This window comes from Pseudomonas sp. F3-2 (assembly GCF_038804275.1).
Classification (GTDB): Bacteria; Pseudomonadota; Gammaproteobacteria; order Pseudomonadales; family Pseudomonadaceae; genus Aquipseudomonas.
On record NZ_CP152388.1, the window covers coordinates 573516 to 687761 of the forward strand.

Here is a 114246-nt window from a genome sequence, read left to right on the forward strand (position 1 = left end):
GTGCCCAACGTGGCCGCGTAGAATGGGTAGAAGTAGACACTGAGAAAAAATCTGGCGTTTTCAAAAGCGTTCCAGCTCGCAGTGATCTGTCCGCCGACATCAACGAAAGCCTGATTGTCGAGCTCTACTCCAAGTAAGGGCTAGAAAATAGGTGCATCCATGCAGATTTCGGTAAATGAGTTCCTGACACCCCGCCACATTGATGTGCAGGTTGTCAGTCCAACCCGCGCCAAGATCACTCTCGAGCCTCTCGAGCGTGGTTTCGGCCATACCCTGGGCAACGCGCTGCGCCGCATCCTGTTGTCCTCCATGCCCGGCTGTGCAGTAGTCGAGGCCGAGATTGACGGTGTACTCCATGAGTACAGCGCCATCGAAGGTGTACAGGAAGATGTCATTGAAATCCTGTTGAACCTTAAAGGTCTGGCTATCAAGCTGCACGGTCGAGACGAAGTTACGCTGACCTTGTCGAAGAAGGGTTCGGGGGTGGTTACCGCTGCCGATATTCAGCTGGATCATGATGTCGAGATCGTTAACCCCGATCACGTAATCGCTAACCTGGCGTCTAACGGCGCCCTGAACATGAAGCTCGTTGTAGCTCGTGGTCGCGGTTATGAACCAGCAGACTCGCGTCAGAGCGACGAAGACGAAAGCCGCAGCATTGGTCGCTTGCAGCTCGACTCTTCGTTCAGCCCGGTTCGTCGTATCGCATACGTGGTGGAAAACGCCCGTGTCGAACAGCGTACTAACCTGGACAAACTGGTTATCGATCTGGAAACCAACGGTACTCTGGATCCTGAAGAGGCTATCCGTCGTGCAGCAACCATCCTGCAACAGCAGTTGGCTGCGTTCGTCGACCTCAAAGGTGACAGTGAGCCGGTAGTTGTCGAACAGGAAGACGAGATCGATCCGATCCTGCTTCGTCCGGTTGACGATTTGGAACTGACTGTACGTTCGGCCAACTGCCTTAAGGCGGAGAACATTTACTACATCGGCGACCTGATTCAGCGCACCGAAGTAGAACTGTTGAAGACTCCGAACCTGGGCAAGAAATCCTTGACCGAGATCAAGGACGTTCTGGCTTCTCGTGGTCTCTCCCTCGGCATGCGCCTCGACAACTGGCCGCCTGCAAGTCTTAAGAAGGACGACAAGGCGACTGCCTGATCGTCGTAATCACCGAACGTAGTGTTTGGTAAGGAATGAACCATGCGTCATCGTAAAAGTGGACGTCACCTGAGCCGTACCAGCTCGCACCGCAAGGCCATGTTTCAAAACATGGCGGTGTCGCTGTTCGAGCACGAGCTGATCAAAACTACCCTGCCGAAAGCCAAAGAACTGCGCCGCGTTGCCGAGCCGCTGATCACTCTGGCCAAGGAAGACAGCGTTGCTAACCGTCGTCTGGCTTTCGACCGTACTCGTTCGAAAGAAATCGTCGGCAAGCTGTTCAACGATCTGGGCAAGCGCTATGCAACCCGTCAGGGCGGCTACCTGCGTATCCTGAAGTGCGGCTTCCGCGCTGGCGACAACGCGCCTATGGCGTACGTTGAGCTCGTTGATCGTCCTGTCGGTGGTTCTGTAGAAGCCGCTGAATAAGACGTCAGTCTGTACAAAGAACCGGGCCCAGTGCCCGGTTTTTTGTTTTTTACATGGACGTATAAACGCCAACTCCCACCGTGGTTTGCGGGATTATTGCGCTAATTCTAAGTGATAAACGGAACCCTCCTCATTTACCCGTATTTTCGACACCAAATGTCAGAATTTCGGTTCTTTTCTTCACTTTTTTGCTTTTGGTGAAGTGACCTTCCGGTCATGTTGGTTCAAACTATCGCCTTTAGAGAGGAGATTCACGGCGATGCAAGGCCACCCGGATGTAATTGACTACCTCAACACGCTGCTGACCGGTGAGTTGGCTGCGCGCGACCAATATTTCATCCATTCCCGGATGTATGAGGACTGGGGTTTCAGCAAGCTCTACGAGCGTATCAATCACGAGATGGAAGAAGAGGCACAACACGCTGATGCGTTGATGCGTCGGATTCTGATGCTCGAAGGTACGCCGCGTATGCGCCCGGATGACCTGGACGTGGGCACAACCGTTCCAGAAATGCTCGCCAGCGATCTTCGCCTTGAGTACAAGGTTCGCGCAGCGTTGTGCAAAGGCATCGCGTTGTGTGAGCAGCACAAGGATTACGTCAGTCGCGACATCCTGCGCCTGCAACTGGCCGATACCGAGGAAGATCACACTTACTGGCTTGAAAAGCAGCTCGGCTTGATCAAGTCCATCGGCCTGGAAAACTATCTGCAATCGCAGTTCTGATTTCCGCAGCTTAAAAAAAAGCCCCTGCCACGCGCATCGTGACAGGGGCTTTTTTGTCGGCGGGGGTTTATACCATCAGGCGCGATCCCGTTCCAGCAGCGGCTTGAGGTAGTGACCCGTGTAGGACTGCTTCATCTGCGCAACCTGCTCCGGTGTGCCCGTCGCGATGATCTGTCCGCCTTTGGAGCCGCCCTCCGGCCCGAGGTCGACCAGCCAGTCAGCGGTCTTGATCACGTCAAGGTTATGCTCGATCACCACCACGGTGTTGCCGTGGTCTCGCAGACGATGCAACACGTCCAGCAATTGCTGAATGTCGGCGAAATGCAAACCTGTCGTGGGTTCGTCGAGAATGTACAGGGTTTTGCCAGTGTCGCGCTTTGACAGCTCGCGAGAGAGCTTGACCCGCTGCGCTTCGCCGCCAGACAACGTCGTCGCTGACTGACCCAGCTTGATATAGGAAAGCCCTACATCCATCAGCGTTTGCAGCTTGCGCGCGAGGGCGGGGACAGCGTCGAAGAAGGCGCGGGCCTCTTCGATGGTCATCTCCAGCACTTCATGGACGCTCTTGCCCTTGTACTTGATCTCAAGGGTTTCACGGTTGTAGCGCTTGCTCTTGCACACATCGCACGGCACGTAGATGTCCGGCAGGAAGTGCATCTCGACCTTGATCAGGCCGTCGCCCTGACAGGCTTCGCAGCGTCCGCCTTTGACGTTGAACGAGAAACGGCCTGGCCCATAACCCCGCGAACGTGATTCCGGCACGCCGGCGAACAGTTCGCGAATTGGCGTGAACAGCCCGGTATACGTCGCCGGGTTGGAGCGCGGCGTACGACCAATGGGGCTCTGGTCGATGTCGACCACTTTGTCCAGATGCTGCAGCCCGTCGATGCTGTCGTGGGTGGCGGCCTCCAGCGTCGTGGCGCCGTTCAGCTCGGTGGCGCTGAGCGGGAACAGCGTGTTGTTGATCAACGTCGATTTGCCCGACCCCGAAACACCTGTCACGCACGTCAGCAAGCCAATTGGAATCTCCAGATCGACGTTGCGCAGGTTATTGCCCCGCGCGCCTTTGAGCTTCAACGAAAGCTTCTTGTTGCGCGGCGTGCGCTTGGCTGGCACCTCGATCTTCACACGTCCGGAGAGGTACTTGCCGGTCAGCGAGTCAGGATGATCCATGACTTCCTGCGGCGTACCTTCTGCGACGATGCTGCCGCCATGGACGCCAGCCCCCGGACCGATATCGACCACGTAGTCGGCCAGGCGGATGGCATCTTCGTCATGCTCGACCACGATAACCGTGTTGCCGATGTCCCGCAGATGGCGAAGTGTGTCGAGCAGCCGATCATTGTCACGCTGGTGCAGGCCGATCGACGGCTCGTCGAGGATATACATCACCCCGACCAGGCCGGCGCCAATCTGACTGGCGAGACGGATACGCTGCGCCTCGCCGCCAGACAGGGTGTCCGCGCTGCGGTCCAGTGTCAGGTAATCCAGTCCGACGTTGACCAGAAACTGGAGTCGTTCGCGAATCTCCTTGAGGATCTTGTCGGCGATCTCGCCACGACGGCCAGTGAGCTTCAGATCACCGAAATAGTCAGTCGCGTCGCCAATCGGCAGGCTGGTCACGGCCGGGAGGGTTTTCTCGCCGACCCAGACATGACGAGCTTCGCGACGCAGACGCGTACCCCGGCAGTCCGGGCACGGCTGCGTGCTCAGGAACTTGGCAAGCTCCTCGCGCACGGTCGTCGACTCGGTTTCGCGGTAGCGGCGCTCAAGGTTCGGTACGATGCCTTCGAACGGGTGAGCCCGCTTTACGATGTCTCCGCGATCGTTGAGGTAGCGGAAGTCGACGTTTTGCGTGCCGCTGCCGCTGAGCAGAATTTTCTGCTGATCGGCCGGCAACTCGCGGAACGGCACCTCCAGGCTAAAGCCGTAGTGCTTCGCCAATGACCCGAGCATCTGGAAGTAGTAGACATTACGCCGGTCCCAGCCACGTATGGCGCCCTCGGCGAGGGTCAGTTCGCCATTGACCAGGCGCTTGGTGTCGAAGAACTGTTTTACGCCCAGGCCGTCGCAGGTCGGGCATGCGCCGGCCGGGTTGTTGAAGGAGAACAGCTTGGGCTCGAGTTCGCTGATCGCATGGCCGCAGATCGGGCAGGCAAAGCGCGCCGAAAAGATCATCTCTTCGCCGGGTTCGTCGTCCATTGGTGCAACCAGCGCGATGCCATCGGCCAGCTTGAGCGCGGTCTCGAACGACTCCGCCAGACGCTGCTGGAGGTCGGAGCGCACCTTGAAACGGTCGACGACCACATCAATGGAATGCTTCTTCTGTTTATCCAGTTTCGGCAATTCATCGAGTTCGCACAGTTTTCCGTTGACCCGGGCACGCACGAAGCCTTGCGCGCGCAGTTCTTCGAACACCGCAAGATGCTCGCCCTTGCGCTCGCGGACCACGGGTGCGAGGAGCATCAGCTTGCTGCCTTCCGGCTCGGCCAGCACCAGATCAACCATTTGGCTGACCGTCTGCGCTTCCAGCGGGATATCGTGATCCGGGCAGCGCGGCGTGCCCACGCGTGCGTACAGCAGGCGCAGGTAGTCGTAGATTTCAGTGATGGTCCCCACGGTGGAGCGCGGGTTGTGGGACGTCGACTTCTGTTCGATGGAGATGGCCGGTGAGAGGCCCTCGATCGTATCGACATCCGGTTTTTCCATCATCGAAAGGAATTGCCGGGCGTAGGCCGACAGCGATTCGACATAGCGGCGCTGGCCTTCGGCGTACAGCGTGTCGAACGCCAGCGACGACTTGCCCGAACCGGATAGCCCGGTGATGACGATCAGTTTGTCGCGTGGCAGGGTGAGGTCGATGTTTTTCAGGTTGTGGGTTCGGGCCCCACGAATCAGGATCTTGTCCAAAGTGGCCTCGCACGGCGGGCGTCGAAAACGTAGCAGTATACGGTCAAATACTGGATGGATGCACACTATCTAATGGGGACGCTCCAGCATCCTTTCAACGGTTGCGGCGACGATGCGCGGCAAAGCGTCGTATGTGCTGTACATCGATGGGACTGGTAGAATCGCCGCCGGTTCATACGAGGTTCTTCCATGCACGATTCTCATAGCGAGCGCATGAGCGGCAGCGAAACCCGCGCGGCGGGCGGTCTGGCGCTGGTGTTCGCGTTCCGTATGCTTGGCATGTTCATGGTTTTGCCGGTCCTGGCTACGTACGGCATGGACCTGGCGGGCGCGAGTCCGGCGCTCATTGGGCTGGCGATTGGTGCATACGGCCTGACCCAGGCTGTCCTGCAGATCCCGTTCGGCATCATTTCCGACCGCATAGGCAGGCGCCCGGTCATTTATCTGGGACTGGTCGTATTCGCGCTGGGCAGTGTGCTGGCTGCGCAGTCGACATCCATCTGGGGCGTCATTGCCGGTCGCGTCCTGCAGGGCGCCGGCGCCATTTCGGCCGCAGTCATGGCGTTGCTGTCTGACCTGACTCGCGAGCAGCATCGCACCAAGGCGATGGCGATGATCGGCATGACGATCGGTGTCTCGTTCGCCATCGCGATGGTGGTGGGCCCCATTCTGACCAGCGCGTTCGGCTTGTCCGGCCTGTTCCTGGCCACCGGTGCCATGGCGCTGGTCGGCATTGCGATCATCGCGTTCGTGGTGCCCAAGTCCACCGTGACCCTTCAACATCGTGAGTCAGGCCTTGCGCGTCAGGCGCTCGGCGCGACGCTTCGTCACCCGGATCTGCTGCGTCTTGATTTGGGTATCTTCGCGTTGCACGCGATGCTCATGTCCAGTTTCGTCGCATTACCGCTGGCGCTCGTCGAGAAAGCCGGTCTGCCCAAAGAGCAGCACTGGTGGGTCTATCTGACCGCGCTGCTGATTTCCTTCTTCGCCATGATCCCGTTCATCATTTACGGTGAGAAGAAGCGGCAGATGAAGCGTATTCTCCTCGGCGCCGTGATCGTCCTGATGCTCACTGAGCTATTCTTCTGGGAGTTCGGCGACACGCTCAGGGCACTGGTGATTGGCACGGTCGTGTTCTTTACCGCGTTCAATCTGCTGGAGGCGTCGCTGCCTTCGCTGATCAGCAAGGTGTCTCCGGCGGGCGGTAAAGGCACGGCGATGGGGATTTATTCCACCAGTCAGTTCCTCGGTTCTGCGGCTGGCGGGATCCTCGGCGGTTGGCTGTTTCAGCACGGTGGGCTGGATGTGGTGTTCCTGGGTGGCGCCGGTCTGGCCGCCCTCTGGTTGGCATTTGCTGTTACCATGCGCGAACCCCCGTATGTAACCAGCCTTCGCTTGCCGCTGTCGCCCGAGGCTCAACGCGACACAGGCCTGGCGGAGCGCGTGTTGGCGATACGCGGAGTAACAGATGCAGTAGTGGTGGCGGATGAAGCCGCCATCTATATCAAATTTGACAAAGAACTGTTGGATCGGGCGTCTTTCGACGAAGTGGTCAATCCAGCGTCGGAAACGTGTGAAGCCTAGGAGAACGTTATGGCCCGTGGGGTTAACAAAGTCATATTGGTCGGCACATGCGGCCAGGATCCCGAAGTTCGCTACATGCCTAACGGTAATGCCGTGACCAACCTGAGTCTGGCGACCAGCGAGCAGTGGACCGACAAGCAGACCGGCCAGAAAGTCGAGAAGACCGAATGGCACCGCGTCTCCATGTTCGGCAAAGTCGCAGAGATCGCCGGTGAGTACCTGCGCAAGGGCTCGCAGGTCTACATCGAAGGCAAGCTGCAGACCCGCGAGTGGGAAAAAGACGGCATCAAGCGCTACACCACTGAAATCATCGTCGACATGCAAGGCACCATGCAGTTGTTGGGCGGTCGTCCGCAAGGCGAAGGCGCTCCACAAGGCCAAGGCGGTGGCGGTTATCAGAATTCCGCACCTCGTCCACAGCAATCGCGTCCGCAGGCTGCTCCTCAGCCACAACGCGAATCACGTCCAGCTCCACAACAGGCGCCACAACCGGCTCCGGATTTCGACAGCTTCGATGACGATATCCCGTTCTGATCCGCTCCAGTAAACGCAGCTGATCATCGAACGAAAAAGCCCCCGGACAGCTCAGCTGCCGGGGGCTTTTCATTGGGATGTTTCCTGGAAATTACAGCCCCAGATCCGACAAGCCAGGGTGGTCGTCAGGACGGCGACCCAGTGGCCAGTGGAATTTGCGCTCGGACTCCTTGATCGGCATGTCGTTGATGCACGCGAAACGGTTGGCCATCAGCCCGTCTTCGTTGAATTCCCAGTTTTCGTTGCCGTAGGACCGGAACCAGTTACCTGAGTCGTCGTGCCATTCGTACGCATAACGGACTGCGATGCGGTTGTCGGTGAATGCCCAGAGCTCTTTGATCAAGCGGTAGTCGAGTTCTTTCGCCCACTTGCGCGTCAGAAAGCCTTTGGCTTCTTCCCGGTTGATGGCGAACTCGGCGCGATTGCGCCATTTGGTGTCGAGCGTGTAGGCCAACGAAACCTTCTCCGGATCGCGGCTGTTCCAGCCATCTTCGGCCAGTCGGACCTTTTCGATGGCGGATTCGCGAGTGAAGGGGGGAAGTGGCGGGCGAGTCTGGGCATTGGACGACATGGTTAAGCCTCCAGGAAAGAGTAAGTACAGCGATAATGGAGCGTTCTTGACACGCAGGCCGTTAAAGCAAGGCCTGTTGGAGCAACAGCTGCGCAACATCTCGTGCGCTGTCGGCGGCGCTGTAATCACCCATGACGCGAGCGGTGGTGATGGCGCCTTCCATCAGGATCAGCAACTGTTTGGCCAGCGCTGATGGCTGCTCGATATCCAGCTGCTCACAAAGCTGCAGCGTGTAGTCGAACAACTTCTGTTTGTGCAATTTGGCGATCAGGCGAATCGGGTCGTTGGGGTCGCCAATCTCGCCCGCCGTGTTGATGAACGCGCAACCGCAAAATCCTTCGGATTCAAACCAGCCCTTGAGCACGGCGAACATATTGAGAATGCGCGCCTCAGGCGTCTGCGCCTTGTCGGTTTCGGTCTTGAACCAGTGCATCCAGCGCACGTCACGGGCGTTGAGCGCGGCTGCGGCGACTTCGTCCTTGGTGGCGAAGTAGCGATAAATACTTTTTCGGGCCACGCCGGAGGTCTTCACCAAAAGGTCCATGCCCGTGGCCTGGATGCCGTTTTGGTAGATCAGTTGCTCGGCGGTCGCGAGAATTTTTTCGCGTGTGTCTGTCGTTGATGTGTTCATGCTTTAAAAGGTAGAACGATCGTTCTCCTCGGTCAAGGCACTTTCGAAAATAAAAATATCCGCGGTGTTGAATCGCTGGACGCAGATGAAGGTTGCCGCTGACGGCGAACTTGCCGGACGAAATTCGATCAGTTTCTGTGGGCTTTGATTTCGCCGTCCCTCATGACCGAAGGAGTGACCTGCGTTTTGTCGAATTTCAAATCTGTTCTGCTGTTCTGCCTGGTGTGCTGTCTAGGCAGCATCAACGTCCAGGCTGCCGAGGCACCTGCGCCTGCCACCGCGCAGTCCAGCGCTCCCGCTGATCCCGCCCCTGCAGATGAACCCGCAAAACCCGAAATTCTGGTGAAGGGCGGATTGCTTGGAGCGATCAGTTCCAGCATCGACAGTGTTCAGAACAAGCTCGATCTGGATGCTCACTTGCTCGATTCCTGGCGGTTGCGTGCCGATCGCGCTGCCGATGAGCTGGACGCGCTGGTCAACAAACCGCTGAATCGCTCGCCCTGGAGCATTGCCGGAGACTTCCTGATCCTGTCGGTGGTGTGGATCGGCGCGTTTGTTTTGCTCAACCGCATTGGCGCTTTCCTCGTTTCCCGCCTGTCTCGGCACCGCGCGCTGGCGACTCGCGTGCGCGTGCAAGGCGTGATGAGCTACGTCGTGCCATTCATGATTCCAGCGTTGATCTGCCTGCCGCTGACGCTGTATGTCAGCCACTTCATGCAAGCCTCGATCGGTCGGGCGCTGGCGCTTTGCCTGGCGTATTCGACCAGCAGCGGCATTTTCTCAACGTCCGTGCTGATGTCGGTGGTGGTGCTGTTCAACTCCGGTCACAAGCGCGCCGCGGTGCGCATCATTCGAAATTACGCGCCTCATCCACTGTTCATCATCGGTTTCCTCGCGGCATTGAGCGATGCGCTCACCAGCCCACAGATCTCCCGGCAACTGGGCGGCAACGTGACCACCAGCGTCGCGGCATTTACCGGGCTGATGGCGTCGATCATGTTCTGCATCGTGGTGATCAGAATGCGTCGTCCTGTGGCGCACCTGATTCGCAACCGACCCCTGAATGCGCGACTGACACGTCCTGCGCTGCAACAGACGCTCAAGATTTTTTCCAGCCTGTGGCACTTGCCGATCCTGTTGATGATTCTGGTCTCGGCGGTGAATCTGATCGGTGCCGGCGAAGACAGTCAGGAGGCGTTGCGCTGCGCGTTGCTCACGACCGTCCTGCTGATTGGTACGGTGTTTCTAAGCACGCTGTTTCAGCACATGTTCAAGCCGGCCGAGGCGCGGACCGGGCGCGTTTACAAAGAGCGGCTGCTCAGCCTGTTGCACGCAGTGCTGCGCATCGGCCTGGCGATCGGCTTCATTGAATTGCTTGGCCGTATCTGGGGTTTTTCGCTGTTCGAGTTTGCTCAGCGCAACGCATTGGGCAAGGTGATCAGTGATTCGCTAAGCAGTATCGGACTGATCTTTCTGGTGACGTGGCTGCTGTGGGTCGTGATGGACACGGCGATTCAGGAAGCGCTGAAGCCGCCGGCCAACCATCGCTCGTCGCGTCAGCCAAGCACACGCGTGAAGACGATCCTGCCGCTGCTGCGTAACGCGATCAAGATCATCCTGGTGGTGATCTGCACGATCACTACCATGGCGAATCTGGGGATCAACGTCGCGCCGCTGCTGGCAGGTGCCGGAGTGGTCGGTCTGGCGATCGGCTTCGGTTCGCAGCAACTGGTGCAGGACGTGATCACGGGCCTGTTCATCATCATCGAAGACACCATCTCCATTGGCGATTGGGTGGTGCTGGATTCGGGTCATGCCGGCACTGTCGAGAGCCTGACCATCCGCACCCTGCGCCTGCGTGACGGCAAAGGATTCGTGCACTCGGTGCCGTTCGGGCAGATCAAGGCCGTAACGAACCAGTCGCGGCAATTCGCTTACGCGTTCTTCTCGTTCCAGTTCACTTACGATTCGGACGTGGATTCAGCGACATCGTTGATTCGCGAAGCCGGGCAGGCGATCAGCGATGACTTCCTGCTGGCCAGTAAGCTGCAAGGACCGCTGGAAGTGTTCGGTCTGGATCGCATGGACATGAACGGGATCGTGATCACCGCGCAGTTCCGCACATCATCCGGCGGGCAATATGCGGTCAGCCGAGCGTTCAACGACAAGCTCAAGCGCCTTGTGGATAAGTCTACGGATGTTCGCTTCGCGCAAACTTATCCACAACTGGTGATGAGTCCGCACAACGGGCAATTTCCGGCGATGGATGAGGGCGACGAGCAACAGCCTGTGCCAGGCAAGACGTCAGTGGTCAACAAAGACGGTTCGGAAAGCCCGGTTTGAGATGAGTGCAAGCAAGCGGGCCGCGTTTACCTGAACAGGCGATCCCGAACCGCCAGCATGTTGTGCTCGTCCAGTTCGCCCCAGTATTGCGGCTTGCCCGCGATGATCGCGGCGATCGGTATGCCGTCCCGGTACACGAGGCGATTGCCGACCACTGCTGGCACCTTTGCGCCAGGCAACAGCGTGCCGGCCAGATTCAGCGGATCGACGCCACTGACGCCGATCAGGCTACCGTCCAGCGGACGTTTGCGGACTTCTCGCAGCAAGGGGATTGCCTCTGGCAGCGCGAATTGTTCGCCTGCAAGCCCCGCAACAAAGCGCCCGCCGCGAATGTCGCCCCGCGCCTCCAGACGATGAAACGTTCTGAGCAATTCGCGCCACGTCGGCAGCCAGTCGGCTTCACGCTCAAGCAGGCGCCAGAACACCACGCCATACCGACGCAGCAGGGTCATCGCGATGTGCTCCAGCGTGTCGGCATCGAGCGTCTGCCTGGCTGTGTTCTCACCAGCCGGAGCCCGGCGCAGCAGTGCCCAGCGACCGGCATCGTCCATGCCGCCGATGAATGCTCCGCGATTGCGCCTGCTGGTGTGGGCCGCGCGTTTGCTGGCGGGAGTGATCAGCGCCCGCAGCCCGGCAAAGCTGTCGGCGTTCACCAGCCCGGCGCCGACCAGTTCCTGCAGCGCAGTTTCCAGTTCAGTGCGCAGCAAGTGAGCCTCGCCGGTGAGCTCGTCGAAAAACATGGCTCCGTGGGCCGACAACACTTCGTGGACTTTCTGGGCACGCAACGACAATTCACTCGGCGCCGGTTGTTCGGTCAGCCCGCTCCACAGCCGGACCTGCGTGCGGGGCAACAGCACAATAGGCGTGCTGCGCAATGCAGCCGTGCTGGCTTTGTTGCGGCTGCTCAAGCGCATCCACACCACTTTGCCGGAGCGACACAGGTCGTCCAGCCAGCTTTGGGAATAGTCCTTCAGCCGGGCCGGAAGAATATCGCTGTCCCAGGCGCCCGCGGCTGACGAAAATCCTTCCAGTTGATCGACGACCTCCGGCAATGCCGCTTTGCCCTGACTCTGTGTCGTGGCAGACAGGTGCTGCCAGTCGAACAAAAAGCGGATGAAATCCTGAAGCGAGACCGGTTCGATTTCCCGGCGCAGACGTTTGACGGTGTAGCGATGAATGCGTGACAGCAGGTGGCGCTCGCACCATTGCTCCTCGCTGGCGCCGGGATCGAAACGCCCGCGCAGAACGTAACCTTCGGCCTCCAGATGAGCGAGCGCCTGAGTCACCTCGCCGGGTGAAAGCGCCAGCGGGGCGGCGATGGCTGGCAGGGTGAGCGGCCCGAAGCCGCTGAGGCGTGCGCGCACAAGCTCGATGCGTGCCTGATCTGCATCCCATGTTTCATCGAAACCCGGCAGCGCCGCCAAAGGCGGATGCATTTCGGCGGCCGGATAAATCGTCTGCAGACAGGTCAATCGCTCAAGCGCGATCCACAGCGCTTGATCAGGATTGACCTGCAGTCGCGTCGCTCGTCCAGAGCGGGCCAGACTCTCCAGCCAACTCATCCACTCGCCATGCTCGCGCGCCTCGACGCCACTGACGCAGCCCAGGGTCATCAGCGCCTCATGCATCTCATCGGCGTTGTGTGGCTGCGGCCAGGCCTCTTCGGCCACCGCCATGATTGCATCGACGTCCAACGCACCCAGATCATCGGCAGACTCCGGATCGCTCCAGCGACGATTGAGCACGGCCTGAGTGCGGCGCTCTTCCAACGGTGCGTCGTCGAGAAACGTATACGGTTTGGCGTTGAGAATCTCTGCCGCCAGCGGAGATGGCGCGGGCAAATCCCGGCTGATCAGGCGCACCTTACCGTTTTCCATTCGCCTCAGCAGCGTCAGCCAGCCATCTGCATCCATCGCTTCATGCAGGCAATCGTCCAGCGTTTGCTCGACCAGCGGATGTTCAGGCACCTCACGCTCGCCGACCAGATTTTCAAGGCAGGCAATCTGGTCCGGGAAAACGGTAGCGATCAGGTCTTCGCTCTTCATGCGTTGCAGTTGCGGCGCGACCTTGCGCCCGCCGGTGTAACGCGGCAACGCCAGCGCTACGCCGGCATTCCAGCGCCAGCGTACGCCGAACAGCGGCGCATCGAGCACCGCCTGAATCAGCAGGTGCTCGGCGCTGTTGGAGTGCAGATATCGCCAGACCTCGTCCAGCGCAAAGCTGTGGCTGGTGGACAACGACAGCACGATGGCGTCTTCGCTGGCGGCGGCCTGCAGTTCGAAGTTGAACGTGCGACAGAAACGTTTGCGCAGCGCCAGACCCCAGGCGCGGTTGACCCGGCTCCCGAAAGGCGTGTGGATGACCAGCTGCGTGCCACCGGATTCGTCGAAGAAGCGCTCCATCACCAAGGTGTCTTGCGAGGGCAGGGCGCCGAGGGTCGAGTGCGCGCGAGCCAGATAATCGACGATCTGTTCGGCGCTGGCGCTATCAAGCCCCAGCGTCTGCATCAGCCAGTCGATACACGGGCGGATCTGGCCGGGATGGGCGCTGAGCTGTTGATCGATCTCGGCCTGCAGGCGCGCCACCGCAAATGAAAGCTCGTCGCTGCGCCCCGGCGCTTCTCCCAGCCAGAACGGGATGTTGGGCGGCGCGCCCTGAGCGTCTTCGACCCGCACGCGGCCTGACTCGACACGCAGAATCCGGTAGGACGTATTGCCGAGCTGGAAGATGTCACCGGCGATGCTCTCCACCGCGAAATCTTCGTTTACCGTGCCGATGTTCAGGGCCTGAGGTTCGAGGATCACGCTGTAGTCGGCGTTGTCCGGGATCGTGCCGCCGCTGGTGACAGCAGTGAGCTTGCTGCCACGCCGGCCCCGCAAGGTGCGGGTGACGGCGTCCCGATGCAGGTAGGCCGCACGCACGCCCTGACGCCCGCTGTAACCTTCGGCGAGCATGCCCAGCAGCGATTGATAATGGCCTTCGTCGAGTTCGGCGTAAGGCGAAGCCTGACGGAACAGCGCAAGCAGCGCGTCTTCATGCCATTCCTGGCAACTGACCTCGGCGATGATCTGCTGCGCCAGCACGTCCAGCGGCGCCTTGGGAATCAGCAAGGTGTCCAGCTCACCGCGGCGAACGCAGTCCAGCAGCGCCGCGCATTCGATCAGGTCGTCGCGCGACACGGCAAACAGTCGTCCCTTGGGCGTACCACCCACATGGTGACCGGAACGTCCGACACGCTGGAGGAATGCTGCGATAGAGCGCGGCGAACTGATCTGACACACCAGATCGACATCGCCGATATCGATCCCGAGCTCCAGGGACGCGGTCGCGATCAGCACCTGCAGATCGCCGCGCTTGAGCCGTTGCTCGGCATCCAGACGTTGCTCTTTGGCCAGACTGCCGTGATGCGCAGCCACGGCCTCTTTGCCCAGCCGATCGCTCAGATGCCGCGCCATGCGCTCGGCCAGACGTCGCGTGTTGACGAAGATAAGCGTCGTGCGATCCTCTCGCGCAAGCGCTGCCAGGCGATCGTAGACCAACTGCCAGACATCGTTGGACATCACCGCTGAAAGCGGCACCGGCGGCACTTCGATCGCCAGATCCCTGGGGCGCGCGTGGCCGATATCGATGATGGCGCAAGGGCGGGTGATCGGGTCGCTGCCCACCAGAAAGCGCGACACCCGCTCGATCGGTTTTTGCGTCGCTGACAGCCCGATTCGCAGCAGCGGCTTTTCGCACAACGCTTGCAGCCGCTCCAGGCTCAATGCCAGATGGCTGCCGCGCTTGCTGGCGGCAATGGCGTGGATTTCATCGACGATGACCGTCTGGGTGCCGGCCAGCATGCGCCGACCCGAATCGGAACCGAGCAGCACATACAGCGATTCTGGCGTCGTCACCAGGATATGCGGCGCGGTCTTGCGCATCGCGTTGCGCTCTTTCTGTTGGGTATCGCCGGTGCGCACCGCCGTGCTGATGCGCAGCCCCGGCAGGCCTTGGCGGCTCAGTTGCTCGGTGATGCCGCTCAGCGGGTTTTGCAGATTGATCTGGATGTCATTGGATAACGCCTTCAAAGGCGAGATGTACACGACGAAGGTCTGGTCGGGCAGCGCGCCGCCAGCCGTCAGGCCCTGATGCACCAGGTCATCGATGACCGCGAGGAACGCCGTCAGGGTTTTGCCTGAGCCCGTGGGCGCCGCGATCAGCGTGGATCGACGCTCCTTGATCAGCGGCCATGCCTGCGCCTGAGCCGCAGTAACAGCCGGGAACGTCTGTCTGAACCATGCGGCAACGGCCGGGTGAAAGGCGTCGAGCACCGGATCGTGAGTCTTGAGAAGGTTCATGGACAAATTTATGCGGGCGCCGAGCAGCAGATGCAAGGACCGGTGATCGGCGAGGATGCGGGCTGGCTGATCGCTGCGCGTTCGGTGGGGCATGCTCGCGAAGGCTGCAGGTCAGCCACCAGACCTCTGCCGGCAGGAATGGCCTCTTCCCGGCTGAAGCCGGTCCTACGAACTCTGCAAGCTTTGCGTAGGACCGGCTTTAGCCGCGAAGGGGTCTAGTGTTACGCAATTGGTCGAAGAGGGCGTTGAAAACAGTTGGCTCACTCCCACCGAAAGTCGTGCAGTGGCATCGCTCTCGCAAACACCATAAATCCGGTGGGAGCGAGCTTGCTCGCGAAGAGGCCTGTGCATCCGCCGTAGCTGCGTTGCCCGACATCCAGCCTTCGTGAGCAAGCTCAGGCCCACAGGTAACCCGTGCCGTCACAGCATCGCCGGGCCACCTGTTGGGAGTTATTCCACCGACGTGTTATGTTTGCGGGCGTTTTTCACTGAATTTTTCTGAGAGCCTCCTGACTCTATGCGAATGCGCCTTATGCTGTTGGGCGGCGGGAATGCCCTTGGGCAGGCGTTGATTCGTCTGGGTGCCGAGGAAGACATTGGCTTCCTCGCTCCGCGTCCACCGCAAGACGGTTGGGATGCGGCCAGCCTGACGCAACTGCTCGATGACACCCGCCCGGATGCCTTGATCAATCTTGCTTATTATTTCGACTGGTTTCAGGCGCAGAGCGTAAGCGCCGAACGGTTGGAAAGTCAGGAGCGCTCCGTCGAGCGTCTCGCCGAACTGTGCCAGCATCACAACATCATCCTTGTTCAACCCTCCAGCTATCGGGTGTTCGACGGTTCGCGGGCGACGGCTTACAGCGAAAAGGACGAACCGGTGCCGCTCGGCTCCCGGGGCCAGGCACTGTGGCGCATCGAGCAAAGCGTCAGGGCGGCCTGCCCGCAGCACGTGCTGGTGCGTTTCGGCTGGCTGCTCGATAACAGCGCCGACGGCGTGCTTGGACGTTTCCTGACACGTGCCGAAAAGGCCGAAGAGCTTTTGATGGCCGACGATCGACGCGGCAACCCGACCCCGGTCGACGATGCTGCGCGAGTCATCATCTCGGTGCTCAAGCAGCTGGATTGCGCTGCGCCGCTGTGGGGCACCTACCATTACGCAGGTCATGAAGCCACTACGCCGCTGGCGCTGGGCCAGGCCATTCTGACCGAAGCGCGACTGCTGCGGCCGCTGGCCGTGGAAGCTCCGACCGCTCAGGCGCACGCCGCGAGTCCGGATGCCGCAGAAGAGCCGCAGAACGCCGTGCTGGCCTGCAAGAAAATCCTTCACACTTTTGGTATCAAGCCTCGCGCATGGCGTGCCGGTTTGCCCAGCTTATTGGACCGCTACTACCGACATGTCTGATGCTCCTGTCCTCATTACCGGCGGCGCCGGTTTCATCGGCTCACACCTGACCGACGCATTGCTCGCCAAAGGTTACGCCGTGCGCATCCTCGACGATCTGTCGACGGGCAAGCGCAGCAACCTGCCGCTGGACAATCCCCGGCTCGAGCTGATCGAAGGCGATGTCGCCGATGCGGCACTGGTCGCACGTGCCGCGCTGGGCTGCCGGGCCGTTGCGCATCTGGCGGCGGTCGCGTCGGTGCAGGCGTCGGTGGACGATCCGGTGAAAACCCACCAGAGCAACTTCATCGGCACGCTGAACGTGTGCGAAGCCATGCGTCAGGCCGGCATCAAGCGTGTGGTGTTTGCCTCCAGTGCGGCGGTCTATGGCAATAACGGTGAAGGCCAGCCCATTGTCGAAGACACGCCCAAGGCACCGTTGACGCCCTACGCTTCGGACAAACTGGCAAGCGAGTACTACCTGGATTTTTACCGTCGACAGCACGGTCTGGAGCCGGTCGTGTTTCGCTTCTTCAATATCTTCGGCCCGCGCCAGGATCCGTCGTCGCCGTATTCAGGTGTGATCAGTATCTTCGCCGAGCGTGCAGAGAAAGGCCTGCCGATCTCGGTGTTCGGCGATGGCGAGCAAACCCGCGATTTCTTTTACGTCGAGGATCTGGTCGATCTCGTGGTGCAGGGTTTCGAGAAGCCGGTCGTGGAGGAGGGCGCGGTGAACGTCGGTCTGAACGCCACCACCTCGCTGAATGAATTGCTCGCGGCGTTCGAGCACGTGGTCGGCAGTCTGCCTGCGGTCACCTACCTGCCGCCGCGATCGGGTGACATCAAGCATTCCCGGGCCAACAACCAGCGGCTGCTCGAGCGCTTCACAGTGTCGACCCCGACCCCGCTGAAAGTGGGCCTGGCACGATTGCTGGGGCGCTGAGCCGCACAACGCAAAAAGGCACCTTAAAGGTGCCTTTTTTTGTGCCCTGCGAAATCGTCAGAACTTGTAGCCAAAGCCAAGCATGTAAACCCACGGATCGACGTCCACGTTGACCTTCGTGCGTCCGACGCCCAACGCTGACGGGCCGTCCAGCGTGGCCTGGGTGTCGATGTCCACGTACCACACGGCGGCGTTGACCATCACCTTGTCAGTGAGCATGTAGTCCATGCCCACCTGTCCGGCCCAGCCCCACGAGTTCTTGATGTGCAGGTTATTCATGCCTTGCGCTTTGCGGTCACTGGCCAGATTTTCGTCGTAGAACCAGGTGTAGTTCACACCCAGGCCTGCGTACGGCTGGAATTTTGAGTGAGCTTCCATCGGGTAGTACTGCAACGACAGCGTTGGCGGCAGTTGTTTCACGTCCGCCAGCTTGCCGTCCAGCCCTGCGCCCAGGCCCTTGACCGCAACGGTGTGCTGAAAGGGCGTTGAGGCCAGCAGCTCGAGGCCGACATGATCGGTCAGCATGTAGGCGAAGGTCAGGCCCAGTTGGGTGTCGCTGTCCAGTGTTGCCTTGGTGCCCGGCGCCTTGACGCCATCGAATTTCAGGTTGCCGCTGTCCTCGTTAGGCGCGGTGGTGGCCGCGCCCGCACGAACGATGATGTCACCGGCCTGATGGGCCTGGGCGGCGAGTGGGGCACCAAGTGCGAGCGCGAAAAGCGACGCGCCGAGCAAGGACTTGTTCATGAGGGCTCCGTAAAGGCATTTAAAAGGAATACCTCATGTTACGAAGCGTCTACTGCGCGGGTTTTGACACAGCTCAATGGATGAGCAGTTAAATGAAATGAATCTGTGGGCGTGAGCCAACTGTCTTCGACGCCCCCTTCGATCTCTGGCGTAACACCCGACGCCTTCCCGGCTAAAGCCGTTCCTACTGAAAGCCTGCCGCGTCTGTAGGACCGGCTTTAGCCGGGAAGAGACCGGTGCAGGCTGTGGAGATGCAGTCGTTGGAAACCAGCCTTCGTCCGAGTGCGACCCAGAGCAAGCGCGCTCCTACAAGGGATTTTTGTTGCTCGTTGGGTTTATTGATCCGGCAGTTCGTACACCAGGATTTTGTCCGCTTCCATCTGGTACCCGGCATCAGCCAATTCGCTGGTGGAGGATTTGACCTGCATCGGCCCTTCGATCCAGTACGGCTGATAAAGCTCGTCGACTTTCACTCCCAGTTCGCTGGTGACGTGGACGATCTGATTCGGCGGCGGGGGCGGAACGTGGATACAGGCGCCGAAATACGGCACCAGCAGAAACTCCGTGACGCGGCCTTCCTCGCTGACCTCAAGTGGCACGATGTAGCCAGGCAAACGCACCATCTGGCCGTCCAGTGACTTGACCACCGGCGCATCGGGCGCCAACTGATGAGCGGCAGGTGCCGACTCCACCGACAAGGTATCCGCCATGCTGGACAGGTTATGAATGGGGGCGGTGATCAGCTTCACCGGTGGCGCGTCGGGCGGAATCATTTCCTGCCAGGTCAGCACCCGCAGGTCTTGCGCCCAGATCGGCGTCGCGACCAGTAACCAAATAAACATCCACAGCGCGCGCATCACGACGTCCTCATAAACGAATCGACAGGCCATCGGCCAACGACTGGCGATAGGCACGCCATGCCGGCACGGTCCCCATCAACAGCGCCGCGCCGAGGATGCCGCCCAGCAGCGTCCATTCGTAACTGCTCGGCAGCGACAACGGCAGATACAAACCGTAGTTGGCCTGCACGTAATCCTGAGCCGCAGCGATGCCGACGTACAGCAGCGCAAGACCGCTGACTGAGCCGGCGAGCGCCAGCGCGAACGCTTCCAGCACCAACAGGCTGGCGATATGCCAGGGCCGCGCACCTACCGAGCGCAGAATCGCCATTTCGCGGCGACGCTCGTTGAGGCTGGTGAGAATCGCCGTGAGCATGCCGATCAGTCCGGTCAGTACCACGAACAGCGAGATCACGAACAAGGCTTTCTCGGCCGTGCCCATCAGGCTCCACAGCTCCTGCAGGGCAACGCCGGGAAGAATGGCCAGCATCGGCTCGCCCCGGAATTCGTTGATCTCGCGTTGCAGCGCGAACGTGGAAATCTTGCTGTTCAGACCCAGCATGAACGCTGTGATCGCGGTGGGCGTCAGGTCCATGTTGCGTGCCTGATCGGCGCTGATGCGGCCAGCGCCCTGAGCCGGCACGCCGTTGTGCCAATCGATGTGAATGGCCTCCATGCCGCCCAGGCTGATGTGCAGCGTGCGGTCCACGGGTGTGCCGGTGCGCTTAAGGATGCCGACCACGGTGAACGGTTTGTCATCGTGCTTGACCAGGCTCACGGTCGCCACGCCGTGAGCCAGCACCAGTTTGTCGCCGAGCTTGTAATGCAGCGCGTCGGCCACCTCGGCACCCAGCACCACTTCGAAAGGATCCGTGTCGAACGGTCGTCCATCGGCCATCTCCAGATGTTGCTGACGACCGTACTGGTAATGCTCGAAATACGATGCATTGGTGCCCATCACTCGGTAGCCGCGATGGCTGTCGCCGAGGGAAATGGGGATCGCCCACTTGACCTGTCGGCTAGTGGCGAAGTGCTCGAAACTGTCCCAGCGAATGTTGTTGGTTGCGTTACCGATGCGGAACACCGAGTAGAGCAGCAGGTTGACCGAGCCCGAACGCGCGCCGACGATCAGGTCGGTGCCGCTGATGGTGCTGGCGAAGCTGGCACGTGCTTCGGTGCGCACACGCTCGACAGCCAGCAACAGGCAGACCGATAACGCGATGGCGAAGGCGGTGAGAAAGGCAGTGAAACGGCGATTGGCGAGGCTCGCCAGCGCCAGGCGAAGAAGACACATCTCAGACCTCGGGAGCGACGGCAGCGCGATTGAGTTCGGCCAGCGACAGGTTGCGATCGAAAAGCGCCGCCAGACTCTGGTCATGGCTGACGAACAACAGGCTGGCACCGGCTTCCCGACATTCCGCGAACAGCAGTTGAATGAACGCCTCGCGGGCGTCGGCATCGAGCGCGGAAGTGGGCTCGTCGGCGATGACCAGTTCCGGTTGACCGATCAGCGCGCGCGCCGCGGCCACCCGTTGCTGTTGGCCGATGGACAACGCGTCGGCGCGCCGCCCCAGCAGTTGCGGGTCCTTCAGACCCAAGTGGGCGAGCAGCGTCGCTGCGGCCTGCGCAACGCTGCCGTGGCGTTGGGTCGCTCGGGTGGCGCGCACGGCCGAGAAGTGGCAGGGCAGCTCGACGTTTTCTCGCACCGACAGAAAAGGCAGCAAGTTGAACTGCTGAAAAATGTAGCCGGTGTGATCCACCCGAAAACGGTCACGGGCACCTGCCGACAGTTGCGTCAGGTCTTGCCCCAACAGGCGGATAGTGCCGCGACCGGGCTTTTGCACGCCGCCGAGCAGACCCAGCAGCGTGGTTTTTCCGCTGCCACTGGGGCCTTTGAGGAACAGGGTTTCGCCGCGCTCAAGGCGAAACTCCGGGATGTCCAGCAACAGCGGATGCCCTGGCCAGTTGAAGCCCAGGTCCGAGAGTTCGATGAGTGCTTGCGTCATGGCCTGAATCACGTCTTGAGGTGAATGACCGGGAAGCCCCGGTCGCGTGTGCATCGAGGCTGGTCAGAACTTGACCACAGGATTGCTCGGGCGCACTTCGGCACCCATCTGACGCTTCGGCGTCACCAGTTGGACCTGAACGGTCTGGGTCGCCGGGAAGCTCTTGAACAGCTGGGTCAGATCAAGTTTGTTCAGCACGTTTGGCACGCTGCAAGTGAGCTGATAGTGACCGTGGATTTCGGCGTGATCGTGGTCGTCACCATCGCCGTGGTCATGCTCGTCGTCTTTGTCGCCAAACAGCGGGCTGTTGAGCTGCTGCTTGACCACGGTGCATCCCGCCGCTTCAGGAATACTGAACAGGCCATGCGGCTTGAGCAGGGTTTCGCGCGCCAGTGCGAGCTTCATTTTGTCTGCATCGGTGGTGGCCACGTGCTCGAAGCCGACGATGTTCATCGCCGGCGTATCCAGTTCAAGCTCCAGGGTGCGGCCGTCCAGCGCCAGGTCCAGTCGCGCGACGCCATGGACGTGAGCGCCGAGGCTGCCGTGTTCATGGTCGTGGTCATGTTCGTCGGCCGCGTGGGTCATGGCCAGAGGAAGCAGCGCGAGGGGTAAAGCGAGAAGCAGACGACGCATGTGAGAGGGCTCCGCAAGAAGGTCTGAAATTTGTTATGTGATCTTATAACAATAATGCACGCCCGTTCTTAAATTTTTCGCCGGGATTCCATGAGCGTGACCTGTCCCCGGATTGCGTCGGGTCAGCCAGCCTGGCGCTGCCCGACATATCTGGGAGGTGTCCGTGTCAGGGGATTACGTGCGGCGCGGATAATCCTGTGGGACCATGCCGCTCAGTCAACCAGAGGACACACATCATGCTGCGAATCCGTGGAACCGTTGGCGACCTGCCTGTGGACCTGACCGTGGAAATGGACGAAAGCGACTGGGCTCGACTGGGCGCTCAACTCGGCGTGCCAGTGCAGGAGAGCCAACCGGTCAGCGAGTCAGCAGCCAGACCGGTCGCCAGCCGTAACGATGCAGTCTGGGACATTGCGCAAGACCTGCTGCGCAAAGCCGGGCAAATGAGCGGGCCGGATCTGTTGGGGCAACTGGAGGGTTTGGCGGGCAGCACGGCGGCAGGCAAGCGTTTGATGGTGCGCATGCGCCACAGCGCCAACGTCAAAGTCGAAAGCCATGGCGATGCGCCGGTGTATCACTGGATCGAGTGATGCTCAGATGATTGCCTGACACAGAGCGGTCAGGCGGATCGTCAACCCCGCGGACCGGAGTGAGGTCAGTAAAGCGCAGCAAACAACTTGCGACGGTAGGTCGTGACCAGTGGGTGATCATTGCCCAGCAGGTCAAACACCTGCAGCAACGTCTTGTGCGGCTGGCCTTCGTTGAAGTTGCGGTTGCGGATGAACAGCTTGAGCAAGCCTTCCAGTGCTGCGCCGTACTGCTGACGCGACAACTGATGGATCGCCAACTGATGCGCAGCCTCATCGTCCTGTGGATTCTGCGCCAGACGCGTCTTCAGGTCTGCGACATCCGGCAGCGCTGCGGCCTCACCCAGAAAGGTCAGTTGCGCCTTTGCACCGGCCAACGCCGCTTTGTGTTCGTCGCCTTTCACGGCATCCAGCACGGCACGCGCTTCGGTCAGCTCGCCACGTTCAGCCAGGCAGCGGGCATACAGAATCAGCGCGGCGGCGTTGGTGTTGTCCTCGGCCAGAATGGTCTGCAGAACAGCTTCAGCCTCTGCGAAATGACTCGCGGCGAACATCTCCTGAGCGGTCTGCAGTGGGTCGGCTGCCGCGGCCGGCGGCATCTGCACGTGCGGCTCGAGCAACGCGCGAATCTGGGATTCAGGCTGCGCGCCGGCAAACCCGTCCACCGGCTGGCCGTCCTTGAACAGCACGACCGTCGGCAGGCTGCGAATCCCGAAGCGGGCGACGATGTCTTGCTCGGCGTCGCAATCGACCTTGGCCAGCAGCAGTTCGCCCTGGTAGCTCTCGGCAATCTGCTTGAGCAGCGGCATCAGCACTTTGCACGGCGCACACCACTCAGCCCAGAAATCCACGAGCACCGGTTTATGGAAGGAATTTTCGATGACCAACTGATCGAACGTGGCGGTGGTCGCATCGAAGATGTACGGCGTTTCCTGGCTCATCACAAATCTCGAAATAGGCGCTAATGACGCCAACTATAAAGGGCTGCGGGGATTGTCGGAAGCGGGGTCACTGGCGCGACAGAAATCTCGCCCCGGCAGAGCGTTCATCATTGAGTCGCCGGTCAGCGCGCCGCGTGATACAGACTCACTTTGCGAAACTCCCAGGGCTCAGCCAGATCGGGCAGTGTCAGCGCCTCGAGAATGCCCAGCCGTCGGTACAGCGGATGCTGAAAATCCCGTACCCGCGAATCCGCGACCAGCGCTTGCCTGCCGCGGGTCAGGAACTGGTCGAGCAGAGGCAGATTCGCCCGGTCGTACAGAACATCAGCCACCAGGATCAGATCGAAACGATCGGTCTCGGCGAAAAAGTCCGTCGAATACCCCAGCTGCACGTCATTGAGTTCGGCGTTGGCCTGGCAAGCGGCGAGGGCGATCGGATCAAGATCGCAGGCCACCACTTCGAGCGCGCCAGCCTTCACTGCCGCGATGCCGGCCACGCCTGAACCTGCGCCGAAATCCAGCACGCGCTTGCCCTCGACCCATTGAGGGTGTTCAGCGAGGAACCGGGCCATTGCCAGCCCGCTTGCCCAACAGAAACTCCAGTAAGGCGGCTCTTCGAGAATCCGTCGGGTTTCTTCGGGGCTGAACGCGCGATCCATGTTGTCGGCGTCGATCAGCCACAGTTTCAGATCGGTGCCGGGCAGCGTTTCGGCCACCAGACGTGCGTCACCCAACAGATCGCTCAGTGCAGCCTGAAGGTGAGACGGCGCAGTCATGGCGCCGGGGCGAACTGCAACTGGCCCAGCGCCTGAGTCGTCGGCTGAGTGATCAGCACCGACGGCAGATGCAGGATCAATTGCCCGGACTGGCTGGCCCGTCCACGTAACTCGACGCGGGCGCCCTGGGGAAACGCTTCGGGATTGAAGCGCAACTGAAACGGCAGGGATTGATTGTTGCCCGTGAGCTTGGTGCTGCTCAGCAGTTTTTGCGGGCGATTGCGATCATCGATCACCAACAACGCCAGCTCCACCTCGGCGCCTGCCGGAACACCGAGCAACTGGCCGCTCAATTCCCGCTGATAAGGCAGCAAGGGCCCCGGACTGTCCGGCAGTTTGATGGCGTTGGTTGCAGGTTTGGCCGGGGCGGCGGGCTTGGGCGGCTCAGCGGTGCTACAGGCAGCCAGCAGGCCGACCAGGCTGATTACAGCAAGCGTACGTAGCGTCATGAACAGCTCCAGCAAAACAAAATACGGGTGGGCATCAGCAGTATCGCCGAGGGCGGCGACTTTGGCTGCAGCGAATGCGCGTCTGTATACCTCAAAGGCCCGGACTTGTCTTGCCAGCGGGATGCGCTACCATGGCCCTCCCTTTTTTTGTTGCCTGCCACCATGCACTGTCCCTTTTGCGGTGCCAACGACACCAAAGTCATTGACTCGCGCCTCGTTGCCGAAGGCGATCAGGTTCGCCGACGTCGCGAATGCGTCGCCTGCGGCGAGCGTTTCACCACGTTTGAAACCGCCGAGCTGGTCCTGCCGCGTCTGATCAAGCAAGACGGCAGCCGTCAGCCATTCGACGAAGAAAAGCTGCGCGCCGGTATGCAGCGCGCGCTGGAAAAGCGCCCTGTAAGCGTCGAACGTCTCGAAGCGGCCCTGGCCCACATCAAGAGCAAGTTGCGTGCGACCGGCGAGCGCGAGGTCAAGTCGCTGATCGTCGGTGAGCTGGTGATGGGTGAACTGCAGAAACTCGACGAAGTGGCGTATATCCGCTTTGCTTCGGTGTATCGACGGTTCCAGGACCTCAACGAATTCCGCGAAGAAATCGACCGACTGGCCCGCGAGCCGGTTAAAGAGTGAGCATGTCCCCCACAGAGCAGAGCGTGCTCGACGCCGCTTATATGGCGCGAGCGCTGGAGCTGGCGCGCAAGGGCGTCTACTCGACGCACCCCAATCCGCGCGTCGGTTGCGTGATCGTGCGTGACGGCGAGATTGTCGGCGAAGGCTGGCACGTGCGTGCGGGCGAGCCCCATGCCGAGGTCTACGCGCTGCGTCATGCGGGGGAAAAAGCCAGGGGCGCCACTGCCTACGTCACCCTTGAACCGTGCAGCCATCATGGCCGCACCCCGCCGTGCGCGGACGCGCTGGTCAATGCCGGCGTCGCGCGTGTCGTTGCTGCGATGCAGGACCCCAACCCGGATGTCGCCGGTCGAGGGCTTCTGCGTTTGATGAGCGCGGGCATCGCCGTGCAGAGCGGCGTGCTGGAGGGTGAAGCGCGGGCGATCAACAAAGGCTTTCTCAAACGCATGGAACACGGCTTGCCGTACGTGCGGGTCAAGCTGGCGATGAGCCTGGACGGCCGCACGGCCATGGCCAGCGGCGAGAGCCAGTGGATCACAGGACCTCAAGCACGTTCGGCGGTGCAGCGTCTTCGGGCGCAATCGAGCGTGGTGCTGACGGGGGCCGACACGGTGCTGGCCGACCACGCGCGTCTCACCGTTAGGCCCGACGAGCTGGGCCTAAGCGCGGAATTGACGGCGCTGGCGGTCACTCGTCCGCCGCTGCGCGTGTTGATTGACGGGCGTCTGCGCGTGCCGCTCGATGCGCCCTTTTTCAAGGCCGGCAGCGCGTTGGTCGTCACGTGCGCGGCGGCTTCGGCGCGCGAGCGTTATCACGAAGAAGGCCACGAAATGCTCGCACTGGCGAGCAGTGGGGGGCATGTCGATCTGCGCAAGTTGCTGGTCGAACTGGCGTCCCGTGGCGTCAACGACGTGCTGGTAGAAGCGGGCCCCAGACTCGCGGGCGCGTTCACCCGTCTGGGTCTGGTCGACGAGTTCCAGATTTTCGTCGCCGGCAAGTTCATGGGCTCATCGGCCCGCCCGTTACTGGACCTGCCGCTGGCGCAGATGAGCGAGGCGCTGGAACTGAAAATCATCGAAATGCGCGCGGTCGGTAATGACTGGCGAGTCATTGCGATACCTGCTCACGGCCCGAGCGTATAATTCCGGCTTTCGCTTTCTGCGCTGGCCCTGTTCTCCCGGAGGACCCATGTTTACCGGCATTATCGAATCCATCGGCAGCATCCGCGCCATTACTCCTAAAGGCGGCGATGTCCGCGTTTATGTAGAGACCGGCAAACTCGACCTTTCCGACGTCAAGCTCGGCGACAGCATCGCGGTCAACGGCGTTTGCCTGACCGCGGTCGAACTGCCAGGCGATGGCTTCTGGGCCGACGTCAGCCGCGAAACCCTCGATGTGACCGCGTTCGTCGATCTCAAGACCGGCAGCCGCGTCAACCTGGAAAAAGCCCTGACCCCGACCACTCGCCTGGGCGGGCATCTGGTCAGCGGTCATGTCGACGGCGTCGGCGAAGTGCTCTCCCGTGAAGAAAACGCCCGCGCGATTCAATTTCGCATGCGCGCACCCCGCGAGCTGGCCAGGTACATCTCGCACAAAGGCTCGATCACCGTCGACGGCACCAGCCTGACCGTGAACGCCGTTAACGGCGCCGAGTTCGAGTTGACCATCGTTCCCCACACGCTGGCGGAAACCATCATGGGCGACTACCGCCCGGGCCGTAAGATCAATCTGGAAGTCGACCTGCTGGCGCGTTACCTGGAGCGTCTGCTGCTCGGTGACAAGGCCGCCGACCCGACGCCCGCCCAGGGCGGCACCATCACCGAAAGCTTTCTGGCCGCCAACGGCTACCTCAAATCCTGAATCGAAGGGGGTGCCGAGTGGCGCTCAATAGCATCGAAGAACTGGTTGAAGACATTCGCCAAGGCAAGATGGTCATCCTCATGGATGACGAAGATCGCGAAAACGAAGGCGATCTGATCATGGCTTCCGAATGCGTCAAGGCCGAGCACATCAACTTCATGGCCCGTTACGCACGTGGCCTGATCTGCATGCCGATGACCCGCGAGCGCTGCGAAACACTGAAGCTGCCGCTGATGGCGCCGCGCAACGGCTCGGGCTTCGGCACCAAGTTCACTGTTTCCATCGAAGCCGCCGAGGGCGTCACCACCGGTATTTCCGCCGCTGACCGTGCGCGCACCGTGCAGGCCGCAGCCGCCAAGGACGCCAAGGCTGAAGACATCGTCAGCCCCGGCCACATCTTCCCGCTGATGGCGCAGGCTGGCGGCACGTTGTCCCGCGCCGGTCACACCGAAGCGGCCTGCGATCTGGCGCGCATGGCCGGATTCGAGCCGACCGGCGTCATCTGTGAAGTGATGAACGACGACGGCACCATGTCCCGTCGTGCGGAACTCGAAGCTTTCGCTGCCGAACACAACATCAAGATCGGCACCATTGCCGACCTGATCCATTACCGGATGATCCACGAACGTACCGTTCAGCGGATTGCCGAACAGCCGCTGGACAGTGAACTGGGCCAGTTCAACCTGGTGACCTACCGCGATTCGGTCGAAGGCGACGTTCACCTGGCGCTGACGCTGGGCAAGATCTGCGCTGAAGAAGCGACGCTTGTCCGGGTTCATAACATGGACCCCGTGCGCGACCTGCTGATGGTCAAGCAGCCCGGCCGCTGGAGCCTGCGGGCCGCGATGACTGCGGTTGCCGAGGCGGGAAGTGGTGTCGTTCTGCTGCTGGGGCATCCCCTTGACGGCGATGCCGTTCTGGCCCATGTGCGGGAAACCGCCGGTGGCTCGCCGATCAAGACGCCGACCACTTACAGCACGGTCGGTGCCGGTTCGCAGATCCTTCGCGACCTTGGCGTGCGCAAAATGCGCCTGATGAGTTCGCCAATGAAGTTCAACGCGATATCCGGTTTCGATCTGGAAGTTGTAGAATACGTGCCCTCCGAATAAAGACCGGCAGGTCAGCAGCCGTGAAGCCCGCCGGGTTTTCGCGGCTTTTGTCCCTGCGGTCGCCGATTCGTGGCCTAAAATCCCTGCACGCGCGCGTCGAATGCGCGCTTGCTTGCTCTTTAATACGAGAACACGAGACTCAGCCGAATGACCCTGAAGACCATCGAAGGTACCTTCATCGCCCCCCAAGGTCGCTATGCCCTGGTGGTTGGCCGCTTCAACAGCTTCGTCGTGGAAAGCCTGGTGAGCGGTGCCGTTGATGCCCTGGTTCGCCATGGCGTGAGCGAAAGCGACATCACCATCATCCGCGCGCCTGGCGCTTTCGAAATCCCGCTGGTCGTGCAGAAAGTCGCCCAGCGCAGCGAATTCTCCGCAATCATCGCCCTGGGCGCTGTCATCCGCGGCGGCACTCCGCACTTCGAATACGTGGCTGGCGAATGCACCAAAGGCCTGGCCCAGGTTTCCATGGAGTTCGGCGTTCCGGTCGCTTTCGGCGTACTGACTGTCGACTCCATCGAACAAGCCATCGAACGTTCCGGCACCAAGGCCGGTAACAAAGGCGCTGAAGCTGCCCTGTCCGCCATCGAGATGGTCAGCCTGTTGGCGCAGTTGGAGGCCAAGTGATTAACGACGAAAGCGATCAGTTCAACCCGCGCGACCCTCGCCCGGCCGATGCTGGCAAGCCCTCCAAGAGTGAAAAGCGCCGTGCCGCGCGCAAGCTTGCCATGCAGGCACTGTATCAATGGCACATGGCCAAGCAGTCGCTGAACGAGATCGAAGCCCAGTTTCGGGTCGACAACGATTTCAGTGACGTCGATGCCGCTTACTTCCGCGAAATCCTGCACGGGGTTCCTGCGAAGAAGGTCGAGATCGACGTCGCGCTGACCCCTTGCCTGGACATCACCATCGACGAATTGGACCCGGTTGAACTGGCGGTACTGCGCCTGTCCACCTGGGAAATGCTCGAGCGCATCGACGTGCCGTATCGCGTGGTCATCAACGAAGGCATCGAGCTGGCGAAAGTCTATGGCTCGACCGATGGTCACAAGTTCGTCAACGGCGTACTCGACAAGCTGGCTCCGCGTCTGCGCGAAGTCGAAGTGAAGGCTCACAAGCGCTGAGGCGTCTGGATTTCCAGACCTGAGCGTATGACGCCATGGGCGAATTCGAGCTGATCCGCAATTACTTCGCCGCTGCGCCCTGCGCGCAGCCCGGCGAAGGCGTTGCCTTGGGCATCGGTGATGATTGCGCCCTGTTGTCGGTGCCTGCCGGCGAACAACTCGCTGTCTCGACCGACACACTGGTCGCCGGGGTGCACTTCCCCGACGCCTGCGATCCTTTCTTGCTGGGCCAGCGTGCCCTCGGCGTCTCTGCCAGCGACCTGGCAGCCATGGGCGCCAAGCCCCTCGCATTCACCCTTGCCCTGACCCTGCCGGAAGTTTCTGCCGCCTGGCTGGAAGCGTTCGCGCGCGGCCTGAATCTGATGGCGCAGGGCTGCTCGCTGCGTCTGATCGGCGGCGATACCACGCGCGGACCGCTGAGCATTACCGTGACCGTATTCGGCACGGTGCCTGCGGGCATGGCGCTGACGCGTGCCGGTGCGAGACCGGGCGATCTGCTCTGCGTAGGTGGCGCGCTGGGCGACGGGGGCGGTGCGCTGCCGCTGGTGTTGAACCAGCGCAGCAGCGAGGCGTCTACCACTCAGGCCTTGCTTGCGCGGTACTGGTCGCCTCAGCCGCAGCTTGCGCTGGGTCAGGCACTGCGCGGCAACGCCACGTCGGCGCTGGACATTTCTGACGGCTTACTGGCCGATTGCGGTCATATTGCCCTGGCATCGGGCGTTCGCTTGTTGATCGAGCGGGACAGGATTCCAATGTCCGACGCCTTGCTGGGGTTTTTCGGACGGGACGAAGGGCTGAATGCCGCTCTAAGCGGCGGCGATGACTACGTGCTCGCATTCACCTTGCCGCCATCGCGGCTTGATAGTCTGACCTCGGCTGGCTTGCCCGTATCGGTGATCGGTCAGGTGGTTGCAGGCCAGGGCGTGGTATTGCTCGACGACCTGGGGCAGGACGTCACTCCGTTGACTCGGGGTTACCAACATTTTCGGGAGACACGGTGACAGATCATCCTAATCAGGTCCCGGCGGAGAACGTTCCTCCGTCGGTCTGGACCAATCCCTGGCATTTTCTGGCCTTCGGTTTCGGTTCAGGCACCTTGCCCAAAGCGCCCGGAACCTGGGGCTCGATGGTCGCGGTGCCTTTTATTCCTCTGTGGCAGATGCTGCCGGACTGGGGTTACTGGCTGATGCTGGGGATCACCATGCTGTTCGGCTTCTGGCTGTGCGGCAAGGTGGCCGACGATCTGCGCGTGCACGACCACGAAGGCATCGTCTGGGATGAAATGGTCGGCATGTGGATCACGCTCTGGCTCGTGCCGGAAGGCTGGGTCTGGCTGCTGGTCGGGTTTCTGGTGTTCCGCTTTTTCGACATTCTCAAGCCCTGGCCGATTCACTGGATCGACAAGCACGTGCACGGCGGCGTCGGCATCATGCTTGACGACGTTCTGGCCGGGGTTTTTGCCTGGATGGCGATGCAGGGTCTAGTCTGGCTGTGGGGAGTGATATAGGAACCACACTCATGGGCGGTATCGGGAAGGTCTTGCTGCTGGGTCTGTCGCTGTTGGCGACGGGGCTTTGCGTGGCCGCCGAGCCAGGCAGCAGCGACCTTCCGACCGAGAAGCCCGATGACATCGTGCTGGTCAGCGAGCAGTGGAATGCCTACACCGAAGCCGACGGGACCGGCCTGGGTTGGGACCTGATGCGCGAGGTGTTCGAGCCCGCTGGCGTCAAGGTGCAGTCCCGTATCGAGCCCTACACTCGGGCGGTCGGGCTGGTGCAGCGAGGTGAGGCCGATGCCTGGGTCGGCGCCTACGAGAACGAGGTCGAAGGCACGCTATATCCCAAATGGCACTACGACACCGATGAAATCTACGCATTGGGGCTGGCTTCCCACCCTGCGCCGACACTGCAGAACCTGGGCAGCTACCGCCTGGCGTGGGTTCGCGGTTACGAGTTTCAGCATTACTTGCCCAACGTCGTTCATTTCAACGAGGTGGCGCGACGGGACCACATCCTCTCGATGCTCGAACACGGCCGCGCCGATCTGTACATCGATGCCAAACCGGAAGTCGACTTCATCCTCGGCCAGACCAAAGCGCCGCAGAGTTACCGCACGACGTACCTGACCGCGATCCCGCTTTACCTGAGTTTTGCCGACAACGCTCGCGGTCGCGCCCTGCGGGATGTGTTCGATGAGCGCATGGCGCATCTGGTGCGGTCCGGCAGGCTGAAACCGATATTCGCTCGCTGGAAGCAGCCTTATCCGTTCGATGCAAACGATGTTCACAGCGCTGGCAGCGCCGGCCAATGATCAAACTTCCTGATCTGAACAGCCGACAATTCAGCCTAAGCGTCTGCTGGAACGTGCTGTTACAATGCCGCCTTGCGAATTTCCAGCCCTCATACTGATCAGGAGCACACGGTGCCCGTCGTATTTGTCGCGGCTTCCAAGCTGCCTACCCCTTTTGCCACTTTTACAATGAACGGTTTCCTCGAAGAGGAAAACGGTCGCGAGCATGTCGTACTTACCCTCGGTGATGTGTCAGATGGCGCCCCTGTGCTGGGGCGCGTGCATTCCGAATGCCTGACCGGCGATGCCCTGTTCAGTCAGCGCTGCGACTGCGGCTCCCAACTGGAAGCGGCCTTGCGCGCAATCGCGTCGCAAGGTCGTGGTGTGTTGCTCTACCTGCGTCAGGAAGGGCGTGGCATCGGCTTGATGAACAAGATCCGTGCCTATGAATTGCAGGACGGAGGTGCTGATACGGTCGAAGCGAACGAGCGTCTGGGCTTCGCCGCCGACCAGCGCGATTACGCCATTTGCCTGCCGATGCTCGAGCATCTGGGCATCAAGTCGCTGCGACTGATGACCAACAACCCGCGCAAGGTCAAAGCGCTGACTGACATGGGTATCAACGTGGCCGAACGTGTGCCGCTGCACACCGGCCAGAATCCGCACAACAAACTCTATCTGGCGACCAAGGCCGGCAAGCTCGGCCACATGATGGGCAATGAGCACCAAAGCGAGGTCGACCCTGCGTGACACGCGGTAACGTGCGCCGTCGCCTGGCGTTGGCCTGGTGGCGGCAGATGGCCCTGACGCTGGGCCCGTTACTGGTGGTCTGTATGTTCTTCGGCGGCGGTGAGTCTACCGGTCCTTCGGTTTTCGCCATGCCATTGTTCATCGCGGGCATCGCCTCGATGTTCGTCAGCCTCAAGCCATTCGGTGTGTACAAGCGCTCTCTGATCGCCACGCAGAAGGCGCTCGACACCCCTGAAGAGCCTGCGGCCTGGCTGAAACTGGCCGCCGACCGGCGCATGGCCTTCCTCGCTGCAGGCTTGCCTGCGTGGATTGCGGCGCTGGCGGTCTTCGCCGATCTGGAGCCCGTCGCGCTCGCGTTGCTGGCGCTCTCCAGCGTTGTTTTGCTGCTCCTCTATCGCATCCCCCGTCAGCTGGCCTGATGCGCCTCTTCCTAGCCTGCCTGCTGGCGCTGATGGTAAGCCCTGCGCTGGCCGTCGAGCGCGTGATCAGCCTTGCGCCATCGCTCACTGAGATCGTGATCGAGCTCGATTCGGCCGATCTGCTGGTTGGCGTGCTCGACGGTGGCGAACGTCCCGCGCAGGTGCAGGCGTTGCCCTCGGTGGGTCGTTACGGCCAACTGGAAATGGAGCGGCTGCTCAGCCTCCAGCCTGATCTGTTGTTGCTCTGGCCCGGCAGTGTCGGCGTCGCGCAGCGTGAACAATTGCAGCGGCTGAACATTCCGACCTTCATCGCCGAGCCGCACACGCTGGATCAATTGGCGGATCAGATCGAACAGATCGGCGAGCGCCTGGGCCGTGGCGAACGTGGGCGTCAGTTGGCCGGTGAATTTCGCCAGCGGCTGTCCGGGCTTCGCGAGCGTTATCACCGCGACGCCCCGATGCGCGTGTTCTATCAGGTATGGAATCCGCCGCTGTATACGGTCGGTGGCGGGCAGATCATCAGTGATGCGCTGAGCGTGTGCGGCGCGCGAAATGTCTTCGACGACCTGACCCTGCCAGCGCCGCAGGTGAGTCTGGAGGCGGTGTTGCAGCGTGATCCTGATGTGATCGTGGCCAGTGATGCCGCGCTGTTGAAGGCCTGGACCACGTGGCCTCAATTGAAAGCCGTCAGGGCGCAGCGTTTGCTGTCAGTGCCCGACAAAGGCCTGGAGCGCGCCAGCGGGCAGATGATCGAGGCCGTTGCGAAGTTGTGTGAAGCGATAGCGCCAGATCGCTGAACGTGCTGACGTCGATACTTCTGTGGGACTGAGCCAGCGGCCTCTAAAGCCCTTTTCGATCAGCGGCGTAATACCCGCCGCTTTCCCGGCTAAAGCCGGTCCTACGAAAACCTTGCGGCGTCTGCCTGACCGGCTGAAGCCGTCCTACGAAAACCTTGCGGCGTCTGTAGGACCGGCTTCAGCCGGGAAGAGGTCGGTGCATGCTGTGGAGATTGGGCGGCTGGAATCAGTCTTCTTTCGATAGCGGCCCCGAGCAAGCTCATTTTCACAGGTGAATTGCCGTTTTTCTTAAGAGCGGACCGCGCGGGTGGCGGCATGCTGTGGCCAGTCATAACTCAGGCGTCCAGGTGACGCCGAACATCCACGTCCGGCCTTCTTCGCGATAGCCATAATTGCCGCCATCGAAGCTGTACAGCGTGCGGCTGTAGCGTTTGTCGAAGGCGTTATCCAGCTTGAGTTCCAGCTTTACCTCGTCGCTGGCTTTCCAGCTGCTGCGCAAACCGAACAAGGTGTAACCGCCGATAGCCTGGGTGTTGGCTTCGTCGTTGAAGCTGCTGCTCACCGCCTGCCAGCTGGCGCCTACGGCGAGCCGATCGAATTGACGATCCAGGTCCAGATTCAGCGTTCTGCGCGCACGCCGGTTGAGCGTGCGGCCGGTGTCCCGGTCGCGCGGGTCGATGATCGAGGCGCCCAGTTTTCCGGTCCAGCCGAACAGCTGTTGCTCCAGCGCGGCTTCAAACCCATTGATTCGTGCCGAAGCGATGTTCTGCGGTCGGAAGTCACTGTCCAGCGCGATGGCGTCCTGCAGGTCGGTGCGATACAGCGACGCCTCCAGCTTGCTCGTATCACTCAAGCGGCTTCGCCACTGCAGCTCGTAACTTTTCGAATGCTCGGGCTTGAGATTCGGGTTACTGAAGTCCGGGTAATAGAGATCGTTGAAGGTCGGCGCACGGAAGCCTTCGCTGTAGGAAAACAGCAGATCGTTGGTGTCGTTGAGCGCTAACGTCAACGTTCCGCTCCAGGTGTTCTGGCTGCCGAACTGCTGATTCTGATCGTGACGCAGGCCCAGCTCCGTGGAGAATCCGTCGCCCTTGTAGCGATGCTGGACGAACGCAGCACGATTCCATCGGCTGTCTTCGTCGAACGCGGTGCTGCTGTTGACCCGGTCTTCGTAGGCGTCCGCGCCGAGCATGAGGCTGTTGCGCGCATCCAGAGTCAGATCGTTCTGCCAGTTGATCGAGTCGCGGTAGGTGTTGAAGACATAGCGATCGTCGCTGAGCTTGTCGAAGGTCTTCTCGCGGTTTTCGCTGTGCCCGATCTCGAGGCGGGTTTTCCAGCGTTCATTGATGCGCGCATCAATGTAAGTCCCCAGGCTGCTCAGCTCGAAATCGCTGTACTGCTGCTGGCCAACGGTGTTGAAGGTGACCGGGTCGAACAGCCCGAACGGATTGTCGAACTCGGTCTTGCCCCGGTTATCCAGCGCGTTGACGCCCACTTCCACGTCATCGCTCAGCCAGTGGCTGAGGTTCAGGCTGTACGCTGTGTTGCGGTATGCATCGTGATCGGCATCGCTGGCGAACGACGGGCCCGTGCGGTTTATGCCTGCCGTCTCGTCGAGGCTGGTGCTGAGGTTGAAATGCGTCCGCTCGTCCCCGCCTGACAGTCCCAGGCTGTGCTGCCAGCTGTCGCGATTGCCGAAACCACTGTGCACGCGCGCTTGCAGGCCTTGCTCGGCGCCGCGTCGGGTGAAGATCTGGATCACGCCGCCGATGGCGTCGGCCCCGTAGACGACAGAACGCGAGCCACGCAGCACTTCCACCCGCTCGATCTGATCGACGCTCAGGTATTGCAGCGCGCTGTCGGCCGACGTGGCATTGGCGATGCGTTGGCCATCCACCAACACCAGGCTCTGCGCGGCTTTGGTGCCGCGAATGTAGATGCCGGGCAGACTGCCGCGTCCGCCGCTGGGCGCGATTTGCACGCCCGGCACGCGGTTGAGCAGGTCGGTGAGGTCGGTCGGCTGCAGACGCTCGATGTCCTGGCGCGTGAACACCGTGTTCGCGGCGGTGCTGGCGTCGCGCTGTTCGACCTGACGATTGGCGCTGATCAGCACGTCGGGGAGTTTGAGCGCGTTTTCCCGGTCGGGCAGGTCGGCGAAGGCTTGGGGCGCGGGCAGCAGAGACAGGGTGAGGATAAAGCGGGGCAGGGTCATGTTTTTTCTTGTCTAACGCGATCTCTGTAGGAGCGCGCTTGCCCGCGATGCGAAAGTCCATCCGACATATCTGCGTCGTCGGAAAAATCTATCGCGGGCAAGCGCGCTCCTACAGTGAAACGCGGTTTCAGTGATCGTTCCCACGCTCTGCGTGGTAACGCTTCCGGGCGCTCCGCGTCCAGCGCAGAATGACGCGGAGCGCCATGGGATGCATTCCCACGCCGAGCGCGGGAATGATCAGAGGAGCAGTCAGGCGTCCTGGATTTTTTGCATACGTGCGTTGATCGACGCTTCGATTCCGGCGGCATCCAGCCCGCATTCCGCGAGCATTTGCGCAGGTTTGGCGTGCTCGACGTAAACGTCCGGCAGACCCAGATGCAGCACCGACTTGAGAATGTCTTCCCGTGCGAGGAACTCGCTGACCGCCGCGCCTGCACCCCCCATGATCGCGTTCTCTTCGATCGTGACCAGCAGATCGTGGCTGGCGGCCATGACGCGCACCATGGCTTCATCCAGCGGTTTGACGAAGCGCATGTCGACCACGGTCGCGTCGATCTTCTCGGCGACGACCAGCGCTTCGGACAACTGCACGCCGAACACCAGCATGGCCACTTTGCTGCCCTGACGGCGGACGATGCCCTTGCCGATCTCCAGCGGCTCGAGGCTGCTTTCGATCACGGCATTCGGGCCGATGCCGCGTGGGTAACGCACGGCGGCAGGGCCGTTGAAGCGGTGCCCGGTGGTGAGCATCTTGCGCAGTTCGTTCTCGTCGCTTGGCGTCATCACCAGCATGCCGGGGATGCAGCGCAGGTAAGACAGGTCGAAGCTGCCGGCGTGAGTCGGACCGTCTTCGCCTACGAGACCGGCACGGTCGATGGCGAACAGCACATCGAGATTTTGCACCGCGACATCGTGAATCAACTGGTCGTAGCCGCGCTGCAGGAACGTCGAATAGATCGCCACGACCGGTTTGCTGCCTTCGCAAGCCATGCCGGCCGCCAGGGTCACGGCGTGCTGCTCGGCGATCGCGACGTCGAAGTAACGCTCGGGGAAGCGCTCGCTGAACGCCACCAGATCAGAGCCTTCCTTCATGGCCGGTGTGATGCCGACCAGGCGCTCGTCAGCCTCGGCCATGTCGCATAACCATTGACCAAAAACACCGGAATACTTGGGACCGCTGGCTTTTTTCGGCTCGGCTGGCGCGTCGAGTGGGTCGAGTTTGGTGATGGCGTGGTAGCCGATCGGATCGACTTCCGCCGGCGCGAAGCCCTTGCCCTTCTTGGTGACCACGTGCAGGAACTGCGGGCCCTTGAGGTCGCGCATGTTGCGCAGCGTGGCGATCAGCGTTGGCAGATCGTGGCCATCGATCGGGCCGATGTAATTCCAGCCCAGCTCTTCGAAAAGCGTACCCGGCACCAGCATGCCTTTGGCGTACTCCTCGGTGCGGCGGGCAATTTCCCACGCGCCGGGCAGACGCGAGAGCACCTTCTTGCTGCCTTCTCGCATGCTGGCGTACGTGCGGCTGGAGAGAATCTTCGCCAGGTAGTTCGACAGTCCGCCCACGTTGCGCGAGATGGACATGTCGTTGTCGTTGAGGATCACCAGCATGTCCGCGTTGACTTCCGGCGCGTGGTTCAATGCCTCGAACGCCATGCCCGCGGTGAGGGCGCCATCGCCGATGACCGCGATCGACTTGCGCTCGCTGCCTTGCAGGCGAGCGGCAATGGCCATGCCCAGCGCGGCACTGATTGACGTGCTGGAGTGGCCCACACCGAAGGTGTCGTACTCGCTCTCGCTGCGGCGCGGAAACGCCGCCACGCCGCCTTTCTGGCGCAGTGTCGACATCTGCTCGCGACGACCCGTGAGGATCTTGTGCGGGTACGCCTGATGACCGACGTCCCAGACCAGCCGGTCGTCGGGGGTATCGAAGACGTAATGCAGGGCAACGGTCAGTTCGATGACACCAAGGCCGGCGCCAAAATGGCCGCCCGTCTGGCCAACGGTATAGAGCAGCTCCAGGCGCAGTTCATCAGCCAGGGCTTCGAGCTCTGCTTCACCTAACCGGCGCAGGCCGTCCGGCGTCGCTGCCTTGTCGAGCAGTGGCGTGGACGGGCGCTCGCGGGGAATCTCTTTGAACGTCGTGGGCATCAGGCGAATCGTTATAAGTAAAAGAGGCGGCAGTTTACCTGATGCATCGCAAGCTGCCCACGCGGGACAGCAATGCGATGCTCAGCTCGGTCTGTTTGAGCGGCGGACGCTCTTGTAGGAGCGCGCGCGGGCGGGATAAATCCATCGGATGAGAAAAATCTGCGCGATGCCCGGTCAGGCAGGGGAAAACCCGCCTGATCACAACGTGACCGGGACGGGCAATCAGTTGCGGCGTTCGACGATGTAACGGGCCAGCGCCCGCAGCGGCTCAGCTGCCGCGTCGAAAGGTCGCAGCGCAACCAGCGCCTGATCGCGCAATTCCAGCGCGTACTGTTTGGCTTGATCCAGACCCAGCAGCGCAGGGTAGGTCGGCTTGTCGCGGGCGATGTCTGCACCCTGACGTTTGCCGAGGGTCGCGGTATCGCTTTCGACATCGAGGATATCGTCCTGCACCTGGAAAGCCAGGCCGATGGCGCGAGCGTAGATTTGCAGCGAGTCGAGCTGCGTCTTGCTGGCACGGCCGCTGGCCAGAGCGCCGAGCCTGACGCTGGCTTCGATCAACGCGCCGGTCTTGTGGCGGTGCATGAACTCGAGCGCGGTCTGGTCGAGCTTCATGCCGACCGATCCCAGATCGATCGCCTGCCCGCCGACCATGCCCGCGGGCCCGGCCGCGTGGGCGAGGGTGGCGACCATCTTGAGGCGGGTGTCGGCGTCCTGCGGCGTCAGCCGGCTGTCGCTGAGCACGCTGAACGCCAGGGTCTGCAAGCCATCGCCGGCGAGGATCGCGCAGGCTTCGTCGAACGCCTTGTGGGTGGTCGGCATGCCGCGACGCAGATCATCGTCGTCCATGGCCGGCAAATCGTCGTGGACCAGCGAATATGCGTGGATCAGCTCGACGGCGCAGGCGGCGCCATTCGCCTGTTCGGCGTTGCCGCCCAGCGCTTCGCACGCGGCATAGACCAGCAGCGGGCGCACGCGCTTGCCGCCATTGGTCACGCTGTAGCGCATGGCAGCATAAAGACGGGTGAGTTCAGGGGCGGGTGCATCGAACAGGCCTTCCAGCGCCGCATTGACGCGAGCCTGGCTGAGGGCCTGATATTCGGCAATCATTCGGGCTGTTCCGCGTCGAAGGGTTCCTCGGCCAGTTCGCCATCGCGCTCCAGTAGAACCTGGACCTTCTGTTCGGCCTGAGCCAGGGCGCTTTGGCATTCACGCGTGAGGCGAATACCTTGTTCAAAAGCGGTCAACGAATCTTCCAGCGACAGCTCGCCGTTCTCCAGACGCTCGACCAGCGTTTGCAGATCCGTGAGGGACTGTTCGAAATCCAGTGCAGCTTTCTTGCGGGCCATGGCGGCTATCCCGGTAGACGTTAAACCGGCGCGACACTAGCAGAGCGGCGGCGATGGGGCAAATGAGAGGTGCCGGGCGGGGAACGGTTCGGGCGTGAATTTTCGCCGAGCGCCGCAATGGTCAGCGCGCTTGCCCGCGACTCGTCGTGCCTCCAACGCATCTGCGTCGTTGCACGTCTCCATCGCGGGCAGGCACGCTCCTGCAGCAGGCCCTGTTTCAGATCCCGGCGTAACGCCGGATCACAGGAAGGTGAATACCGACTCGGCCGGCAGACGCGATTTCGGCAGTTTGGCGTTGAAATCGCCTTCGCTGCGGTAGCCCAGGCTGACGATTACCAGACTGGTGAAGCCTTTGTCGCGCAGGCCCAGTTCTTCGTCCAGCTTCTTGAAATCGAAGCCTTCCATCGGAGTGGCGTCCACACCCAGCGAAGCCGCGCCCAACAGCAAGGTGCCCAGCGCCAGATAGGTCTGTTTCTCCATCCAGTGCTGCACGTCCTTCTGATCGAATTTGTGCATGTTCACGTAGCCACGGCGGGATTTGTCCTGACCGGCCTTGGCTTCGTCGTTGGCAAAGCGCCCGTCGCTCTCTTCTTTTGCCAGCACCGCTTGCAGGTGAGCTTCGGGCATCTCGGTGCGCGTGCACAGCACGATCACGTGGGAGGCGTTGAGAATCTTGCTCTCGTTGTACACGAAACCGCCTTCGGCACCTTTGGCCACGCGCGCTTTGCCTTGATCGTCAGACGCGACGATGAAATGCCACGGCTGCGAGTTCACCGAAGAAGGGCTGTGGCGCAATTGGTCCAGCAGCGTCTCGATGGTCTCCTGCGGGATCTTGCGGGTGGCGTCGTACGCCTTGGTGGTGTAGCGGGATTTAGCCAGAGCAGTGAGTTGCATGGTGTTCTCCGAATCTAAAAGGTCAGGCAGATTGACGAAAAAGCCAGGTATCGGCCGCCGCGAGCGGCGACAGGCCTTCGCGACAGATCAGGTAATCAAGCTCGCTGACCACGGCGTTGCCGAGGGACAGGCGAGTCAGTTCATCGAGCAGTTCGGGCGCCATGCGCTGAGCCACTTCTTCACGCACGATCAACGTGGCGTCGTCCTGGCCGCCGAGCAGTCCTTTGGGTTCTGCCAGTTCGCGGATGGCGTAGCGGTGATGCAGAAACTGCGGATGCCACAGCGGCACCACGAACCACTCGCGGCGTTCTACAGACTTTTCGAAGCGAGTGAAACAGTCGGCTTCACTGCCGTTTTCAAAGTGGTAGCCCAACTCGGCCAGGCCGTATTGCTCCACCATCGCCCTGGAAAACCGGCTGATACCGGCGCCCGGATTGATGCCCTGAATCAGATGGCTCATCCGCGATGCCACCTCTGGTCGAGCCAGGTCCATCACGCTGGCGACCTGGTCGACCGGCACATACTCGGGCACGCCCCAGATGCAATAAGGCTGATACAGCACGCCCAGTTTGCGGGTGTTCGCGGCGTGGGGCGCGAGGTAGCCGCCATGGCTGGCCGGTAGCCAGGCCGACACCAGCATGTCGACCTCGCGCGCGCCGTAACGCAGAAACATTGTTTCGTGGGGCGAGGTGCTGGTGATCACCTCGTAGCCGTGCCGCTCCAGAATCCGCTGCACGACAGCGGCGCTGGCGGCGTGGAAGCTCAGATCGATATTGCCCAGACGAATGACCGGTTTCATGGCCCTGGCCCTCTGTCAGCGAGTGGGAGCCGGCGCGGCGTCAATCTTCACGCGCAGCAGGCTGTAAGGTTTTTCGCGAAGATCCTTGCCGTCATGAAAACCCGCCTGACGCTGCAACTGGTTGGCGGTGAAATACAGGGAGCCATCCGGGCCGACCGACAGCGTGTCCGGCCACAGCACGCGAGGGTCATGAACGATGGTCTGCCAGCTGCCATCGGCCAGGCGCTTGCGAATGCCGTTGTGCTCGTAATCGCCGGCGTACACGGCGCCGTTGGCGTCGGCTTCGAGACCGTCCGAGGCGCCTTTCTCGCCGAGATCCTTCACGGCCGCTGCCAGCTGCGCTTCGCTGACGTTCGGGTCGCGCAACAAAGCGGTCGGGACCGAGTACAGGTGGCGACTGGAAAGCGGGCAGAAATACAGGGTCTTGCCGTCAGCGGACAGCGCGATGCCGTCGGACGCCACGCCCAGTGTCTTGGCCTTGCCGTCCGGCCCTTTAGTGATCAACGCGGCCTGGCCCTCTACCACCGGAACGAAGTCGGGGTCGACCGACGTGGATTGCGCCCCGCTCAGACGGCGTGTCGCCTTGCCGCTGGCAATGTCCATCACGATGATTGCGCCAGGGCCTGAAACCGAGGAGTCGGTGACGTAAACGGTGCCCTCTTTGCCTGTGCGGAAATCGAAGCGCATGTCGTTGACGTAGGTACTTGGCAGGATCACGTTGGCCGGGAACACCAGCGTTTTGACGATCTTGTTGCTGGCCAGATCAACCGCGACCAGTTTGGCGCCGCCCGCTTTGGGCGCGGCGAAGTTCGGCGCAGCGGTATCGAGCAGCCAGACTCGGCCCTGGCCGTCCGCGACCACGCTTTGCACGCTGATCAGCCCTTTGGCCGGTGCTTTCGGATCTTCGCGATTGAATGCAGCATCGGGATAGGCCACGACTTTGCCGTCGCGAATTTCGCCCACGGTGAAGGGCACGTCATCGCCCCAGCGTGGGTAGTTGACGAAGATTCGCCCGGTTTCAGTGACGGTCACGCCGGTCGGCATGGCGTCGTGAAAGGTGAAGACCTGTTCAAGCTGACCGATGGTTTTTTCCGCTGGCGCGTTGCCCGGCATGGCCGAAACGCTGGCTGCAAACGTGGTCTGGCTGGCGAGTGCGACTGACAAGGCCAGTGCCGACCACGCTAAATGCTTTTTCATGGACATGACAGTGCTCCATGGCCTGCCGGAGCAGGCCATTTTGATGATGAAATAAGGGGTTAGAAACCTTCCAGAACGATCTTGCCCTTGGCTTTGCCGCTCTCGATCACGGCATGAGCGCGGCGCAGGTTCGCGGCGTTGATCGCACCGAAGTGCTCGCCCAGCGTGGTCTTCAGCACGCCTTTGTCGATCAGTGCCGATACGCGGTCCAGCAGCTCATGCTGCGCGATCATGTCCGGGGTTTCGTACAGCGAACGCGTGAACATCAGCTCCCAATGCAGCGACAGTGCCTTGCGTTTCATCGGGACGACATCGAGGGTTTTCGGGTCGTCGATCAGCGCCAGCTGGCCTTGCGGGCGCAGCGCTTCGATCAGTTGAGGAAAATAACTGTCAGTGTGCGTCAGGCTCGCAACATGGCTGACCTGGCCAACGCCGATTGCCTTGAGTTGCTCGACCAGCGGCTGGCTGTGATCGATGACGTGGTGGGCGCCGAGGCCTTTGACCCATTCGCGGGTTTCGGGACGCGACGCGGTGCCGATGACGGTCAGCTTCGTCAACTGACGAGCAAGCTGAACCAGAATAGAGCCGACGCCGCCGCCCGCACCGATGATCAACAGACTGTCGCCTTCACCACCGCCTTCGGTAACGCCCAGTCGATCGAACAGCAGCTCCCACGCAGTGATGGATGTCAGCGGCAATGCGGCCGCGTGGGCGTTGTCGATGGACTTGGGTTTGTGGCCGACGATGCGCTCGTCCACCAGATGGAATTCGCTGTAGTTGCCGGGACGCGCGATGGAACCGGCGTAGAACACCTCGTCGCCGGCCTTGAACAGCGAAACCTCGCTGCCGGTTTCGCGAACCACACCAACCGCGTCCCAACCGACCACTTTGGGCTCGGTTGCGGCGGAACCTGCGCGCACTTTGGTGTCCACCGGATTCACCGAAATCGCTTTGACCTCGACCAGCAGGTCACGCGGCCCTGGAGTGGGCTTGGGCAGATCCATGTCCATCAGCGCGTTCGGGTCTTCGATGGGCAAGCCGTGTTGGGTAAAGGCGATTGCTTTCATGGCGCTCTCCGTAGAGGGATTCGATTTGAAGTTGGACCTATCATGTTCTTGTTCCTCCTTCGGAAAAACCGGCAGAATCCGCCAACACTTTCACGGCTGGAGTGAAAATGATCCGCATCGATGACCTGGCGCTGTTCGTTCGTACGGCGGCTTTAGGCAGCTTTTCCAATGCCGCCCGCGAGGTCGACTTGTTACCCGGGCAAGTTGCTGCCGCGATCAAGCGCCTGGAGCGTGAGCTGGATATCCGACTGTTCGCTCGCTCCACGCGCAGCCTACGTCTGACTGCCGAAGGCGAGCAGTACCTGCCGACCGCGCAGAGCGTGCTCGACACCTTGCGTGATGGCCGGGAAAAACTGCGACGCGAAAGCGCGCAATTGCAGGGCACGCTGCAGGTGGCTGCGCCCTCCGATCTGGGGCGAAACCTGCTGCTGCCCTGGCTGACCGATTTTCGCCGGCAACATCCTGCGCTGAATCTGCGTTTGTATGTTTCCGATCAGGTCGCCGACATGTTTCGCGACCCGGTCGATGTCGCCATTCGTTATGGGGTGATCGAAGACGCTCAATACATCGCCTTGCCGCTGGCACCCTGGAATCGGCGCGTGCTGGTGGCCGCGCCCGATTATCTGGCGCGCAAGGGCAGGCCGCTGGTGTCTGACGATCTGGCGCGTCATGACTGCCTTCTGTTCACGCTCAGCGGTCGCGTGTATGACAAGTGGCGAGTCGGCGGGCGGGTGATTTCAGTGTCGGGCCCGCTGTTGACCGACGATGCCGACCTGGTGCGGCGCTGGGCCGTGGCGGGCGAGGGCGTGGCGTACAAGTCGTGGCTGGATGTGTGCGATGACGTGCGGTCGGGCGCGCTGGAGTTGCTGTTGCCGGATTACCCCGGCGAGCCGACCCCGCTGCATCTGGTCTGCCCGCACCGCAAACAGTTTTCACCTGCGGTCCAGCAACTGCATTCGCTGTTGAAGAACCGCTTTGCGGAGATGGAGAAAGGCTTGCCGAAGTTGGTGTGATCCGCGCGTCGGTGGCGGGCGGATCAACTGCCGTCAATGCGAATGCCGTGGCTCGCCGCTTCGCGCGATCACGCGCAGGTGCAATGTTGCCGGTTCCAGACAGCCGCCGGTGGACAGCTGCCCGACCAGTTGACGATACAGCTCCTGCCAGGGCGTCTGCGAAGCTGGCATCTTGGGCTCGAAAGCGGCACGCCGCTCGGCCATCTCCTCATCGCTCACCAATACGTTGACGCTACGGTTGTTCAGGTCCACGCGCAGGCGGTCATTGGTTTTCAGCAGCGCCAGACCGCCACCTACCGCGGCTTCCGGCGACATGTTCAGGATCGAGGGGCTGGCCGAGGTACCGCTCTGCCGACCGTCGCCCAGGCAGGGCAACGAGTCGATGCCGCTTTTGATCAGTTCTGCCGGCGGCGCCATGTTCACCACTTCGGCGCTGCCCGGATAACCCACTGTACCGGCGCCACGGATCACCAGAATGCAACGCTCGTCGATGTCCAGCGACGGATCGTTGATGCGCGCGTGATAGTCCTCCGGTCCTTCGAACACGATGGCCCGCGCCTCGAAACTGTTCTCCGCGCCCGGCTCGGACAGATAGGTCTTGCGGAAGGCTTCGCCGACCACCGACATCTTCATGATGGCGCTGTCGAAAAAATTGCCGCTGAGCACGATGAAGCCTGCGCGGTGCTTGAGCGGGTCCTCGTAGGGGCGGATGACATCGGCGTCGTGTGCGACGGCATTGCGCACGATCTCGCCGATGGTCTTGCCCGACACCGAGCCGCACGCTTCATGGAGCTTCCCGGCCTTCTGCAATTCATGCATCACTGCGGGTACGCCGCCCGCCCGGTGAAAACCTTCGCCCAGGTACTTGCCCGCGGGCATGCAGTTGACGAGCAGCGGTACGTCTTCGCCGATGTGCTGCCAGTCGTCCAGGCTCAGCTCGACACCCATGTGACGTGCGATGGCGATCAGATGCGGCGGGCAGTTACTCGACGCGCCAAGGGCAGAGGCCACTGCGATAGCGTTCTCGAAAGCTTCGCGGGTCATGATCTGCGAGGGGCGTACGTCTTCGCGCACCAGCTCGCAAATGCGCTTGCCCGTCATATAGGCCATCTGCCCGCGCTCGCGGTAGGCGGCAGGAATACTGGCGCAACCGGGCAGCGACATGCCCAGCGCTTCGGCCAGTGCGTTCATCGAGAGCGCCGTGCCCATGGTGTTGCAATGGCCCACCGACGGTGACGCGGCAGTGGTCATTTCCATGAACCCTTCGTAGTTGATCTCGCCGGCGGAGAGCAGGTTGCGCGCATGCCACAGTACGGTGCCCGAACCGATCAACTCGCCTTTGTGGCGACCATCGAGCATCGGTCCGCCAGACAGCACGATCGCCGGAAGATCGGTGGTGGCGGCGGCCATCAGGCAGGCCGGTGTGGTCTTGTCGCAGCCGGTGGTCAGCACGACGCCGTCCAGCGGATAGCCGTGGAGAATCTCCACCAGGCCCAGGTACGCGAGGTTTCGGTCAAGGGCCGCGGTCGGGCGGCGCGTCTGCTCAGCCATCGGGTGAACGGGGAACTCCATGGGAATGCCGCCCGCATCGCGAATCCCTGCCTTGACCCGCTGGGCCAGTTCCAGGTGATGGCGATTGCACGGCGCCAGATCGCTGCCCGTCTGGGCGATACCGATGATCGGCCGCCCCGATTGCAGTTCTTCGCGGGTCAGGCCGTAGTTCATGTAGCGCTCGACGTAGAGCGCGGTCATATCCGCGTGGCTGGGATCGTCGAACCATTGCTGGCTGCGCAGGGGGCGTACAGGCTTGTCGGACATGATTCGGGGTCTCTCTTGGAATTAGGTTTTCGATGCGCCAGCGAGGCGTCATGTTGCATATCGCCGGATCGGTCAGACAGCGAGCCGTCCACAGAAGTCGGTCACAGGCCAACCGACTTTTGCAGCCATCGTCAGACGTCTTTGCCCTGTTGCGTCAGCAGATTGCGCGCGGCGAGATTGCGGAACAGCGCGCCGATGCCGAACGTCCACGGTGTCGCCTGACTGCTGTGCGTCACCTGATTATGCAGGCCACCCAACAGGCGGCTGCTGATGCTGACCTGATCCCCGAGCTTGTGAGTGAAGCCGCCGCCGACGGTGTCGCGGTCTTCGGTCGGGGCGAACAGCGTGCCGAGGAACAGCAGGAAGCCGTCCGGGTATTGATGGTTGGCGTTGAGGGTCTGCCCTGCGATGTCTTGCGGATCGCGACTGATCTGCGACATGGAACTGGAGCCTTTCATCACGTAGCCGTCTTCGCCACTGACCTGCAGATCGACCACGCAATTGCGCACGTCATCCATGGAAAAGGTCTCGTCGAACAGGCGGATGAAAGGGCCGATGGCGCAGGAGGCGTTGTTGTCCTTGGCCTTGCTGAGCAGCAGTGCGCTGCGGCCTTCGAAGTCGCGCAGGTTGACGTCGTTGCCCAGGGTTGCGCCATGAATCTGCCCGCGGCTGTTGACCGCCAGCACCACTTCGGGCTCTGGATTGTTCCATTCCGATTTTGGATGAATGCCGATCTGGCTGCCGCTGGCGACGGCTGCGAGCACGGGCGCCTTGGTGAAAATCTCGGCGTCCGGGCCGATGCCGACTTCAAGGTATTGTGACCACATGCCCTGTTCGATCAACAAGGCCTTGAGCTTGCTGGCCTGCTCCGAGCCTGGCTTGATGCTGCGCAGATTGTCGCCGATTGCGTTGTGCACAATGGACCGAACGCTTTCTGCCTTGGCCGGATCGCCTGCGGCCTGTTCCTCGATCACGCGCTCGATCATGCTGGCTGCGAAGGTCACACCTGCCGCCTTGATCACTTGCAGATCCGCCGGGGCGAGGAGGAAAGGCTTGTCGAGATCAGGCGTGGCGGTCGAGTTGGCCAGCAGCTCTTCGACGCTGGCGATCCGTCGACCCTGAGTCGCGCGCACCGCTTCAAGGGGCGATTCACGTTCCAGAAGCTCGCTCAACGTGGCGAATGCGGATGACAGATCGAACACGCCGTCGCTGCGCAGCACGATCGGCGAGGGCCCGCCGACATTGCCCGGGACCCAGGCGCGACCAATCAGCGTGCCGCTCAGACCATCGGCGGGCAGGGTGTTTTCCGGGGTAAGTTGAATGGGCATGAAAGCAGTCCTCGACATTCTTATGGTTTTCCTACCGACCCTAATGAGCGGCGCCGATAAACTCCAATGACATCTGCTCAATAATCGATAACATTGGGTTATCACGATTCGAGGCTGTGCCCATGTCCGATATTTCCTTCTCGACGGTTTGTAACTGGCTCAAGTTCAAGCATCTGGTGCTGATCGACACGCTGGCTCGCACGCGCAACATGCACGCTGCGGCCCTGCATATGAACCTCAGCCAGCCTGCGGTCAGCAAGATGCTGCGCGAGATCGAACGTTTGCTGGGTTTTGACTTGTTCGAGCGTCTGCCACGCAACATGCCGCCGACTGCGTTGGGTGAGCATGTGGTGCGGTACGCGCAAATTGCCTTGAATGATGCGAACAAGTTCGTCGATCAGATCAGTAGCCTGCGTGAAGGCGGCCATGGCTTTCTCAAGGTCGGCGCAATCTTCGCGGCCACGGCGGTCGTGCTGCCGGACGCCATCGTACAGCTGAAAAATCGCTGGCCCTTGCTGTCGATCGAGGTCGTGGAGCAGACCAGCGATCACCTCATGGAAATGCTCGACGACAAAAAACTGGACCTGGCCGTTGCGCGCTACACCCATGAAAACCAGCAGCAGGTCTACGATTTCCAGCCGTTGGCGCCTGAGCCTTTCTGCATGGTGGTCAACAGCCGTCACCCATTGACCCGCCTGGACGAAACGCCGCTGCAGGAGTTGGGCAACTGGCCCTGGATTCTCTACCCGATCGGGACGCCCATTCGCGCCCGCATGGAGCAGGCCTTCTCGGCGGCGGGGATCTCCACACCGAAGAACACCATCGATACCATTTCGATGCAGACCTTCCTGCAAGTGCTGCAGTCCGGTCCCATGATCGCGATGCTGCCGGCTTCGATGGCGCAGCCACATCTGGAGAGCGGATTGCTGACCGTGCTCAACACGCCGCTGAAACTTGCGCCGCAGGACTACGGAATCCTCACGCGGCGGGGCGAGCCGTTGCTCGGCGCTGCGTCGGAATTTGCCGAAATCCTGCTGACCAACGCGCAACTGGCGCGCGATGCAGAGGGCTCGCCCGGCCGCCTATAACGCTGCCCGCTGCGCTGCCTGATCCGCTGCCATCGTCATACGCGATGGCAGGCTCGCCAATGCCTGATGTACGCCTCTTTCTAGCACTCCTACCATCGGTCGCACATGACCCGCCGCCCGTGGCGAAATGAAAGGAGAGCCTGTGAAAAACTTTCGAATCGGCCAGATCGTCCCCAGCTCCAACACCACCATGGAAACTGAAATTCCGGCGATGCTGACCTCGCGGTATGACTTGTTCCCACAGGAGCGCTTCACCTTCCACTCGTCGCGCATGCGGATGATGCACGTCAGCCCTGAAGAGCTGAAGAAGATGGACATCGACAGCGACCGCTGCGCCCTGGAACTCAGCGATGCGCGTGTGGACGTGATGGCTTATGCCTGTCTGGTGGCGATCATGTGCCAGGGCGCGGGCTATCACTCCGTATCCCAGGAGCGACTGGGCAAGACCGTTGCCGCGAACAAATCCAGCGCGCCGGTCCTCAGTTCGGCAGGCGCACTGATCGACAGCCTGAACATGCTTGAGTACAAGAAGGTGTCGATCATCACGCCGTACATGAAGCCACTGACCCAGCAGGTCATCGACTACATCGAAGCGTCCGGCATCGAGGTGGTTGATTCCATCAGTCTGGAAGTCTCCGACAACCTTGAGGTCGGTCGTCTGGACCCGATGAATCTCGTTGCCCACGCCGACAAGTTGAACATCGGTCAGGCCGATGGCGTGGTGCTGTCGTGCTGCGTGCAGATGCCTTCGCTGCCGGCGATCCAGGTCGTACAGGATCGTCTGGATAAGCCGGTGCTGTCGGCGTCGGTCGCCACCGTTTACCAGATGCTGAAAACCCTGGGCCTCAAAGCGCAGGTTCCGAACGCAGGGCATCTGTTGTCCGGCGCGTTCTGAGTCGATGTCTGACGAGGTACTATGGCGGCCACTCAGGCCAGTACGCCCGGTACCTCACATGAAGCTCGACCCCGTTTCGTTGCGCCTTTTCGTCAGCGTCGTCGAAGAAGGCACCATTGCCGCCGCCGCGAAGCGCGAACACATCGCGGCGGCGGCAGTGAGCAAACGGCTCAGCGAGTTGGAAGAGCTGCTCGACTCAAAGCTGCTTACGCGCACCAACAAAGGCATCACGCCGACCGATGCGGGCCTGTCGTTGTTGTTCATGGCTCGCAGCGCACTGAACAACCTCAACGAAATCGTCGTGCAGATGCGCGACTATTCCCACGGCCGGCGCGGTTCCGTGCACGTGCTGGCCAACATTTCTGCCATTACTCAATTCATGCCGGGGCTGATCAAGTCGTTCATGACGCTTTACCCGCTGATCCATGTCAGCCTGGAGGAGCAGCAAAGCCTGGCGATCACCAAGGCCGTCGCGGAAAACCGTGCAGACATCGGCATCTTCACGCGCCTGCCCCATGGCGCGGACATTGAAGTCTTCCCGTTCCGCAGCGACCGCCTCGTGTTGCTGGTGCCCCATGAGCATCCGCTTGCCGGGCGCGACAGCGTCGACCTCAACGACACCCTCGACTACGAATACGTGGCGCTGCGCAGCGGCACTCACTTGAATTTCCAGCTGATCAAAGCCGCCAACGATCTCGGCCGCTCGCTGAAAATCCGCATGGAAGTCGCCAGCTACGACGCGTTGTGCCTGATGGTTCAGGCGGGCGTCGGCATTGGCATCATGCCCGAAGGCAGCGCCGCGATTTATCAGCTCAATGGCGCCAGCATCGTCCGCTTGAACGAGCCTTGGGCCAGTCGCGAACTCTCGGTGTGCGTGAGATCGCGAGCAGGTTTATCCACAGCGGCGCAGCTGTTTTTAGCGCATGTGTTGGGGGAATAGGGAGAACACGCACGAACAGTCCTGCGAGGATGTTGCGCGCAGAGGTTCAGCGACATTAGGCGTTACATCCGTTTCGCCTTCCTCAGCGCTTCACGGATGAATTCACTCCCACAGTGGAAATGTGCGTAACGGGGTGGACCTGTCGCCTGTCGCCAATGGTTCGCCTGAATAATCCAGACCGTGCAACCCATCGGAAGATGGCACGGCGATGGCACTTCTTCACGCCCGTGCTGTCATTAGTGCGCGGTATCAACGACCGGGTTTCAGGGCTTTAGTCCTGCCCTCGATGTGCCATCCAGCGCACGGATTGCGAGCAGACTGACTATCTTCCCGACGGTTCACTCCTATGCGTTTCCTACTCGATCCGCGTCATGACATTGATGCTGCCTTGCTGAGCTATCGGCGAGTGTTCTGGTCTCTGGCCCTGTTCAGCGGCGTGATCAACATGCTGGTGCTGGTGCCGTCGCTGTACATGATGCAGGTTTACGATCGTGTGCTGACCAGCCGAAATGAGACCACGCTGTTCATGCTCACGCTGATCGCGCTGGGCTTGTTCATGTTCAGCGGGCTCATCGAATGGGTTCGCGGGCAGGTCATGATCCGCATGAGCGCGGGGCTGGACGAGGCACTTGGGGAGCGCATCTTCGATGCTGCGTTCGCCCGCAGCTTGCGCGAACACAACGCCAACCCGGCGCAGGTACTCACTGACCTGGCGACACTGCGTCAGCTGATCACCGGGCAGGGGCTGATCGCGTTGCTGGACGCGCCCTGGCTGCCGATCTTTTTGCTGGTGGCGTTCATTTTTCACTTCTGGTTCGGCGTGCTGACTCTGGTGCTCGCGCTGGTGCTGGCAGGCCTGGCGTTGTGGGGTGAGCTGGCGACACGAACGGGACTGGGCGAGGCCAACCGGCTGGGCGTGCAGTCGGCGGCGTATGTGAACAGCACTCTGCAGAACGCCGAGGTGATTCAGGCCCTGGGCATGCTCGGGCCACTCCGGCAGCGCTGGAGCTTGCTGCAGCAACGGATCATCGCCGCTCAGGCGCAAGCCAGCGACCGCAGCGCGCGTATCACCTCTGCCACGCGGTTTGTGCGAATTTCCGGGCAATCGTTGTCGTTGGGGCTGGGTGCGTTGCTGGTGCTGGAGGGGCAGCTTTCCGCGGGCATGATGATCGCGATGTCGCTGCTGCTGGGGCGCGCGTTGGCGCCTGTGGAAATCGCCATCGGCTCGTGGAAGCAATTCAACTCCGGGCGCCAGAGCTACCAGCGTTTGAGCCAGTTGCTGACACAGCACCCACCGCACCGCCTGCGCATGCCGTTACCGCCACCCACCGGTGCGGTGCGCCTGGAGCAGCTCTACGTCGGACCGCCGGGGGCGACGCAGCCAATCTTGCGCGGGATCAACCTGAGCCTCGCCAAGGGTGAGGTGCTGGCAGTGGTCGGCCCGAGCGCCAGCGGCAAGTCGACATTGGCGAGGGCGTTGGTAGGCGTCTGGCCGCCGCTCGGTGGGTCGGTGCGCCTCGACGACGCTGAAATCAGTCAATGGTCCCACGATGCACTGGGCCCGCACTTGGGTTACTTGCCTCAAGACATCGAACTGTTCGCCGGCACCGTCGCGGACAACATTGCCCGGTTCGGCGAGCAAGACGCCGACAAGGTGATTGCAGCGAGCCGCCACGCAGGCATCCACGAAATGATCCTGCGTTTTCCCGAGGGCTACGACACCCCGCTCGGCCCCGGCGGGCTGGGCCTGTCTGGCGGTCAGAAACAACGGCTGGGCCTGGCACGAGCGCTTTATGGAAACCCGACGCTGATCATTCTGGACGAACCCAATTCCAACCTGGATGAGGCAGGCGAGTTGGCCTTGATCCAGGCCATCAATGCGCTCAAGGCCGCAGGCAGCACCGTGGTGCTGATCACCCACCGCCCAAGCGTGCTGGCGGTTGTCGACCAGATTCTGTTGCTCAGGGACGGCACGCAGCAAGCCTTTGGCCCGCGTGACCGGGTGCTCAAGGCGCTCATGCCCGCGCCAAAGCCGGCCGCGGTCAGGGAGGCCGGAAAGGATGCGTGACGTGAAATCCGTTCCCCAGGCACGCGGCGAGCAGGGCATGTCCCTGCGCAACGCTGGACTCACACCCGTTGCCAGCACCGACGCGCGGGGCGCTGCGCGTTATGGCGTAGGGTTTATGGTGCTCGCGCTCGGTGGCTTCCTGCTGTGGGCCTGTCTTGCGCCGCTTGATCAGGGCGTGGTGGGCAGTGGCACGGTAGTGGTCGCTGGCGAGCGCAAGGCGGTGCAGTCATTGGTTGGCGGGGTGGTCGATCAGCTGCTGGTGAGCGAGGGTGACCGCGTGACCCAGGGGCAACTGTTGGTGCAGCTCAATACAGTCCAGCCGCAGTCGCAATTGGACGTGACGATGGGCAAGTTACTCAATGATCGCAGCGTCGAGGCACGGCTGAATGCTGAACGTCTGGGCGAGGAGAAGATCGAGTGGCCGCCGGAGTTGCTGGAGCGCGCCGACGAGCGCCGGGTCAAGGCGGCCATGGCGTTGCAGACTCAGTTGTTTCTGACCCGGCGCGCAGAATTGGCCAGTCGGGTGCAGATTATCGAGCATGAGGTTGAGTCGTTGCAGCAGCAGTTGAGCGGCTATAACGGCGTCAAGCGCAACTACGATGCGCAGATGAACTTCCAGCAACAAGAACTCGAGGGCCTGCGCGATCTGGCGCGTGAAGGTTATGTCCCTCGTAACAAGTTGTTCGAAGCGGAGCGCAATGCCGCGCAGTTGGCGGGGCAGATCGCGTCCGGAGTGGGCGACATCGGCAAGACCCGCCAGGCGATCAACGAAAGCAAACTCAAAATTCTGCAGACTCAGCAGGAGTTCCGTCGCGACGCCGAAACGCAGCTCAGTGATGTGTCCGCAGAGGCCGCAGGCTTGGCCGACCAGATTCGCGCATTGCAGTTTCAGGTGGAAAACGGAGCGATTCGTGCGCCCGTCTCCGGGCAGGTCATGGACATGACCATTCACACGGTCGGCGGCGTCACCCAGGCGGGCCAGAGCCTGATGCAGGTGGTGCCACTGGATGCGCCGATGGCGATCACCGCGCGTTTCGAGCCGCTGATGGCCAATAAGCTGCGCCCGGGGCTGCCTGTGCACGTGCATTTCACCGCGTTGCAACGGGTCGATACACCTACGGTCGTCGGCACGGTCAGCACCGTTTCGGCGGACCAGCTGATCGATGAACAGACCCACCGCCCGTACTTTTCGGCCAAGGTCGAGATCCCGGCAGAGACCGTGGCCTCGCTGCAAAACGCAGGCTTGCTGGTACGTCCCGGCATGTTGGCCGACGTCACCGTGGTCACGGGTGAGCGGACCCTCATGAACTACCTGATGAAACCCCTGCGCGAACGCCTGCTCGCTGCTTTCAAGGAGGAATAAGCGTGATTGCACGTCGTTTCTATAGGGCGTCCAGTGCGCGCTTGTTGTTGGGTGTGTGTACCGGTTGGGTGGCGTTCAGCCCGGTGTGGGCCGCTGACCCCGGCCTCAGCCTTATCGCCGCCTTCGATGCTTCGCGGCTGAACGACCCCACCATCCAGTCAGCCGGGCACGCTTACGACGCCTCGCAACATGAAGAGGCAATCGGCCGTGGCGGTCTTTACCCGCAGGTCTCGTTGTCGTCGCGGTATGGCTACGGCGGGCGCACCGATGGCGGCACCGACAGCAGCTACGTGAACAGTAACGACTACCAGTCCAACAACGTGACGCTGGCGGCGCAACAACCGCTCTACGACAAGGGACGCTGGGCCGCCTATCAAGAAGGCAAGGCCCGGGGACAACTGGGTGTCCAGCAGTTCGATGTCGCAGGCCAGAGTCTCTACGATCGCGTTGCCAAGGCATATTTCGAGGTGGCCAGGGCCGAGAATGAAATCAAGCTGATCACTCAGCAGAAAGCTGCCATCAGCGGACTGGTGACCCAAAGCAAGAAGCTTTATGAGTCGGGGCAGGGCGCCATTACTGACATCGACGAAGCGCAGGCGCGATTCGACCTGGTGCAAGCCCAAGAAGCGGAGGCCCGTGCCCGCCGCGTGGCCGCCCTGAGAGCACTGGCTGGGCGCACCCGCGTTGCCGTCGACGACATTCAACCCATGGGCGAAACGCTCGCTGCCCAAAGCCCTCTTCCTCCGGAACGGGACCTGCCGTTCTGGACCGCGATTGCTCGTGACGCCAGCCCGGAACTGGCGGCCCGGCTGGCGGCCGTGAAGGTGGCTGAAGCGCAGGTCGACAGCCAGCGCGCCGGCCACTACCCCACGCTGTCGCTGACCACTCAGATGACCCGACGCGAAACGCGCCAGTACCAGGAGCTCGACCCGCGGCAGGACAGCTATTACGTCGGCGTGCAGCTGGACATCCCGCTGTATCGCGGCGGTGCGGTGCGCGCATCGGTCGAAAAAGCCCAGGCGCAACTGGCGGGCGCGCAGTCCGATTACGACGTCCAGCGCCAGCAACTGTCAGAGGATATCGAGACCGATTATCTGGGTGTGGTCGCCGGGTTCACCAAAAGCAAGGCCATGCAGCGCGCAGTCGAGTCCAACCAGCGAGCGCTGACGTCGACGGAAAAAGGCTTTCAAGGCGGGGTGCGCTCCACCGTGGATATCCTCGATGCCCAGCAACGCGTATTTCAGGCCCGCCGTGACTTGCTGAACACCAAGCTCGACATGCTGCAAAGCTACGTCAGCTTGCACACGCACACCGGGCAAATGAACCGCGCCGTGCTTGAGCAGGTACAGAGCCTGTTCTGACCACAGCCTTGGCGACGGTTCAGTCGGCACACGGTTCTGTCGTCAACTCCTCTTCGTTCAAACCCTGCTCCAGCAAAACGCGCGGCGAACCAAAAAAGAAAAGGCCCTCAGTCAGAGGGCCTTCGTGTTGCCGGGAAACGCGGGTATTGATCAGGCGGTGAAGTCGCTGGCGTGCAGTTCCTTGACCCCGGTCAGCTGGATTTCGAACTCCGGCGTCGCATCGGCATTGATACTCCCGTACAGCACGCCGTCAGCGAAGCGCAATTGCCCGGTCGCGTTGGTCGCGTCGAAAGCATTGCTGCCGATGAAACTGAACGCGTCGATCTGTGCGGTCAGCGGGTTCGCATCCAGGCCAGTGAAGTCCAGTCTGTCGCCCTCGGCGGATTTGAAACCACTGATCACGTCGCGCAGGGTTCCGACGCCCATGTCCGACAACGCCCCGAATACGTAAGTATCCGCACCGGTGCCGCCAATCAGGTTGTCAGTACCTTCGCCACCGATCAGGCGGTCGTTACCGGAGCCGCCGACCAACGTATCGTTGCCTGCGCCACCGTTGAGCACGTTCGCGCCGCTGTTGCCGGTCAGGCTGTCGTCGTACGCACTGCCGGTGAGGTTCTCGAAGTTTTTCAACGTATCGAGACCCGCGCCGACGGTGTTCTGTTGCGCCGAGGTCGACAGGGTTGCGGTGATACCGGCCAGCGCCCGCTCGAACGACACGGTGTCATTGCCGTCGCGCCCATCCAGGACGTTATTGCCGGCACCCGCGAACAGCGTGTTGTCCAGGGCGTTGCCCGTGCCGTTGGCGGCGCCACTCGCGTCGATGTACAGGTTTTCCACATTGCTGCCCAAGGTGTACGCGGCGAGCGAGCTGTGAACGCTGTCGATACCGCCCAGCAGCGGATCGCTGTTGGTTTCGATGACCGCATCGCCGACGTCGTCGACATAGTAGGTGTCGTTGCCATTGCCGCCGGTCATGTTGTCAGCGCCGCCCGCACCGTTGAGGACGTTGTCGGCCGCGTTGCCTGACATGAAGTTACGCAGGGCATTGCCGGTGCCGTCGATGGCAGACACGCCGGTGAGCATCAGATTCTCGAGATTGTCCCCCAAGGTCCAACTGACCGACGCCTGCACAGTGTCGACTTGCGAAAGGGCGGTATTGCTCTCGACAACGCTGTCGAACCTGTTGTCGACGACGTAGATGTCGTTGCCGTCGCCCCCCATCATCATGTCGGCGCCGAGGTCGCCGTCCAGTGTGTCATCGCCGCTGCTGCCAACCAGGGTGTCGTCCTGGTCGGTGCCGAAAATCTTGCCGCCTTCGTTGTGAGCGCCGTCGTAGATCGCTTGCACGCTGTTGTTGTCGGTTGCATCGCCCTGGAAGCCGAGATCCCCGGCGATGTAATCGGCCAGGCGTTGACCGACGATCTCTGCCGACTCCTCGTGCAGGTGCCAGACGTCATCCGGGTAGACCAACGGATCGACCTCATGGCGCAGTGGCAGGTCGGTGTAATCGACTGCCAGCTTGACGTCGTCGCGTGTGGAGGCAATCGATTCCTGGACCGCCCGGACATAGCCAACGCCGGCCACGATGTCCGCGATCTTCTCCTCGGAGTAGCCGCGCACGCGCGCCGCGTCTTCGTCGTAGTGGCCGGTCTCCATCATGTACACATTGAAGTTGCCGAACTGGTCATGCAGATAGTCGAAGACCGACAGCGTCGCAGCCTTGTAGGCGGCCGCCGCTGCTTCTTTGTCAGTCGAGCGGGCGATTTCCTGCGCCGCTTCCTCGCCCTGGCCCCAAATGATGCCCATCGTAACGTTGTCGATGGACTTGAGTTCCGTCAGCTGGTCCTGCAGCAGTGCAACTGCGCGCAGCAGGGCAGGGCCAGGTTGGTTCGTGTCGGTGAGCCACCAGCACAGCTTCAGCTCCTCTGCGCCCAACGTCGACATGCCGTTCACCGTGCTACCACCCACCGCGATATCGATACCGGTTCCGTCGGCGTCGGTGAACTGGCTGCGCACGTCGTAGGTGGTGTATTTGCTGAGGTCATTGACCAGCATCGAGGTGCCGGATTGATCGTCGTCTTCAGTCATCCGCAGCAGCCGCGCATTGGACTGACCCAGCGTCGGAAGATAAAGAATGTCCTGCTGCGCCCGCTCGCCGAACACGAAGTCGTCGGCCGTCAGGCTGTCCATGTAGTTGCCGCTCAGGGCAATCTCGAATCGGTTGCCGTCGGCGTCAGCTTCGCTGGACTTGATGTAGGTTTTGTCGCCCGCAGCGTTCAGGCTGAGGTAAAGCGTATGGTTGCTGCCGTCACCCAGGCCAAGGAAACCCAGCGCCGAGACATCAATCTTGTCCACACCCTGAGTGAAGTCGTAGAGGGTGTCGGTAGCCGTTGCGCCGCCTGCGTCGTAGTCGCGGTAGCTGTCGAGCACATTCAAGTAGCGGAACGTGTCAGCGCCTTCGCCGCCATACAGTGAATCGCGCCCGGCGCCACCGTCGAGGATGTCCGAGCCGGCGCCGCCTCTGATCGTGTCGTTACCGCCCAAGCCCAGGATCAGGTCAGCGCCGGCTGTTCCATTCAACGTCTCGGCGTTGTCGGTGCCGGTCACGGTATTGGCCGGGGCATCGGCTACCGCCAACGCAAAGCTGTCGCTGACCGAAGCGCCGGATGGATCAGTGGCCTTGATCAAGACACTGTAATTACCTGCTGCAGTGTCCGACGGCGTGCCGCTGAAGGTCATGCTGGCCGCATCGAAGCTCAACCAGGCCGGCAGCGGTGTGCCGTCCGCCAGCGTCGCCGTGAAGGTCAGAGCATCTCGATTGCCGTCGGCGAAACTGTTGTCGGTGACGGTGTAACTGAACGGCGAACTTTCGGTGGCGTTCTGATCCAGCAATGGAATGACCACTACCGGCGCTACGTTGCCCGGCGTGCTGTGATCGGCAAATACAAAGTGGCTGGTGGTGAGGCTGTTGACCAGATTGCCCGCCAGCGAGACCTCGAACCGGTTGCCATTGGCATCCGCCACGTTGTCTTTGAGGTAGGTGCGGTAGGTGGTGGCGTTGTACGTCACCTGCAACGTGCCGTCGACGCCATTGCCCAGGCCGGTATAGCCCAACGCAGACACGTCGATTTTGTCGGCCGACACATCGAAGTCCAGGATCTGGTCGCTGCTGCTCGTGGTCGCGGTGCGATAGCTGTCCAGTTTGGAGGTGAAACGGAACACGTCCGCCCCCGCGCCGCCGGTGAGTTTGTCAGAGCCGGCGCCCCCGATCAGCACGTCGTTGCCAGCGCCGCCATCTAGGGTGTCGTTGCCGGCACCGCCGAACAACTGCTCGTTGGCGACTGTGCCAATGAGCCTGTCGCTGTTCGGCGTGCCATTGATGACGCCCGGCGTCCCGGTGACGTCTTGCACGGCGAGCGTGAAACTGTCGCTGACCGTCGCGTTGCTGCCATCGGTTGCGGTGACAAGAACAGCGTAGGTGCCTGACGCGGTGTCACTCGGCGTGCCACTGAACGTGCGCGTTGCTGCGTCGAACGTCAGCCATTGCGGCAGCGGGCTGCCGTCCGCCAGCGTGGCGGTGTAGCTCAGGCTGTCGTTGTCCGGGTCGGTAAAACTGGTGGCCGGCACGACATAACTGAAAGGCGTGTTTTCAGTCGCGTTCTGGTCCAGCAGCGGCGATGCCACCACCGGGGCGTGGTTGACCGTTGGCGTCGTCGCGAAGACGAAATTGGCGCTGGTCAGCTTGTCGAGGTAGTTGCCTTCCAGCGCGACCTCGAAGCGGTTGCCGTTGGCATCGGCCGACAGAGACTTGACGTAAGTTTTCGTCCCGTCAGCGTTGAGCACCAGGTAAACAGTGTCGTTCTTGCCGTCGGCCAGACCGGTGAAGCCCAGTGCCGACAGGTCGATCTTGTCTGCGCTGACATCGAAGTCGGTGATGACATCGCCAAGGTTCGCACCCCCGGCGTTGTAATTCCGGTAACTGTCCATGCGGCTGGAGAACACAAAGGTGTCGGCCCCGGCGCCGCCGGTCAGCGTGTCCATGCCCGCGCCGCCGTCGAGTTTGTCGTCACCTGCGCCGCCGTTCAGGCTGTCGTTGCCAGCCAGGCCGAGCAGCGTTTCCGCCGAGTCGGTACCCGACAAGGTATCGTTGCCCGCCGTGCCAGTGACGACGCGATTGAAAATGAAGTTATCCGCGGTCAGCGTGCCGGTGAGGTTGCCGGCAAGAACCAGCTCGAATCGATTGCCGTTGGCGTCGGCATCGTAGTCCTTGATATAGGTGCGATCGTTGCTGGCGCTGTAGCTGATCTGCAAGGTGCCGCCGCGACCGTTGCCCAACCCGGTGAAGCCCAGGCCGGCAAGATCGATCTTGTCTTGTGTGACATCGAAGTCGGTGATCAGGTCATCGAAGCTCTTGGTCGCATTGCGATAGCTGTCAGACTGATTCGCGAAGCGGAAGATGTCGGCACCCGCGCCGCCAGTCAGCGTGTCCGTTCCAGCGCCGCCCACCAGCGTGTCGTCGCCAGCGCCGCCATTGATGACATCGTTACCCGCACCGCCATAAATGATCTCGTTACCGGCGCTGCCCAGCAATGTGTCATTGCCATCCGTACCTTGAATGGTGGTAACTGGCACCGTGTCGCTGGCATAGCTGCCATCGCCATACACCAGCGTGTCGCCTTTGCTGGTGTGGCTGATGGTGTTGCCGATGATTGCGTTGCGATCAGTCCCGTCTTCATTACGCTCGGCAACGCCGTAGGTCGAAAGGTCACTGCCGCTGATGGTATTGCCCTGGATGGTGTTGTCGCTGCCGGTGTAATACTTGCCCGATACGCCCTGCGTATCGTCGTAAGACTGAATGATGATTTCCGGAACCGGCGCCCCCAGTGAGTTATTGCTCAGCACGTTATCGCTGACGTCGACGTGGTTACTGCCATAAATACGAATGCCGGCACTGCTGTTGTCGTGGATATTCACGCCGGTCAGCGAGACCTCGCTGGACAGCTTGATCAGCACGCCCTCGGCGCCATTTCCATACACCTCACCACCTGTGATCGTGATGTTGTCCGGCGAAGGAATGTTCTCACTGCCGCGCTGCACCACAATCCCGCCACCGCCGTTGCCATAGGCAACGTTATTGGTGAGCGTGAAATCGTGCGAGCTGGTCACCACGTTGAAGCCATGACGATCATTGTCGTAGGCAATGTTGTTTTCGAAGGTGCTGTCGCTGAGGAAATCCGCCACGAAGCCATCCAGGCCGTTGCCGTGGGAAACACTGTTCTTGATCACCATATTGACGGTCTGCTCGTGCGGATCAAAACCGTACCCCGAACAGTCCTTGATCTCGACGCCATCCAGCGTGACGTTCGAGTCATAACCTTCCTGACCCGGTATATAGCCGTTGAACCAGCCGTCGATCTTGCCGGTGGTATGGTCCCGGTTGCCGTCCAGCGTCAGATTGCTCAAACCGAAATCATGGGTTTCCTCACCATAGGCCGAGCGGATGATCCCGGTGATCTTCGTGTCAGAACCGTCGGCGACCTTAATGTTGCTCTGTCCCATCCCGTCGCCGTTCATGTACACATTGCTTTTGAGCATCAAGCAGCCATCGGAAGGCTCCTCACCACCTGAAACAATGTAAGTACCAGTAGGCACATAAACCTGACCCCCGCCGGCGGCGGCCGCTGCATCAATAGCACTCTGGATGGCGGCGGTGTCATCAGTCACGCCATCACCCACGGCGCCAAAATCCTTTACATTGAAAATCATGCAGTTATCTCCGAAGACTGGCTGGATACACAGTAGATGCCAATTTCCCATCAGCAACCTTGCTGATATGACCCAGTGAGGAGAAAAAATTGCGACCATATGTCGGAGAAGCGTCAACAAAACCCAAGTTTTTAATGAGTTTTGAAATTTTGGTGGTGGGATTTTGACGGTTGTTTGGCGGTGTAGAAATGACAGTGGGATGAGGGGCTGGTCAGGGGGTTGGCGTCAGAAATGGCGTGCGCCGACATCAGCCTGCGACGTCCGAGAGAGATAAGCATCGGCAGAATGTTCGGATGGGGCAGGATTATTTTGGACAATTAAAAAGCCGGCTTGTGGCCGGCTTCTCGGTGACAGGTTTGATTAGTTTTTGGCTAACCGCACCCATCCGCAAAAGTGCGCGCTGCGAGGAGGCGCTTGTCAGGTCGGCGAGGCCAGTCACGAATACTGGACCAGGCCCGTCATCCACCCGCGGATAGCCGGTGGATGTTGAAACGAAGGCGTGCAGGATACTGATGTTCGACGCGTCTGCCCAGCGTTGGTGTGCCGCCATTTGTCTTTTTCGCTATGAATCAAGGCAGTGTTGCGGGGTGGCGCCGGTTGTTGAGGGTCGCCCACCAGAAGACCCAGCCCAGAATCTGGATGTTCTGCTCCTGAATCTGTTCGGCAGTGAAAATTTCATCGGGGTATTCGCCAGCGTTGTGACTGCGCAGCCGCAACGCGCCACCGGGCAGGCGGTACAGGCATTTTACCCGCAGCATGCCGTCGTGCTCGATCGCATACATTTCGCCGTCGATGACCTGCACCCGGCCTCGGTCGACCGCGATAAGCGAGCCGTCCTGGATCTTGTCGGCCATGCTGTTGCCGACCATGGCGATGCAGATTGCGTTGTGCAGCTCCACGTCCATGGCGTCGATGATCCGCCGTGACAGGCGCGCCTTATGGTTGGGTATCTCGCTCACGGCCGTTCGCCCCGTGCCCTGCGCGCGAGATTCGGAATAGAACGGTATATCGAGTTCATCGCGCGCGCCGTGCCGCTCGGCTCGTCCTTTATGAATGCCGTCCATGCCGGGTTTGTCTCGTGCCTCTCCGGGGTGTTTGGGGCCTTCGCCGCTGCGCAGCCAGCGCGCGTTGACGCTCAGCAGTTCAGCCACTTCTTCCATGCGCGCCATCGGAATGCCGCGTTTGAACCAGTTGTTCACGTGTTGCGGCGTTACCTTGCGGTTGGCGGCGAAGTCTGTTGCAGAGAGATGGCACTCTCGCAAGAGGATGCGTAGTCGATCACCTGATGTATTCATGCCCCGAAGTTTACGGGCGGCCGCGCTTTGTTTAAATGAACGAAGTGTTCAAATGAGTGGGCGATCAACCTTGCGATTGAGTGGCCGGATTACAAGACTCAAGCAGGTATGTAGGCTGTTTCCTTCACTGTTTTGATTACGATCAACAGGGCCCGCAATGCAATGAAGTGGCTGCAAAGTTGTGAGTGTTTTAATGACTCGCGTTATAGAGCCTTGGGTATTGAGACGCAGCGCGATTATGAAGGATCGATTGTTGCCGAAAACGGGTAAGCGCTTTATCCGAATAAACAGATTGTCTGGAGGTGGATCTCTTTAAACATCCGCGTGGGGGAAAATCGGATAATTCAGGCGAATCGGCGGGCGTGGTGATCAGATCACTGAGGCGATGGATTGCGCAATTGTTGTACGCAAGACAGCGAATGAATCGCCTTGCAGCGAGAGGGCGTTGCGTTAAAGACAAAAAACAGGAGGGTGCAGCCTTCAGAACACCCGTCACGGGTGCCCTGAAGACGGCAAGTCGAATCAGCCTTTGTAGGCTGCGACCGATTTGGTGATCGCTTCGCGAGCGGCATCGGCGCCTGCCCAGCCTTCGATCTTGACCCACTTGCCCTTCTCGAGATCCTTGTAGTTCGCGAAGAAGTGCTCGATCTGCTGGATCAGCAGCGGTGGCAGGTCGGTGTATTCCTTCACGTCAACGTACAGCTGGGACAGTTTGTCGTGTGGAACAGCGATGACTTTGGCGTCGCCGCCGCCGTCGTCGGTCATGTTCAGTACGCCGACCGGGCGGGCGCGGATGACCGAGCCTGGCGCTACCGGGTAAGGCGTTACGACCAGCACGTCGAGCGGGTCGCCGTCGTCAGCCAGGGTGTTCGGGATGAAACCGTAGTTGGCCGGGTAAAACATCGGCGTGGCCATGAAACGGTCAACGAACAGGCAGTCGCTTTCTTTGTCGATTTCGTACTTGATCGGCGCGTGATTGGCCGGGATCTCGATTGCGACGTAGATGTCATTCGGCAGGTCTTTACCGGCCGGAATCTTGCTGTAGCTCATTGGGCTTTGCCCCCTTGGTTGACCATTCAGAATCTGGCGTCCAACGCCAAAAAGTGGGCCGGATTATAGGCATATTCGGCAGCGGTTGCCATGTACGCCAATCAGCCCCGGGCGTCGTCGTGAGCCTGATAGACCGGGTTTTGCGCTTGAAGTGCCGTAAGCCGTGCAAGAGGGTCCTGACGGTAGAAGGCTCTGAGCTGCTGATACACCTGCGGATACGCTTCGACCAGCAAATCCGGGGCACTGAAGAAGTACTCGCTGATCACGGCGAAGAATTCCGCGGGGTTCTCGGCGGCGTAAGGATCGATGAGCGTTTCGGCGTCCGGGTCGGCGTCCAGCTGCCGGTTGAGATCGTCGAATGCGCTCTGCATGGTGCTGGTCCAGTCACTGATGCGCATGTCGGGGTGCAGCGGCGGAAGGCCGTTGGCGTCGCCATTGAGCATGTCCAGTTTGTGCGCCAGTTCGTGAATGACGAGGTTGTAGGCCTCCCAGCCACCACTCGACAGCACACCCGGCCACGCCAGAATGACCGGCCCCTGCGACCAGGCCTCGCCGCTGTGCTTGCCGTCCCACTCGTGCTCCACACCGCTGGCGTCGCGGTGCCGCTGCGGGCTGACGAAGTCATCGCCGTACAGAATGATCTCGTGAAATCCCTGATACCAGTTCAGATCGCCCAGCGCCAGCAGCGGCAACTGCGCCTGCGCAGCAAGAAAAAGCCGCGACTCGTCATCCAGATTCACGCCTTCGAGCGCGGTGAGGTGTTTGGCTCGCAGAAACAGTACGCAGCTGTCGAGCAGGTAGCGGTCTTCTTCGGCGCTCAGGCCGTCGAGGATCGGCAGTCGCTGACGCACACGCTCCCATACGGCAGGATCGACGGGATTGCGCGCCAGCGTGCGACGCTTGAGCCAGTTCCCCAGCGACCACATCGATCAGCGGGCTTCTGCGGAGCGGCCCATGCGGCTGCGGACCAGCCCGATGATCATCGGCAGCAGCGAAATCAGGATGATTGCCAGTACCAGCAGCGTCAGATTTTTCTTGATGAAGGGGATGTTGCCGAAGAAGAAGCCCAGAGCCACCAGACCGCCTACCCAGAGCACCGATCCCAGCACGCTGAAGCTCAGAAAGCGCAGGTAATGCATCTTGCCCACGCCTGCCACGAATGGCGCGAAGGTGCGGATGATCGGCAGAAAGCGCGCCAGCGTCACGGTTTTGCCGCCATGGCGCTCATAAAATTCATGGGTTTTGGTCAGGTAATCGCGGCGGAATATTTTCGAATCCGGATTGCGGAACAGGCGGTCCCCCAACGTTCGGCCAATCACGTAGTTGGTGCTGTCGCCGAGTATCGCCGCGGCCATCAGCAGGCACGCCAGCAGCACCGGATCCATCGCGCCACCCGCTGCCACCGCGCCTGCGATAAAGAGCAATGAATCACCCGGCAGGAAGGGGGTCACGACCAGACCGGTTTCGCAGAAAATGACCAGAAACAGAATCGCGTAGACCCAAGTGCCGTAGTTGGACACCAGCATGTCGAGGTAGACGTCGAGGTGGAGAATCAGGTCAAGCGGGTTGAAATCCATGTACGGCACCTGGTTGTGAGACCCGATTCCGGGTCGTGCGGACGATGAGTCGAAGGGAATTGGGCCGCATTATAGAGGGAAGAAACAGGATATTGCTGGCGCCGGACCAGCGATTGAAACATTTGGTAGTGATGACGCACAGACCTCTGCAGGAGCGCGCTCGCCCGAGGACGCTACAGGCCTGCAGCACCGAATATCGATTGATCCGACGTCATCGCGGACAAGCGCGCTCCTGCACCGGAAGTGTGTGTTGTTCAGTTGATCGGCAGGACGTAGTTCTTGAACTGAGTGTCCTCACGAAACCCGATGGATTCGTACACTTTCTGCGCCACGTCATTGTTGGCGCTGGTTGAGACACGCATGCGCACGGCCTGGGTTTCTCGGGCCATTTTCTTGGCTTTCTGGATCAGGTGGTCAGCCACCAACTGGCGACGGGCGTCTTCTGCGACATAAATGTCGTTGAGGATCCACACGCGCTTCAGAGACAGCGACGAGTAACTGGGATAAAGCTGACAGAAGCCCAGCAGCTTGCTGTCGTCTTCGTCATGCAAGGCCAGATAGATCACGGACTCTTCGCGGCGCAAGCGTTTTTCCAGAAAGGCGCGGGATGAGTCAGGAAAAGGCAGCTCGCCGTAAAACTCGCGGTATTTGACGAACAGCGGTGTCAACAGGTCCAGGTGCTCCAGGGTGGCTTGAACGATCCGCATGGTTGGGCCTCAGCTTCATTGTGCAATGCATGAAAGGGGGAGGGCGCGCCTGGCACGGGGACAGACGATTTCGACTGTGCCTAAGCGGTTTAGAAAGCGCAATCCAAAGTCACGGCGCCCTGGCTGTGCAGCGCCGGCACCTGAGTGTTTACGCAATGAAAACGGCCTCCGAAGAGGCCGTTGGCTGGTCACTGAAACCGCTTTTTGTCAAAAGAAACCCAGCGGGTTGGTGTCGTAACTCACCAGCAGGTTTTTGGTCTGTTGGTAATGTTCGAGCGCTACTTTGTGGGTCTCGCGGCCGACGCCGGATTTCTTGTAACCCCCAAACGCGGCATGGGCCGGGTACAGGTGATAGCAGTTGGTCCACACGCGACCGGCCTTGATGGCTCGGCCTACGCGGTAGGCACGGTTGATGTCGCGGGTCCACACGCCCGCACCGAGGCCGAACTCGGTGTCGTTGGCGATTGCGATGGCTTCCGCTTCATCCTTGAAGGTCGTGACGCTGACCACCGGGCCGAATATTTCCTCCTGGAACACGCGCATGCGGTTATTGCCTTTGAGCAGCGTTGGCTGGATGTAATAGCCGGTCGCGAGCGAGCCTTCCATTTTTTCAACCTTGCCGCCGGTCAGCAGCTCGGCGCCTTCGCCCTGGGCAATGTCCAGGTAGGAGAGGATCTTGTCGAACTGCTGTTGCGACGCCTGAGCGCCCACCATGGTGTCGGTGTCCAGTGGGTCGCCCCGTTTGATTTTCAGGACTTTCTTCATCACCGCTTCCATGAATTGCGGGTAAATCGACTCCTGAACCAGGCAACGCGATGGGCATGTGCAGACTTCGCCCTGGTTGAAAAACGCCAGCACCACGCCTTCTGCGGCTTTATCGATGAACTCGGGTTCGGCGTTCATCACGTCTTCGAAATAGATGTTCGGCGACTTGCCGCCTAGCTCGACGGTGGACGGGATAATGCTGTCGGCCGCCAGCTTCATGATGTGCGAGCCCACCGGCGTGGATCCGGTGAAGGCGATCTTGGCGATGCGCTTGCTGCTGGCCAGCGCTTCACCGGCTTCGCGGCCGTAACCCTGAACGACGTTCAGCACGCCTTTGGGCAGCAGATCGCCAATCAACTCCATCAACACGCTGATACCCAGCGGCGTTTGCTCGGCAGGTTTGAGCACGATGCAATTTCCGGCTGCCAGCGCCGGCGCAAGTTTCCAGGCGGCCATCAACAGCGGGAAGTTCCACGGGATGATCTGGCCGACCACGCCCAGCGGTTCATGAATGTGGTACGCCACGGTATTGCCGTCGATCTCGGCGGCAGTGCCTTCCTGGGCACGCAGCACACCGGCGAAATAACGGAAGTGGTCGACGGCCAGCGGAATGTCGGCGTTGAGGGTTTCGCGCACCGCTTTGCCGTTGTCCCAGGTTTCGGTGATCGCCAGCAGCTCAAGGTTTTGCTCGATGCGATCGGCAATTTTCAGCAACGTCAGTGAGCGCTCCTGCACGGAGGTCTTGCCCCAGGCATCCGCCGCGGCGTGGGCGGCATCCAGCGCTTTATCAATGTCTTCGGCAGTCGAGCGAGGGAAGGTTGCGATCAGCTTGCCGGTGATGGGCGAGGTGTTTTCGAAGTACTGGCCTTTGACCGGAGGCACGAATTCGCCACCGATGTAGTTACCGTACTGGGTCTTGAAGGTGACGAGCGAGCCTTCAGTACCGGGATGGGCATAACGCATGGTGAATATCTCCTTGCTCTTGTGATTGTGTGGGGATAACGCGCTGCTGCGCTTGATCAAAGCGTAGAGCAAAGCGCGGGCCACCGCCGTCCGGACGCCTGTTTACAAGGGTTTTACTGAAGAAATCAGATCGCTGGCCGGCCGGCTTGCCCCGCCCTTGATACAGCGCATGTGACAGTTTGTACCGGATGTGCAACGGTCTGGCGGTGCCTTCCGGCGCAAGCATTGCAATGGCCGGGCACGAAGAGGATGCTGGTCTGCGACTCCCCGGGAGAGCCACAACCTAGGAAGAACAATAACAATGCACAGCCGCCATTTCGCTCGACATGCGCAACAAGTCCTGACCGTTGCGCAGGGTAAAGCCCACCATCGTTACGGCCCTGGCGCCGACCCTTCCATCGCCCGCTCCTGGTTGCGATGCCTTGAGGATTACCACCTCGATCCGGCGCAGGCCATGGCGCCAACGGTGCTCGAACACGCCCGCGTGCTTGAGAGCCGCGAGCGTCTGCAGCAGGTCCTGAACATCGCCGGTGGCGAAATGAACAGCCTGCATCAGCAGCTCTCTGGCGGTAATGCCGTGCTGCTGACCGACGCGCGCGGGATCATCCTCAATTGCGTCACCGAGCCTGGCGAGAGGCGGATCTTCGAGCGAGCCGGTCTGTGGCTGGGTGCTGACTGGAGCGAGGCGCGCGAGGGCACCAACGGTATCGGCACCTGTCTGGTGGAGCGCCAGTGCGTGACGATTCATCGCGACGAACATTTTCGCGGCCGGCACACCGGGCTGACGTGCTCGGCAAGTCCGGTCTTCGACCCCCATGGCGACCTGCTCGCGGTCCTCGACGTGTCTTCGGCGCGGCACGATGTCACCCGCCAGAGCCAGTTTCACACCATGGCGCTGGTCAATCTGTCGGCAAAAATGATTGAGAGCAGCTACTTTCTGCGCCATTTCGACGATCAATGGCTGCTGCGCTTTCATTTGCAGGCGGGCTCCGTCGGGCTGTTCAGCGAAGGCTTGCTGGCATTCGACGGCGAGGGTTGCATCAGCGCGGTGAACCAGAGCGCGCTGAATTTGCTGAGCCTGGGGCGCTGCGAACTGATCGGTCGCCCCGTCGAGGCGTTGTTCGATTGCTCCCTGAGCGACTTGCTGGCACGGGCATCGGCTGACGCGGCGACCTGCTGGCCGCTGAGAACGCGAGACGGTCGAGGCTTCTTCGCCATGCTGCGTGGGCAATCGCGACCGCAGATGACAGCGCCTGCTACAGCGGTTGTCAGCCAACCTGCAGTGCCTCCGCCACCAGGCGGCTTGTGTCTGGGCGACGCTTCGCTGCAAGCCGATTTTCGTCGGGCCTTGAAGGTGTTCGAGCGCGACGTGCCGCTGTTGATCAACGGTGAAACCGGCTCGGGAAAAGAGGCGTTCGCCAAAGCCGTGCATTACGCCAGTCGGCGGGCCGTTAAGCCTTTCGTGGCCCTGAATTGCGCGGCGATTCCGGAAACCCTGATCGAAAGCGAATTGTTCGGGTATCGCGGCGGCAGTTTCACGGGCGCGCGCAAGGAGGGCATGCGCGGCAAGTTGCAGCAGGCCGATGGTGGGACGTTGTTCCTTGATGAAATCGGTGACATGCCGGTGGCATTGCAAACCCGTTTCTTGCGTGTGCTGGAGGATCGGCTAGTGGTGCCGATTGGTGGCGAGCCGCACGCCGTGGATGTACGAATCATCAGCGCGACTCACCGGAATCTGCTGGGACGTGTGGAGGATGGCGGCTTTCGTGAGGACCTTTTCTATCGACTCAACGGCCTGGAAATCGGTTTGCCCCCGTTGCGAGCACGCAGCGACAAGGCGCAGTTGCTGGACTTCTTGTTGAAAGAAGAAGCGGGCGGCGATGCCGTCATGATCGAGCCTGAGGCGAGGGATTTGCTGCTGGCCTTCAACTGGCCAGGCAATGTGCGGCAGATGCGCAACGTGTTGAGGACGCTGGCGGCGCTGTGCGAAGACAATCTGATTCGTTTGGCCGATCTGCCAGCGCTGGTCCGTCAGGCCGCTTCGCAGGCCACCCTCGCGCGCATGACGCCCGATCCAGAGCGCAGCGATTCGCCGCTGGACGACGCCGAACGCGCAGCGCTCATCGCCACTCTGGAAACCCAGCGCTGGCACATGACCCATGCCGCCCGGGAGCTAGGGGTGAGCCGTAATACGCTCTATAGAAAGCTGCGCAAACATGGGATCAACCGCTGAAGCCCTGGGTGGATGAAGCTTGTATGAATTGTCCCAATCTGCGGTGAGCCCCCCGACGCCTTCCCGGCTAAAGCCGGTCCTACGACGGCTCGCCCGCGATATTGCAGCGTGTCGCGGTCAGTCAGCAGGGCCCGGCATTCACCCACGATATTGCAGCGTGACGCAGTCAGTGGGACGCGTTTACCCGCGATTTTGCAGCGCGTCGCGGTCAGTCAGTAGGACCGGCTTCAGCCGGGAAGAGGCCGGTGTGGTCGCCATCAGTTCTGCGGTGAGCCCCCCGACGCCTTCCCGGCTAAAGCCGGTCCTACGACGCGTTCACCCAACGGATTGCTGCGTGAGGCGGTCAGCCAGTAGGACCGGCATTCACCCGTGATTTTGCAGCGTGTCGCGGTCAGCCAGTAGGACCGGCTTCAGCCGGGAATAGGCCAGTGTGGTCGCCATAAGTTCTGCGGTTAGCCAACCGACGCCTTCCCGGCTAAAGCCGGTCCTGTGACGCGTTCACCCGAGAGGCGGTCTTACGAGGCATTCCCCCGTCGGACATCCTTAAGCGCAGCCGCCGTTCTGCGCAATTCCCCCGTGCGCATCCACCGCCTTCTACGCTAACCTGCGCGAACGTTTTAAGAGGTCGGTCATGCACATTCATATTCTGGGTATCTGCGGCACGTTCATGGGATCGCTGGCGGTTCTCGCCAAGGATCTGGGCCACAAAGTCACCGGCTCCGATGCCAACGTCTATCCGCCGATGAGCACGCAGTTGCAGGCGCAAGGCATTGAGTTGATGCAAGGGTACGACCCTTCGCATCTGGAACCGGCGCCTGATCTGGTCGTGGTCGGCAATGCGATGTCCCGAGGCAATCCGGCCGTCGAGTACGTCCTGAACAAAGGGCTGCCTTACGTTTCCGGTCCGCAATGGCTGGCTGACCACGTGCTGCGCGGTCGCTGGGTGCTGGCGGTTGCGGGCACTCACGGAAAGACCACCACGAGCAGCATGCTGGCGTGGGTGCTGGAACATGCTGGCATGAGCCCGGGCTTCCTGATCGGCGGTGTGCCGCAAAACTTCGCGGTGTCTGCGCGTCTGGGCGACACGCCGTTTTTTGTGGTCGAGGCCGATGAATACGACAGCGCCTTCTTCGACAAACGCTCGAAGTTCGTGCATTACGGCCCGCGTACCGCGATCCTGAACAACCTCGAGTTCGATCATGCCGACATCTTCCCCGATCTGCCTGCGATCGAACGCCAGTTTCACCATTTGGTGCGCACCATTCCAAGCGAAGGCCTGGTGATTCATCCCACTACCGAGCCTGCATTGCAACGGGTCATTCAGATGGGATGCTGGACGCCGGTGCAGACCACCGGGCAGGGCGGTCAGTGGCAGGCCAGACTGCTGAGCGAAGACGGCTCGAAATTCGAAGTACTGTTCGAGGGCGTGACGCAGGGCGTCGTTGACTGGGACATGACCGGTCAGCACAACGTGGCGAACGCATTGGCGACCCTCGCGGCGGCGCGTCACGTGGGCGTCGTCGGGCAGCAAGGCGTTGCGGCGCTGAGTGCTTTCAAAAGCGTGAAACGTCGTATGGAAAAGGTCGCCGAAGTGCGCGGCATCACCATTTACGATGACTTCGCCCATCACCCGACCGCGATCGCCACCACGCTGGACGGCCTGCGCAAGAAAGTCGGAGATTCACCGATCATCGCAATCGTGGAGCCGCGCTCCAACTCGATGAAGCTCGGCGCGCATCGTGACGGACTGCCGGAAAGTGTCGCGCAGGCGGATCAGGTGGTCTGGTACTCGCCGGCCAATCTGGGCTGGGATCTGGGCGCAACGGCTGCCGAATGCACGGTCCCGGCAGTGGTATGCGATTCCCTCGAAGGCATCATCGAACGGGTGAAAAGTCAGGCGCAGCCCGGCACGCACGTGGTCATCATGAGCAACGGGGGCTTTGGCGGGCTGCATGGCAAGCTGGCCGAGGCGTTGAAATGAGCGGGCCGGAACGCATCACGCTGGCGATGACCGGCGCGTCCGGCGCGCAATACGGTCTGCGCTTGCTGGATTGTCTGGTGCGGGAAGATCGCGAAGTGCATTTTCTCATTTCCAAGGCCGCCCAACTGGTAATGGCCACCGAAACCGATGTCACGCTGCCGCCCAAGCCGCAGATGATGCAGGCGTTTCTGACCGAATACACCGGCGCTGAAGCCGGGCAGATCCGCGTTTACGGCAAGGAAGACTGGATGTCGCCGGTAGCCTCCGGCTCAGGTTCGCCGAGCGCGATGGTTGTCGTGCCGTGCTCGACGGGCACTTTGTCGGCGATCGCCACCGGCGCGTGTAACAACCTGATCGAGCGCGCCGCTGATGTGACGCTCAAGGAGCGCCGGCAGTTGATTCTGGTGCCGCGCGAGGCGCCGTTCTCAAGCATTCACCTGGAGAACATGCTGAAGCTGTCGAATCTGGGGGCGGTGATACTTCCCGCATCACCCGGTTTCTACAACCAGCCGCAGACCATCGACGATCTGGTCGACTTCGTCGTGGCGCGCATTCTCAACCTGTTGAACATCCCTCAAGACATGCTGCCCCGTTGGGGCGAACACCATTTTGGCGCCGATGAATAAGAAGCTTTTTGTCCTGACGCTGGGGCTGGTTCTCGCCACGGGCTGCTCGACCGTGCGCACGCTGGATGCCAATCAGCCGGGCGCTCCGGTGGTGTATTCCGGCACGCGGCTGGATCTGTATGCGATTGAAGGTGGCTGCTGCGAGAAGGACCGTTTCGGGGCAGAAGCGCCGAAATACCCGATGCTCGATCTGCCCGGCAGCGCGCTGCTCGACACGGTGCTGTTGCCGCTGTCGATCCTGACTGCGCTGGGCGTTGGGTTTCAGGCAACGGGCGGGATGTAGGCGGCCGTGAGTGTCATCGCCAGCAGCAGGGACGCCGCTCGCGCACACTCTTTCATCCGCTACAAAGGTGTCGGCTCTGAGGGCGATACGCGAGCAGGGCGTCGCTATTTGCCCAATCGCCGCAGCTCGTCGGACTCCACGACCCGAATTCCGTCCTGTTCTTCCAGCGCAAGGCGCCAAAGGGCGCGAGCCAGCTGACACGCCTCGATGCCGCCGTATTTACCCGGGATCAACTTGGCGATGGGCGCTGCCAGTTGTTCGACGAGCCGCTGGTCCTCACGCTCGCCGATCAGCAGCGAGGGCCGGGCGATGGTCAGTTGCGGCCAGTTCTGGTCCTTGAGCGCCTCTTCCATTTCGCCTTTGACGCGGCTGTAGAAAATGCTCGATTCGGGGTCTGCATTCACAGCGCTGATCACCACCAGATGACGCGCGCCCAGCTCCCGGGCCCGCTTGCCGAACGCCACCACCATGTCCAGATCGATTGCACGGAAGGCATCCTGCGAGCCCGCCTGCTTGATCGTGCTGCCCAGGCAGCAGAAAGCGATATCGATCTGGCCTCCAAGTTCGGGCAGCAGTGAAATGAGCTCGCCGACAGGGTTTTCCAGGTGCGGGTGTTCGGCCAGCGAACGGCGAGTGGGGGCCAGCACACGGCTGACGGTGGGTTCGTTGAGCAAGCGATCCAGCAAATGCTCGCCTGTCAGTCCAGTCGCTCCGGCAAGCAAAATGTGTTGCGGCGTCAAGTACATGGTCTTTCTCCCTTGATACGTCACAAGCATAGGCGCTCTATCGGAACAGACTGCGCGCCGAGCGGACAGGTTTCACCCGGCGCTCAAATATTCATCTGGGCGCTGGCACGGACTCGCAGGGGCGAGGCTTGTCTGCTGATCAGTGGGGAGCCGTTTGCAAGCCGAAGGTCGATTCAGCAGGCGCCCGAGTATTGATTGCCGGCCCACGCAGGTCGCGGGGCCGGTCAAGCGCGCAGTCAGCGTACGACGGTGTTCAATGCCCGCTCTGCCTGGCTCTTGCGCAGCTGCTGCCAGCGTGTGACGACCGCTTTGGGCGCCCAGATCTGCGGCTCGGAGGCTTCGAAGTTCTCGTCGGTTTCCCGCTGGGCAACGATGGCTTTGGCTTCGTTGAAGGCCTGAATCAGGTCGTCGCTCTCGGCCAGTGCTTTGCCGAAAAGTGCTTCGCCAAAGTAAGTGAAATCCGCCTCTTCCGAGCAGCCGAACGAGACCCGGTCCTCCCGCGAAGCGGTGATGACCATCGTGTGCTCATCCTTGATCGCAGGGATGAAACCGCCCGAGTAACAGGCAGAAATCACCACCACTTTGTCGCGATTCTTCAGCGGCGCGAGCACGCCCGACATCTCCTTGGCCGGAAGGTCCGAGAGCTCTAGGCGCGGCTGGTCCAGCACCAGCTCATGCTCGTGTGTGCCGTGGCTGGTGAGGTAGATGAAAATCAGGTCTTCCGGACCACTGCGTCTGGCCAGCGTCTGGACGGCGCGGTTGATGTTCTCGCGTGTGGCCAGCGGTCGATCCGTCATGTGATCGCGATGGTTCACCAGCGACACCTGACCGAATGCGCCGAAGCGCGTGGCGAGCAATTTGTTGACGAAGTCCGCCTCGCGCAGAAACACGCTCTGCTTGCCATCGCCGCCGACGACCAGGCTGTAGAGTTCGATGGCCGGCGTCGAGGCAGGCACTGCGGCGAGCGCTTTCTCCAGTAACGGACCCTGAGCGAGCAGGCCGACCTCCAGCGGGTCTGGCAACAACTTGCCCGACGCGTCGCGCACGCGCTGGCCGTTGGACCAGGTGCCGCTCTGAATCTCGCCCTCGGCGGTCGTCAGCACGCCTGCGCCATGATAATTGTCGTTTTCAAAATGCCCGACGTAGGTGCTGCCGTCCGGCATCTGCAGACGGCCTTCGCCAGCGAACCGCCAGTTCAGGAACTGACCCTGATAACGGGTGCCGTCAGCACCGATCAATTCGCCTTTGCCGGTAAAGGCGCCGTCCTTGAATTGCCCCGACCAGACATCGCCATCGGCGTTTTCGTAACGCCCGCGGCCATTGAGCTGGTTGTTGTGGAAGCCGCCGACATACTGATCACCGTCAGCGCTGTTGAAATTGCCGGTGCCTTCGAGCTGGCCGTCGACGAACTTGCCGCTGAACTGGTTGCCTGCCGCATCGCTGCGCTGGCCCTCACCGTTGGGCTTGCCCTGCGCGAACTGGCCTTGATACTGGCTGCCGTCGTCCAGTTCCAGGTGGCCGAGGCCATCGTACTGATCGGCCTTGAATTCGCCGCGATAACTCATGCCGTGCTCTTTGAGCGTGCCTTCGCCGTCACGTCGCCCCAGTTTGTAGCCGCCAACATAACTGCCAGCGCTGGTGGTGAGCGCCCCTTGCCCCTGAAACAGTCCGTTCTGGAACCCGCCGCGATACACGTCGCCATTGCTGGCATGCCATTCGCCCTGGCCATCCCACTGACCGTTCTTGAACGCACCCGCGTACCAACTGCCGTTCGGGTAATCGATACGACCCTCGCCCTGCAACATGCCGTTGACGATGTCGCCTCGATAACGACCGCCGTCGGGCAGGCGAGCGTCGGGAGGCAACAGCGATTCGCCGTCACCGCAGGCGGTAAGCAGAAGGGTCAGGGCCAGAGGGGCAAGCGCGCGCATGGTAAATCCCGCAAATAAATATGTCGGCGTGATCAGATCGCGTACTTGTGTCGAGTCGCTCACACAGCCGCAGCGAGTATGCCGCAGCCAGTAAGCGTGGTGAAACAGTCTGTTACGACTGTTTCACGTTTTGAGAAATTTACACGAAGCAGAGTGACAGGGGTTCTGCGACGAAGGCGGGCTTGTCCTGACCCTCGATTTCAAGCGTTGCCGTCGTTTTGAGCAACCATTGCCCGGGCTTCTTTTCGGTGACTTCGGTCAGCGCAACTTTTAGACGAACGCGCGAATCGACCTTGACGGGCTGGACGAAGCGCACGCTGTCCAGGCCGTAATTGACCACCATTTTCAAGCCTTCCGGCAGCACCAGCAGCGATTCCATCAACTTGGGGATCAGCGACAGCGACAGGAAGCCGTGGGCGATGGTCGAGCCAAAGGGTGTCTGCGCGGCCTTGACCGGGTCGACGTGAATGAATTGGAAATCGCCGGTTGCCTCGGCGAACAGATTGATTCGTTCCTGATCGATGAGCAGCCACTCGGAACTTCCCAGTTCCTTGCCTTCATAGCTCTTGAGTTCTGCGACGGGTACATAGGGCATCGTTACTCTCCTTGTGAAACGTTGACGTCCTGCGGTTTTGTGTTTTCCGGTTTCTGCGGCTATAGGCTCTTTTATTGCTTGGCTCTGTGGCGGCGTCTGGCGCCTCTTCGGTCGGCGCGCTTGCGCATCATCATCGCCTGACGCGATGAAGATCAGCACGCCGCAGGGCTGTGGTCAAGAATCCCAAGGTTTGCGAATGCCGAGCCATAGCTGACGAAACTGCATGCTTATAATGTCGCCGCGAATTTGTGGAGTTCTGTATGTTGCTACGAGGCCTGACCTGGCTTGTGCTGTTCCAATTAGTGGGAACGGCGCTGAATCATTTGTTTCTGTCGATACTGCCGGGGCCGATCATCGGCCTGGTGCTGCTGATGATTTACCTGATGATCAGGGGCGAAGTCAGCGAACCCATCAGCCTGGCCGCCAGCAGTCTGCTGCGTTATCTGCCGCTGTTGCTGGTGCCGCCTGCCGTCGGCGTGATGGTTTATGCCGACCAGATCGCCGATGACTTCTGGGCCATTGTAGGCTCGCTGGTGCTGTCACTGATGATCTCGCTCACCTTTGCGGGCTGGCTGATGCAGAAACTCATCGATCGCCAGTCCAGCCGCCGGGAGCCGTCATGAGTCTGGATTGGCAAGGCGCATGGCTTTCGGTGATCCATCATCCGCTGTTCGGCATTGCGATCACCTTGGGCGCCTATCAGTTTGTGCTCGCCGGTTATGAGAAAACCCGGTGGGTATTCCTGCAACCGGTGCTGGTGTCGATGGTCGTGGTCATTGTCGTGCTGGTGAGTTGCGGGCTGACCTACGTCGAATACCGTAAAAGCACCGACATTCTCAGCATCCTGCTCGGGCCCGCGACAGTTGCGCTGGCAGTGCCGCTTTATCTGAATCTGCGGCGTATTCGTCAGTTGTTCTGGCCGGTCTTGACTACGCTGGTGATTGGCGGCGTGCTGGCAACCGGGTCATGTGTCGCGCTCGGCTGGCTGTTGGGCGCCGACCACATGATCCTGATGACGATGGCGCCCAAGTCAGTGACCTCACCGATTGCCATGCTGGTCGCTGAACAGATCGGTGGTGTTGCAGCGCTGGCAGCGGTTTTTGTGTTGATCACCGGCGTCATCGGCGGCATATTCGGGCCCGGTCTGCTGACCCTGGCGGGCGTGCAGAGTTCGGAAGCTCGCGGCATGGCGCTGGGGCTGACGGCGCACGCAGTGGGTACCTCGGCGGCTTTGCAGGAAGGTGATGAATGCGGCGCCTTCGCGGCGCTGGCGATGAGTCTGATGGGTGTCGCCACGGCGCTGTTTTTGCCGTTGGCGGTGTCTCTGGTTGCTTGAGGGTGGGTTTATGTCGTTGCCGTTGTTTCCGCTGAACGCTGTGCTGTTTCCGGGGTGTGTGCTGGATCTTCAGATTTTCGAGGCACGCTATCTGGACATGATTGGCCGCTGCATGAAACAGGGCGAAGGGTTCGGTGTGGTCTGCATCACTGAAGGCAGCGAGGTGGGTGACGTTCCTGACGGGTTCTCGCAGATCGGTTGCGAGGCACTGGTCACTGATTTCCAGCAGCAGGACAACGGCCTGTTGGGTATTCGGGTGGTCGGCGGGCGGCGCTTTCGGGTGATCGACGCAGAAACGCAACGTGACAACCTGTTGCTGGCCGAGGTTGAATGGCTGGAAGATCCGCAGGAGCAGCCGCTTCAGGAAGAGGACGATGACCTCGTGGCACTTCTGGCGGCCCTGGCCGAGCACCCGATGGTGGCGGCGTTGAACATGGGGCTGACGGCCAGTGGGCAACAGTCGCTGGCCAATCAGTTGGCCTATCTGCTGCCGTTCGCGGAGGAAGACAAGATCGAACTGCTGGAAATAGACGACGCCGAAGAACGCCTCGACGCCATTCAGGATCTGCTCGACGAGATGCAGGGCGACATGCAGGCCTGACACGCCCGACGCCGGCCAAAGGGCGCGGCCTCAATACTGATAGCGAATCAGGCCGTGCCCGAACGAGTGCAGGGCAAATCCGCCCAACAGAGCCACCGTCGCAGGCAGGATCAACCACCAGACGCGAATCGGCAGCGCCGGCAGTGATTGCTTGTTCTGCACGAACGCCAGGCTCGCCGAGCACGTGAAGAACGCCAGCATCATGCCGGCCAGCACGTCGGTCGGCCAGTGAACGCCCAGATACACCCGGGACATCGCGATGGCCAGCGCCGGAATTCCCCCCAGTAACAGCCAGGTCAGGCGCAGTCGCACCGGCTGCCCGCGCCCAGCCAGTACGGCCAGCGTCATGAACAAGGCAAACGAGGCGGATGCATGTCCGCTGGGCATGCTGTAAGTGGTCAACGGCTCGGCCAGCACTTCCGGGCGGGCGCGGGCGAAGGTGTATTTCATGCTCTGGTTGACGACCGCGGCGCCCAGCGTAGTTCCTACGGCAAAGATCGCGTGCCGGTATTGGCGAGTGAGCAGCAACAGAATCGCCAGCAACGCAGCGGCACAGAACTGGGTCCGGAAATCCCCCAGGCCGGTGATCATCACGGCGTAATTTTCCGCCGCTTCGCTTCGGCTCGCCTGAACGACGGTCATCAGACCCTGATCGAAATCCGCCAGATACGGCCAGCCAAGAAACACGGCTCCTAACAGAACGAAGCATGTCGCGGCGATCAGTCTGGTCGCATAACGCTTCTGGCGTGTGCTGCTCTGAACGGCGATGCCGAGCAGGATCGCCAGTGCGACACCGACCACTGCTGCCTGCGGCCAGAAGTTTTCCGGCAGCGGCAGGCGGATCGCCGCGCCGGTCGCCCAGCCCGGAAGAATGTACGCCACCGACCAGCCGGCGGCCGCAATCAGGCTGACCCCGGCGAAGCGCACCAACGGCATGTCGAACATGCCGGCGACCATCGGCAGCATGGGCCGCAACGGACCGATGAAGCGCCCGACCAGCAGGCTGGCGATGCCATAACGTTGAAAGTAGGCCTCGGCGCCGCCGATCCACTCCGGATGATGGCGCAGGCCCGGCAGGCGGCGGATGTTCTGATGGAAACGGCGGCCCAGGAAATAAGACACGAAGTCTCCCAGCAAACCGCCCAGGAAACCTAGCAGCAACGCTTCGCTCAACTCCAGGATGCCGCTGCCGGCCAGTGCTGCCACCGCGAACAGTGCGACAGTGCCGGGCACGATGATGCCGGCGATGGCCAGGCACTCGACGAAGGCGATCAGAAAAATGGCGGCGCCAAGCCAGGACGGGTTGGCGCTCAGCCAGGAGGTAACGCTGTCGAGCCATGCACCCATGGGTCAGTTTCCTTGCTCGATGAAAAGGTAATCGCGGCCTTCGACTTGCCCGCGTCTGACAGGGTTCCGTGTGCAGAACCGCGCGTAATCGGCGTCGACGAACCGGTACATCAGGTGTTCATCGCGCCCGGTCGGGATGCCCAGGCGCGTGGTTTGAATGATCCGCGATGGTTGCTGGCCCACGTCTTCGACAAACAACTGCTCTTCATCGAAACGCTTGGCATCCCACATCGGGACCTTCAGCCCGAGCGCCTTGCACAGCAGTGTCTGCCCGGCGCACAGCCGCTGCGGCGTGCGCAGTTGACCGCTGGCGTCGGGATTATTCAGTTGCATCTGCGCCAGGCTGTTTTCATCAGAGAAGGCATCGACCCAGGGATAAGCGGATTTGATCAGTACCGCATTGCCCGGTCCTTCGGCACTGAAATTCAGCGAATCTCCGCCACGGGCGTAGTACATATAAATGTGTCCGCCATCCAGAAACAAAGCCTTACGTTTTTCTGTGTAGCCAAGGGACGCATGGCTGCCTTTTTCCGAGACGTAATAGGCCTCGGTCTCTATGATGCGCGCCGATAGCCATAGCTCACCGACCTTATGGCGGATGACCTTGCCCAGCAGATCGCGGGCAAGCGTCTGGGCATCGCGGTGGAAGAAGCTGTCGGGCAAGGCGCGCGGGGTCTGTCGTGGCATCGCATGCATGATCTTGGAATGAGCGGTGATGATAGCAATGTCGCGCTTAATTGCAGCTGAATGGGCGCGGCGGGAACGGCACTAAATGTGAACGCAGGCTGGCGGCTGAGCTTGATTTCACGGTTTCGTCCAGCAAATCCGGCTTATATCGACCATCCGCCTGTCGCCGCTGTCGTTCAGCCCGCCCGGCAGCTATAATCGGCCGCTTTCCTCTCTGCCAAGACCTCTGAGACCATGACTGAGTCCGTTCTTGACTACATGACCCGCCTGGGTCGCGCCGCCCGTGACGCCTCGCGCGTGATCGGTCGCGCCAGTACCGCGCAGAAAAACCGCGCGCTGGCTGCGACTGCTGCGGCGCTGGATGCCGCCCGGGACGAGCTGACTGCCGCCAACGAGCAGGATCTTGCCGCCGGCCGTGCGAATGGTCTGGAGCCGGCACTGCTCGAGCGTCTGGCCCTGACCCCGGCGCGTATCGACAGCATGATCGCCGGTCTGCGCCAGGTTGCCGGTCTGCCGGATCCAGTGGGCACCATCCGTGACATGAACTTCCAGCCGTCCGGTATTCAGGTTGGCAAGATGCGCGTACCGCTGGGCGTGGTGGGGATCATCTACGAGTCGCGTCCGAACGTGACCATCGATGCGGCCAGTCTTTGCCTGAAATCGGGAAACGCGACCATCCTGCGCGGCGGTTCCGAAGCCATCAACTCCAACCGGGCCATCGCTGCCTGCATTCAGCGCGGCCTGGCCGAAGCTGACCTGCCCGCAGCGGTCGTCCAGGTGGTCGAGACCACCGACCGTGCGGCCGTCGGCGCGTTGATCACCATGCCTGAGTACGTCGACGTCATCGTTCCACGGGGTGGCAAAGGCCTGATCGAGCGCGTCAGTCGCGATGCCCGGGTACCGGTGATCAAGCATCTGGACGGCATCTGCCACGTGTATGTCAGTGCCCACGCCGACCTCGCTGCCGCTCAACGCATCGCTTTCAACGCCAAGACTTATCGCTATGGCATTTGCGGTGCCATGGAAACGCTGCTGGTGGATCAGGCCATTGCGTCTGACTTCCTGCCTCAGATGGCCGCCCAGTTCCGCGAGAAAGGCGTCGAACTGCGTGGCTGCGAGCGCACCCGTCAGTTGATCGATGCCGTTGCCGCCACCGAAGAAGACTGGCACACCGAATATCTGGCGCCGATCCTGTCGATCCGCGTCGTGACCGGTCTGGATCAGGCGATCGAGCACATCAACCATTACGGCTCGCATCACAGCGACGCCATCGTCTCCGATTCGCAGAGCCAGACACGCCGCTTCATGGCTGAAGTCGACTCGAGCTCGGTCATGATCAATGCGCCCACCAGCTTCGCCGACGGATTCGAGTACGGCCTGGGGGCTGAAATCGGGATTTCCACCGACAAGATTCATGCGCGCGGTCCGGTCGGGCTCGAGGGCCTGACGTGCGAGAAATACGTCGTCATTGGCGATGGTCGCCAGTTGCGCGGACAGGGGCCAGCCTGACTTGGCCGATATCGGTCAGCGCCCGGGCAATGGTGCGGGTGCTGTTGCCCAGCCAGCCAGCGACACGGCTCGGGCCAGTGGCAAGCCGAAACGCATCGGCATGCTGGGTGGCACGTTCGATCCGGTGCACATCGGCCATTTGCGCGGCGCGCTTGAAGTCGCCGCGTTGCTTGAACTCGATGAGTTGCGTCTGACGCCCAGCGCCAGGCCGCCTCATCGCGACACGCCTAGTGTCTCTGCGCAAGACCGTCTGGCGATGGTCAGTTGCGCGGTGGAAGGCGTGCCGCCCTTGACGGTGGATGATCGCGAGCTGTTGCGCGACAAGCCGTCTTACACCATCGACACGCTGGAATCGATGCGGGCTGAGCTGTCCGCCGATGACCAGCTGTTTTTGTTGCTGGGTTGGGATGCCTTTTGCGGCCTGCCCACCTGGCATCGTTGGGAAGAGTTGCTGGAGCACTGCCATATCGTGGTGCTGCAACGCCCGGACGCCGACAGCGAGTCGCCGGACGCCATGCGTAACCTGCTGGCGGCACGCGCGGTCAGCGATCCGAAGGCCCTGAAAGGGCCTGGCGGACACATTACATTCGTCTGGCAGACGCCGCTTTCGGTGTCTGCCACCCAGATCCGCCAACTGCTGGCCAGCGGTAAGTCGGTACGTTTTCTGGTGCCAGACGCGGTACTGGCCTACATCGAGGCGCACGGACTGTACCGTGCGCCCAATTGAACTGAATGAGTTTTTTATGACAAAGCAAAAACAATCCGTATCCGGCGAAGAGCTGGTTGAACTGACCAAGGCTGCTCTGGAAGACGTCAAGGCACAGGACATCCTGGTCATCGACGTCAAGGACAAGCACAGCCTCACCGACTACATGGTGATCGCCACCGGTACGTCCAACCGTCAGATCAACGCGATGCTGGACAAGGTCCGCGAAAACGTCAAAGCCAAGGGCGCACAGCCGCTGGGCGAAGAAGGCAAAGGCGAAAGCGACTGGGTCCTGCTGGACCTGGGCGACGTGATCGTGCACATGATGACCGCCGCCGCTCGCCAGTTCTACGATCTGGAGCGTCTGTGGCAAGGCGCCGAGCAGAGCCGTGCCGCCAGCGGTGCCCATCACACCCCGGGCAATGAATAAGGGCTCATTGTGCGTCTGCGTCTGATTGCTGTCGGTTCACGCATGCCCAAGTGGGTGGAAGAGGGTTGGCATGAGTATGCCAAGCGTCTGCCATCCGAACTGGCGCTGGAACTGGTAGAGATTCCGCTCAACACCCGTGGCAAGAACGCCGACGTGGCACGCCTGATTCGTCAGGAAGGCGAGGCCATGCTGGCGAAAGTGCAGCCGGGCGAGCGGATCGTCACGCTTGAAGTGCAGGGCAAACCATGGAGCACCGAGCAACTGGCGGGCGAGCTCGATCGCTGGCGTCTGGATTCGCGAACCGTGAATCTGATGGTTGGCGGTCCCGAAGGGCTCGCGCCGGAAGTCTGTGCCCGTGCCGAGCAGCGTTGGTCGTTGTCGCCGTTGACGTTGCCGCACCCGCTGGTGCGCATTCTCATCGGCGAACAGATTTATCGTGCCTGGACAGTGTTGTCCGGTCACCCTTATCACAAGTAGCGCTGCTGCCTTCACTGTGAACACGCCCTAAATGTCTCAGCCGATTCGCCTGAAAGACCACGAAAAGGACGCACGCCTGGTGCGCAGCCGCGTCGTGGTCGGCGCAGTCGCGGTGATCGTGCTGATCTGCGTGTTGGTGGCGCGGTTGTACTTCCTGCAGGTCATCCAGTACGACTATCACTCGACCCTCTCGGAGAACAACCGCGTCCACGTGCAGCCGATTCCGCCGAGTCGCGGGCTGATCTTCGATCGTAACGGCGTGGTGATCGCCGACAACCGGCCCAGCTTCAACCTGAGCATGACCCGCGAACGTTCGGGCGGCGACTGGGCCCAGGTGCTCGATACGATCATCGAAGTGCTCGAGCTGACGCCTGATGACCGGATCATCTTCGAAAAACGCATGAAACAAGGGCGTCGCCCGTTTGAACCGGTGCCGATCCTGTTCGAGCTGACCGAGGAGCAGATCGCCCGGATCGCCGTCAACCAGTTCCGCCTGCCCGGCGTTGAAGTGGTGGCGCAACTGATTCGCCATTACCCGCAGGGCGCGCATTTTGCGCACTCCGTGGGCTACATGGGGCGAATCAACGAGAAAGAGCTGAAAAGCCTCGATCCCGTGAATTACAGCGGCACCCATCACATGGGCAAGACCGGCATCGAGCGCTTCTACGAGCCTGAGCTGCATGGTCAGGTCGGCTACGAAGAGGTCGAGACCAACGCCCGCGGGCGTGTTTTGCGCGTGTTGAAGCGTACTGACCCGGTGCCGGGCAAAGACATCGTTCTGAGCCTCGATATCCAGTTGCAGGAGGCCGCCGAGGTCGCGCTGGGCGGACGCCGTGGCGCGGTGGTCGCCCTGGACCCGAACACCGGCGAAGTGCTGGCGATGGTCAGTCAGCCGAGTTTCGACCCCAATCTGTTCGTGACCGGTATCAGCTTCAAGGCCTATTCCGAGCTGCGTGACTCGGTCGATCGGCCGCTGTTCAACCGTATTCTGCGAGGTTTGTATCCGCCGGGCTCGACCATCAAGCCTGCGGTGGCGATTGCCGGTCTGGACACCGGTGTCGTGACGGCCAGCACCCGCGTGTTCGACCCCGGCTATTACATGCTGCCGAACTACGATCACAAATACCGTAACTGGAACCGCACCGGCGATGGCTGGGTCGACCTGGACACCGCGATCATGCGTTCCAACGACACCTACTTCTACGACCTGGCGCACAAGGTCGGCATTGATCGGCTGTCTTCCTATCTGAACAAGTTCGGCATTGGGCAGAAAGTGTCGCTGGACATGTTCGAAGAGTCTCCCGGCCTGATGCCTTCCCGCGACTGGAAGCGCATTACCCGGCGTCAGGCGTGGTTCCCGGGTGAAACCCTCATCCTCGGCATCGGCCAGGGCTACATGCAGGCCACGCCTTTGCAACTGGCTCAGGCCACTGCGCTGGTGGCGAACAAGGGCAAGTGGAACCGGCCGCATCTGGCCCGGACCATCGAAGGACAAAAGCCGGTGGACGAAAACCCGATGCCGGACATCGTGCTGCGCGACCCGTCCGACTGGGGCAAGGTCAATCACGGCATGCAGCAGGTGATGCACGGCGCGCGCGGCACGGCGCGCAAGGCAGCGATCGGTGCTCAGTACCGAATTGCAGGAAAGAGCGGTACCGCACAGGTCGTGGCCATTCGCCAAGGCGAGAAGTACGACCGCTCCAAAGTGCAGGAGCGCCATCGCGACCACGCCTTGTTCGTCGGCTTCGCGCCGGCCGATAACCCCAAAATCGTGGTGGCTGTGATGATCGAGAACGGCGAGTCCGGTTCCGGTGCCGCAGCGCCTGTCGTGCGTCAGGTCATGGACGCCTGGCTGCTGGGCCCGGATGGCCGTCTGAAACCCGAATACGCCAGTAATACATTGCCTCCGGAGACCGCGGCCCGTGAAGAGTAATTTCGACCGCATCCTCTCCAGCGAAGACGTGATGCGTCGTCGCGCGACCTTTCTGCAGAAAATTCACGTCGATGGCCCTTTGCTCATCCTGTTGCTGACGCTGGCGGCTGGCAGCCTGTTCGTCCTTTATTCGGCGAGCGGCAAGAGCTGGGATCTGCTGATCAAGCAGGCCACGTCGTTCGGCATCGGCCTGGTTTCCATGTTCGTCATTGCGCAACTTGAACCGCGCTTCATGGCGCGCTGGGTTCCGGTGGCCTATGTGCTGGGCGTTTTGCTGCTGGTGGCGGTCGACGTCATGGGCCACAACGCCATGGGTGCGACGCGCTGGATCAACATTCCTGGGGTGATCCGTTTCCAGCCGTCCGAATTCATGAAGATCATCATGCCGGCGACCATCGCCTGGTACCTGTCCAAACGCACGCTGCCACCCCATCTCAAGCACGTCGCCGTGAGCCTGGGGCTGATCGGCCTGCCGTTCATTCTGATCGTCCGCCAGCCCGATCTTGGGACTTCGCTGCTGATCCTCGCGTCCGGGACCTTCGTGCTGTTCATGGCCGGCCTGCGCTGGCGCTGGATCATCGGCGTGATCGCGGCCGCCGTGCCGGTCGCGGTGGGCATGTGGTTCTTCTTCATGCACGACTATCAGAAGCAGCGGATCCTGACCTTCCTCGATCCGGAAAGCGATCCGCTGGGCACCGGGTGGAACATCATTCAGTCCAAGGCGGCGATCGGCTCGGGCGGCGTGTTCGGCAAAGGCTGGCTGCTGGGCACCCAGTCGCATCTGGATTTTCTTCCGGAAAGCCACACCGACTTCATCATCGCGGTCCTTGGCGAGGAGTTCGGGCTGGTCGGCATCTGCGCGTTGTTGCTGATCTACCTGCTGCTGATCGGCCGCGGGCTGGTCATCACAGCCCAGGCGCAGACGCTTTACGGCAAGTTGCTGGCCGGCAGCCTGACCATGACATTTTTTGTTTATGTTTTCGTCAACATCGGTATGGTCAGCGGGCTGCTTCCGGTGGTGGGAGTGCCGCTGCCCTTCATTAGCTACGGCGGAACTTCGCTCGTGACGCTGCTGTCAGCGTTTGGGGTTTTGATGTCGATCCATACCCATCGCAAGTGGATCGCTCAGGTTTGATTAAGGTGAAGAACTCAATGCAAGTAGTGCGTGGCTGGGCTGCTCGATATGCGCCGCTGGTCGGTCTGATGGGCATCCTCGGTTCAGTGCAGGAGTCGCTTGCCGGTGACTATGAAGGCTCTCCTCAAGTCGCCGAGTTCGTGGGTGAGATGACCCGAGATTACGGTTTCGCCGGCGAACAGTTGATTGAAGTTTTTCGGGATGTCCAGCGCAAGCAGTCCATTCTCGACGCCATTTCAAGGCCTGCCGAGCGGGTTAAGACGTGGAAGGATTATCGGCCGATGTTCTTGACCGACGCACGTATTGCGCGGGGCGTGGATTTCTGGCGGCAGCACGAGGCGGCCCTCGCGCGCGCCGAGCAGGAATACGGCGTGCCGGCGCAAGTCATTGTCGCGATCATCGGGGTTGAGACGTTTTTCGGCCGTAATACCGGCAATTATCGTGTGATCGATGCGTTATCAACGCTGAGTTTCGATTACCCAGCGCGCGCCGAGTTCTTCCGCAAGGAGCTGCGCGAGTTTCTCCTGCTGTCGCGTGAGGAGCAGGTCGATCCGCTGACGCTCAAGGGATCGTACGCAGGGGCGATGGGGCTTCCGCAGTTCATGCCGAGCAGTTTCCGGGCGTACGCGGTCGACTTCGACGGCGACGGCCACATCAACATCTGGAACGATCCGGACGATGCGATCGGCAGCGTCGCCAGTTATTTCAAACGCCATGGCTGGGTGGCGGGTGAGCCTGTCGTCAGTCGTGCCAGTGTCCGTGGCGACCGGGTGGACGAGGGGCTGAGCCCCGGAATCGAACCGGTGAAGACGGTCGGGGAGTTGCGGGGCCTGGGCTGGGCAAGTCATGATGCGCTGCGCGATGATATGCCGGTCACGGCTTTTCGCCTGGAGGGCGACAACGGCCCTGAATACTGGATGGGTTTGAAGAATTTTTACGCAATCACGCGTTACAACCGCAGCGTGATGTACGCAATGGCCGTGCATCAGCTGTCTGAACTGCTTGTTCAAGCTCGGGACGTCAAGTAATGCGGTCATTGCCGATCCAACAACCATTGAAACTGATGGCCTTCGCGGCACTGACATTGCTCGTTGTCAGTTGCTCCACCAGTCGCCCGACGACACAGCAGGGCAATGTCATCCGCGCCCAGCCGGGGCTGGACATCAACAGGGCACATAAAGATGGTGCGCCATGGTGGGATGTCGATGTTTCGCGCATTCCGGACGCCATTCCGACCCTGCACACCGGCCCGTACAAGGCCAACCCGTACACGGTGCTCGGTAAGACCTACTTCCCGCTCAGCGATTCGAAGGCGTATGTCGCTACGGGTACGGCGTCCTGGTACGGGACCAAGTTCCATGGCCAGAACACGGCCAATGGGGAAGTGTATGACCTGTACGGCATGAGCGCGGCGCACAAGACGCTGCCGCTGCCCAGCTATGTGCGCGTCACCAATCTGGACAACAGCCGCAGCGTGATCCTGCGGGTCAATGATCGCGGGCCGTTCTATTCCGATCGCATCATAGACCTGTCCTACGCTGCCGCGAAAAAGCTCGGTTACGCTGAGATCGGTACCGCGCGCGTGAAAGTCGAAGGCATCGACCCAGCCCAATACTGGGCGCAACGCGGCAAGCCCGCGCCTTTGATGCTCGATCAGCCGCAAGTGGCCAGCAGCAACCCGCCACCGCCTCAGCAACAGGCCGCGGCGCCAGTGATCACCGCCTCTGCCGGCACCATCGAACAATGGACGCCACCGCCGCAACAGCACGCCGCGCCGGTTTCGCCAGTACCGATCGATGCAAAAAAAAACGCTTCCGGACAGCCGTCTGGGCTGTTTCTCCAAGTGGGAGCCTTCGCCAACCCGGACGCTGCGGAACTGCTGAGGTCCAAGCTGAGCGGGATGGTTCGGGCGCCGGTGTTCGTGAGTTCGATCGCACGCAATCAACAGACGCTTTATCGCGTGCGGATGGGACCGGTCGACACGCCGGGTGAAGCCCAACAACTGCAAAACAGCGTAAGGTCGGCCAATCTGGGTTCACCGAGCGTCGTAACGTCGGATCAGTGATCGGTCCTCGGCAACGAGGCCCAGTCAACGCTGCCTGACCGACGACTTGCCGCCAGAGCGAGCGTTGTCAGCAGCTTTTCACGGGGCGTTCTGTAGAATGTGAGCCCGTTTGCCGGGGTAGCCCGGCACCACCGCTTTGCCCGCAAGGGCATGTTTGCCCATTAGCATTTTCGAGAGACGGATGAACATCACCACCTTTGCAAAACGCCTTTGCCTGCTTATCCCGCTATTCACCGCGCCTGCCGTGTTCGCGGCAGAACAGATGACGCCATCGCCACCGCAACTGGCTGCCAAGGCTTATGTGCTGATGGATGCCAACAGCGGCAACGTTCTGGTCGAAAACAATGGTGACCAGCGTCTGCCACCGGCAAGCCTGACCAAGCTGATGACGGCTTACATCGCCACGCTGGAAATCCGTCGTGGCCAGATCGGCGAAAACGATCCGGTGACCATCAGCGAGAACGCCTGGCGTACCGGCGGTTCGCGGATGTTCATCAAGGTCGGCAGCCAGGTGACCGTCAGCGACCTGCTGCACGGCATCATCATTCAGTCGGGTAACGACGCCAGCGTCGCGGTCTCCGAGCACATCGCCGGCAGCGAAGACGCGTTCGCCGACCTCATGAACAAGACCGCTGGCGACCTGGGCATGGTCAACAGCCACTTCATGAACCCGACCGGCCTGCCGAACCCTGATCACTACTCCACAGCCCACGACATGGCGCTGCTGGCTCGCGCGATCATCCACGAAGACCCTGCTCACTACGCGATCTACTCGCAGAAGGAGTTCTTCTGGAACGGTATCAAACAGCCGAACCGCAACCTGCTGCTGTGGCGCGACAAAACGGTCGACGGCCTGAAAACCGGTCACACCGAAGAAGCCGGCTACTGCATGGTGTCCTCTGCCGTGCGTGATGGCATGCGCCTGATCGCCGTGGTGTTCGGCACCAACAGCGAACAGGCTCGTGCTGCCGAGACCCAGAAGTTGCTGACCTACGGCTTCCGTTTCTTCGAAACCCAGACCTTCTATCAGAAAGGCACCGAGCTGGCTCAGGCCCCGGTCTGGAAAGGCGCAGAGCATCAGGTCAAAGCCGGTCTGGCCGAAGACCTGACCATGACTATGCCTAAAGGCGAATTGAAAAAGCTCGCCGCCAGCATGACCATGAACCCCAAGCTGGTTGCGCCGATCGCCAAGGGCGATGTCATTGGCCAGGTGGAAGTCAAGCTGGACGACAAAGTGGTGCATAGCGCTAATCTGATCGCTATGGATGCAGTCGAGGAGGGTGGTATCTTCCGCCGCCTGTGGGATAGCATCCGCATGTTCTTCTACGGTCTGTTCAACTGATCACCGATTGATCGATTATTGAACACTCAATGATCGACGCTCCGTACGCCCCTGCCGCGACTGCGGCAGGGGCTGTCCGTTTTCCGGCTTACGAGGCCGTTACTGCCATGACAGATTCCGAAGCAAAAGCGCCAAAAATCGAATTCCCCTGCAACGACTATCCGATCAAGGTGATCGGCGACACCGGTGTGGGTTTCAAAGACAAAGTGATCGAGATCGTCACCAAACACGCGAAGATCAACGATGAGAAGGTGGCCGAGCGCCAGAGCAGCAACGGTAAATACACCACCTTGCAGCTGCATATCGTCGCCACCGGTCAGGATCAGCTTTACGATATCAACAGCGAGCTACGCGCCACCGGCATCGTGCACATGGTGCTCTGATGGACGCGCGTCTGGGCTTTCGCGATCTCGGACTGATCGACTACGAGCCCACCTGGCAGGCCATGCAGCGCTTTACCGACGGCCGTGATCGCAACGCCGCCGACGAAGTGTGGCTGGTTCAGCATCCGCCAGTCTTCACTCAGGGTCAGTCCGGTAAGCCCGAGCATTTGCTGTTGCCGGGCGATATTCCGGTGGTACAGGTCGATCGCGGTGGCCAAGTGACTTATCATGGCCCCGGTCAACTGGTGGCCTACCTGATGCTGGATGTGCGTCGCCTGGGTTTTGGTGTACGTGAACTGGTGACGCGGATCGAGCACAGCCTGATCGATCTGCTGGCCAGTTATGGCGTCACCGCTGCCGCCAAACCTGAAGCGCCGGGGGTTTATGTTCAGGGTGCGAAGATCGCATCGCTGGGCCTCCGGATTCGCAACGGCTGTTCGTTTCACGGCCTTGCGTTGAACGTCGACATGGATCTGGACCCTTTTAAACGGATAAATCCCTGCGGGTATGCGGGCCTGGCGATGACCCAGCTTCGCGAGCACGCAGGACCGATTGAATTTGCCGAGGTTAGTGCCCGGCTGCGTGCGCAGCTCGTCAAACACCTCGACTACGCTGAGCAGACGACCCTAACGGGCGGAATCGATTGATATGACTACTGCGCATGAGACGGCAGACGCCGTGCAAACCCTGATCCCGACAGTGAATGTGGTGACGCCTGAGCGTGCTGCACGGCCGAAAGTTGAAGCGGGCGTGAAGCTGCGTGGCGCGGAAAAAGTGGCGCGCATCCCGGTGAAGATCATCCCGACGGTTGAACTGCCGAAGAAGCCGGACTGGATCCGTGTCCGCATCCCGGTTTCCCCTGAAGTCGACCGCATCAAGGCGTTGCTGCGTAAGCACAAGCTGCACAGCGTGTGCGAAGAAGCGTCTTGCCCGAACCTGGGTGAGTGCTTCTCTGGCGGTACCGCGACGTTCATGATCATGGGTGACATCTGCACCCGTCGTTGCCCGTTCTGCGACGTCGGCCATGGCCGTCCGAAGCCTCTGGATGTCGACGAGCCGAAAAACCTCGCCGTTGCCATCGCCGACCTCAAGCTCAAGTACGTGGTGATCACCTCGGTGGACCGCGACGACCTGCGTGACGGTGGCGCTCAGCACTTTGCCGATTGCATCCGTGAAATCCGCGAGCTGTCGCCGAACGTGCAGCTGGAAACGCTGGTGCCCGATTATCGCGGGCGCATGGACATCGCGCTGGAAATCACCGCTGCCACGCCGCCAGACGTGTTCAACCACAACCTGGAAACCGTGCCGCGTCTCTACAAGGCCGCGCGTCCGGGTTCGGATTATCAGTGGTCGCTGACGCTGCTCAAGCGCTTCAAGGAAATGGTCCCTCACGTGCCAACCAAATCCGGCCTGATGCTGGGCCTGGGTGAGACTGACGAGGAAGTCATCGAAGTGATGCATCGCATGCGCGAGCACAACATCGACATGCTGACCCTGGGCCAGTACTTGCAGCCATCGCGTAACCACTTGCCGGTTCAACGCTTTGTGCACCCGGACACGTTTGCCTGGTTTGCCGAAGAAGGCTACAAGATGGGCTTCAAGAACGTCGCGTCGGGCCCGCTGGTTCGTTCGTCGTATCACGCCGACGAGCAAGCCAAGCTGACCAAGTCGTTGCTCACTGCGGGCTGATCGCCAGCGTTAACGACGTTAAGACAAAGGGGCCGGATAGCAATATCCGGCCCCTTTTTTTATAGAGGTCGCGTGCCTGTAGGAGCGCGCTTGCCCGCGAACAACGATTACGCGGCATGGCAGGCAAACCGCGTTGTATCAATCGCGGGCAAGCGCGCTCCTACAGGGGCTTCACTGCCCGCGTAGCCTATTCAGCAGCTCTTGCGTCGGATAGCCATCCGCTGGCCAGCCGAATGACTGCTGTGCGGTGCGAATCGCCTTACGGGTATTCGCGCCGATGATCCCGTCCGGGGCGCCTGCGTCGTACTGACGGGCTGACAGCAGTGTCTGCAGCTCGATACGCTCAGAGCGACTCAATGGACGGTCGCCACGAGGCCAGTTGCCGGTCACGTACCCACCGCCGCTGAAACGCTCGGACAGCAGGCTCACGCCCAGCGCGTAAGACGACGAGTTGTTGTATTTCAGAATCGCCCGGAAATTGTCCATCACCAGAAACGACGGGCCCTTGTAGCCCGCCGGTAGCAGTAATGCTGCCTGTTGTTGCTGGAAATAAGCAGGCAGCGTCGAACCGTTTGCGAGCTTCAGACCCATCTGCTGCCATTCGGCAATGGTCTTGCGGGTGGACGCGTCGGCCAGAGCGTAGTCGAAGCCTGGATTGAGTTGAACCTCGAACCCCCACGGCTGGCCCTTTTGCCAGCCGGAGCTTTGCAAGTAGTGAGCAGTCGAGGCGAGCGCATCGGTCGGCGAGTTCCAGATGTCGCGACGGCCGTCACCATCAAAATCCACCGCGTGCGTGTTGTAGGTGGTCGGGATGAACTGCGTCTGCCCCATCGCGCCGGCCCAGGAACCCAGCATGCTTGGCGCGTCGATGTCGCCGTGCTGAATGATCTGCAGAGCGGCGATCAACTGATCCTGTGCGAATTGCGGACGGCGACCCTCATACGCCAGCGTTGCCAGCGAACGTATGACCGACTGCGTCCCCTGGAACTGACCGAAGCTGCTCTCCATGCCCCAGACCGCGACCAAGGCCTGACGATCGACGCCGTAGCGTTGCTCGATGGCCGTCAGCGCGTCTGCGTATTGCGCCAGCAGCGCCTGACCCTTGCGTACGCGCACGGCTGACATGGCGCTGTCCAGGTATTCCCACACTGGGCGGGTGAATTCCGGCTGGCTGCGGTCGGCCTTCACAACGCTCATGTCAGGCGTGACGCCGGCAAAAGCGTTGTCGAACACCTCAGGACGAACGCCCGCGCTCAACGCCTGCGCACGAAACATGCTCTGCCATTCGCTGAAACTCATGGCGGGCTGGATTTCGAAATTGTTGTCGTCCGGCTGCGCCACGGCGTTGGAGGCCGCGGGCACATTTTTGGAGACTTGTGGCGCGGAAGCGGATTGAAGCGGGGTAGCCACTGCGGCGGTAGGCTGTTCGGCGCAGGCAACCAGTATGAAGAAGCTAGAGGCAGCGATCAGTTGGCGTACAGGCCAACGACGGGGAAAGCTAAAGGGCATTCTGGGGTCCACAGGTATAAACCGTAAGGTGCAGACCTTAACATGCCGGCCCTGTTGGCGGGGCGTTGCGTAGGTAATGTCGCTCGACGGGTGGGCGATTTTTTTTTTAAGTTTTTGTATCGCGTCCCGCAACGCAGCCGTCGTCTACTGTCATTTCTGACAGTAGACGATTAACAAAAATCAAAACTAAACTTCAATTACGCCGAATGTTTGAGTTTTAACGTCGGCATCATAGGCATCATAGGCATCATAGGCATCATAGGCACCATGGCGGTGTAATCCGGTGCTACCAAACGGAGTGGGGCATGGAGGCTGTGATATGTTTGCTGAAAAAAACGTCAGGTTGTTGTTGGTTATTGTTTTATCCGGATGCAGTTCACCTGATATAACGACTTCCAATTCTGCAGATTCCGGAACTACGCTTGCGAGTGTGCAAAAAGCAACCATCAAATCCGGTTCGTCGGTAGCTCTGGCTTTAAGTACACGTTATGCCGATACACGCGAAAACTGCGGTAAGGAATCGATGCCCGCCTTCTTATGCTCAGGCGTAATCCTAAGAGGTACGGAAGCATCCACCCAATACGACTCATGGAACCCAAGCCCTACTGCCGTCCGGGTGGGCGGAGTTTCATTCTCCTATATCAGATCAGATTACAATATCAGGCGGCTGGCTTTCGATTATTCGCATGGTTATATTTTAATGCCTGTTCTGGATACTCCTGGCACTAAATACCAAATGGAGATTCTGTGTTTTTTTCCTGTCGATGGTGCGTCTGATAATCGCTCAGAATCTGGTTGCGGACCTACTGCTACCTATCCAGTAGACAGCGTACCCTGTGGTAGACAGGGGATTACCACAGGCGAACAATGGCGCGACCACTTTTACCGACATCCGACCGTTTATCAGTGGCGTTGTGGGTTTGATGTTCGTGACGATATAGACGCTGTCGCGGGACGTAATTTCTACCAGGGACTTCATGGTGGGCGTCTGGTATCCCCGAATTCGTTCAATACACCTAACGACTTAAAGGTAAAAGTCTGGCCACAAAATATTCCGGGCGAGCTTCCTATTGAAGCATTTATGTACACACTTCCTGCTGGGCTGGCGGGCGCGCAGTACGATCAGAAGCGTTTTTATTCCTTGACGAATATTGCTCTGCCCATCATTTCGGTAAAACTTCCAGCCGCCCAGACTGGGTCAGCAACCTTTACTTACATGCCGACCGACCAAGTTATCTTGATTCCATGACATGTGACACACGACTCTTGCGTTTTTAAGCGGCCATAACGGATGAAGCCTCCCAGTTTTTCGACTGGAAGGCTTCGCGGCGGTAGCTGCCTTTGCCTTTGGCGGGTTGCTCCTGACGGCTGCGAAACAGTGGCTGGGCGATGATGGATTTGGCCTTGTTCGGCCGTTTCTTTGGCTTGCTCATGGCGGATGCTCTCTTGGTGAGGGATGAAACGGGGCAGATCTTGCGTCAGGTCGAGGCCGGGGTCTAATTGATCTGTGCTATCGCCAGGACGCACTCTTTTGCAGGAGCGCGCGTGCCCGCGATTGCAATCGTTCGGATAGCCCGGTGCCTGGCACCCCGATATGGCGGGCAAGCGCGCCTGGAAGGCTGGTCGACAGGCTTATTCCGACGGCAACGCCAATCGCTGCCCGGCCATCAGCAGCGCAAGTCGGCTCAAGCTGCTCCACACGGAGCCTTCGGCCTGACCTTTGATCTGCGCATCGATGTGCTGGGCGTCCATCAACAGCTGCCCCCAGCGACGGGCCGAGTGCCGCATCAGGGCTTTGCTCATCAACGGTTTGCGCTTGTCCCAGATGGGCGGGCGGGCCTGGCTGAACGCCTTATCCAGTGGCACGCCCTGGCTGTATTGCAGCGCCAGGTTCGCCAGCACGCGCAATTCGCGCGACAACGCCCAGAGAATGACCGGCGGCTCGACGCCCTCGCCGCGCAGGCCTTCGAGCATGCGCAGGGCATGAGAGGCTTCGCCGTTGAGAATCGCATCAGTCAGACCGAAGACATCGAAGCGGGCGCTGTCAGCCACGGCCGCCTGAACGGTCTCCACCGTGATCTGGCCCTGCTCGGCCATCAGCTTGAGCTTTTCGATTTCCTGCGCGGCAGCAAGTAAGTTGCCTTCAACCCGCGCGGCGATCAGTTCGACCGCATCCGGGCTTGCAGCGAGGCCGGATTGCGAAAGGCGCTGACGAATCCACTGCGGCAACTGGCTGGCATCGACCGGCCAGATCTGCACGAACTGAGTTTGCTGGCCTTCAACCAGCGCCTTGCCCCATTTGGTTTTCTGCGCGGCGCCGTCCAGCTTGGGCAGGCTGATCAGCAGCAGCGTGTCTTCTGCCGGGCGGTTGCAGTATTCGAGCAAGGCCGCAGCGCCTTTGTCACCGGGCTTGCCCGACGGCAGGCGCAGTTCCAGCAGGCGCCGCTCAGCGAACAGCGACATGCTCGCGCCCGCCTGCAGCAGCGTGCCCCAGTCGAAGCTCGAATCGGCGCTGAACACCTGACGCTCGTCGAACCCTTGCTGACGGGCCGCCGCGCGAATGGCATCGCACGCTTCCTGGCATTGCAGCGGGTCATCGCCGCTGACAATGTAGACAGGCGACAATGCGCCCTGAAGGTGTTTGGAGAGTTGGGCGGGGGCGAGTTTCATGGGTCAGAAAAGATCAGGGCCGGCGAACCGGCCCCAATGCCATCACTTGGTCGGGAATTCGATGGGAGACTGCTGTGGCGTCTCGTCGCGAACCCGCTGAGCCGCGGCTTCGGCGTCGGCTTCGGCGCGAGCGGCAGCGTCGGCCTTGGCCTGCATTTCATCCAGGCCTTCTGGTGTCAGCAATTGCAGACGAGCCAGCATGAGCTGAATCAGATCGCTGCGCATTTCCTGGCGGACCTGATCAGCTTCCTGGTCGGAGCCCACCAGGTTGTTGCCGTCGTGCACGTAGACCTTCTGCACCTGCACGTTGTCGCTGAGCAGGACGACGTCCTTGGTGCCACGAATTTCATACTTCAACACGTCGGTCAGCTGGTATTCGGCGGAACGGCCGGCACCGGTGTAGCTGGCGCTGCGCGAGCTTTCTTCTTCGCGCGCCAGGAACAGCTTGTATTGCGCGCCGGTGTAGACGTGTACGCCGCTGCTGGTCAGGGTCTGGCGCAATTGAGTGACGAGGTCGCCGTAGGCATCACGCGCGCTGACGTCCAGTTCCTTGATCGACAAGGCGTTGGTGCCGGTCCCACGCAGCTGGAAACCGCAGGCGCTCAGCAATACCGCGAGGCCCATTACCAGCAGATTGCGTTTGATCATCTTGTTGCTCCCCTTGAATCCGTTTGAGCCCGAAATCGCGGGCTCTGGAAGTGTGTTCAGCGCCTGTCACCGCCAGGCGCCCGATCCAGTCAGCTGGCGACGATGTTCACCAGCTTGCCAGGCACCACGATTACTTTGCGGATGGTCAGGCCGTCGATGAAGCGCAGGACATTTTCGTTGGTCCGTGCGGCGGCTTCGACGTCCTCGCGGCTGGCGCTGGCGGGCATTTCGATCTGCCCACGCAACTTGCCGTTGACCTGCACCACCAGTTGCAGCGTGTCCTGCACCAGCGCCGACTCATCGACGACCGGCCAGCCGGCGTCGATGATCGGATCGGCATGGCCGAGCGCCGTCCACAGTTCGTGGCTGATGTGTGGCGTGATAGGGGCCAGCAGCAGCGCTACGGTCTCCAGACCTTCCTGCAGCAGCGCGCGGTCCTGGGTAGAGGCCTGCGGTGCCTTTTCCAGCACGTTCATCAGGGTCATCACTTGCGCGATGGCGGTGTTGAATTTGTGATGCTGCCCCACGTCCTGACCGGCCTGTTTGATGGCCAGATGGATGGCGCGGCGGATGCCTTTCTGGTCATCGCCCAAGGCGGCCTTGTCGAGGGCGCCCGGCAATCCGGCGGTCACATGGGCCTGAGCCAGACGCCACACGCGCTTGAGGAAGCGGTGCGAACCTTCCACGCCCGAGTCGGACCATTCCAGGCTCATGTCCGGTGGCGAAGCGAACATCATGAACAGGCGGCAAGTATCGGCGCCGTATTGATCGATCATCGACTGCGGATCAACGCCATTGTTTTTCGACTTGGCCATCTTCTCGATGCCACCGATTTCGACCGGCTGGCCGTCGGCAATCAGCCTGGCGCCGATGATCTTGGCTTTGGCGTCGCGTTCGAATTCGACGTCGGCCGGGTTGAACCAGGTCTTGCTGCCATTGGCTTCCAGACGATAGAACGTCTCGGCGACCACCATGCCCTGAGTCAGCAGGTTCTTGAACGGCTCGTTGGACGTGACCAGGCCTTCGTCGCGCATCAGCTTGTGGAAGAATCGCGCGTACAGCAGGTGAAGAATCGCGTGTTCGATACCGCCGATGTACTGATCGACCGGCAGCCAGTGGTTGGCGGCTTTCGGATCGACCATGCCACCCTCGTAATGAGGCGAGGCGTAACGGGCGAAATACCAGGACGACTCGACGAAGGTGTCCATCGTGTCGGTTTCACGCTTGGCCGGCGCGCCGCATTTCGGGCAGCTGCATTCGTAGAATTCAGGCATGCGCGCCAGAGGCGAACCCGCGCCATCGGGCACGACGTCTTCCGGCAGTTTGACCGGCAGCTGATCTTCCGGAACCGGAACATCGCCGCACGCGTCGCAGTGAATGATCGGGATCGGGCAGCCCCAGTAGCGCTGGCGGCTGATGCCCCAGTCACGCAGGCGGAACTGGGTGCGCGATTTGCCGAGCGCCTTCTTGATCAGGGCAGCTTCGATCGCATCGAACGCCCCGGCGAAATCCAGGCCGTCGAACTCACCCGAGTTGATCAACTGGCCGTGTTCGCCGTACGCGTCCTGCCAAGGGGCAGGCGTCTGATCGCCAGCGCTGGTGCGCACCACCGGTTTGACCGGCAGGTTGTACTTGGTGGCGAATTCGAAATCGCGCTCGTCGTGAGCCGGGACCGCCATTACCGCACCGTCGCCGTAATGCATCAGCACGTAGTTGGCGACCCAGACCGGCAGTTTTTCGCCAGTCAGCGGGTGCTCGACGAACAGCGAGGTCGGCAGGCCTTTCTTTTCCTGAGTGGCGACGTCGGCTTCGGCGACGCTGCCGCTCTTGCATTCGTGAATGAACGCCTGCAGCTCAGGATCGTTCTGCGCAGCCAGTGTCGCCAGCGGGTGCTCGGCGGCAACGGCGACATAAGTCGCGCCCATCAGTGTGTCCGGACGGGTCGTGAACACTTTCAGCGCACCGGCTTCGCCGATTGACGTTTGGTCGTACGGGAACTGCACTTCCATGCCGCGGGATTTGCCGATCCAGTTGCGCTGCATGGTCTTGACCTGTTCTGGCCAGCCCGGCAGCTCGTCGAGACTCTCCAGCAGCTCATCCGCGTACGCGGTGATCTTGAAGTAGTACATCGGGATTTCGCGTTTTTCGATCACCGCGCCTGAACGCCAGCCTCGGCCGTCGATGACCTGCTCGTTGGCCAGAACGGTCTGGTCGACCGGGTCCCAGTTAACGGTGCCGTTCTTGCGGTAGATCACGCCTTTCTCGAACAGGCGAGTGAACAGCCACTGTTCCCAGCGATAGTAATCAGGCTTGCAGGTGGTGACTTCGCGCGACCAGTCGATCGCCAGACCCAGGCTCTTGAGCTGGTTCTTCATGTAGGCGATATTTTCGTAGGTCCATTTGGCCGGGGCGACGTTGTTTTTCATCGCCGCGTTTTCTGCGGGCATCCCGAAAGCGTCCCAGCCCATTGGCTGCAGTACGTTTTTGCCCTGCATGCGCTGGTAGCGGGCAATCACGTCGCCGATGGTGTAGTTGCGCACGTGACCCATGTGTAGCTTGCCGCTAGGGTAAGGAAACATCGACAGGCAGTAGTAGGTGTCCTTGCCTGGCTGTTCACTGACTTCAAAAGACTTTTGCTCTTCCCAGAAGGTCTGGGCGGCGGCTTCGATTTCACGGGGCTGATAGAGTTCGTGCATGGCTACTTTTGACTAGAGATTGGTGACCCTTGACCTCTTCTCGGCGTTCCCGGATCGGTTGGGCATCGCGTGCCGGACTGTGCCGAGGGCATTGCGATGCGTTCGTGCCCGGGTGGGCGGAAGTGGAATTACAGGAAGCGCCGTAGCATACATGAGGGCCGACTATCGAGGGAAACCCTGATTGCTGACTTCGGCCCGTCAGGCCCTTGGCAGCCGCCGTTGGTCGCGGCACCGCGCCGGTTTTCGCAGTGCCGCTAAGCTCATTTACGAGGGTATGTTTATCTTCAGTGAGGTGAGCGGATGGCAGAGATGCGGCACCAAGTAAAGAAACCAGATCTGTATGACCGTTTGATTGATCGTCTGGGGCTTGCCCTGGACATGGCGAAAACAGCAGTGCGGCTTCGTAACGAGCATCCCGCTGAACTGGAATTGCGTGGATTGAGTCATGCCGAATTCCAGTTGATCGAAGCCTATCTGGATGCTTGTCCGGAAAAGACTGAAGTTGTCTTCAACGAGGATTCAGCGAACATCAAGAAGGGGAGTTCCAACACGTCACGGGAGCCTTCGGAGTCGATGCGTGCGGCGCATCCTCAAGCCAATGTCATCTGGCTCAAGGACCAGCGTCGCGCCAAGGTGTCGGCAAAGTTGAGTCGTTACAGTCACAGCAAACATTTCAAGCGTTAACCTTCGCGGGTTTGATCCCGTCTTACTAAGCGTTGCTGCTTAGCGCCAATACTTTTAGGCTTCGGGCATCTTTGGAGATGCCCTGATGCCCTTCCGTTATTTCATCAAGAACCTGCTGCTGCCTCCCGGTCTTTTTCTGCTGCTGATTGCCTTCGCCTGGTGGCTCAGAAGTCGCCGGCCGAAAACGGCGCGCCTGCTCTTCGTCGTGGGGATTGCCGGCCTGTGGGCGATGAGTCTGCCGATTGTGGTGCAGTGGTCGGCGACGGCCATCGAAAGTATTCCTCCCCTGCAGCAAGACCAGTGGGCGACGCTGGCCCAGCGCGCTGACGCGATTGTCGTGCTGGGTTCAGGCCGTGAGCGCAAGGATCCGACCTGGGGCAGCGATATTCCAACAGGCGTGGCCTTGGAGCGGATGCGCTATGCGGCGCGCCTGTCCAAGGCGTCCGGGCTGCCGATCCTCACCACGGGGGGCTTGCATTACGGTGAGCCGCCCAGCGAGGCCGCGATCATGGCGGACTCGTTGCGTGATGACTTCGCCGTGCCGGTGCGCTGGCAAGAAGGGGAGAGCCGCACGACGTGGGAAAACGCCAGCATGAGCGCGGCGATCCTGCTGCCGCAGGGCATCAAGCGGGTTGTCGTGGTGACTCAGGCCTGGCATATGCCGCGATCGGTATGGAGTTTCGAGAAGGCCGGGTTCACTGTCGTGCCAGCGCCGGTCGGCTTTCTGAGTGTGGACAACGCCAGACCGTTCGGCGGCTGGACCCCTGAGGCCAGAGCCGTCTGGCAAAGCGGGCTGCTGTTGAATGAAGCGGCGGGGCTGGCAGGGTACCGGTTGTTTTATCGGTGACCTGAGCCGCAGGCGCATGACGGGCCCGATCTTGGCCCGACTGTTGGATCGACTGCGATCCTACCTACCAATTACGCGCGCGCCTCGTAGGGCCGGCTTTAGCCGGGAAGGCGTCAATGGTTCTGCCGCGAAACGGATGGCGCACATGCTGGCCTCTTCCCGGCTGAAGCCGGTCCTACTGTGCCTCAACCCCTCACACCGCTTTCGCAATCCTGCCGGCGAAGAATGCCCACCCGATCAGCAGCACCGACAGGATGATCAGCGGCCAGGAGCGCCAGTGCAGGTAAGGCGTGAGCTGGTGCATTGGGGTCACTTCGCCATACATCACCGCACGCTCGAACTGCGGCACGGTGGTGGTGATCTTGCCGAAAGGATCGATCAGCGCGCTGATGCCGTTATTGGTGGCGCGGATCATCCACCGGCCCGCTTCCAGCGCCCGCATCTGTGCCATCTGTAAGTGTTGCAGCGGCCCGATCGAGGTGCCGAACCAGGTGTCGTTGCTGACCGTCAGCAGCAGGTCGCTCTGCGCCGAAAGCCCCGCAGCGAACTCCGGGTAGACCACTTCATAGCAGATGAACGGCGCGATCTGGTAACCCTTGGCCTGCAACAACGGCTGCTCGGCAGGACCTCGGGCGAAGTCCGACATCGGCAGGTTGAAGAACGTAATCAACCCGCGCAGCAGGTCCTGCAGCGGCACGTATTCACCGAATGGCACCAGTTTCTGCTTCAGGTACGTCCCGTCGCCCTCGCCGGTCACCGTGATCGCGTTGTAATAGCGCCACTCGTTATGGCTGCCTCTCTGACGCAACGGGACGCCGGTGATCATCGCCGAGTCGCGGTCTGCGGCAAATTTGCCCATCATCGACAGATAGCCTTCGACCGATTCCTTGAGCACCGGCACGGCGGTTTCAGGCCAGACGATCAGATCGGCTTTTTGCGAGGTGAACGTCATGTCGCGGTACAGCGCCAGCTGGGCGTTCAACGCCGCCGGGTCCCATTTCATGCTCTGTTCGACGTTGCCCTGCATGGCGGCGACTTTCAATGGCGCCCCGGACGGTTCGGTCCAGGCGTGATTCTTCAATGCCAGACCGAATATCCACGGCGCCAGCAACAATACAACGCCGCCTGCGAGGTAGGGCTTGCGCGCACGCAGCCGAGGCAGGTTGCAGAGCAACGCTGCGGTCAGCGCCAGGCTGAACGAGATCAGCCACATACCGCCCAGCGGCGCCAATCCCTTGAGTGGGCCGTCGAGCTGACTGTAGCCGGAGTAAAGCCACGGAAAACCGGTCAGGAACCAGCCGCGGAACATCTCTTGGCCAAACCACAGCGCGGCAAATGCCAGAGCGTCGGCCAGCGGCGCTTCATTGCGCCGGATCCAGCGCGCCCAGAGCCAGGCGGGCAGGGCGAAGAAAAACGCCACCGACGCGCAGAACAGCACCATGAGGAAGACTGCCAGCCAGACCGGAGCCTCGCCGTACGTGTGAATGCTGACGTAGATCCAGCTGGTGCCGCCGCCGAACAGGCCGAAGCCATAGCTCCAGCCGCGCCATAAGGCCTGGCGGGGCTTGAGGCCGCGCAGACCGAGATAAAAGACCACCAGCGCGACGATCGCCAGTGGCCAGATATCGAACGGCGCCAAGGCCAGGGTGATCAGCGCGCCAGCCACCATGGCCAGCAGGTTACCGGGCCAGCCGGGGCGGGTGATCCAGCGCATTTACATTCCTTATGAGGGATACGACGTTACGAGCGGGAGATCGGACTCAGGCGCAACAGGTGGATGCGACGACTGTCGGCATTCAGGATGCGGAAACGATACGCGCCGATTTCGGTGATTTCGTTACGCTTGGGCAGATGCCCGAACGCATTCATCACCAGACCGCCGACCGTGTCGAACTCGTCGTCGGAGAACTCGCTGTCGAAGAACTCGTTGAAGCTCTCGATCGGCGTCAGCGCCTTGACCAGGAAGTCGCCACTGGGCAGCGGCTTGATGTAGCTGTCTTCCTCGACGTCGTGCTCGTCCTCGATATCGCCGACGATCTGCTCCAGCACGTCCTCGATCGTCACCAGGCCCGCCACACCGCCGTATTCGTCGATGACGATGGCCATATGGTTGTGGTTGGCGCGGAATTCACGCAGCAGCACGTTCAGACGCTTGGATTCGGGAACGAAGGTCGCCGGACGCAGCAGGTTTTTCACATCGTCCGCGCCACCGTTTTCCTTGAGGATCAGCGGCAGCAGGTCCTTGGCCAGCAGCACGCCGAGGACATCGTCGTGGCTTTCGCCGATCACCGGATAGCGCGAGTGCGCCGAATCGATGACGGCTGGCAGGAATTCACGAGGGCTCTGGCTGGCCTTGATGCTGACCATCTGCGAGCGCGGCACCATGATGTCGCGCACCTGCAGGTCGGCGACCTGAATGGCGCCTTCGACAATCGCCAACGCTTCGCTGTCCAGCAGCTTGTTTTGATGGGCTTCGCGCAGCAGCTCAAGCAGCTCCTGGCGGTTTTTCGGCTCATGGGCAAATGCCTGGGTCAGTTTGCCCAACCATGACTTTTGCCCGTTGCTCAATCGGTCTTCGCTCATAGCCCTTACTCGTGGTCCTTGCCAGGTGTTTCTGAATGGGGGTTGCCGACGATTTCATCGTCAGCGTAGGGATCGGGATAGCCCAGCTCTGCAAGCAACTCTCGTTCCAGCGCTTCCATTTCTTCGGCTTCGTCATCGTCGATGTGATCGTAGCCCAACAAATGCAGGCAGCCATGAATCACCAGATGCGCCCAGTGCGCGTCGAGTGCCTTGCCCTGTTCTGCGGCTTCACGGGCGACGACCGGAACACAGATCACCAGATCGCCCAGTAATGGAATATCGAGGAGTTCGTCAGGCACATCGGCCGGGAACGACAACACGTTGGTGGCGTAGTCTTTGTGACGCCAAGTGTGGTTCAGCTCCCTGCCTTCGGCTTCATCGACCAGGCGGATGGTCATTTCCGAGTCGGCCGTGCGCTGGCGAAGGCCCATTTCGCACCAGAGGCGGAACTGGGCTTCGCTCGGGGCGCTGGCTTGACTGGCGATTTGCAGGTCCAGCTCAAGCATCGCGGCGATTGTCCCGGGAGGGCTGCTGGTCGTTGTTCCGCTCTTCGAAGCGCTCGTAGGCTTCGACGATGCGCTGCACCAGCGGATGGCGCACAACGTCCTTGGGCTTGAAGTGGGTAAAGCTGATCCCCGGCACATCCTTGAGCACTTCGATGACGTGAGTCAGGCCGGATTTGGTGCCTTTGGGCAGGTCGATCTGAGTGATGTCACCGGTGATCACGGCGGTGGAGCCGAAGCCGATACGGGTCAGGAACATCTTCATCTGCTCAACGGTGGTGTTCTGACTTTCGTCCAGAATGATGAAGCTGTTGTTGAGCGTGCGGCCGCGCATGTAGGCCAGCGGCGCAACTTCGATGACCTGCTTCTCGATCAGTTTGGCGACGTATTCGAAGCCAAGCATCTCGTAGAGCGCGTCGTAAAGCGGGCGCAGGTACGGGTCGATCTTCTGTGCCAGATCGCCCGGCAGGAAGCCCAGTTTTTCACCCGCTTCGACTGCCGGACGCACCAGCAGGATGCGGCGAATCTGCTCGCGTTCCAGCGCATCGACTGCCGCAGCCACGGCAAGATAGGTCTTGCCGGTACCGGCCGGGCCGATGCCGAAGTTGATGTCGTTGGCGAGGATTTCCTTGACGTAGCGTTGCTGATTCAAGCCACGGGGGCGAATCATGCCTTTCTTGGTGCGCAGCGCGACGCCGACTTCGGCGGCAGGGTGGTTATCCAGCTCTTCAACGCCGGACTCCTGCAGGAACAGATGAACCATGTCTGGCGACAGCTCGGTACTTTTGGTTTCCCGGTACAGCCGGCGCAACAGGTTTTCTGCCGAAGTGGTCTGTTTGCGTTCGCCGATCATCTCGAACTGGCCTCCGCGATTGCGGATCTCGATGTCCAGGCGCTGTTCGATCAGGCGCAAATGCTCGTCGAATTGCCCGCACAGATTGGCGAAGCGATGGGCCTCGATAGGTTCAAGGCTGAAACGATGTGGTTCGATAGGTGCGTTCAAAGTGGTTTTTTAGCCGCCCGACGGCAATGAAGGTGAAACGAAGGATAACCCCTGTCGGCAGTGTCCGAAAGGGCTCACTTACTAATGGTTGAGTCAGCAAGCGCTACAACCCCTGTAGGAGTGAGTTTGCTCGCGATTACGTTGTATCAGGCACATCTCCGGTGACCGCGTAAACGCAATCGCGAGCAAGCTCACTCCTACAGAGTCATGCGTGCACCGTAGGACGTTATTGCAACAACGACCCACGCAGCGAGTGGGGCTGTGCGCTGTCGATGTAGACGTCGGCGAATTGCCCGATCAGCTTGGGATTGTCGCACCGGAAGTTGACGATCCGGTTGTTCTCGGTACGACCCTGCAGCTCGCCGGGGTCTTTCTTCGAGTAGTCGGTCACCAGAATCCGCTGCACGGTGCCCGCCATCCGGCGGCTGATTTCGAAGCCCTGACGATCAATCAGGTTCTGCAACTGCTTGAGCCGCTCCTTTTTCACCTCTTCCGGGGTGTCGTCCACCAGATCGGCGGCAGGTGTGCCCGGGCGCTGGCTGTAAACGAACGAATAGGAGAAGTCCATGCCGACTTCTTCCACCAGTTTCATGGTCTGCAGGTGGTCCTTCTCGGTTTCTCCGGGAAAGCCCACGATGAAGTCAGAACTGATGCAGATATCCGGGACGGCGGCGCGCAGCTTGCGCAGGCGTGATTTGTATTCAAGCACGGTGTGATTACGCTTCATTGCCGCAAGAATGCGGTCCGAACCCGATTGCACCGGCAGGTGCAGGTGCTTGACCAGCTCCGGGACCTCGGCGTGGGCCTGGATCAGGCTGTCCGAGAACTCAAGCGGGTGTGAGGTGGTGTAGCGAATCCGGTCGATGCCGTCGATTGCGGCGACGACGCGGATCAGCTCAGCCAGATCGGCCAGGCGTCCATCGTGGGTCGTGCCGCGATAGCCGTTGACGTTCTGTCCCAGCAGCGTCACTTCGCGCACGCCGTTCTCGGCGAGGTGGAAAACTTCGGTGATCACGTCGTCGAACGGGCGACTGACTTCTTCGCCGCGGGTATAAGGCACGACGCAGAACGTGCAGTATTTGCTGCAGCCTTCCATGACCGACACGTACGCGCTCGGGCCGTCGACGCGAGGCTCTGGCAGGTGATCGAATTTTTCGATTTCCGGGAACGAGACGTCGACCTGCGGCAAACGTGTCACGCGAGCGGCGTCGATCATCTCCGGCAGGCGGTGCAGCGTCTGCGGCCCGAAGACAACGTCGACATACGGCGCGCGATCGCGAATCGCCGCACCTTCCTGACTGGCCACGCAGCCACCGACGGCAATCACCATTTCGGGATTGGCCAGCTTCAGTTCACGCCAGCGGCCAAGCTGGGAATAGACGCGGTCCTGCGCTCGCTCGCGGATCGAGCAGGTGTTGAGCAGGATGACGTCGGCATCTTCAGCGCGCGCGGTGACTTCCAGTGCTTGATGTTCGCCCAGCAGATCGACCATGCGCGAGCTGTCGTACTCGTTCATCTGGCAGCCGTGGGTTTCGATGTAAAGCTTCTTGGACATGCGGGTTCATCAGGTGATTCGAAGAACCGCGCATTATAGTGAGCCGGGCCTCGGGTTCCTAGCGTTCCCTAACGAGCGGCATGCTATAGTTCGCGCCCTTTTCAAAACACCGATCATTGCCTGCCAGTTATGACCAAACGCGAAGCTCCAATCTACAAGGTGATTTTTCTCAACCAAGGACAGGTGTACGAGATGTACGCCAAGCAGATATACCAGAGCGATCTGTGGGGGTTTCTGGAAGTGGAGGAATTCGTCTTCGGTGAGCGCACGACCGTCGTGGTAGATCCCAGCGAAGAGAAGCTGAAAGCGCAGTTCGACGGCGTGGTGCGCAGTTTTGTGCCGATGCATTCGATTGTGCGCATCGATGAAGTCGAGCGTATGGGCACCGCTAAGATCAGTGAAGCGCGTCAGACTGGCAATGTCATGCCGTTTCCGATGCCGATGCCTGACAAGTAGGCTTCTGACCGGTCAGCGTTCGATGGGAGCGACTCTCGTTGCCGAGGCGGCTTGTGTCAGCGAAGCGATCATTCGCAGCGCTGGCTCAGAAATGCCGCTCAGGGCTTCGCGCTATCGGGAAACGGTGCAAAAGGGGTGCGCCCTTCGGCCGTCTGCAACTCCAGAAGATACTTGCGGAAGATCTGCCCCAGAACTTGGGTGGCGACGTCGAGATCTTCTTTCTTCATCTGCGCTGACACTTCGTCAGCCTGGTCCAGCGCATCTTCCGAACCATTGACCGCCGCCATCTTGAGCACGATATACGCCTGGATGTTGTTGGCCTGAACGCCTTCGCCACGGAAAAACATCAGACCCAGTTGATACTGCGCCTGAGCGTGGCCCTGTAACGAGGCTTGTTCGAAATAGTTGAGTGCTTGAGTGAGGTCGCGCGGCGCACTTTTGCCGTCGTAGTAGAACTGTCCCAACTCATATTGCGCCTGCGCATCCCCGCCCTGAGCCGCCTGCTGGCAGGCCGACAACGCTGCTGGCAGGTTGTCTGGCTGGGTATTGAGGGTGCAACGACCCACCGCTGGGATCAACAACGAGTTGCCACCTGCATTAGCCAGCAGGGGATGAAGAAGCAACAGGCAGCCCAATGCAAGGGTGCGGCCGGTGCGATTCATGGAAGTCGACTTACCTCTGAAAAAGGTGCGGGCATGCCCGTCCAGCTAAACGTGCTGGCTGCGCATTATGAAATAAGCGGGGCCAACCTTACAAAGTCTTTACTGATTTTCTGCTGCACGGGCCTTACAGCGCTGAATTCAGGAGGTTTTGCCGCTGCATAATGACGCTTTCGGGCCGTGGCTGCTCCTGAAAACGCTGGCTGATGGACGTTTGCTGCCGCTACGGGCCAGATCGCGGGACAAGCCACGCTCCTACAAACCCTCTATTGCCCAGTGTACGGATGCAGCGCAGCTAATGCTGTGGTGTAGGAGCGTGGCTTGTCCCGCGATCGGCTGCGCAGCAGTCGTAAAACCAGACGGCGCTGATGCCCGGCGGGATCCGTTCCGCCCGTTCTGCCCGTTATTTCAGCTGAGCGAACGCCTTCTCGGCCGCGTCCAGCGTCAGCTGCAACTCGGCTTCGCCGTGGGCGATCGAGGTGAAGCCCGCTTCGAATGCACTTGGCGCCAGGTACACGCCGCCTTCGAGCATTGCATGGAAGAAGCGCTTGAAGCGTTCTGCATCGCTGCTCATCACGTCGTGGAAAGTGACGATTTCTTTCGCTTCAGTGAAATAGAGGCCGAACATGCCGCCCGCCTGAGTCGTCACGAACGGAATGCCGGCAGCGTCGGCGCGCTGTTGCAGGCCTTCGAGCATGCGAGTGGTGTAGGCGCAAAGTTCGTCATGGAAACCCTCGCGGCTGATCAGGCGCAGGGTCGTCAGGCCCGCGGCCATCGCCAGCGGGTTGCCGGACAGCGTGCCAGCCTGATACACCGGGCCCAGCGGCGCGATGTGCGACATGATTTCGCGCTTGCCGCCGAAGCAGCCGACCGGCATGCCGCCGCCGATGATCTTGCCGAACGTGCTCAAATCCGGCTTGACGCCGTAGTAGGCCTGGGCGCCGCCGAGTGCAACGCGGAAACCGGTCATGACTTCGTCGAAAATCAGCACCACGCCGTGCTTGTCGCATTCTTCACGCAGGCCCTGAAGGAAGCCCGGTGCCGGCGGAACGCAATTCATGTTGCCTGCCACCGGCTCGACGATGATGCACGCCACTTCCTGGCCCACTTCGGCGAGCATTGTCCTGACCGCATCGATGTCGTTGAATGGCAGGGTCAGCGTGTGCTTGGCGAACGCGGCGGGAACACCCGGCGAGCTCGGTACGCCGAGGGTCAGTGCACCCGAGCCGGCCTTGACCAGCAGACTGTCGGAGTGACCGTGGTAGCAGCCTTCGAATTTGATGATGCTGTCCCGGCCGGTGAAACCACGGGCCAGACGGATCGCGCTCATGGTCGCTTCGGTGCCGGAACTGACCATGCGCACCATTTCCATCGACGGCACGATCGAGCAGACGAGATCGGCCATCTCGGTTTCCATCGCCGTCGGCGCGCCATACGACAGGCCATGTTCCAGCTGCTTGCGCACTGCATCCAGCACTTCGGGATGGCTGTGACCGAGAATCATCGGACCCCAGGAACCGACGTAATCCACATAACGCTTGTCGTCTTCGTCGGTGACGTAGGCGCCCGCGGCATGTTTGAAGAACAACGGTGTGCCCCCGACGCTCTTGAACGCGCGAACGGGCGAATTGACGCCGCCGGGGATGTGCTTCTGAGCGTTGGCGAACAGGGTTTCGGAACGGGACATGATGAAGTCTCTGTTTGAGTCGGTAGAAGGAAGCGCAAAACGGCCCGATGCGGATCAGGCCGGTTTGAACAAATCGTTGAACGCACGCGCGCGGCGAGTGACTTCCTGCGCGGTGTCGGCACCGAACAGTCCGTGCACCACGGCCAGCAGGTCGGCGCCATGGGCCACCAGCGGGGCGGCGTTTTCCAATGTGATCCCGCCGATGACGGCAATGGGCAGGGAAATACGCTTGCGCGCCTGATCGAGCAGGTCGAGGCCGCACGCCGGCGCGCCCGGCTTGGTGTTGGAATTGAAGAACCGGCCAAACGCAACGTAGGTGGCGCCATCGGCCTTGGCTTTTTCGGCCAGCTCGACCTGCGCGTGGCAGGTGGCGCCGACGATCGCCTTATGGCCCAGCAAGGCGCGCGCGTCCGGCAGCGAACCATCTGTCTGGCCCAGATGCACGCCGACACCCAGTCGCGCGGCGACCTCGGCGTCGTCGTTGATGATCAGGCGCGTTTTATAGCGCTCGCACAGCTTGAGCAGCTCCGAGGCTTCACGCAGGCGACGGGTTTCATCGCCGGATTTGTCGCGGTATTGCAGCAGCGTCACGCCGCCATCGAGGGCGGCTTCGACGTAAGACAGGAACTTGCCCGCCAACAGCTGGCTGTCAGTGACGGCATACAGGCCACGTAGTTTCATCGAGAGTGCCTCTTGTTCGTGGCGTACGTTACGAGCAGAAATCCAGCGGCAGGCGGCGTGGAACGAACTGGCCCTGACCCAGCTGTTCCGCATCACGCAGCGTGCGCCAAGTGTAGTCCAGTGCGGTTTGCACGGCGCCGATCAGGTCCTGCCCCAGCGCCAGGCGACCGGCCAGTGCGCTGGCCAGGGTGCAACCCGACCCGTGATAACTGCCGGGCAGGCGCTGGCACGTGAAGGTGTGGGTCTTGCCGCCCCGAATGTACAGGCGGTTGTGCACTTGCTGCTCGTCGCCGTGGCCGCCGGTGATCAGCAGATGCTCGCAGAACGGCAGCAGTTTGTGAGCGCACTCATCTGCCGTGCCTTCAGGCAGTTCGGCAAGAATGCGGGCTTCCGGCAGGTTGGGCGTGGCGATGGTCGCCAGTGGCAGCAACCGCTCGCGCATCGCATAACCCACTTCGTCCTTGCCCAGTCGTCCGCCACCGCCGGCACGCAGCACCGGATCGCAGACCAGAGGCAGGTGTGGATGGGCCTGCAGCAGTTCGACGACGGTATCGACCATTTCAAGCGAACCCAGCATGCCGAGCTTCACGGCCGCGACGGTCGAATCGTTGAGCACGGCGTTGGCCTGAGCCAGCACCCATTCACGATCCAGCACCCGGAAATCGCTGACGTTCACGGTGTCCTGAACGGTCAGGGCGGTGACCGCCGGGGCGGCGTGACACCCTTGCGCGAGCAGGGATTCGATATCTGCCTGCAAGCCGGCGCCGCCACTTGGGTCGTGGCCGGAGAGACAGAGGACAACAGGGCGGGAGCTATAGATATTCATGGTGCGCGAGCTTACCACTAAAGTTTTTGCCGGGCCGCCGGTCGCCGTCAGAAATTTCGCACCTGCGTCGGCGATGGCTCTGTTTCGGTGTTTTCAGGGAGAATGATGCCGGTCGTCCCGAAAGGCTAACGAAAGCTTGGCGTTGGACGATTAAGATGGTGTCATCTAGCTATCAATCGCCATGTCTCGGCGTCTCGTCTGTTCCTGTCATAAGAGTGAATGCAAGTGCGTTGCCCGTTAAGCCTGTTGGCAGAATTCTCGGTCGTCCCGAGTGTCCAGGGTTTGTCCCGGATCGTGAAGTCGTCCCCCGAAGCGTTGGGGATCAGCCTGACCGCCCTGAATCAAGCGGGCGGTGTTGCATGCGCCTTCTACTGACCCTTTTATGCCTTGTGCTGCCGATGCTGGCGGGCGCCGTCGAGTTCGACGAAACCACGCGCACGCTGCCGTTGGGGCGGGCGACGCAGGTGTTCGAGGACCCGACGGGCGCCGCCACTATCGAAGACGTCTCCTCGCCCGAAGGCGCCGCCCGGTTCCGCCCGCTGGACGCCGGCTCGCTCAACGCCGGGTATTCGCGTTCGACCTACTGGCTCAAGGTACAACTGACCTATCGACCGACCAACCCGGTGGCGTCCGCCGACTGGTTGCTGGAACTGGCGTATCCGCCGATGGACCACGCCGACCTGTACCTGGCTAATGACGAAGCCGCGCCGAGCCTGACCTGGCAGACCGGCGACATGCTGCCGTTCTCCAGCCGGCAGATAAAACAGAACAATTACCTGTTCGACCTCAACCTGAACGCCAACGAAAGCAAAACCGTGTACCTGCGCGTCGCCAGCCACGGCTCGGTCCAGGCGCCGCTGAATCTGTGGGCCAGCCACGCTTACATCGAGGAGCAGCCGTCGCGGCTCTATGTGCTGGGGATGATCTACGGCGTGCTGGCCGTGATGCTGATCTACAACCTGTTCATCTACCTGAGCGTGCGCGACGCCAGTTACCTTTATTACATCCTCTACATCACGTGTTTCGGCCTGTACCAAGTATCGGTCAATGGCGCGGGGATCGAGTTTCTCTGGCCGGACAACCCGTGGTGGGCCAACACGTCCACGACCTTTCTGATTGCGGCAGCGATCCTCTTCGCCAGCCAGTTCGCCCGCAAATTTCTGCAGACGCCAACGCTCGGCGGCTGGCTCGATGTGCCCTTGCTGCTGATGATGGCCTGTGCAGCGCTGATCATGACCCTGTCACTGGCGCTTGATTACGGCATCGCGCTGCGTCTGGTCACCGGGCTGGTGTTGCTGTTCACGCCGGTCATTCTGTTGATCGGCATCGTCGCCTGGCTCAAGGGGCGGCGAGTGGCGCGGTACTTTGTCTTCGCCTGGTCAGCCTTCCTCACGGGCGGGGTGATCAACGCGACGATGTTGCTGGGCAGTCTGCCGAACAATTTCTGGACGATGTACGCCAGCCAGATCGGCTCGGTGGTCGAGGTGGCGCTGCTGTCGCTGGCGCTGGCGGACCGCATCAACACCATGCGCGATCGTCAGGCGCAGTTGATGGAGCAGTCGAGCCGGGATCTGGAAAAGCTTAATCAACAGTTGGCCGTCAGCAACCGCTTGAAGGATGAGTTTCTCGCCACGCTGACTCACGAACTGCGCACGCCCATGAATGGCGTCATCGGCTCGCTCGAGCTGATGCAGATCGACGGCGCTCAGGGCGAGATCGAGCTTTACCGCCAGACCGCTGCCGACTCGGCGCAGAACATGATGGGCATCGTCAACGGCATCCTCACCCTGACCGAGCTGCAGGCCGGGCGAATCACGGTGCAGAACGAGGCATTCAGCCTGCGCCACTTGCTGTTTCAACTGCGCAGCACGTTCGAGCCGTTGGCGCGCAGCAAAGCGCTGACCCTGACCATCGAGTTGGATGAGGAATTGCCGGACAGCCTGGAAGGCGACGCGCTCAAGCTGCGTCAGTGCCTGGAATGCCTGCTGGACAATGCCATCAAGTTCACCAAGACCGGTTCGGTCCGGGTGCGTGTGAACGCTCAGTACGTCGACAGGCAGCGCACGCGGTTGATGATTGACGTGATCGACACCGGGATTGGTTTCAGCCGCCTGGACGATGAAACGCTGTACGCGAACTTCTTCCAGGTCGATGGCTCGACGACTCGCGAATACGGCGGGCTGGGCATCGGTCTGGCCATTTGTCGACAGCTGATCGAGCTGCAGGGCGGGCGCCTGAGCCATCAATCCGAGTTGGGCAACGGCAGTCAGTTCCGCCTCAGCCTGGACGTTCAGCGGGCGACAGCGCCAGTGACGTGAAGGCACCCGCCAGGCTGTCTCGGCAAGGGCGAACAAGGCAAAGGCGCCGTCATTTAGTCGGCTATGGCACTTTTTTCGTCATCAGGTGCGTGATTCACTGGCGGGCATCCGCGCTCGCTGCGCGTTGACCGGACCGGAGTCGCCTCATGAATCTGCATCAGTTCGCCGAGACCCATGAAGTCACCAACCAGCCGCCTTCGCTCGATGGCGTCAACCTCTACCGGGTCGACCTGCCGTTGCAGGAGTGGTCGCGGCGCTTCGGGGCCGGCTGGGCGCAGGCGAAGATCGATGCTTACGGCGCGCTGGCCGGTGGACCGCTCATGGCAGCGGGGTTTCTCGCCAATCAGAACAAACCGGTGTTCGCCAGCCATGACCGGTATGGTCATCGCATCGATCTGGTGGAGTTTCATCCGGCGTATCACCAGTTGATGCAGACGGCCGTGGAGCACGGTCTTCCTTCATTGCCCTGGACCGATCCGCGTGAAGGCGCCCATGTCGCTCGCGCATCGATGACGTATCTGCACACCCAGGCCGAGGCCGGCAGCGGCTGCCCGTTGACCATGACCTTCGCCAGCGTCCCGGCCTTGCGTTTGCAGCCGGAGCTGGCCGACGTCTGGCTGCCCAAGATCCTTGCCACCGAATACGACCCTCGCAACGTCGGCATCGCTCATAAGGCGGGCGCGACGATCGGCATGGCCATGACCGAGAAGCAGGGCGGCTCGGATGTACGCTCCAATACCACGCGCGCTTACCCGGTCGGCCAGCCGGGGCCCGGGCAGGCGTATGAACTGGTGGGCCACAAGTGGTTCTGCTCCGCGCCGATGTGCGACGGGTTTCTCACGCTGGCGCAGACTGACAAGGGGCTGACGTGCTTCCTTTTGCCACGTCATCGGCCGGACGACACGCGCAACGAGTTCTACATTCAACGGCTGAAAAACAAGCTCGGCAATTGGTCCAACGCGTCCAGCGAAGTGGAGTTCCGCGGCGCCCTGGCGTGGATGGTCGGCGAAGAAGGGCGGGGCGTGCCGACGATCATCGAGATGGTCGCCATGACCCGTTTCGACTGCATGAACGGTTCCAGTGCGCTGATGCGTCAGGCGCTGACTCAGGCGACGCACCACTGCGCGCACCGGAGCGTCAGCGGCCGTCTGCTCAGCGAGCAGCCACTGATGCAGAACGTGCTGGCCGATCTGGCGCTGGAGAGCGAAGCGGCGCTGGCGCTGACCTTGCGCATGGGCCGCTCACTTGAACGGCTGGACGATCCTCACGAGGCGCGCTTTGCCCGGCTGGTCACGGCTGTGGGCAAATACTGGATCTGCAAGCGCGCGCCCGCGATGATCAACGAAGCCGCTGAGTGCATGGGCGGCGCGGGGTACGTCGAAGACACCATCCTGCCGCGTCTTTACCGGGAAGCCCCGGTCAACTCGACGTGGGAAGGTTCGGGCAACGTGCAGTGCCTGGATGTGCTGCGCGCACTGTCCAAGGAGCCGGGCGTGCTCGATGCGCTGTTTGACGAGTTGGGCGACGGTCATGGCGACCCACGACTGGCAGCGCACATCGATCGGCTGAAAGCAGCGTTTCAGGACACCAGCGATATTCAGTATCGCGCCCGGCAACTGACGGAGGATATTGCGGTGGGTTTGCAGGCGAAGCTGCTGCTTGAGGCCGGCAATTCGGCGGTCAGTGATGGCTTTATCGCCGGTCGTATCGAACAGCCGGGGCGGG

General features: G+C 61.1%; 102 protein-coding genes (2 of these 102 running past the window's edge). 54 read left to right on the forward strand and 48 right to left on the reverse strand.

Annotated elements, in window-relative coordinates; genetic code table 11:
- From rpsD to bfr, 4 genes are all read left to right on the forward strand, one after another.
- Window positions 1–137 carry the 3' end of a 30S ribosomal protein S4 gene (rpsD, locus tag AAGQ88_RS02620; protein WP_037017742.1) on the forward strand. It extends 484 nt beyond the left edge of the window, so 137 of the gene's 621 nt are visible here — the last part of the coding sequence; its start codon lies beyond the left edge, outside the window; it ends in the stop codon at window positions 135–137.
- 22 nt (window positions 138–159) lie between these two features.
- The gene (rpoA, locus tag AAGQ88_RS02625; RefSeq protein WP_007970428.1) at window positions 160–1161 is read left to right on the forward strand and encodes a DNA-directed RNA polymerase subunit alpha; all 1002 of its coding nucleotides are present in this window, start codon (window positions 160–162) and stop codon (window positions 1159–1161) included.
- 42 nt (window positions 1162–1203) lie between these two features.
- Window positions 1204–1590, forward strand: coding sequence for a 50S ribosomal protein L17 (gene rplQ, locus AAGQ88_RS02630; RefSeq protein ID WP_002555463.1), 387 nt, complete (start codon window positions 1204–1206; stop codon window positions 1588–1590).
- A gap of 259 nt (window positions 1591–1849) precedes the next feature.
- On the forward strand, window positions 1850–2314 hold the full coding sequence (gene bfr / locus AAGQ88_RS02635; RefSeq protein WP_108240395.1) for a bacterioferritin: 465 nt from the start codon (window positions 1850–1852) through the stop codon (window positions 2312–2314).
- Between the two features lie 75 nt (window positions 2315–2389).
- Here bfr and uvrA read toward each other — a convergent pair whose 3' ends face one another.
- Window positions 2390–5224 (reverse strand): excinuclease ABC subunit UvrA, encoded by a 2835-nt coding sequence (gene uvrA, locus AAGQ88_RS02640; protein WP_285424344.1) that lies wholly within the window; start codon window positions 5222–5224, stop codon window positions 2390–2392.
- Window positions 5225–5413: 189 nt separating this feature from the next.
- Here uvrA and AAGQ88_RS02645 point away from each other — a divergent pair, with 189 nt between their 5' ends.
- Window positions 5414–6808, forward strand: a complete 1395-nt coding sequence (locus AAGQ88_RS02645; RefSeq protein ID WP_093468895.1) for an MFS transporter — start codon at window positions 5414–5416, stop codon at window positions 6806–6808.
- Between the two features lie 9 nt (window positions 6809–6817).
- Window positions 6818–7342 carry a single-stranded DNA-binding protein gene (locus AAGQ88_RS02650; protein ID WP_062384510.1) on the forward strand — a complete coding sequence of 175 codons (525 nt, stop codon included), beginning with the start codon at window positions 6818–6820 and terminating at the stop codon, window positions 7340–7342.
- A gap of 91 nt (window positions 7343–7433) precedes the next feature.
- Here the strand turns inward: AAGQ88_RS02650 and AAGQ88_RS02655 are convergent, their stop codons facing one another.
- Window positions 7434–7913 carry a nuclear transport factor 2 family protein gene (locus AAGQ88_RS02655; protein ID WP_342654361.1) on the reverse strand — a complete coding sequence of 160 codons (480 nt, stop codon included), beginning with the start codon at window positions 7911–7913 and terminating at the stop codon, window positions 7434–7436.
- A 61-nt stretch (window positions 7914–7974) separates the two neighbouring features.
- Complete coding sequence (locus tag AAGQ88_RS02660; protein WP_342654362.1) at window positions 7975–8544, reverse strand: TetR family transcriptional regulator; 570 nt, start codon at window positions 8542–8544, stop codon at window positions 7975–7977.
- A gap of 162 nt (window positions 8545–8706) precedes the next feature.
- Between AAGQ88_RS02660 and AAGQ88_RS02665 the strand changes: the two genes are divergently transcribed.
- A complete protein-coding gene (locus AAGQ88_RS02665) occupies window positions 8707–10887 on the forward strand; it encodes a mechanosensitive ion channel family protein (protein ID WP_342654363.1) in 2181 nt (726 codons plus the stop codon).
- Window positions 10888–10913: 26 nt separating this feature from the next.
- On the opposite strand, the gene AAGQ88_RS02670 is transcribed toward AAGQ88_RS02665, so the two are convergent.
- Entirely contained in the window at window positions 10914–15227 is a 4314-nt protein-coding gene (locus AAGQ88_RS02670) for a crosslink repair DNA glycosylase YcaQ family protein (RefSeq protein WP_342654364.1), read from the reverse strand.
- Between the two features lie 517 nt (window positions 15228–15744).
- On the opposite strand from AAGQ88_RS02670, the gene AAGQ88_RS02675 reads away from it, so the two are divergent.
- Window positions 15745–16629: a sugar nucleotide-binding protein gene (locus tag AAGQ88_RS02675; RefSeq protein ID WP_093468909.1), complete on the forward strand. Its 885-nt coding sequence runs from the start codon at window positions 15745–15747 to the stop codon at window positions 16627–16629.
- Window positions 16622–17551, forward strand: coding sequence for an NAD-dependent epimerase/dehydratase family protein (locus AAGQ88_RS02680; protein WP_342654365.1), 930 nt, complete (start codon window positions 16622–16624; stop codon window positions 17549–17551). The genes AAGQ88_RS02675 and AAGQ88_RS02680 overlap by 8 nt, the downstream gene beginning before the upstream one ends.
- A 57-nt stretch (window positions 17552–17608) precedes the next feature.
- Here the strand turns inward: AAGQ88_RS02680 and AAGQ88_RS02685 are convergent, their stop codons facing one another.
- The 5 genes from AAGQ88_RS02685 to AAGQ88_RS02705 all read right to left on the reverse strand — a co-directional run bounded on the left by AAGQ88_RS02685 (window position 17609) and on the right by AAGQ88_RS02705 (window position 21773).
- Window positions 17609–18295, reverse strand: a complete 687-nt coding sequence (locus tag AAGQ88_RS02685) for an OmpW family outer membrane protein (protein ID WP_342654366.1) — start codon at window positions 18293–18295, stop codon at window positions 17609–17611.
- Window positions 18296–18630: 335 nt separating this feature from the next.
- Window positions 18631–19152, reverse strand: a complete 522-nt coding sequence (locus tag AAGQ88_RS02690; RefSeq protein ID WP_285424337.1) for a DUF3299 domain-containing protein — start codon at window positions 19150–19152, stop codon at window positions 18631–18633.
- Between the two features lie 10 nt (window positions 19153–19162).
- On the reverse strand, window positions 19163–20428 hold the full coding sequence (locus AAGQ88_RS02695) for an ABC transporter permease (RefSeq protein ID WP_342654367.1): 1266 nt from the start codon (window positions 20426–20428) through the stop codon (window positions 19163–19165).
- Between the two features lies 1 nt (window position 20429).
- Complete coding sequence (locus tag AAGQ88_RS02700; protein WP_342654368.1) at window positions 20430–21140, reverse strand: ABC transporter ATP-binding protein; 711 nt, start codon at window positions 21138–21140, stop codon at window positions 20430–20432.
- A gap of 63 nt (window positions 21141–21203) precedes the next feature.
- Complete coding sequence (locus AAGQ88_RS02705) at window positions 21204–21773, reverse strand: DUF2796 domain-containing protein (protein WP_093468925.1); 570 nt, start codon at window positions 21771–21773, stop codon at window positions 21204–21206.
- A gap of 236 nt (window positions 21774–22009) precedes the next feature.
- On the opposite strand from AAGQ88_RS02705, the gene AAGQ88_RS02710 reads away from it, so the two are divergent.
- Window positions 22010–22363, forward strand: coding sequence for a hypothetical protein (locus AAGQ88_RS02710; protein WP_093468928.1), 354 nt, complete (start codon window positions 22010–22012; stop codon window positions 22361–22363).
- A 65-nt stretch (window positions 22364–22428) separates the two neighbouring features.
- Here the strand turns inward: AAGQ88_RS02710 and trxA are convergent, their stop codons facing one another.
- From trxA to AAGQ88_RS02725, 3 genes are all read right to left on the reverse strand, one after another.
- Entirely contained in the window at window positions 22429–23301 is an 873-nt protein-coding gene (gene trxA / locus AAGQ88_RS02715; protein ID WP_342654369.1) for a thioredoxin, read from the reverse strand.
- Window positions 23302–23423: 122 nt separating this feature from the next.
- Window positions 23424–24077, reverse strand: coding sequence for a 50S ribosomal protein L11 methyltransferase (locus tag AAGQ88_RS02720; RefSeq protein ID WP_342654370.1), 654 nt, complete (start codon window positions 24075–24077; stop codon window positions 23424–23426).
- A complete protein-coding gene (locus tag AAGQ88_RS02725) occupies window positions 24074–24526 on the reverse strand; it encodes a YbaY family lipoprotein (RefSeq protein WP_342654371.1) in 453 nt (150 codons plus the stop codon). The genes AAGQ88_RS02720 and AAGQ88_RS02725 overlap by 4 nt, the downstream gene beginning before the upstream one ends.
- Window positions 24527–24688: 162 nt before the next feature.
- Between AAGQ88_RS02725 and nrdR the strand changes: the two genes are divergently transcribed.
- The 12 genes from nrdR (at window position 24689) to AAGQ88_RS02785 (ending at window position 33498) form a co-directional block, all read left to right on the forward strand.
- Window positions 24689–25153, forward strand: a complete 465-nt coding sequence (nrdR, locus tag AAGQ88_RS02730) for a transcriptional regulator NrdR (protein WP_165869747.1) — start codon at window positions 24689–24691, stop codon at window positions 25151–25153.
- Between the two features lie 2 nt (window positions 25154–25155).
- Window positions 25156–26295 (forward strand): bifunctional diaminohydroxyphosphoribosylaminopyrimidine deaminase/5-amino-6-(5-phosphoribosylamino)uracil reductase RibD, encoded by a 1140-nt coding sequence (gene ribD, locus AAGQ88_RS02735; protein ID WP_342654372.1) that lies wholly within the window; start codon window positions 25156–25158, stop codon window positions 26293–26295.
- Between the two features lie 46 nt (window positions 26296–26341).
- Entirely contained in the window at window positions 26342–27013 is a 672-nt protein-coding gene (locus AAGQ88_RS02740) for a riboflavin synthase (protein ID WP_342654373.1), read from the forward strand.
- Window positions 27014–27030: 17 nt separating this feature from the next.
- Window positions 27031–28122 carry a bifunctional 3,4-dihydroxy-2-butanone-4-phosphate synthase/GTP cyclohydrolase II gene (ribBA, locus tag AAGQ88_RS02745; RefSeq protein ID WP_342654374.1) on the forward strand — a complete coding sequence of 364 codons (1092 nt, stop codon included), beginning with the start codon at window positions 27031–27033 and terminating at the stop codon, window positions 28120–28122.
- A 147-nt stretch (window positions 28123–28269) separates the two neighbouring features.
- Window positions 28270–28746, forward strand: a complete 477-nt coding sequence (gene ribE, locus AAGQ88_RS02750) for a 6,7-dimethyl-8-ribityllumazine synthase (protein WP_074756916.1) — start codon at window positions 28270–28272, stop codon at window positions 28744–28746.
- The gene (nusB, locus tag AAGQ88_RS02755) at window positions 28743–29243 is read left to right on the forward strand and encodes a transcription antitermination factor NusB (RefSeq protein ID WP_093468949.1); all 501 of its coding nucleotides are present in this window, start codon (window positions 28743–28745) and stop codon (window positions 29241–29243) included. Before ribE ends, nusB begins: the two co-directional genes overlap by 4 nt.
- A gap of 35 nt (window positions 29244–29278) precedes the next feature.
- A complete protein-coding gene (gene thiL / locus AAGQ88_RS02760; protein WP_342654375.1) occupies window positions 29279–30244 on the forward strand; it encodes a thiamine-phosphate kinase in 966 nt (321 codons plus the stop codon).
- Window positions 30241–30750 (forward strand): phosphatidylglycerophosphatase A, encoded by a 510-nt coding sequence (locus AAGQ88_RS02765; RefSeq protein ID WP_093468955.1) that lies wholly within the window; start codon window positions 30241–30243, stop codon window positions 30748–30750. Before thiL ends, AAGQ88_RS02765 begins: the two co-directional genes overlap by 4 nt.
- Window positions 30751–30761: 11 nt before the next feature.
- Window positions 30762–31553, forward strand: coding sequence for a transporter substrate-binding domain-containing protein (locus tag AAGQ88_RS02770; protein ID WP_342654376.1), 792 nt, complete (start codon window positions 30762–30764; stop codon window positions 31551–31553).
- Between the two features lie 111 nt (window positions 31554–31664).
- Window positions 31665–32282 (forward strand): GTP cyclohydrolase II, encoded by a 618-nt coding sequence (gene ribA / locus AAGQ88_RS02775; RefSeq protein WP_285424326.1) that lies wholly within the window; start codon window positions 31665–31667, stop codon window positions 32280–32282.
- Window positions 32279–32701 carry an MFS transporter gene (locus AAGQ88_RS02780; protein ID WP_342654377.1) on the forward strand — a complete coding sequence of 141 codons (423 nt, stop codon included), beginning with the start codon at window positions 32279–32281 and terminating at the stop codon, window positions 32699–32701. The genes ribA and AAGQ88_RS02780 overlap by 4 nt, the downstream gene beginning before the upstream one ends.
- Window positions 32701–33498, forward strand: a complete 798-nt coding sequence (locus AAGQ88_RS02785; RefSeq protein WP_342654378.1) for a cobalamin-binding protein — start codon at window positions 32701–32703, stop codon at window positions 33496–33498. The genes AAGQ88_RS02780 and AAGQ88_RS02785 overlap by 1 nt, the downstream gene beginning before the upstream one ends.
- Window positions 33499–33826: 328 nt before the next feature.
- Here the strand turns inward: AAGQ88_RS02785 and AAGQ88_RS02790 are convergent, their stop codons facing one another.
- From AAGQ88_RS02790 to AAGQ88_RS02825, 8 genes are all read right to left on the reverse strand, one after another.
- Complete coding sequence (locus tag AAGQ88_RS02790; protein ID WP_342654379.1) at window positions 33827–35710, reverse strand: TonB-dependent receptor; 1884 nt, start codon at window positions 35708–35710, stop codon at window positions 33827–33829.
- 249 nt (window positions 35711–35959) lie between these two features.
- A complete protein-coding gene (dxs, locus tag AAGQ88_RS02795) occupies window positions 35960–37858 on the reverse strand; it encodes a 1-deoxy-D-xylulose-5-phosphate synthase (RefSeq protein WP_342654380.1) in 1899 nt (632 codons plus the stop codon).
- A gap of 222 nt (window positions 37859–38080) precedes the next feature.
- Window positions 38081–38968 carry a (2E,6E)-farnesyl diphosphate synthase gene (gene ispA, locus AAGQ88_RS02800; protein ID WP_342654381.1) on the reverse strand — a complete coding sequence of 296 codons (888 nt, stop codon included), beginning with the start codon at window positions 38966–38968 and terminating at the stop codon, window positions 38081–38083.
- Window positions 38965–39207 (reverse strand): exodeoxyribonuclease VII small subunit, encoded by a 243-nt coding sequence (locus AAGQ88_RS02805; RefSeq protein WP_062384761.1) that lies wholly within the window; start codon window positions 39205–39207, stop codon window positions 38965–38967. Before AAGQ88_RS02805 ends, ispA begins: the two co-directional genes overlap by 4 nt.
- Window positions 39208–39447: 240 nt before the next feature.
- Window positions 39448–40101 (reverse strand): oxygen-insensitive NAD(P)H nitroreductase, encoded by a 654-nt coding sequence (gene nfsB, locus AAGQ88_RS02810; RefSeq protein WP_342654382.1) that lies wholly within the window; start codon window positions 40099–40101, stop codon window positions 39448–39450.
- 22 nt (window positions 40102–40123) lie between these two features.
- The gene (locus AAGQ88_RS02815; protein WP_285424319.1) at window positions 40124–40900 is read right to left on the reverse strand and encodes a glycine betaine ABC transporter substrate-binding protein; all 777 of its coding nucleotides are present in this window, start codon (window positions 40898–40900) and stop codon (window positions 40124–40126) included.
- A gap of 15 nt (window positions 40901–40915) precedes the next feature.
- Entirely contained in the window at window positions 40916–42103 is a 1188-nt protein-coding gene (locus tag AAGQ88_RS02820) for an L-dopachrome tautomerase-related protein (RefSeq protein ID WP_342654383.1), read from the reverse strand.
- A 53-nt stretch (window positions 42104–42156) separates the two neighbouring features.
- Window positions 42157–43164 (reverse strand): zinc-binding alcohol dehydrogenase family protein, encoded by a 1008-nt coding sequence (locus AAGQ88_RS02825; protein ID WP_285424317.1) that lies wholly within the window; start codon window positions 43162–43164, stop codon window positions 42157–42159.
- A 107-nt stretch (window positions 43165–43271) separates the two neighbouring features.
- Between AAGQ88_RS02825 and AAGQ88_RS02830 the strand changes: the two genes are divergently transcribed.
- Window positions 43272–44177, forward strand: a complete 906-nt coding sequence (locus AAGQ88_RS02830) for a LysR substrate-binding domain-containing protein (RefSeq protein WP_342654384.1) — start codon at window positions 43272–43274, stop codon at window positions 44175–44177.
- A gap of 33 nt (window positions 44178–44210) precedes the next feature.
- Here the strand turns inward: AAGQ88_RS02830 and AAGQ88_RS02835 are convergent, their stop codons facing one another.
- Window positions 44211–45995, reverse strand: coding sequence for an IlvD/Edd family dehydratase (locus AAGQ88_RS02835; protein ID WP_342654385.1), 1785 nt, complete (start codon window positions 45993–45995; stop codon window positions 44211–44213).
- A gap of 131 nt (window positions 45996–46126) precedes the next feature.
- Complete coding sequence (locus tag AAGQ88_RS02840; protein WP_342654386.1) at window positions 46127–47323, reverse strand: fumarylacetoacetate hydrolase family protein; 1197 nt, start codon at window positions 47321–47323, stop codon at window positions 46127–46129.
- A gap of 122 nt (window positions 47324–47445) precedes the next feature.
- Between AAGQ88_RS02840 and AAGQ88_RS02845 the strand changes: the two genes are divergently transcribed.
- The 6 genes from AAGQ88_RS02845 to AAGQ88_RS02870 all read left to right on the forward strand — a co-directional run bounded on the left by AAGQ88_RS02845 (window position 47446) and on the right by AAGQ88_RS02870 (window position 55038).
- Window positions 47446–48411 carry a LysR family transcriptional regulator gene (locus tag AAGQ88_RS02845; protein ID WP_285424313.1) on the forward strand — a complete coding sequence of 322 codons (966 nt, stop codon included), beginning with the start codon at window positions 47446–47448 and terminating at the stop codon, window positions 48409–48411.
- 142 nt (window positions 48412–48553) lie between these two features.
- Window positions 48554–49306 (forward strand): Asp/Glu racemase, encoded by a 753-nt coding sequence (locus AAGQ88_RS02850; protein WP_342654387.1) that lies wholly within the window; start codon window positions 48554–48556, stop codon window positions 49304–49306.
- Between the two features lie 58 nt (window positions 49307–49364).
- On the forward strand, window positions 49365–50246 hold the full coding sequence (locus AAGQ88_RS02855; protein WP_342654388.1) for a LysR family transcriptional regulator: 882 nt from the start codon (window positions 49365–49367) through the stop codon (window positions 50244–50246).
- A 346-nt stretch (window positions 50247–50592) separates the two neighbouring features.
- Window positions 50593–52314, forward strand: coding sequence for a type I secretion system permease/ATPase (locus AAGQ88_RS02860; protein ID WP_285424310.1), 1722 nt, complete (start codon window positions 50593–50595; stop codon window positions 52312–52314).
- Window positions 52307–53677: an HlyD family type I secretion periplasmic adaptor subunit gene (locus AAGQ88_RS02865; RefSeq protein ID WP_342654389.1), complete on the forward strand. Its 1371-nt coding sequence runs from the start codon at window positions 52307–52309 to the stop codon at window positions 53675–53677. Before AAGQ88_RS02860 ends, AAGQ88_RS02865 begins: the two co-directional genes overlap by 8 nt.
- Window positions 53678–53682: 5 nt before the next feature.
- Window positions 53683–55038, forward strand: coding sequence for a TolC family outer membrane protein (locus AAGQ88_RS02870; RefSeq protein ID WP_342655727.1), 1356 nt, complete (start codon window positions 53683–53685; stop codon window positions 55036–55038).
- Window positions 55039–55188: 150 nt separating this feature from the next.
- On the opposite strand, the gene AAGQ88_RS02875 is transcribed toward AAGQ88_RS02870, so the two are convergent.
- The 7 genes from AAGQ88_RS02875 to AAGQ88_RS02905 form a co-directional block, all read right to left on the reverse strand.
- Window positions 55189–60804: a putative Ig domain-containing protein gene (locus AAGQ88_RS02875; protein ID WP_342654390.1), complete on the reverse strand. Its 5616-nt coding sequence runs from the start codon at window positions 60802–60804 to the stop codon at window positions 55189–55191.
- A 569-nt stretch (window positions 60805–61373) separates the two neighbouring features.
- Complete coding sequence (locus AAGQ88_RS02880) at window positions 61374–62099, reverse strand: XRE family transcriptional regulator (protein ID WP_342654391.1); 726 nt, start codon at window positions 62097–62099, stop codon at window positions 61374–61376.
- Between the two features lie 522 nt (window positions 62100–62621).
- The gene (gene ppa, locus AAGQ88_RS02885) at window positions 62622–63149 is read right to left on the reverse strand and encodes an inorganic diphosphatase (RefSeq protein ID WP_062384817.1); all 528 of its coding nucleotides are present in this window, start codon (window positions 63147–63149) and stop codon (window positions 62622–62624) included.
- Between the two features lie 101 nt (window positions 63150–63250).
- Complete coding sequence (locus tag AAGQ88_RS02890; protein WP_342654392.1) at window positions 63251–64075, reverse strand: M90 family metallopeptidase; 825 nt, start codon at window positions 64073–64075, stop codon at window positions 63251–63253.
- A gap of 3 nt (window positions 64076–64078) precedes the next feature.
- Window positions 64079–64726: a DedA family protein gene (locus AAGQ88_RS02895; protein WP_342654393.1), complete on the reverse strand. Its 648-nt coding sequence runs from the start codon at window positions 64724–64726 to the stop codon at window positions 64079–64081.
- A gap of 254 nt (window positions 64727–64980) precedes the next feature.
- The gene (locus AAGQ88_RS02900; RefSeq protein WP_093469029.1) at window positions 64981–65433 is read right to left on the reverse strand and encodes a GNAT family N-acetyltransferase; all 453 of its coding nucleotides are present in this window, start codon (window positions 65431–65433) and stop codon (window positions 64981–64983) included.
- Window positions 65434–65640: 207 nt separating this feature from the next.
- Complete coding sequence (locus AAGQ88_RS02905; RefSeq protein ID WP_093469032.1) at window positions 65641–67161, reverse strand: aldehyde dehydrogenase family protein; 1521 nt, start codon at window positions 67159–67161, stop codon at window positions 65641–65643.
- A 301-nt stretch (window positions 67162–67462) separates the two neighbouring features.
- Between AAGQ88_RS02905 and AAGQ88_RS02910 the strand changes: the two genes are divergently transcribed.
- From AAGQ88_RS02910 to AAGQ88_RS02925, 4 genes are all read left to right on the forward strand, one after another.
- Entirely contained in the window at window positions 67463–69394 is a 1932-nt protein-coding gene (locus AAGQ88_RS02910) for a sigma-54-dependent Fis family transcriptional regulator (RefSeq protein ID WP_342654394.1), read from the forward strand.
- Between the two features lie 631 nt (window positions 69395–70025).
- On the forward strand, window positions 70026–71375 hold the full coding sequence (gene mpl / locus AAGQ88_RS02915; RefSeq protein ID WP_093469038.1) for a UDP-N-acetylmuramate:L-alanyl-gamma-D-glutamyl-meso-diaminopimelate ligase: 1350 nt from the start codon (window positions 70026–70028) through the stop codon (window positions 71373–71375).
- Window positions 71372–72001, forward strand: coding sequence for a flavin prenyltransferase UbiX (gene ubiX, locus AAGQ88_RS02920; protein WP_110947841.1), 630 nt, complete (start codon window positions 71372–71374; stop codon window positions 71999–72001). The genes mpl and ubiX overlap by 4 nt, the downstream gene beginning before the upstream one ends.
- Window positions 71994–72284, forward strand: coding sequence for a YceK/YidQ family lipoprotein (locus AAGQ88_RS02925; protein ID WP_093469044.1), 291 nt, complete (start codon window positions 71994–71996; stop codon window positions 72282–72284). Before ubiX ends, AAGQ88_RS02925 begins: the two co-directional genes overlap by 8 nt.
- Window positions 72285–72388: 104 nt before the next feature.
- Here AAGQ88_RS02925 and AAGQ88_RS02930 read toward each other — a convergent pair whose 3' ends face one another.
- From AAGQ88_RS02930 to AAGQ88_RS02940, 3 genes are all read right to left on the reverse strand, one after another.
- A complete protein-coding gene (locus AAGQ88_RS02930) occupies window positions 72389–73030 on the reverse strand; it encodes an oxidoreductase (protein WP_342654395.1) in 642 nt (213 codons plus the stop codon).
- A gap of 236 nt (window positions 73031–73266) precedes the next feature.
- Complete coding sequence (locus AAGQ88_RS02935; protein ID WP_342654396.1) at window positions 73267–74961, reverse strand: C13 family peptidase; 1695 nt, start codon at window positions 74959–74961, stop codon at window positions 73267–73269.
- A 139-nt stretch (window positions 74962–75100) separates the two neighbouring features.
- Window positions 75101–75556, reverse strand: coding sequence for a MaoC family dehydratase (locus tag AAGQ88_RS02940; RefSeq protein WP_342654397.1), 456 nt, complete (start codon window positions 75554–75556; stop codon window positions 75101–75103).
- A 260-nt stretch (window positions 75557–75816) separates the two neighbouring features.
- Here AAGQ88_RS02940 and AAGQ88_RS02945 point away from each other — a divergent pair, with 260 nt between their 5' ends.
- The 3 genes from AAGQ88_RS02945 to AAGQ88_RS02955 are packed head-to-tail and all read left to right on the forward strand — an operon-like array spanning window position 75817 to window position 77493.
- Window positions 75817–76179, forward strand: coding sequence for a CidA/LrgA family protein (locus tag AAGQ88_RS02945; protein WP_093469056.1), 363 nt, complete (start codon window positions 75817–75819; stop codon window positions 76177–76179).
- A complete protein-coding gene (locus AAGQ88_RS02950) occupies window positions 76176–76892 on the forward strand; it encodes an LrgB family protein (protein ID WP_342654398.1) in 717 nt (238 codons plus the stop codon). Before AAGQ88_RS02945 ends, AAGQ88_RS02950 begins: the two co-directional genes overlap by 4 nt.
- Before the next feature lie 10 nt (window positions 76893–76902).
- Window positions 76903–77493: an LON peptidase substrate-binding domain-containing protein gene (locus AAGQ88_RS02955; RefSeq protein ID WP_342654399.1), complete on the forward strand. Its 591-nt coding sequence runs from the start codon at window positions 76903–76905 to the stop codon at window positions 77491–77493.
- 30 nt (window positions 77494–77523) lie between these two features.
- On the opposite strand, the gene AAGQ88_RS02960 is transcribed toward AAGQ88_RS02955, so the two are convergent.
- Both AAGQ88_RS02960 and AAGQ88_RS02965 read right to left on the reverse strand, forming a co-directional pair.
- Window positions 77524–78840 carry a bifunctional DedA family/phosphatase PAP2 family protein gene (locus tag AAGQ88_RS02960; protein ID WP_285424298.1) on the reverse strand — a complete coding sequence of 439 codons (1317 nt, stop codon included), beginning with the start codon at window positions 78838–78840 and terminating at the stop codon, window positions 77524–77526.
- A gap of 3 nt (window positions 78841–78843) precedes the next feature.
- Window positions 78844–79527, reverse strand: coding sequence for a DNA-3-methyladenine glycosylase (locus AAGQ88_RS02965; protein WP_285424297.1), 684 nt, complete (start codon window positions 79525–79527; stop codon window positions 78844–78846).
- Window positions 79528–79761: 234 nt separating this feature from the next.
- Here AAGQ88_RS02965 and AAGQ88_RS02970 point away from each other — a divergent pair, with 234 nt between their 5' ends.
- From AAGQ88_RS02970 to lipA, 12 genes are all read left to right on the forward strand, one after another.
- Window positions 79762–81036, forward strand: coding sequence for a glutamate-5-semialdehyde dehydrogenase (locus tag AAGQ88_RS02970; protein WP_093469069.1), 1275 nt, complete (start codon window positions 79762–79764; stop codon window positions 81034–81036).
- A 100-nt stretch (window positions 81037–81136) separates the two neighbouring features.
- A complete protein-coding gene (gene nadD / locus AAGQ88_RS02975; protein ID WP_093469298.1) occupies window positions 81137–81763 on the forward strand; it encodes a nicotinate-nucleotide adenylyltransferase in 627 nt (208 codons plus the stop codon).
- A gap of 16 nt (window positions 81764–81779) precedes the next feature.
- Window positions 81780–82172 carry a ribosome silencing factor gene (gene rsfS / locus AAGQ88_RS02980; protein ID WP_093469071.1) on the forward strand — a complete coding sequence of 131 codons (393 nt, stop codon included), beginning with the start codon at window positions 81780–81782 and terminating at the stop codon, window positions 82170–82172.
- Between the two features lie 9 nt (window positions 82173–82181).
- Window positions 82182–82649: a 23S rRNA (pseudouridine(1915)-N(3))-methyltransferase RlmH gene (rlmH, locus tag AAGQ88_RS02985; RefSeq protein WP_093469074.1), complete on the forward strand. Its 468-nt coding sequence runs from the start codon at window positions 82182–82184 to the stop codon at window positions 82647–82649.
- Window positions 82650–82680: 31 nt separating this feature from the next.
- Window positions 82681–84582 carry a penicillin-binding protein 2 gene (gene mrdA / locus AAGQ88_RS02990; RefSeq protein ID WP_093469077.1) on the forward strand — a complete coding sequence of 634 codons (1902 nt, stop codon included), beginning with the start codon at window positions 82681–82683 and terminating at the stop codon, window positions 84580–84582.
- A 31-nt stretch (window positions 84583–84613) separates the two neighbouring features.
- Window positions 84614–85717 carry a rod shape-determining protein RodA gene (gene rodA / locus AAGQ88_RS02995; protein WP_177182227.1) on the forward strand — a complete coding sequence of 368 codons (1104 nt, stop codon included), beginning with the start codon at window positions 84614–84616 and terminating at the stop codon, window positions 85715–85717.
- Between the two features lie 17 nt (window positions 85718–85734).
- Complete coding sequence (gene mltB, locus AAGQ88_RS03000) at window positions 85735–86745, forward strand: lytic murein transglycosylase B (protein ID WP_342655728.1); 1011 nt, start codon at window positions 85735–85737, stop codon at window positions 86743–86745.
- Window positions 86745–87782: a septal ring lytic transglycosylase RlpA family protein gene (locus AAGQ88_RS03005; RefSeq protein WP_285424293.1), complete on the forward strand. Its 1038-nt coding sequence runs from the start codon at window positions 86745–86747 to the stop codon at window positions 87780–87782. Before mltB ends, AAGQ88_RS03005 begins: the two co-directional genes overlap by 1 nt.
- Before the next feature lie 181 nt (window positions 87783–87963).
- Window positions 87964–89124 (forward strand): D-alanyl-D-alanine carboxypeptidase family protein, encoded by a 1161-nt coding sequence (locus AAGQ88_RS03010; protein WP_093469089.1) that lies wholly within the window; start codon window positions 87964–87966, stop codon window positions 89122–89124.
- 107 nt (window positions 89125–89231) lie between these two features.
- Window positions 89232–89507, forward strand: coding sequence for a DUF493 domain-containing protein (locus AAGQ88_RS03015; protein WP_285424291.1), 276 nt, complete (start codon window positions 89232–89234; stop codon window positions 89505–89507).
- Window positions 89507–90154, forward strand: a complete 648-nt coding sequence (gene lipB, locus AAGQ88_RS03020; RefSeq protein WP_285424290.1) for a lipoyl(octanoyl) transferase LipB — start codon at window positions 89507–89509, stop codon at window positions 90152–90154. Before AAGQ88_RS03015 ends, lipB begins: the two co-directional genes overlap by 1 nt.
- A 1-nt stretch (window position 90155) precedes the next feature.
- Window positions 90156–91196, forward strand: coding sequence for a lipoyl synthase (gene lipA, locus AAGQ88_RS03025; RefSeq protein WP_285424289.1), 1041 nt, complete (start codon window positions 90156–90158; stop codon window positions 91194–91196).
- Window positions 91197–91367: 171 nt separating this feature from the next.
- Here the strand turns inward: lipA and AAGQ88_RS03030 are convergent, their stop codons facing one another.
- Window positions 91368–92705: a lytic murein transglycosylase gene (locus AAGQ88_RS03030; protein ID WP_342654400.1), complete on the reverse strand. Its 1338-nt coding sequence runs from the start codon at window positions 92703–92705 to the stop codon at window positions 91368–91370.
- Between the two features lie 319 nt (window positions 92706–93024).
- On the opposite strand from AAGQ88_RS03030, the gene AAGQ88_RS03035 reads away from it, so the two are divergent.
- Window positions 93025–93954 (forward strand): halovibrin HvnA, encoded by a 930-nt coding sequence (locus tag AAGQ88_RS03035; RefSeq protein ID WP_342654401.1) that lies wholly within the window; start codon window positions 93025–93027, stop codon window positions 93952–93954.
- A 25-nt stretch (window positions 93955–93979) separates the two neighbouring features.
- Here AAGQ88_RS03035 and arfA read toward each other — a convergent pair whose 3' ends face one another.
- From arfA to leuS, 4 genes are all read right to left on the reverse strand, one after another.
- Window positions 93980–94138 (reverse strand): alternative ribosome rescue factor ArfA, encoded by a 159-nt coding sequence (gene arfA / locus AAGQ88_RS03040; protein WP_062384898.1) that lies wholly within the window; start codon window positions 94136–94138, stop codon window positions 93980–93982.
- Window positions 94139–94337: 199 nt separating this feature from the next.
- Window positions 94338–95375 (reverse strand): DNA polymerase III subunit delta, encoded by a 1038-nt coding sequence (gene holA / locus AAGQ88_RS03045; protein WP_285424286.1) that lies wholly within the window; start codon window positions 95373–95375, stop codon window positions 94338–94340.
- 42 nt (window positions 95376–95417) lie between these two features.
- Window positions 95418–96023, reverse strand: coding sequence for an LPS assembly lipoprotein LptE (lptE, locus tag AAGQ88_RS03050; RefSeq protein WP_342654402.1), 606 nt, complete (start codon window positions 96021–96023; stop codon window positions 95418–95420).
- Window positions 96024–96112: 89 nt separating this feature from the next.
- Entirely contained in the window at window positions 96113–98719 is a 2607-nt protein-coding gene (gene leuS, locus AAGQ88_RS03055; RefSeq protein ID WP_342654403.1) for a leucine--tRNA ligase, read from the reverse strand.
- A gap of 300 nt (window positions 98720–99019) precedes the next feature.
- Between leuS and AAGQ88_RS03060 the strand changes: the two genes are divergently transcribed.
- Window positions 99020–99403 carry a hypothetical protein gene (locus AAGQ88_RS03060; protein WP_342654404.1) on the forward strand — a complete coding sequence of 128 codons (384 nt, stop codon included), beginning with the start codon at window positions 99020–99022 and terminating at the stop codon, window positions 99401–99403.
- Between the two features lie 85 nt (window positions 99404–99488).
- Entirely contained in the window at window positions 99489–100250 is a 762-nt protein-coding gene (locus AAGQ88_RS03065; RefSeq protein WP_342654405.1) for a YdcF family protein, read from the forward strand.
- A gap of 193 nt (window positions 100251–100443) precedes the next feature.
- Here AAGQ88_RS03065 and lnt read toward each other — a convergent pair whose 3' ends face one another.
- From lnt to miaB, 5 genes are all read right to left on the reverse strand, one after another.
- Window positions 100444–101964, reverse strand: a complete 1521-nt coding sequence (gene lnt, locus AAGQ88_RS03070; RefSeq protein WP_342654406.1) for an apolipoprotein N-acyltransferase — start codon at window positions 101962–101964, stop codon at window positions 100444–100446.
- A 26-nt stretch (window positions 101965–101990) separates the two neighbouring features.
- Window positions 101991–102833, reverse strand: coding sequence for an HlyC/CorC family transporter (locus AAGQ88_RS03075; RefSeq protein WP_342654407.1), 843 nt, complete (start codon window positions 102831–102833; stop codon window positions 101991–101993).
- A 5-nt stretch (window positions 102834–102838) separates the two neighbouring features.
- Entirely contained in the window at window positions 102839–103339 is a 501-nt protein-coding gene (gene ybeY / locus AAGQ88_RS03080; protein WP_342654408.1) for an rRNA maturation RNase YbeY, read from the reverse strand.
- Window positions 103332–104339 carry a PhoH family protein gene (locus AAGQ88_RS03085; RefSeq protein WP_093469127.1) on the reverse strand — a complete coding sequence of 336 codons (1008 nt, stop codon included), beginning with the start codon at window positions 104337–104339 and terminating at the stop codon, window positions 103332–103334. The genes ybeY and AAGQ88_RS03085 overlap by 8 nt, the downstream gene beginning before the upstream one ends.
- 226 nt (window positions 104340–104565) lie before the next feature.
- A complete protein-coding gene (gene miaB, locus AAGQ88_RS03090) occupies window positions 104566–105894 on the reverse strand; it encodes a tRNA (N6-isopentenyl adenosine(37)-C2)-methylthiotransferase MiaB (RefSeq protein WP_093469130.1) in 1329 nt (442 codons plus the stop codon).
- A 129-nt stretch (window positions 105895–106023) separates the two neighbouring features.
- On the opposite strand from miaB, the gene AAGQ88_RS03095 reads away from it, so the two are divergent.
- On the forward strand, window positions 106024–106350 hold the full coding sequence (locus tag AAGQ88_RS03095; protein WP_062384926.1) for a DUF1820 family protein: 327 nt from the start codon (window positions 106024–106026) through the stop codon (window positions 106348–106350).
- 98 nt (window positions 106351–106448) lie between these two features.
- Here AAGQ88_RS03095 and AAGQ88_RS03100 read toward each other — a convergent pair whose 3' ends face one another.
- The 4 genes from AAGQ88_RS03100 to AAGQ88_RS03115 all read right to left on the reverse strand — a co-directional run bounded on the left by AAGQ88_RS03100 (window position 106449) and on the right by AAGQ88_RS03115 (window position 110203).
- Window positions 106449–107012 carry a tetratricopeptide repeat protein gene (locus AAGQ88_RS03100; RefSeq protein ID WP_285424278.1) on the reverse strand — a complete coding sequence of 188 codons (564 nt, stop codon included), beginning with the start codon at window positions 107010–107012 and terminating at the stop codon, window positions 106449–106451.
- Window positions 107013–107412: 400 nt separating this feature from the next.
- Window positions 107413–108696 carry a glutamate-1-semialdehyde 2,1-aminomutase gene (gene hemL, locus AAGQ88_RS03105; protein WP_342654409.1) on the reverse strand — a complete coding sequence of 428 codons (1284 nt, stop codon included), beginning with the start codon at window positions 108694–108696 and terminating at the stop codon, window positions 107413–107415.
- Between the two features lie 54 nt (window positions 108697–108750).
- Entirely contained in the window at window positions 108751–109377 is a 627-nt protein-coding gene (gene thiE / locus AAGQ88_RS03110; RefSeq protein ID WP_342654410.1) for a thiamine phosphate synthase, read from the reverse strand.
- 28 nt (window positions 109378–109405) lie between these two features.
- Window positions 109406–110203: a hydroxymethylpyrimidine/phosphomethylpyrimidine kinase gene (locus AAGQ88_RS03115; protein ID WP_093469142.1), complete on the reverse strand. Its 798-nt coding sequence runs from the start codon at window positions 110201–110203 to the stop codon at window positions 109406–109408.
- A gap of 359 nt (window positions 110204–110562) precedes the next feature.
- On the opposite strand from AAGQ88_RS03115, the gene AAGQ88_RS03120 reads away from it, so the two are divergent.
- Window positions 110563–112521 carry a 7TM diverse intracellular signaling domain-containing protein gene (locus AAGQ88_RS03120; protein WP_342654411.1) on the forward strand — a complete coding sequence of 653 codons (1959 nt, stop codon included), beginning with the start codon at window positions 110563–110565 and terminating at the stop codon, window positions 112519–112521.
- A gap of 146 nt (window positions 112522–112667) precedes the next feature.
- A protein-coding gene (locus AAGQ88_RS03125) for an acyl-CoA dehydrogenase family protein (protein WP_342654412.1) crosses the window boundary here: on the forward strand, window positions 112668–114246 show its 5' portion. It continues 68 nt past the right edge of the window; only the first 1579 of its 1647 coding nucleotides appear in the window; it begins with the start codon at window positions 112668–112670; its stop codon lies off the right edge, out of view.

Coding starts and splice junctions, on each gene's coding strand:
- rpoA (WP_007970428.1), top strand. CDS start 160: ATGCAGATTTCGGTAAATGAGTTCCTGACACCCCGCCACATTGATGTG.
- rplQ (WP_002555463.1), top strand. CDS start 1,204: ATGCGTCATCGTAAAAGTGGACGTCACCTGAGCCGTACCAGCTCGCAC.
- bfr (WP_108240395.1), top strand. CDS start 1,850: ATGCAAGGCCACCCGGATGTAATTGACTACCTCAACACGCTGCTGACC.
- AAGQ88_RS02645 (WP_093468895.1), top strand. CDS start 5,414: ATGCACGATTCTCATAGCGAGCGCATGAGCGGCAGCGAAACCCGCGCG.
- AAGQ88_RS02650 (WP_062384510.1), top strand. CDS start 6,818: ATGGCCCGTGGGGTTAACAAAGTCATATTGGTCGGCACATGCGGCCAG.
- AAGQ88_RS02655 (WP_342654361.1), bottom strand. CDS start 7,913: ATGTCGTCCAATGCCCAGACTCGCCCGCCACTTCCCCCCTTCACTCGC.
- AAGQ88_RS02660 (WP_342654362.1), bottom strand. CDS start 8,544: ATGAACACATCAACGACAGACACACGCGAAAAAATTCTCGCGACCGCC.
- AAGQ88_RS02665 (WP_342654363.1), top strand. CDS start 8,707: ATGACCGAAGGAGTGACCTGCGTTTTGTCGAATTTCAAATCTGTTCTG.
- AAGQ88_RS02670 (WP_342654364.1), bottom strand. CDS start 15,227: ATGAACCTTCTCAAGACTCACGATCCGGTGCTCGACGCCTTTCACCCG.
- AAGQ88_RS02675 (WP_093468909.1), top strand. CDS start 15,745: ATGCGAATGCGCCTTATGCTGTTGGGCGGCGGGAATGCCCTTGGGCAG.
- AAGQ88_RS02680 (WP_342654365.1), top strand. CDS start 16,622: ATGTCTGATGCTCCTGTCCTCATTACCGGCGGCGCCGGTTTCATCGGC.
- AAGQ88_RS02685 (WP_342654366.1), bottom strand. CDS start 18,295: ATGAACAAGTCCTTGCTCGGCGCGTCGCTTTTCGCGCTCGCACTTGGT.
- AAGQ88_RS02690 (WP_285424337.1), bottom strand. CDS start 19,152: ATGCGCGCGCTGTGGATGTTTATTTGGTTACTGGTCGCGACGCCGATC.
- AAGQ88_RS02695 (WP_342654367.1), bottom strand. CDS start 20,428: ATGTGTCTTCTTCGCCTGGCGCTGGCGAGCCTCGCCAATCGCCGTTTC.
- AAGQ88_RS02700 (WP_342654368.1), bottom strand. CDS start 21,140: ATGACGCAAGCACTCATCGAACTCTCGGACCTGGGCTTCAACTGGCCA.
- AAGQ88_RS02705 (WP_093468925.1), bottom strand. CDS start 21,773: ATGCGTCGTCTGCTTCTCGCTTTACCCCTCGCGCTGCTTCCTCTGGCC.
- AAGQ88_RS02710 (WP_093468928.1), top strand. CDS start 22,010: ATGCTGCGAATCCGTGGAACCGTTGGCGACCTGCCTGTGGACCTGACC.
- trxA (WP_342654369.1), bottom strand. CDS start 23,301: ATGAGCCAGGAAACGCCGTACATCTTCGATGCGACCACCGCCACGTTC.
- AAGQ88_RS02720 (WP_342654370.1), bottom strand. CDS start 24,077: ATGACTGCGCCGTCTCACCTTCAGGCTGCACTGAGCGATCTGTTGGGT.
- AAGQ88_RS02725 (WP_342654371.1), bottom strand. CDS start 24,526: ATGACGCTACGTACGCTTGCTGTAATCAGCCTGGTCGGCCTGCTGGCT.
- nrdR (WP_165869747.1), top strand. CDS start 24,689: ATGCACTGTCCCTTTTGCGGTGCCAACGACACCAAAGTCATTGACTCG.
- ribD (WP_342654372.1), top strand. CDS start 25,156: ATGTCCCCCACAGAGCAGAGCGTGCTCGACGCCGCTTATATGGCGCGA.
- AAGQ88_RS02740 (WP_342654373.1), top strand. CDS start 26,342: ATGTTTACCGGCATTATCGAATCCATCGGCAGCATCCGCGCCATTACT.
- ribE (WP_074756916.1), top strand. CDS start 28,270: ATGACCCTGAAGACCATCGAAGGTACCTTCATCGCCCCCCAAGGTCGC.
- thiL (WP_342654375.1), top strand. CDS start 29,279: ATGGGCGAATTCGAGCTGATCCGCAATTACTTCGCCGCTGCGCCCTGC.
- AAGQ88_RS02770 (WP_342654376.1), top strand. CDS start 30,762: ATGGGCGGTATCGGGAAGGTCTTGCTGCTGGGTCTGTCGCTGTTGGCG.
- AAGQ88_RS02785 (WP_342654378.1), top strand. CDS start 32,701: ATGCGCCTCTTCCTAGCCTGCCTGCTGGCGCTGATGGTAAGCCCTGCG.
- AAGQ88_RS02790 (WP_342654379.1), bottom strand. CDS start 35,710: ATGACCCTGCCCCGCTTTATCCTCACCCTGTCTCTGCTGCCCGCGCCC.
- dxs (WP_342654380.1), bottom strand. CDS start 37,858: ATGCCCACGACGTTCAAAGAGATTCCCCGCGAGCGCCCGTCCACGCCA.
- ispA (WP_342654381.1), bottom strand. CDS start 38,968: ATGATTGCCGAATATCAGGCCCTCAGCCAGGCTCGCGTCAATGCGGCG.
- AAGQ88_RS02805 (WP_062384761.1), bottom strand. CDS start 39,207: ATGGCCCGCAAGAAAGCTGCACTGGATTTCGAACAGTCCCTCACGGAT.
- nfsB (WP_342654382.1), bottom strand. CDS start 40,101: ATGCAACTCACTGCTCTGGCTAAATCCCGCTACACCACCAAGGCGTAC.
- AAGQ88_RS02815 (WP_285424319.1), bottom strand. CDS start 40,900: ATGAAACCGGTCATTCGTCTGGGCAATATCGATCTGAGCTTCCACGCC.
- AAGQ88_RS02820 (WP_342654383.1), bottom strand. CDS start 42,103: ATGTCCATGAAAAAGCATTTAGCGTGGTCGGCACTGGCCTTGTCAGTC.
- AAGQ88_RS02825 (WP_285424317.1), bottom strand. CDS start 43,164: ATGAAAGCAATCGCCTTTACCCAACACGGCTTGCCCATCGAAGACCCG.
- AAGQ88_RS02830 (WP_342654384.1), top strand. CDS start 43,272: ATGATCCGCATCGATGACCTGGCGCTGTTCGTTCGTACGGCGGCTTTA.
- AAGQ88_RS02835 (WP_342654385.1), bottom strand. CDS start 45,995: ATGTCCGACAAGCCTGTACGCCCCCTGCGCAGCCAGCAATGGTTCGAC.
- AAGQ88_RS02840 (WP_342654386.1), bottom strand. CDS start 47,323: ATGCCCATTCAACTTACCCCGGAAAACACCCTGCCCGCCGATGGTCTG.
- AAGQ88_RS02845 (WP_285424313.1), top strand. CDS start 47,446: ATGTCCGATATTTCCTTCTCGACGGTTTGTAACTGGCTCAAGTTCAAG.
- AAGQ88_RS02855 (WP_342654388.1), top strand. CDS start 49,365: ATGAAGCTCGACCCCGTTTCGTTGCGCCTTTTCGTCAGCGTCGTCGAA.
- AAGQ88_RS02860 (WP_285424310.1), top strand. CDS start 50,593: ATGCGTTTCCTACTCGATCCGCGTCATGACATTGATGCTGCCTTGCTG.
- AAGQ88_RS02865 (WP_342654389.1), top strand. CDS start 52,307: ATGCGTGACGTGAAATCCGTTCCCCAGGCACGCGGCGAGCAGGGCATG.
- AAGQ88_RS02875 (WP_342654390.1), bottom strand. CDS start 60,804: ATGATTTTCAATGTAAAGGATTTTGGCGCCGTGGGTGATGGCGTGACT.
- AAGQ88_RS02880 (WP_342654391.1), bottom strand. CDS start 62,099: ATGAATACATCAGGTGATCGACTACGCATCCTCTTGCGAGAGTGCCAT.
- ppa (WP_062384817.1), bottom strand. CDS start 63,149: ATGAGCTACAGCAAGATTCCGGCCGGTAAAGACCTGCCGAATGACATC.
- AAGQ88_RS02890 (WP_342654392.1), bottom strand. CDS start 64,075: ATGTGGTCGCTGGGGAACTGGCTCAAGCGTCGCACGCTGGCGCGCAAT.
- AAGQ88_RS02895 (WP_342654393.1), bottom strand. CDS start 64,726: ATGGATTTCAACCCGCTTGACCTGATTCTCCACCTCGACGTCTACCTC.
- AAGQ88_RS02900 (WP_093469029.1), bottom strand. CDS start 65,433: ATGCGGATCGTTCAAGCCACCCTGGAGCACCTGGACCTGTTGACACCG.
- AAGQ88_RS02905 (WP_093469032.1), bottom strand. CDS start 67,161: ATGCGTTATGCCCATCCCGGTACTGAAGGCTCGCTCGTCACCTTCAAG.
- AAGQ88_RS02910 (WP_342654394.1), top strand. CDS start 67,463: ATGCACAGCCGCCATTTCGCTCGACATGCGCAACAAGTCCTGACCGTT.
- mpl (WP_093469038.1), top strand. CDS start 70,026: ATGCACATTCATATTCTGGGTATCTGCGGCACGTTCATGGGATCGCTG.
- ubiX (WP_110947841.1), top strand. CDS start 71,372: ATGAGCGGGCCGGAACGCATCACGCTGGCGATGACCGGCGCGTCCGGC.
- AAGQ88_RS02925 (WP_093469044.1), top strand. CDS start 71,994: ATGAATAAGAAGCTTTTTGTCCTGACGCTGGGGCTGGTTCTCGCCACG.
- AAGQ88_RS02930 (WP_342654395.1), bottom strand. CDS start 73,030: ATGTACTTGACGCCGCAACACATTTTGCTTGCCGGAGCGACTGGACTG.
- AAGQ88_RS02935 (WP_342654396.1), bottom strand. CDS start 74,961: ATGCGCGCGCTTGCCCCTCTGGCCCTGACCCTTCTGCTTACCGCCTGC.
- AAGQ88_RS02940 (WP_342654397.1), bottom strand. CDS start 75,556: ATGCCCTATGTACCCGTCGCAGAACTCAAGAGCTATGAAGGCAAGGAA.
- AAGQ88_RS02945 (WP_093469056.1), top strand. CDS start 75,817: ATGTTGCTACGAGGCCTGACCTGGCTTGTGCTGTTCCAATTAGTGGGA.
- AAGQ88_RS02950 (WP_342654398.1), top strand. CDS start 76,176: ATGAGTCTGGATTGGCAAGGCGCATGGCTTTCGGTGATCCATCATCCG.
- AAGQ88_RS02955 (WP_342654399.1), top strand. CDS start 76,903: ATGTCGTTGCCGTTGTTTCCGCTGAACGCTGTGCTGTTTCCGGGGTGT.
- AAGQ88_RS02960 (WP_285424298.1), bottom strand. CDS start 78,840: ATGGGTGCATGGCTCGACAGCGTTACCTCCTGGCTGAGCGCCAACCCG.
- AAGQ88_RS02965 (WP_285424297.1), bottom strand. CDS start 79,527: ATGCCACGACAGACCCCGCGCGCCTTGCCCGACAGCTTCTTCCACCGC.
- AAGQ88_RS02970 (WP_093469069.1), top strand. CDS start 79,762: ATGACTGAGTCCGTTCTTGACTACATGACCCGCCTGGGTCGCGCCGCC.
- nadD (WP_093469298.1), top strand. CDS start 81,137: ATGCTGGGTGGCACGTTCGATCCGGTGCACATCGGCCATTTGCGCGGC.
- rsfS (WP_093469071.1), top strand. CDS start 81,780: ATGACAAAGCAAAAACAATCCGTATCCGGCGAAGAGCTGGTTGAACTG.
- mrdA (WP_093469077.1), top strand. CDS start 82,681: ATGTCTCAGCCGATTCGCCTGAAAGACCACGAAAAGGACGCACGCCTG.
- rodA (WP_177182227.1), top strand. CDS start 84,614: ATGCGTCGTCGCGCGACCTTTCTGCAGAAAATTCACGTCGATGGCCCT.
- mltB (WP_342655728.1), top strand. CDS start 85,735: ATGCAAGTAGTGCGTGGCTGGGCTGCTCGATATGCGCCGCTGGTCGGT.
- AAGQ88_RS03005 (WP_285424293.1), top strand. CDS start 86,745: ATGCGGTCATTGCCGATCCAACAACCATTGAAACTGATGGCCTTCGCG.
- AAGQ88_RS03010 (WP_093469089.1), top strand. CDS start 87,964: ATGAACATCACCACCTTTGCAAAACGCCTTTGCCTGCTTATCCCGCTA.
- AAGQ88_RS03015 (WP_285424291.1), top strand. CDS start 89,232: ATGACAGATTCCGAAGCAAAAGCGCCAAAAATCGAATTCCCCTGCAAC.
- lipB (WP_285424290.1), top strand. CDS start 89,507: ATGGACGCGCGTCTGGGCTTTCGCGATCTCGGACTGATCGACTACGAG.
- lipA (WP_285424289.1), top strand. CDS start 90,156: ATGACTACTGCGCATGAGACGGCAGACGCCGTGCAAACCCTGATCCCG.
- AAGQ88_RS03030 (WP_342654400.1), bottom strand. CDS start 92,705: ATGCCCTTTAGCTTTCCCCGTCGTTGGCCTGTACGCCAACTGATCGCT.
- AAGQ88_RS03035 (WP_342654401.1), top strand. CDS start 93,025: ATGTTTGCTGAAAAAAACGTCAGGTTGTTGTTGGTTATTGTTTTATCC.
- arfA (WP_062384898.1), bottom strand. CDS start 94,138: ATGAGCAAGCCAAAGAAACGGCCGAACAAGGCCAAATCCATCATCGCC.
- holA (WP_285424286.1), bottom strand. CDS start 95,375: ATGAAACTCGCCCCCGCCCAACTCTCCAAACACCTTCAGGGCGCATTG.
- lptE (WP_342654402.1), bottom strand. CDS start 96,023: ATGATCAAACGCAATCTGCTGGTAATGGGCCTCGCGGTATTGCTGAGC.
- leuS (WP_342654403.1), bottom strand. CDS start 98,719: ATGCACGAACTCTATCAGCCCCGTGAAATCGAAGCCGCCGCCCAGACC.
- AAGQ88_RS03060 (WP_342654404.1), top strand. CDS start 99,020: ATGGCAGAGATGCGGCACCAAGTAAAGAAACCAGATCTGTATGACCGT.
- AAGQ88_RS03065 (WP_342654405.1), top strand. CDS start 99,489: ATGCCCTTCCGTTATTTCATCAAGAACCTGCTGCTGCCTCCCGGTCTT.
- lnt (WP_342654406.1), bottom strand. CDS start 101,964: ATGCGCTGGATCACCCGCCCCGGCTGGCCCGGTAACCTGCTGGCCATG.
- AAGQ88_RS03075 (WP_342654407.1), bottom strand. CDS start 102,833: ATGAGCGAAGACCGATTGAGCAACGGGCAAAAGTCATGGTTGGGCAAA.
- ybeY (WP_342654408.1), bottom strand. CDS start 103,339: ATGCTTGAGCTGGACCTGCAAATCGCCAGTCAAGCCAGCGCCCCGAGC.
- miaB (WP_093469130.1), bottom strand. CDS start 105,894: ATGTCCAAGAAGCTTTACATCGAAACCCACGGCTGCCAGATGAACGAG.
- AAGQ88_RS03095 (WP_062384926.1), top strand. CDS start 106,024: ATGACCAAACGCGAAGCTCCAATCTACAAGGTGATTTTTCTCAACCAA.
- AAGQ88_RS03100 (WP_285424278.1), bottom strand. CDS start 107,012: ATGAATCGCACCGGCCGCACCCTTGCATTGGGCTGCCTGTTGCTTCTT.
- hemL (WP_342654409.1), bottom strand. CDS start 108,696: ATGTCCCGTTCCGAAACCCTGTTCGCCAACGCTCAGAAGCACATCCCC.
- thiE (WP_342654410.1), bottom strand. CDS start 109,377: ATGAAACTACGTGGCCTGTATGCCGTCACTGACAGCCAGCTGTTGGCG.
- AAGQ88_RS03115 (WP_093469142.1), bottom strand. CDS start 110,203: ATGAATATCTATAGCTCCCGCCCTGTTGTCCTCTGTCTCTCCGGCCAC.
- AAGQ88_RS03120 (WP_342654411.1), top strand. CDS start 110,563: ATGCGCCTTCTACTGACCCTTTTATGCCTTGTGCTGCCGATGCTGGCG.